Genomic DNA, 115343 nt, shown 5'->3' on the forward strand with positions numbered 1-115343 from the left:
CTGCACAAAACGGCTGGGCGTGCCCCCGATCCGGCGGCTGTAAAAAAGTAGGTCCCCCGTATAATTTCCACCCGCCTCCGATTGAGTGAGGCGATAGTCGAAGATGTTGGCGTTCTCCACGAAGAAGGGCCGCTGTTCCCGGAAGAAAATTTGAAACCCATCGAGATTGATGGCACCCGGGTCCGCCTCCACTTGGCCAAAGTCTGGGTTCACGGTAAAGTCTACGGCAATATCGTTCGTTATGCCGATCCGGCCATCTACGCCCACGCTGGCGCGGGTATCCGTCTTCCGGTCGAAGGGGTCATTCGCGTCAAAATCACCACCAGTGCGGAGTTGGGTCAGTACGTAAGGTTGAATTTCCAGCGGTTTGCGGGCCTTTACGCCTTCGATACCCGTAAGCGTGCCGAAGCGGCTTACCCAACCATTTTCTGCCTGCTTTACCGGGGCCCAGCTATCGCGTTCTCCTTCGCGAAAATTCAGGCGCGTCACCTGCAGGCCCCATTTCTGGCTGGGGTCCTTCCCGAAGCGGAGCTGGCTGAAGGGAATCCGCGCTTCCACGGTGTAGCCCAACGAATCCTGGCGGGCCTTCATAAACCAGAACGGGTTCCAGTTGCTGTCCCAATTATTCCCGTCGTTGCTGATAAATTCATCCCCCCGCACGCCGCTCACGGAGCTGGAAAAGGAGAATCCGGTTCGCTTATCGTTGAAGCTGTCGAAGTTGATCTCTACGTAGTCGCCGGGAAAATCATCGCGCCGGCCCAGTCGTGCTTCAATCTTCTTCGGCTCGTCGTCAAACGCCCGGTAGGCAACGTACAGGTTCTTCTTGTCGTACAAGATCTTGAACCGCGTTTCCTGAGAAACGGGCGCCGCATCATCGGGCTCCACCTGGTAATTCAGATCGGCCCACGGCACCTGGTTCCAGACGGTGTCGGAAATGTCGCCGTCAATCGTCGGGGCTTCCCCCACCAGGCGTTGGGTACTGTAGGTCGGAGCCTGGGCACTCAGCGCGGGTAGGCCAAGGAAGAAAATGGCCACGGTGGCCAGGGCGGAAAAACGCATGCGGGTAGGGCTGGGAAGTTGGATGCGGCTATCCACCCGATGGATGAGGGCGCTGCCGCAGGTGCAAAGGTAATTGGAAGGGGACCTAACCCCCGAACCCATTGACCGTCCGTTAACGTCTCGCAAATACCTTTAAAGTGGAGGGACTTACCGTACCCGGGAAGCTCCGCTTGACTCAACATCAATGGAAGCACCCCCGGAGACCCGGACCGAACTCGCCCCACTGGCGTTACCCCGTACGTGATCCGAAGCGTTGAGTTTGACGGAAGAGGCTCCCGCCACTTCAATCTTGGCTTGCTCCACTGGGATTCCCGTTAGGTCAATACTTGCCGCACCGGAAGCATTCAGGTCCACCATCCCCGCCCGGGAATCCTTAAAGCTTACGTTCGTGGCGCCGGACACATCCAGCTCAATTGACTTCCCTGCCTGCTGGAAGCCTTCGATCACCAAGCGAGAGGCACCTGACCCTCGCACTTCCTTGAGGTAGGGCATCACGACGGTAGCGCGCACGGTTGCGTTGTTGTAGCTGTAGCGCGATTTCATTTTGATGACCAGGCGCTCTCCTCTGACCTCGGTTTCAACGTGGTCCACCAAGTTGTCGTCGGCGGTAATTTCCACCCGGTAGGCAGATCCGTAAGTAATCGTAGCCTGAACTGCACCAGAGATATCTAGCCCACTAAAGTCATCCAGGGAACGCTCCTGCTTGATCAGTTTACCGGAGCCCACGACGGAGCGTTGGGCGGTAACGGACAATGAGAAAGCAAAAAGGAGTAAAAGGAGTGCGGAGAAACGAGTCATGGCAGTTGAATTTACGGAGTTTAAAGGAGCTAGGAGAAGAATCAGTTTGCATCTACGACGCTGGACGATCCCGAAGTAGCCACGGTCACCTCTGGGTTATTGCGGTAACGCACCGTAGAGGAACCCGAGACTTCTCCGGTGAGTAGTTCCTCCACGTTGACTTCCAGTGTGGAGGACCCCGAAAGATCTACCGTAGCGGAATTAACCAGGGACGAAAAGCAGAAAGCCTCCGACGCGCCGGAAAGGTTGACGTTCAGATCGTCGAAGACCGCACCGGTGATGGTTGCCTTTGCTGCGCCTGAGAGATCGACCGATAGATCACTATTGGTTTGGGAGAAGGCGCCAATATCATAAGTCGTGGCACCGCTTCCATTGATACTATTGAGGGAGGGCATCGTAATTGTAGCCAGCAGCGTCACGTTACGGACATTGTTGGCATCTACGGAAATGTCCAACTCGCCATTGTTGACCTCCGTCTCTACCATATCCATCACGTTGTCGTCGGCCGTGATTTGGACCGTAAACGGGGTGCCGTTAATAACGGTTACCTCGGTGCTACCGGAGACACTAATTCCCGTAAATGCAGGCACGTCACGTGTTTCGGTAATCAGGGTTCCGGACCCCACGACGCTCCTATTGTTGTCGTCATCCTCACAGGAGGCCAACAGGAAAAGAGAGAGGGCTAGTAGTACGTAGGTACTTAATTTAGAAGCAACAGAAAGCATATTAAATAAGTGTTTAGTAGGGTTCCTTCAGGGATCAAAGACGGAACAAGAATTGCGGGGTTGCACCTCCTGGAAAAATTCTCTTTAGCCCTGATACCCTACCACTCCTTCCGCCCAACCCCTCCCGCTAGCGCGAGGTACAAATACGCCGGCCCCACCCAGGCGTCAAAGAAGGCTACCCAAGAGATTAGCCCGATCCAATTACTCGGTCCTTGCTCCGCACCCGCGGCAGCGCCCGAATGATCAGCTTGCCTTAATTGTTGGAAAGGTGACGCGTAGGCAAAAACTTGCACGATAAGGCGCAGGAGGTAAAGCGTAAGCACCGGCCAAGCGTGACCCTGCAGGATTGCAGCAACCCCCAAAAGGTAGAAAAAACCGTGGCTAGCCGCCAATAACGTGAGGGCCGCCGCCACCCCCTTCGGGTAACGAACGCCCGTGGATTGATGGCGCGCCCGCTGCTTCAAATAAGCCGACCAGGTAGGTTGTGGGTGGCTGAACGCCCAGGCCGCCGCCGTAGTAACGCTAGCCGTGGACGAAGCTTCAGCGTTCCCACTCACGAGCAAATCATCGTCGCCGCTCGCAACGTCGGCGTGGCTGGTGAAGCCGCCAGACCGCTCAAAAAAGGAACGGGTGTAAGCGAGGTTGCGGCCGACGCCCATGTAGGGCAACCCCCGACGCGCAAACCCCAAATATTTGAGGCTGACGTATACCGATTCAAACTGCTGCCACCGGCTCAGGAGAGATTTGGAGGCCAAATAAGGAGATACGCCCAGGGTTAATTCTTTCCCATCGCGCAACGGCTGCGTCATGGACCGCAACCAGTCCGGACTAGCCGGCACACAATCCGCATCCGTCAACAACAAGTGGTCGTGCCGGGCGGATTGAATGCCAAAGGAAAGCGCATCTTTCTTGCCGGGGCGCGTAGGACCAGGCGTGACTAAACGGACACGGGGGTCGGACGATAAGAACGGCTGGATGGCTGCGACGGAATCATCCGTGGAATTATCGTCCACCAGCACCAATTCGAATTCAACAGCGTACTGCTGAGCCAAAATCTTATTGACGAGGCGCGCGAGCGTAGCCGCTTCGTTGCGAAAACAGACAATCACGGATACGGGTGCTGGCTGATCCAGCGAATCGACTTTACGTTGGGCTTTGGGCCGGTAAGCGCTCGCCAGCACGAAGAGCCAATAGGCCAATTGAACGACGGCGGCCAGCAAAAAGAGGGCAAGGACCACTAGATCTCAGCGACGATGTCGCTCCATTCCGGGTGGCGTTCCAGGTAGGCCGCGACGAAGGGGCAGTACGGCAGTACCATCAGACCCTTGTCCTTTGCGTGTTGGAGGGCAAAAGCCACGAGGGCGGAGCCGAGACCCTGGCCCTGCAATTCATCAGGCACTTCGGTGTGGACGAGCGCGATCCGCTTACGGCCCAAGCGATAATCTAAAATGGAAGTTTGGGAGCCGCTGACGATCTCGAAACGGAATTCATCTTCGTTGTTGACGACCTGGTCGGTGGGGTTAGGCATGGTAAAAGTTTAGGGGCGTGGCTGAAAACTGTTGTGGGGGGGACTTGACTTAAACGCTGGCTAATATAGGCCGATTGAGCGGGAGGCAAAATTTTACGCCCTGATGGCCGCGCAAACGGGATACGCACGGCTGACTGAAAGCGCCAGTCTCTAGAGCTCCTTGCGCAATCTGGCGACCGGCAAGCCAAGTTGCTCCCGGTATTTAGCGACCGTCCGGCGAGCTATCTCGTATCCGCGTTTGGCCAGTTCCTTTTGCAGGGTTCCGTCCGCGAGTGGTTTGCGTTTGTTTTCCTCGTCGATGATGCTTTTGAGCACATCCTTGATCTCGGTGGTGCTGACTTCCTCGCCCTCCTGGTTGGTCATCCCTTCACTGAAGAACTCGCGCAGGCCGTAGGTCCCGTAATCCGTCTGGACGAATTTGCTATTGGCTACCCGGCTGACGGTACTGATGTCCAACCCGGTCATGGCACCGATATCCTTCAGGATCATGGGCCGCAGATCCTTCACGTCCCCGCTGCGGAAAAAGGCTTCCTGGTAGCGCATGATGGCGTGCATGACCGAATAAAGCGTCTGCTGCCGTTGCTGAATAGCTTCGATGAACCAACTGGCGGAGTCAATATTCTGGCGGATGAACCCCGCCGCCTGCTTCTGCGCCAGGGTAAGTTTGCCGCTGGCCTTTTGTTTCTCGCGGTAGTCGCGCAACATCTCCTGGTAGTGGTCGCTCACCTTCAGGTCCGGAGCATTGCGGGCGGTGAGGCTGAGCTTGAGCTCCCCATCCTGAGTGGTAAGAACGAAATCCGGTACCACGGTGCGCGCTCCCCGCCCTCCGGCTACCCCACTGAGCCCGCTGGCGGGTTTGGGGTTGAGACGAAGGATCTCTTTAAGGGCATCCCGCAGCTCATCCTCGTCGACGCCCAGTTTGTCGATGAGCTTATCGTAGTGCTTCTTAGAAAAAAGGTCGAAGTGCTCCTTGATGATGCGTTGGGCGAGGACGATGTCCGCAAACCGCATATCATCAATATCATCACCATTATCCACCTTGTGGTTGATTTGGATCAGGAGGCACTCTTGCAGGTCCCGGGCGGCAATCCCGATGGGTTCCAGGGTTTGGACGACGGCCAGCACTTCACGGATGCGCTTGACGGGTACGTCCAGGTTGGCCCCAATGAGCAGGTCATCCGAGATGGCGGAGAGCTTGCGTTGGAGGTAGCCGTCCCCGTCCAGGTTACCGATGATCTGTTGGGCGATCAGGCGGTCCAGCGGCGTTTCGAATTCTACGGCGTTGAGTTGGTTCTCGAGGTGTTCGAGAAAGCTCGTTTCGTCCGCCGTATAGCTACCGGGGGCGGCGTAGTCCTCGTCTCTCTGGCTCTTCTGGTTGTAGCTGGTGGGGTCGTCCTCCAAGTATTGCTGGAAGTAATCGTCGTCGTATTCAGAGTTGCGTTCCTCGGCTTGCCCTTCGCCGTCTCGTTCCAGGCGGTCTTCCTGCCGCTCGCGTTCTTCGGGCGGGGCTTCTTCCAGCGTCGGGTTCTTTTCCAGTTCCTCCTTGATCCGGGCTTCCAGTTGGCCGATGGGTAGCTGCACCAACTCCATCAACTGGATCTGGCGGGGGCTGGCCGTCTGGGATTGCTTCTGCTTAAAGTTTTGTCCGATCATAAAGGCGAGGAGCGGTGGGGAAAGGCGAAGGCATCTCCCCTGGGTGGTTTATGTACACTTGGCGCGGGGGGGTGGTTCGTTGGTGGCCTTCGTATTCCTGGGCCGGCGAGTATAACAGGGTGTAGCCTGGCGGTTTGGATTTTCCCTTGGCTTCGGGGTGCCTCCGGCGGTTGCCAGGGAGGAAGCGGAGGAGGTGGAGTGGCCGAGGCTTTTTAGCAGAATTTTTTTCGCAGGAGAGGTAGAGCGAAGGAGAACTAGAGGCCTGCGGCGCTATTTCGCAGGAGTTGGGGAGGTTGGGGAGCAGGAGAGGCCTGCGGCGCTGTGTTACCTGCCCGCCCCGAAGGGTCGGCCTGAGTAGCGATGGCACACCGTTAGGTGGCCCATTCTACGAATGAGAGGTTGGGAGCAAACGACGGAATTGTTTCGCAGGAACTGGTGAGGTTGGGGAGTAGGAAAGGCCTGCGGCGTTATTTCGCAGGAGTTGGAGAGGGTGGGGAGCAAGAGAGGCCTGCGGCGCTGTGTTATCTGCCCGCCCCGAAGGGTCGGCTTGTGTAGCGATGGCACACCGTTAGGTGGCCCATTCTACGAATGAGAAGTTGGGAGCAAACGACGGAATTGTGTCGCAGGAGCTGGTGAGGTTGAGGAACAGGAGAGGCCTGCGGCGCTATTTCGCAGGAGTTGGGGAGGTTGGGGAGCAAGAGAGGCCTGCGGCGCTTTGCTACAAGGGATCCCGGTAGGGATCATCATGATAGCCCAAGTTCAAGACGGCGCAGCCGTTCGACCCCGGGTTTTCGTTAATCAAATCCCTCCAAAAAAAACGCCTTCACCCCAAAGTGGGATGAAGGCGTCTGACAATCCCGACCGGAGGTCGGAAACCGGAAATTTACTCCTCCTCGGCGGCAGCCGGGGTAGGGTTATTCTCCTCATTAAATTGCTTGATCACGTCATTAAACGCATCCGCGTCAACGCTGATCTCGTTCAGGGTCACCTTATCGCGTAGGGCGGCCATGATCTTCTTTTCGATGGCGTTGCTGGAGAGTTGGTTCCGTTGCTCTTCGTCCTGGAGGGCGCGCTGGACGTAGCTTTCGATGAAGTCGTCCGTCAGGAAATCGGGGCGCTGGCCACCGAGCATCTGCATGAGGGCCTGGACGGCTTCTTCCTTGATGTCTTCGTACTCGAGCTTGATCTCTTCGTCGGCGGCAAACTTGTTGCGGATGAGCATCCAGCGAACGCCCCGCTCGAAGAGGTCGTAAGGGGTGTCTTCACCCTTATTGACTTCGCGCATGAATTCTTCGGGCAGCTCCATCGTAGTGTTCTCCACGAGGGCTTTCTGGATGGCGAAGTTGGCCATTCCGTCCGCCTGCTGCTGGAAGCCGGCGGACTGCTTAGCAACGATGTCGTCACGCAGTTCACCTTCGGTGGCGACGGCGCCGGAGGGGTCGTACTCCTTGAAGAAGTCGGTCGTCATCTCTGATGGGGTGACGCGGGTGATGCCGTCGATCTTCACGTCGAAGGACTTACCGGTGATGTCGGTGTCCACGTCTTCCAGGTCGAGGAAGTACTTCTTCACGTAGGTATCGGTGCTGTCGTTCTCCAGCGTGGAGAGGTCAGCAACGGTGACGGTGTCGCCAATCTCCTTACCGAGGAAGAGTTCCTTGGATTCGTCCGTCAGCGCGTCGAGGTACAACTTGGTGGAGTTGGTGATCTTCTCTTCCACGGGGCCGGCTTCGGTGAAGGTGACGCTCAGTACGTCATCCTCGCCCACGGCGCCTTCGGTGAGTTCCTCGCTCTTACCGGCACGCTTGAGCATACTGGATACGGCCTTGTCGATATCTTCGGTGGGGACGTCCAGTACGTAGTAATCAATCGCCTCATTGGGGATCTCGTAGCTGAATTCCGGTTCGATGGCCACTTCGTACTTCAGGGAGAGGTCCTGCACGTTGGAGGCGGTGATCATCGGGGTACCCTCTTCCTCGATGGGGCGGGGGCTGAAGATCAGGTCGATCTTGTTCTCTTCGATGTAGCCGAAGAGGGATTCGCGTACTTCGTTATCGAGGATCTGGCCCAGGATGTCGTTACCCATCATCTTACGGAGGGTGGACATGGGGACCTTCCCCTTCCGGAAACCCTTCATGCTGACCTTACCCCGCTGCTTCTTCAGCTCGGCGTTGATCTTCTCGTTGAGTTCTTGCTTTGACATGTCGACGGTGATCTTACCGAGGACGTCGCTGGTTTTTTCGAAACTTACGTTAGGCATGTACTGCGTTGTTTTTTCCGGTTCTGCCCGTACCTGGGTTACCGGGGAAAAGAACGGCCCACCCGAGGGCGAGCCGTAATAACTTGTAAAAAGTGTGCGGGTGAAAGGACTCGAACCTTCACGCATTGCTGCACTAGATCCTAAATCTAGCGTGTATACCAATTTCACCACACCCGCGGAGAATTTGCGCTAAAGCGGGGCAAAAGTAAGGCGTTTATTTGAATGGTGCAAGGCACTAGTTGCGAGTATCAAGTTGCAAGTGTCGAGTCTTGCAACTTGATACTTGCAACTCGCAACTCAAACTCCTTGCAGCCGCTCCCACAATTTCCCCAACCAAACGGAGGGTTCCATCTCCTCCCGCGGGCCGGCGAATTCCTGGACGACTTGTACCGGCCGGCGCGTCGTATCCAACCGCCAGCTGAAGATGTAGGAGGTGGGGTCATTTGGATCATCGGCGATGAGGCCGTAGCGGAGATCGTTGACCTGCACCGTCCCGGCACTTTCGGTCGGGATCACCCCGTAGTATTCTTTCGTGAACCAACGGAGGATACGCACGTCCCGGTCCTCCACGTAGGGGGCGATGAGTTTGTGGTTGCCGTCGATCCGGATGAAGGGGGCGAAGTTCCGTTCCTGGTCGAAGAGGCTGTACTGGCTGAAGTAGTAGATGCCGTCCGCCCCCTTCGCGGTACCGGACCACAGGATGTTGTTCAAAATGGATGGGGAAACCACTCGTTGCTCCGCTACGATCCCCCGGTCGGCCAGGGTATCGTCCATCACACTTTCCACGTTGAAGTAATTCACCACGGTCAGCAGCAGGTACGCGGAACTGAGGATGAGCCCCGCGGTGTTGAGTTTCCTTCTTGCCCCCGTCCCCTGCACCCGCGTCCGCGCCCAAATGAGGAGGATGAGGAAGGGAATGGTGTACAACGGGTCCGCTACGGAAATGGTGTTCCAGGCGATGCGGCTACTGGCGAAAGGTTGCAGAAATTGAGTGCCATAAGCCGTGAAACAATCCAGCAAGGGATGGGTAACGATGGCCGCAAACGCTAGCCAGGACCAACCCCGCCAACCGGCGTTCTGCAGCACGTCCGGAAAGCCCCGCAACCAGCGCAGGCCACCCACGCCTAGGAAAATGGCGGCGAAAACCAGGGTGATGACCAACGTGATTTGCGGGACCTTATATACTTCAATTGGCATCAGCAAGGACCCAACCGTGAGCAACACGTAGAACGCCACCAGCAGGATCGGGAAGGCCGCCCGCCCCGGCACCGGCCCCTCCTTGCCCCCGTAAAAGCGGTGAATCGCCAGCCCAACCAACGGCGCAGCCAGCAACGCAAACGGCAAACTGTGGGTAAACGCGCGGTGGTACGCCAGCGCACTCATCGGGTCGCTGACGGCGTTGGCAAAGACGTCCAGATCCGGCAACGTACCACAAATGCCACCCCACAACATGGCCCGGTTGCCGACCTTGCGGCCCAGGACGGCTTCGCCGACGGCGGCACCAAGTACGATTTGAGAGAGGCTGTCCATATTTCTAGTTGGGTAGTCGGGTAGTAGCGTAGTCGGGTAGTGCGTCGGACTACCCGACTACCCGACTACGTACTACCCTACTATTTGCTTGTCGTACAAACTCCTGAAAGCCCCGCTAGTTGCCAGCAGTTCCGCCAAACTGCCTTCAGCGGTGACTTTACCGTTCTCCAAGTAGTAAATGTGATCGAAGAAACGGAGCAGATGCAGGCGGTGAAGGGTACTCACGATTGTCTTCTCGGGGTAGGCGGCGAAGAGGCGTTCGTAGACGTCGACTTCGGTTTTGGGGTCGAGGCTCGAAGTGGGTTCATCGAGTAACAGCAAAGTGGAGGATTGCGCGGCCAGCAAACCCCGGGCGATGCTGAGGCGCTGCCGCTGGCCACCACTCAGGTTGGCACCGCCCTCGGCGAGGAAAGTATCGAGACCGGATTCTGCCGCTTCGATCACTTCGGCGAGGACGGATACTTCGATGGCGTGCGCAATCGCCGCTTCCGCGCGGGGCAGGCCCATCGTGAGGTTGTTGCGGAAGGTATCTTCGAAGATCTCCGGGGTTTGGGGGATGAGCGTCGTCTGCTCGTACAGTTCCGCTGCGTTCTTTACGGGTGCCCGGCTATCGAAACTGATCTCGATCCGCTCGGGTGGGTAGAGGCCGCGGAGGGTGTAGAGCGCCGTCGTTTTACCGCTGCCACTGGGGCCGATGAGGGCGATCCGTTTACCACGAGGCAAGTTGAGGTGGAGGCCGTGGATGCCGCCACCGTCCTGCCCGTACCGGAAGGTGAGGTTTTGCACGGTGAGGCTTTGCCAATCCCGGTTGAGGTGACCACTGAGTTGGGGCCGGCTCTCGCGCGCCGCGTCGGCGTAAATGGGTTCGATGGCGGAGAGGTCCGACCGGAATTTGATGATCTGGTTATACTGCCCCGTCAGGTTGAACAGCATGCCGGTGAATTGATTGACGTAGCCGACGAGCGTCACGAGGCCACCAATCAGGAAGGCTTCCCCCGGGGTGTAGTTCAGGTACACGTAGCCAAAAACCAACAGGCAGTACATCACCCCGCTCTCCACCGCAACGGCGAACCACTTAAACTCGTTGATTTTCGTATTCCGCAGGAAGGGCGGCCAAATGTTAGCGATCCGCTTTTTAATCACCGCTGCCGTTTGTGCTCCGAGGCGGAGCGTCTTTACGGTAATGATGTTTCCCAGGTTATCGGTCAGGCTGGCCAGCAGGTCGTTCTCCCGGTCGTTGGTTTCTTGGTTGGCTTTGATGATGGGCCCGTCAAAGTAGAGCACGGTGAGGAGGATGATGACGCCAAACACCCCGGCGATCGCCCCGAACAGCGGGCTGAAGTAGATGATGGCGCCAATCGCGATCGCCATCCGCGCCATCGTCTGGAAGTAGGCGAATCCATTGTCAAAGAACCCCTTCAGCGCCTCGTAAGCCTTGCGGGCACGGTTGATCGTATCCCCACTGTGATGTTCCCGGTGCCAGCCGAGGGGCAGGTGGACGATCTTGTCGTAACTCTCCAGTAACAGGCGCTCACCAATTTCGAAAGCCATTTTGCGCTCCATCAACCGCGCCGGCCACTGAAAAGCCCAGGTGACCAGGATAATGCCCAGATAGGCCAGCACGTAATAAAGGCTGCCGGTGATCAGGTCGCCCTCCCCTACCTGCAGGAAATTGACGAAGTAGCCCCAGAAGATCGGTTGCAGCGAGACCACCAGGTTCACGCCGGTAAATAGCGCGTAGATGAGCAGGTAACGCCCGCGCATCCCGGCCGCGTAGGTCCAGGCCATCTTCAGCAAGTAGCCGTAGGGGTTCTTGGCGAAGATGTTGTTCAATTTGCTGCGCAACTGGGTCATCGTTTGCGAAGGTAGAGTTTGGGCTATTCGCGAACGCTAATCCGCCGCGCTATTACCTTTAACGCATGTCCGTCACAACCCGCCGCCGCTGGCTCGCATTTTTTGCCGTTTTAATCGTCGTCCTGTTCGCCGCCTTTTTGTGGGTGCGGCCCCTGCTCAATATCGGTGCGGGTTACGCGGCCAAGCACGCCTGCTCCTGCCACTTTTTGCAGGGACGGGAGCTGGGGGAGATCAGTGAGCAGGACCTTAATTTTTCCGTCCTCGGATACGCTTCGCTGTCCGCCAGTGAAGATCGGGTTAAAGCTACCTTTTTCGGCCTCGTGCCCCGGGTGGCCGTATTTCGCCCCGGCATCGGCTGTACGCTCATCAACGACGATCTGCTCCCCGTCAAGGACGTGACCAAGGGCGCTGCCGCAGGTGCCTGGGTAGAGGGGCAAGTAGAAGATGCGGTACAACTCCGCGGTGAATACCAGAATGCGGTTGACCTGGGAATGGCCCCGGTGGAAGGGGGCGGTGCCCGCGGGATTGTAATTATGCACAAGGGAGAAATCGTAGCGGAGGACTACGCCCCGGGCTACGGACCCCGCTCCCCCCTCCTCGGCTGGTCGATGACCAAATCACTAACGGGCCTCGCCCTCGGCGCTTATTACCACCAACTCGATTCTCTGGATAAGCCCTCGATTGCGGATTTCGTCAACCAAAAAAACCTCTATCCAGCGTGGTCTGGCGACGCCCGGGCGCAGATCACTTTGGCGGATCTCCTCCACATGAACTCCGGCCTGGGCTGGAACGAGGGCTACGGCAGCCTGTCGGACGCCACCATCATGCTCCACGAGCAACCGGACATGGCCGCCTACGCCACCGGGATGCCCGCCCTCGAGCCCACCGGCGAAAACTGGGTCTACTCCAGCGGCACCACCAATATTCTGGCGGATTACCTCGACCGCAAGGTCCGGCCCCAAGGCATGAGCGCCCACCAGTTCATGCAGGTGCTCTTCTCCCCCATCGCCCGTACCCTCTTCGTGGAGCCGGACCAGGCCGGCAAACCCGTTGGTAGCTCCTACGGCTGGGCGACGGCGAGGGATTGGGCCAGGCTCGGCCAATTCATGCTCCAGGATGGTGTGTGGAATGGCGATACCCTCGTCGCTCCGGGTTGGATCGATTTCATGCGCGAACCCGCGGTGGGCAGCGACGGCATCTACGGTGGCCAACTCTGGCTCCCCGGCCCGGACATGCCTTCCCTACCCAAGGATGCCTACATGATGCGGGGATTCCAGGACCAACGGGTCTTCGTCATCCCCTCCCTCGAGTTGGTCATCGCTCGTCTAGGGCATAACGTGGATAAGCGGACGGATTTTGATGGGCTGGTGGGGGCAGTTATGGAAGTGGTAGAACAATGAGATAAATTTTTATTGCCGCGAACAAAAATCAGGCCTCTAGCAGTTATTAAGGTGATTGAATTATTTAGCGCTATTTAATACAAAAGGGCAATTGAACACCTAATTGTAAACGTTCAAATCAATTCACTTAAATTGAAAACACTAATTAAATACCTATGCGTCCTAGTTTCTTTGCTAGGACTTACAAGCTGTTCCGAGACAGAAACCGTAATTAGCGCGCCGCAGGAAAGCGTGCAGTTGCGAAGTCAATCTACCGGCAATGTTTTTATTAATGAAAATATTGCAATAATTGACCACCGAGTTCGCATAACATCTCCGAGTACTTTTGTGCATGAATTCGTTCTTGCAAATGTAGACCAAAACAAAGTCTTCCCTAGTCAGATTGAGTTGAACGGAGAGTTCTTTGTAAAGCAAAATAATAGCACTAGCGGTTACGGCATTTATGCATCCACTACCCAACGGTCAATTCCATCAAACGTAACTGTACCTCCAGTTACGCTATTTTCACTGTGGAATAGAGCGGGAGTAAGCAGTGAGTTCTCTAATTTTGGCGAGCTACAGTCGATTGCGGCTGCTTACAATCCACCCGATCATGTCGAGGATACGACTTGGGATGGAACACCAGACATTCAAGCATTTGGTCCTACAGGTACTACTACATGTAGAGTCAGTTTCTTCGAGGAAGATTGCGGATGTTTGGCCTCTGAGTGGGGCTGGACAGACACTTGTATCTGTCTCCACCTAGATGAATGCACTACTGATTTTGGGTGGGAGTGGTTCTAGAACTTCATAATCACAACGCTAATGCCATCGTATCAAATTACTTGATACGATGGCATTATTTAATTGTAATAGGGTGAGGCCAACTATAAAAATATTGTCAATAGTTTACGTATTCGCTATAGCTGCCGCTGTAATTAGCAGTTATATAGGGGCCAATTACACACTTCCCAAAACATACGGATTCCTTTATAGTATATCCGTGTATTTTATTTTAACCTCAACTACTTTATCATTTAAAAATAAAGGATCAGCATTATTTACTGCCAATTCCATTTTTTGGATTACTACTTCCATCCTTATCGGCATATACTACGTTGCCAACCACAATCACTTCTGGAATGCATCCAGCATATGGAGCTACGTTATTTTTATCAGAATTTTTATGGGTGCATTTTTTGAAGAACTTCTATTCCGGAAGTATGTTGTTGACTATTTGTATGATGCCAAATATTCGGTGTTACTCACGGCGATTTTTTCCACGCTACTATTTTCTGTTTTCCATTCGGTTAACTTGTTTAAAGCTCCACTCGCCGCTGTGATAAATCAGATGGTATACGCCTTTATTATGGGCGCCCTTTATTTCCTTTCAAGAAGGGTGACTAGTTCGTGGGCAGCTGCAATTCTTCCGCATCTATTATCCAACTTAGCATTAGGATCATATGCCTATTTTGACTTGGACCAATATTTATTGCAATAATTGATATCTCTTACGGGCACCTATAAAGGTGACGCTGCATGTACTTTAGTTTGTGCTACAGCACCCGACTCCCCTCCCCAGTAATTACCACATTATCCTCCAACCGGATGCCACCGAAGTCGCGGTAGGCCTCCAGTTTGCCGAAGTTGATGAATTCGGCGCAGGTCCCCTCCGCTTTCCACCGGTCGATGAGGGCGGGGATGAAGTAAATGCCCGGCTCAACGGTGATGGCGAACCCTTCCCGCAGCTCCCGGCCGAGGCGCAGGTTGCGGGTACCGAATTGAGTGGAGCGCTGGGTTTCGGCGTCGTAACCCACCAGGTCTTCGCCAAGGTCTTCCATATCGTGGACGTCCAACCCAATCATGTGGCCCAGGCCGTGCGGCATAAACAGGGCGTGGGCGCCGGCGGCTACGGATTCGTCCGGGTCCCCTTTGGTGAGGCCCAATGCCTTTAACCCATCAAAGATGAGGCGGCCGGCCTGGTCGTGCAGCGTCCGGTTTTGGATGCCGGGTCGGGCGTTAGCGATGGCCTCCGTTTTAGCTTGGTCGACGATTCGGTAGATCTCTTCCTGCTTTTTGGTCAAAGGCTGTCCGACGGAAAAGGTCCGGGTGATGTCGCCCGCGTAGCCACTCGTTGCTTCGGCGCCGGCGTCGATGAGCAGGAGGTCACCCTTTTGCAGGACGTTCCCGTGGTAGTGGTTGTGCAGGATCTGCCCGTTGCGGGTGACGATGGCGGGGTAGGCCAAGCGGCCGCCACCGGCGATGGCCATACCTTCGATGAGGCCCGCCGTTTCGTGCTCCAATTGGCCGGGGGCGGCGTGGGCTTTGGCAGCAGCGTGCATCGCCAAACTTGTCTTTACGGCAATCGACATTTGCTCAAGCTCCTCCGCTGACTTTACGGACCGCAATGCGATCACCGCCCTAATCAGTCCTTCGTCCGCACCTGCGTCAGCGCCCAGATGTTCTTTCAGAAAAGTAACCCGCTCCGCGCGGTAGGGTGGCAGGAATTTGACATCCCGCGCATAGGCTTTCAGGGTAGCAGAGAGCTCGGCTAGCGTGCCACCGCGTTCGGCTCCAATCTGCTGGGCCAGCTCGGCGACGCTCGGTTGCTCCCCCATCCAGATGACGTGGTCGAGGCTGATGTCGTCCCCCCAAAGCCGGCTGGCGCCGGTCGCCGCGTCGATCGTGAGGGCCAGATCCGGCAAGTTGTGGCCGGCGAAGTAGCGGAAGTTGGAATCCTGGCGGAAGGGATAGGCATTGTCGGTGTACCGCATCGGCGCCTCCCGGTTCCCGGGCAAAAAGATGAGTCCGGTTTGGACGGATTCGGCAAGTTGTTGGCGGCGGGTGGCGTAGGTGGCTGGGGGGAACATGGTGGGTTGATTTTCTGCAGGAAGATAAAGAGGGAAAGGAGGGGGAAGAGGTTTTTTGCGCTGCGCGCATATTTTCGCTCGGGTTTCGCAAAGAAGTTTAAGATGTATTAGACGCTAGAGAAGAGCGTGGATACAGTCTCCTTTATCCCCTTTATCTTCTTTTACTTCTTGTCGAAAACTACCAAAAAGCCAGTTTCGCAAAGAAGTTTAAGATGTTTTAGACGCTAGAGAAGTGATTGGATACCGTCTCCTTTTTCTCCTTAAGCTCCTTTTTCCCCCTGTCGAAAACCATCACACAAGCTCCTTATTCTCCTTTATCTTCTTTTACGTCTTGTCGAAAACTTGTCAGCGCTAGCAACACCTCCAACTCATCCTCCCGCAACGTCCGCCACTCCCCCACCGGTAACTTGGCGAGGCGGACGTTCATGATGCGCGTGCGTTTGAGCGTGCGGACTTCGTATCCCAGGTACTCACACATACGGCGGATCTGCCGGTTGAGGCCTTGATTGAGGATAATGCGGAATTTCTTCTGCCCAATCTTTTCCACTTCACAACGGCGGGTAACGGTGCCGAGGATGGGAATGCCGCCGGCCATGGCGCGGACGAACTCCCGGTCGATGGGCTTATCTACCGTCACGATGTACTCCTTATCGTGGGCGTTCTCTACCCGGAGGATTTTGTTGACAATATCGCCGTCGTTCGTTAGCAGGATGAGGCCCGTGGAGGGTTTATCCAGCCGCCCGATCGGGAAGATGCGCTCGGGGTAATTGACGAAATCGATGATGTTGGTCTTGTCCCGCTGGTCCGTCGTGCAGGTGATGCCGGCTGGCTTGTGCAGGGCGAGGTAGACCGTTTCGGGCTTGGCGCCGATAGCTTTTCCGTCCAGCAGAACGGTATCCCCTTCTTCCACCCGGTTACCCCGTTTGGCCGTGACGCCGTTGAGTTGGACGCGGCCGGCGTCGAGCAACTTATCCGCCTCGCGGCGCGAGCAGACTCCGGTGGAGGAGATAAACTTGTTGATGGAAACGCTCAAAAGTCTGTAGGCTGCGATTAAGACCGAGCGCTTGGAGAACCCTAACCCCTTCGCAGGCTGCGCTGGCGAAGGAATTAGGGCCGCTCCAAGACTCTAAATAATTCTTTGATTTTTATGCCCTTTCAGTTAGTGACGGATTTTCATCAGGTTCTCCAGGCGGCCTCGAACCCAAGCGAAGCGCAGTTCGAGGTTCCTGGAGCGGCCGGTCCGCAGCGTAAGTAGTCTATAGTCCCGGGGCATCCCACTATAGACTACAGACTATAGACTTATTCACTACAAACGATCAATCTATATTGTCAGAACTCGAACCGTCATCGCTCTCACTGTCATTTGCCTCCTCCTTCTCCTCTTCCTTCCGTTTCTGGATCTTATTGAGGAGTTTCGCGGCGCGGAGCATGAAGTCGCCATGGTGTTCGTGGTATTCGTTGAAAACCATCATGAGGCGGGCCGCGTCGAAGGCAGCGGTGCCGGGCATGATCTGGCGGGCGGCGATGGGGTGCAGCCAGTACTCCAGGTTGTAGGAGCGGAGGTAGGACCGGTCCGTATGGAAATCGATCACCGTCGAGAGCTTGTTCAGGCTGAAGAGGTAATCCGTTTCCCGGTTGAGGTCCTTCTGGATGTCGATGATGTTGACGTAGTCGAAGCTAACGCCACTGCGCTCACACAGGAAAATGTCGCGGCGGCCGTCAAAGACGATCATGTCGTCAAAGCGGTACTTGCGCAAGTTCTTGTGAAGGAAGTTCTTCACGGCCGCTTTCGTGGACCGCAGGTTGCGGAAGGCAAATTGGAGGTCGCGGTCCGAGAGGCGGAACTCTTCGTCGTAACGGAAACGGCGGTTGCTGCGCATGTTCAGGACCTCCCGTACGCGGCGGACGGTGTGGCCAAGCTCATCCGTCTCGGCGTATACGTCGACGATGTCCACGTCGGCCTGGTTGATCCAGGATTCGAGGAAGATCTTGTTGGAGCCGCGCTCGAAGACAAGCAGGGCGATTTCGGAGATGGCGTAAAAGTTCGGGTATCCTCCGTAGATGTTACCGTATTTCAGCTCTAGGAAGGCAATATTTTCGTTCACGTTGGGCGGTTAATTTCAGTAAAGTACCTCTGGGCCGTAGCCCCACCGAGGTTTGGTTTGGATTAGTTCTGTTGCTTCGTATGCTCAGGTAAAAGTGCAAATGGGCGCACGGTGTTCTGGGATCGTAGTGCCGCAAGTTAGCAATTTGCTACACAAACAGACAACGCGCGATTGAGCGGATTGTTATCCTACCTGCTCACACGCGCTATCCTGTCTCATTTTCAAGTTTCACCGGGGCGTACTCACTGGCAAATTCACCTTCCGTACTGCCTAATCCGGCTTAGTGTTTACGCCGCCGGCCACAATTCGGGGATAAACAAACCGTCGACGTAAATTAATTCCCCATCCGCGTAAATCTGGCCGCCTTTTTTCATGTCGGCGATCATATCCCAGTGCACGCTGGACTGGTTCTTCCCGCCACACTGCGCGTAACTCTGGCCGATGGCCATGTGGACCGTCCCGCCAATCTTCTCGTCGAATAGGATGTTTTTGCTGAAGCGGTCAATGGTGTAATTCGTCCCGATCGCCGCTTCCCCAAAGCGCCGGGTGCCCTCGATCTTAAAGGTCTCATCCAGCACGTCCTGGCCCTCTTCGGCTGTCCAGCTTTCGATGTAGCCATCCTTCACGGTGAGGGTCACGCCACGGACGACCTTCCCGCTATTGATGGCCGGGTAATCGAAGTGGATCTTCCCGTTCACGCTGTCCTCTTCCGGGCTGGTATAGACTTCGCCGGAGGGCATATTCGTTTGTCCGTCGCTGTTGATCCACGTGCGGCCGTTGGTGGTGAAGGTGATGTCCGACCGGTCATTGACGTAGCGGAAGGTGGTACAGCTATTGAGTTTATCGACGACAGTCTGCTGGCGTTCCCGCACGGCTAACCAGGCGCCTTTCGGGTCCGTACTCGTGGCTTTGGTGGCCTGCATCACGAAGTCGGTGTATTCCTCCAAGCTCATACCGGCCTCCTCGGCGAGGGCCGGGCAGGGGTAGACGCAGGAGTTGCGTTTCAGCCCCCCGGGTTCGCCGCGCCGGGCCGTCCGGGCGAAGTACATTTCGTAGTAGGGCTTCACCGCTTCCCGCCGGGCGTTGCGCAATTCCTCGGCCGGTGGTTCCTGCCGCAGGTTGAAGGGCGCCCGGATGTTGATGTAGGCCTCAAAATTCTCCATCGCTTCCCGGAAGAGCACGCCCACGTAACCCGCCTGTTCGGGGCTGGCGTAATCCCTGATGGCAGCGCCACCACCCTCCACGGCAAGGTCGTATTCCAGGTGACCACCGGCTTTCAGGACGGCTTCCTGCAGGGCGCCAATCAGCGGTGCGGCGAGGGTCGTCGTGCTCACGTAGAGGCGTTCGCCGGCCTGTAACTCTACACAGTAGTTTACGAGGAGGTCGGCGTAAGCGGTAAGTTGTTCTTTGGTCATGGTCGTTGTTAGTTGGGTACCCGGGCGTGCGAAACTTACAGTTGAGCGCCCCAACTGAGCGGGCGCTGCCGCAGGTGCAAAGCTCAGGAACGAGAAAAGAGGGATGCCGGTTGTCCAGTTGGATACTGCAAAATAAAAGTGCCCGCCCCACCCTGCGCTGCGCTACGGGTCGGGCGGGCACTCCCGCAGTCCGGAAAGTTCCGGATTAAGCTAAACTAAGGTGATCAAATACCCTGCTGGAAGGTACCGATGATGATCGTCAGCTGCTTACCCGTGAAGTCGAGATCCTCATCGTACATATCCGCGGGGATGTAGATGGTCGTCGCTTCCGTAGCTGCGTCAATGGCATCCTGAACGGAACTGTAGTACTGACCCGTTTCTTCGAGGTAAACGCGTACTTCACCGCCGTTACCACTGACGTTGAAGGTGGCTTCCGCGCCATCGTCCGTGCCTACGGTGACAGTGCCGGTTTTGCCGTTTGCCGTAGCCGGGTCAAAGGTGACGTCGAAGGTAACCGTACCGTTTTCGCCAATCATGCTGGCACTGACATTGCTCACAGTAAAGTCGCTGCTGGAGGACGTTACCATGAGGTTGTTACCCGCCACGTTACCACTGTTCGTGATCGTGTAGGTCTTTACCGGCCGTGGGTCGGCGCTCATCCGGTTGACGGTGCCGAAGTCGGTACCTACCGTAGCGGCGTCCGTGCTCAGGGCGGCGCCCAGGACGGTTACTTCCCGCTCCACGGGGGTGGCGGCGTTATTAGCGTCGTCCGTTGCGGTGAAGGTGAGGGTGTAGGTTCCGGGAGTGGTCACGTCCACGCTACCTGCGGTGGTGGCGGTCAGTCCGGAAGTACAGTTATCAGCGACGGTCGCGCCGGCATCCGTGTAAGGTTGGTTCAGCGGCACGTCCATCATCGCCATCCCGTTGAGGGTGATGACTGGCAGGACGTCGTCCGTTACCACTACGGTTGTGGCGCAGCTAGCCAGGGCAGCCGTTCCTGCTGGTCCGCGGACGTACAGCGTAACGTTCACCCCGTTCGCACCTGCGTCAGCGCAAGAAAAGTCGCGAGAGGTCTGGGTGCCAGCAGCGTCGAAGCTGTAGACGAGGTCATCGCCTAAGCATTCCGTGAGGAGGGGGCCATTTTGGTCTTCGAGGGAAGTCGCTTCGACGGTAATGGTCGTCCCGTCGCCGTCAGAAAGATTGACGCTGACGTCGCCACAAACTACTTCGGCCGTTTCGCAGGTTTCGGCGATATCGACGATGCTGGCACAGCCCGCTGCATTGTTGAAGACGGTTACGCTGCCACCGTTGTCGTTGATAGTAGCCTGCAGGTCGCAGTCAATGGAGCAACAGGCGCTGAAGTTGGTGTTGCCGGAGATGGTGAGGTCGCCGCTGGACAGGGTGAACTCTTCCAGGTCCAGCCCACCAGTCAGGTTGCTGTTGTCAGTAAGTACGAGGCCGCCGGTCGTCACGCCGTCGGAGGGTACGTCTACGGTCGCCAGGGCTGTGTTGCCAGAGAGGGTAAACGGACCACCGACGGTCGCCAGTTTAGGAATCTTTAGCGTGGTGAGCGCAGCGTTATTGTTGAGGGTGATGCCATTGGTGACGCTCGTCAGTTCCGGGAATTCTACCGTGGCCAAGTTGTTGCCCAACGCATTGGGAGAAGTGATCGAGATAGAATTGGCGGAGTTGGCCCGAATGATTGCGCGGGACGCCATTTCGTTCCCCTCCAGCGTGATATTGCCGTTAAAATCCAGCACTCCGGAGTTACCGAGTTGGATATCGTTGCGCGCGAAGTTTTTGATACTAATGTCGCCACCTACGAGTGAGAGGCTGTTGAAGAATACGTTGAAGGGGTTATTTGGCGTCGCATTTTCCAGGATCAGGTCTCCGCCGATGTTGCGCACCAGAAAGAGCTTCAGGGCGTCGGATGCCCCCGTAAAACCAGTGCCAGGACTCGTGATCGATAGGTCTCCAGCAATGTTGACGCCCAAGGTCTGGACGTTATTGTTATTGGAGTTAACGTTCAGATCCCGGAAAAGGGGGTGGTTACCGGAAAGTCTGAAGGAACCAAAATTTAGGATATCGGGAAATTGAATAACTGCTAATTCCGGATTGTCAGCCAGGACGTAGTTACCTACGGTTTGGGTGTTCTGCATGAAGATGCTCCCCAGATTATTGTTGCCACTAATGGTGATATCGCCACAAGTCTGGCAGGTAAACTTCAGACCGGTAGCGGAGGTATGGGTATTATTTGCAAAAGTAGTTGCTCCCGTTTGGGTGCGGAAGTTGATCTCCTGGCCGGCTTCGAAAGGATTATCGGTCAGCGTAAGCGTACCGGTAAGATTTGAGCTGGGGTCATTTCTGGCGAGACGGATGGAGCGCGCAATGTTGTTGAAGAGCATGTTGCCCCCTACGGAAAATAGTTTCTGCATTTCAATCTGGGCCGCCACTTTGCTCTGGTTCGTAAAGGCGACGTTCCCGGTAATGAATTCGATGCCATCGAAGTTAAAGAATGGCCGCGAACCACTGGGGCGGTCGTTGTTAGTTACGGTCAGGTTACCAGTGATCGTGGAATTCGTTTTCCCCTTAAAATTGATCACGTTAAGCTCCGGTTGGCTATCCTGAATGGTAACGTTCTTCGTAGAAGTGATCTGAAAACAGGTGATCTCCCGCAACTTGGCATTACGCTCAACCAGGAAGTCTCCGGAGATCGTATTCAGATTATTCAGAGACAGTTGCGTCAGTTCGGGGTTGTTACTCACCGTAAGGGCGCCGGAAACGTTGAGGTCCCCCAACTGAAGATTATTGGAAAGGAAGGTATTGGTTACCGTGAAGGGGCCGGTGATTTGGTCCAGGTTGAAGAACTTTACGTCCTTTAGGCCACCCGTCCGGCTAGCGTCAATGTTATCCGTCAGGATAAGACGGTCGATGGTGCCATCCAGGTTATTTAGGGAGACCTGCCACTGGCCGTTACCAACGGAGTTCGTGACTTCCACACCGCCTCCGATGGAGGTGACGCTTTCCATCTTTACCTGCGAAAGGCTGCCGGAGGCATCGCGCACGATGAGGTCACCGCCGATGGTCGTCAGATTATCCCAGGAGACGAAGCCCTGATTATCGTTGGTCCAGCCGAGGATGGAGATCGTTCCCGTCACCTCGATCAAGTCCTTAATGTTATTGAGGTCGGAGATGGCACCGCCCGCCATCGGCACGCCACCGTTGAGGGTCAGGTTACCGTCTACCGTGGTGTAGCGGTCGTTGTTGCCATCCACGAAGGCCTGGATGTCGGCGTTGGAGGAAAGAGTAACGTCGCCCGTGAAAGTTTGGGCGGAGAGTTGGCCGGTGCACAAGCACGCTAGCAGACAGACCACGAGGGTGGCCAAAGAGGAAAAACGATGCATGACGACAGTGTCTTGGTTGTTGTTGAAATAGGTAAGCGGCACAAAATAGACGAAAGGAAAGAGCCTGGGAAGGCCAAATACTGTTTTTTCACCATACGTACGGATGCAATCGATTGAAAGCAGGAATTAGTCAACTCAGCCCCTGAATATGGACAAATTGGTGGGGCGAACCGTCCTAATAAACTCCCAACGGGTGAAGCTCACAACAATTCTTGTAGCCACACGGTATACATTTAGGTCCTTACCTTCGGGTTGCTTCCCGGTCCCATTCCTTGGCACCCGCGGCAGCGACACGAAGTTAGTCCCGCACTCAGTCGGGGCGCCCAAAATACCTTGTCAATTACCGGCCAGCACGGCCACAACCAAACCAACCAAACTATGCGCAAGCAACTACTTACCCTCCTGTTGGCCTTCATGGCCCTTGGCCTTACCGCTCAGATCACCACCCCCGCCGCCAGCCCGAAGGCGAAGACGGAAACCGTCATCGGCCTCACCGACGTGCACGTGGAATACAGCCGCCCCGGCGTGAAGGGCCGCAAGATCTTTGCCGCGGACGGCCTCGTGCCCTACGGCGAAGTATGGCGCACCGGCGCTAACGCCGCCACGAAACTGACCGTCAGCGACGACGTCATGATCGGCGGGCAGGAAGTAAAGGCCGGCAGCTACGCCGTGCTCACCAAGCCGATGGCCGCCCAGTGGGAAGTCATGTTTTTCCCCTACGAAAGCGGCAGCTGGAACAGCTACGTGGATAAGATCCCCGCCGCCAAAGTCATGGCCACGAGCATGAAAATGGGCGACGCGAAAGTCGAGAACTTCACCATCATGTTCGACGAGTACACCATGGACGGCGCCAACATGTATATGATGTGGGACCAGACGATGGCCATGCTGCCCATCAAAACCAACGCTATGGAAGCCGTACAGGCCAACATCAAGCGCGTCATGGCCGGCCCGAGCATGAACGACTACTACAACGCCGCCACCTTCACCGCCGAAACCGGCGACAACAAGGCCGCCCTCGAAATGATCACCAAAGCCAACATGATGGCCGGCGACAACGCCCGCTTCTGGATGCTGCGCCGCCAGGGCCTCATCCAGGAAAGCCTCGGCATGAAGTCAGAAGCCAAGAAGAGTTTCGAAATGTCCCTCGCCAAGGCCAAGGAGGCGGGGAATATGGACTACGTGCGGATGAACGAGAAATCGCTCAAGATGCTCTAGAGACGTTAGACTTTAGAAGTTAGATTTTGGACGCTTCATTCGGTTGCTTCGCTTCCTCACTTGGAAAGAGACGTTAGACTTTAGAAGTTAGATTTTAGACGCTTCATTCGGTCGCTTCGCTTCCCTCACTTGGAAAGAGACGTTAGACTTTAGAAGTTAGATTTTGGACGCTTTATTCGGTCGCTTCGCTTCCCTCACTTGGAAAGAGACGTTAGACTTTAGAAGTTAGATTTTAGACGCTTCATTCGGTCGCTTCGCTTCCTCACTTGGGGAGAACGAAAGGGCCGGGTGAAGCGTCTTCTAATTTCCGTAAACTCGCAACTCGATACTTGCCACTCGCCACTCGCCACTCGCAACTCGCAACTTGCAACTCGATACTCGCCACTCCAATACTCAAAAAATGTCCGCCAGCGCCACTATGCCTTACTTCATCAAGCCGTCCGTAAATCTTTCCGCTGCGGAGAAGGAGGCTGCCTACGCGCTCGCTCACCAGCAAATCGTAGCGACGATCGGGGACGAAACGGATGAGACCATCAAGATGGTCACCATCAACTGCCTGCTGAAGACCCATTTGCCCTATTACTACTGGGTCGGTTTCTACCTGAACCGCGGCGACGAAACGCTCACGGTCGGGCCGTATCAGGGTACGCTCGGTTGCCTCTACATCAAGTTTGGCCGCGGGGTTTGTGGCACGGTGGCGCTGTCGCAGGTGCCAAAAATTGTGGGGGATTGCCACGCCCTGGCGCAAGGGACCGAGCACATCGCCTGTGACCCCAACAGCCGTTCGGAGATCGTGCTCCCGGTGATGCGAAAGGATGGATCCCTCCTCGGTGTTTTTGACGTAGACAGCAGTGAGGTGGCGTCTTTTGATGGGGTGGATTTGAGGTGGTTGGAAAGGATACTAACAGTCTTCAGTCTATAGTCTGTAGTCTATAGTGGCTCTGGGCAGTTGACTATAGACTACAGACTATAGACTATCAACGCCCGGCCGCTCCAGGAACCCTCCACTGCGCTTCGCTTGGGTGTAGGGCCGCCTGGAGAGCCTAATTACTATAGACTACAGACTATAGACTCACTACCTTTACTCGCAACGAATAGGAACCCGAAAGCTTAAATCCCCCCACTCCCCCCTTGGCTACCTACCAAATCAAACTCCCCCAATTCGAAGGGCCCTTCGACCTGCTGCTGTTCTTCATTGAGCGGGACGAGCTGGATATCTACGACATCCCCATCAGCCAGGTGACGAACGACTTTCTGGCTTACCTCCACGAGGCGCAGACGATGGATATTGACCTGGCCAGCGAATTCGTTCTCGTGGCCGCTACGCTCTGCCGGATCAAGGCCAAGATGCTCATCCCCCGTAAGCCCGTGGATGAGGAGGGCAACGAAATTGACCCACGCGAAGAGCTCGTCGCCCGGCTACTGGAGTACAAACGGTACAAATCCGTCCTGGACGAGCTTCGCCGCCTGGAGACCGAACGCGGCATGCGTAACTACCGGGGCAACATCACTTCCGAGCTCGCCCAAATTGCCACCCGCGCCCTGGTGGACGTGGAACTCGAATCCGTCACCCTCTTCAAACTCCTGAAGGCCTACGAGCGGATGCTCACGAAGATGGAAGAGGCGGCTAACCGGCCCGTCGTCCACGAGATTGCCCAATTCAGCCACACCATTGAGGAGCAGCAGGAGCGGATCCTGACCATGGTCGGCGGCATCACCTTCGGCAAAAGCCGGCCCAGTTTTACGGATGTCTTTGCGGCCTGCAAGACGAGAATCCACGCCATCGTTACCTTTCTCGGCCTACTCGAATTACTGAATGCGCGAGAGATCACGTTGATTCCCGGGGAGGGGGTGAATAATTTTTGGTTGGGGCTGCCGGGTGGGGAGGAGGAGTGAGTAGTCAGGTAGTACGGTAGTCGGGTAGTAGCATAGTGCGTGACTACCCGACTTCGCTACTACCTGACTACCCGACTACCCGACTAAAACACTAACAGCTATCTCCACCCGGCTCTTCAGAAAAAGCTCCCGATCCAATTCCCCAACGGGCTCAACGTTCACCGCCACGTACCGCACCCGCCCTTCCTGCACCGCGTAGCCGACGAACCAACCGTTGTTGTGGCCGCCGTCAACGGACCAGCCGGTTTTGCCGTAGAGATCGTAGCCATCCCCGTCCGATCTTTTCATGATGGCCTTTAACTCGGAGAGGGTTTCTGGTTGAAGGGGCAGCTTTTCCTCGTGGATTCGGCGTAAGAACTCAATTTGCTCCAGTGGCGTGATCCTGGCAGAGCCCAGTAGCCAGAACAGGTCGATGCTGTCAGCGCTGACCCGGAAATCACCGTAGTCCAGCTTAGCCAGGTAGTGGTTCATGGAGTCGGGGCCGATCCGCCGGGCGAGGCCCTGGTAGCAGGGGACGCAGGAGCGGGCGTAGGCCTGGGCCAAGGTCATATCCTTATTCCAGGATTCGACGTTGCGAGTAGTCCCATCCCACTCAAAAATGGTGTTCCGGTCCTCCAGCAGCCCCATCTCCAGGCCAATGGCGGTGTTCACAATTTTGAAGGTGGAGGCCGGCAAAGCTCCCGCTGTCTTCCAAGCGAAGTCATTGGAAAAAAGACTATCGGTAACGGCGTCGTAGAGCAGGACGCTTCCGATCAAGTCACGGTCGCTGAAGAGGGTGTCCCAATCCGCCATCTCCCGGCGCTCCGTGTAAGTTGGTGGATATTCCCGGTCCAAGGGTTCCCCAACGGAAATACCATAGGCACAAAGGAGGATGGCAAGTACGCAACCGGTAGCTATGAATCTGATCATCTGGATGGCCGAGGGATAATTATCGTTTCTTGGTCCAACAAGAAACGACATTTAACAATCACCATTATGCCCCTCTTCGCTCAGATCGTCATCGCCCTGCTTGCCCTCATCCACGTATACATCTTCTGGATGGAGTCGTTTTCCTGGGAGCGGTCTGGCCCAAAAGCCTTTTCAACCCTCCCGCGTGACCTGTTTCCTAAGACAAAGGCAATGGCCCAGAACCAAGGTGTCTACAATGGTTTCCTGGCGGCTGGCCTGGTCTGGTCCCTACTGATCAGTGATCCAACGTGGGCCGTCAATGTCGCACTCTTCTTCCTGGCCTGCATTGCCGTAGCGGGCGTAGTCGGTGCCCTTACGGTGGACCGGAAGATTGCCTTAATTCAGACGGTACCGGCTCTGGTGGGAGTGGGGAGTTTGTTAGTCGGGTAGTAGCGTAGTCGGGTAGTACTTGGTGGGTAGACCTTAGGCTCTCCAGGCGGCCTCAAGCCCAAGCGAAGCGCTGCTTGAGGTTCCTGGAGCGGCCGGAAGTTTTAGTCTACAGTCTGTAGTCTGCAGTCCAAACTACCCGACTACCCTACTACCCGACTACGATACTAAACCCCTAAGCCAAAACCCCATAAATCCCCGCCAGCACCAACAGTACCGCAACGGCCGCCATGTTAAAGCCCGTCCGGGTCTTAAAGAGGTCAGCTTCCAGGTCGATGGCTTTGTGGTCGCGCTTTTGCTTATCCGTGAAGATGAGGGCCAGGACGACGGCGGACAGCACCGCAAACAGGTACACCGCCCAGGTCGGTACGCCGGGGACGGGTTGCACCAGCAAACGAATGGCCGTAGCTACGCCGATGGCAATCACGGAGATGGCTAGTCCAATCCGGAGCGTCATGTCACTCACCAATTTGGCGGGGCCAGAGCTCGTCTCGGCGGCGAAAACAGAAGCGTCGCTGAGTTCTTCGTTGAGGGCAGCGTCCTTGGCGGACTTCTCCGTTACCGCCGAGACCAGGATCATCAGCGCAGAGGAGATGAGGAACAGCAGGGCCATCCGGTCCAGGAAGGGCAGATCCGGCATCAGGAACTTAAAGAAGAGGGCCACCGGAACGGAGACCAGTACCACCACCAGGGCCGCCTTCGCCGTGCCGCGGGGGTAGAACATCCCGAAGATGAAGACCGTCAGTACGCCCGGGCTGATGAAGCCGGTGTACTCCTGAATGATTTGGAAGACCTGTCCGGCATCCGCCAACAACGGCGCGATCACGGCACCCACGAGAAGCGCAGCACCGGCGGCGAGTTGGCCAATCCGTACCTGCGTCTGCTCCCCGGCACCGGGATTAATGAACTTGTTATAGATGTCAATCGTGAAGATGGTCGAAGCCGAATTCACCATGGAGCTGATGGACGAACCGATCGCCGCCACCAGGGCCGCAAAGGTCAGTCCACGCAGGCCCGGGCCGACGTGGTTGGCCAGTACCCAGGGGAAGGCCTGGTCCGCCTTGGCGATGTCCACGGTTTCACCCCTTACCGTCAGCAGGTAGAAGGCAGCGATACCGGGAAGTACGGCGAAGAAGGGGATGAACAGCTTCATCAGGGCTGCGAAAGCAACCCCCTTCTGGGCTTCGGGCAGGCTCTTGGCGGCCAGCGCGCGCTGGATGATGTACTGGTTGTTACCCCAGTAGTAAGTATTTACGATCCACATCCCGCCAAACAGCATGGCAAATCCGGGCAGGAGGTTGAAACTAGATTTCGTCTCTCCCGAAGCCGTATCGACGAAGGTATCGTCCGGCTCAAACAGCATCTCGAAGTGGCCGGGAACGGACTCCACCAGACGGCCGATACCCGTAAAGAGACTGCCATCACCCACGTAGGTAAGGATGCCGTAGGCCGCCGCCGTACCACCGATCAGCAGGACAATCACCTGGATGACGTCCGTCCAGACCACCGCCTTCAAACCACCGAAGATGGAGAAACAGGCGGAGTACAGTACGAGGAAAATGATGCCGGCAATGATGCCGACCGTCTCGAGTTCGCCCGCCGTATAGGTCGATGCGTCCCCGCCCATCAGTTCCACCAGCCAGGTGGTGTTGACGAGTTGCTCAATGGCCAACGCGCCCAGGTAGAGGACAGTAGAGATGTTGACGAATACGAAGAGGATAATCCAGAACACGGACATGATCGTCCGCACCGTCCCGTCGTAGCGTTCTTCGAGGAACTGCGGCATCGTGTAGATCTCCTTTTTCAGGAAGACGGGCAGCAGAAACTTGGCGACGATGATGAGCGTGATGGCGGCCATCAGCTCGTAGGTCGCGATGGCGAGGCCCAGTTCAAACCCCGACCCGTTCATGCCGATCACCTGCTCCGCCGAAATATTGGAAGCGATGAGGGAGCCACCGACCGCCCACCAGGGGAGGCTACGGCTGGCCAAAAAGTAATCGCTGGCCGTCGCGGATTTCTCCCGGTTGGAGATCCAAATGCCGAAGATGATAACGGCGACGATGTAGACGGCAAAAATCGTCAGGTCTAAGCCTTGTAATTGCATGATAGGTAAGTGAAAGTGCTGGCGCGTGGCGCCTGAGGGGGTTGAAACGGGGGCCAATATAGGCTTTAGTCTGTAGTCTTTGGTCTGTAGCCTATAGTCCGGCGGCTACAGACTGCAGACTAAAGACCATAGACTAAATACTCCAGACTATTGACTAATAAATCCTCCTCACCTCCGTCTCAATCACCCCTTCAATCGCCTCGTACACCTTATTCGGCTTCTGCGGCCGCCAGTTGATACCGTTCAAATGTTGGCCGTAGTGGAGGTAATCATCCAGGCCGGTATCGTTCATCTCGTCCATCACCTGGGGGTGGAGGTTTAAAAAGACGATCCAACCCTGGCCGTCGCTCACCTCTTCGTACCATTCTTCGTAGTAGTCCGTGTCCGAGCCGTGGTAGTTGAGGACTCCCTCCATGACGATGATGAATTTTGTCAGCCCACTGGCCAGGAGTTGGTCGATCACCTCCCGTTTCAGGTGCATCGAATCGTTGTGGACGGCGTCGTTCCACTCCCCAATCATCTCAATGATGGCGTAGTGCTCGTCGTAATCCACGTACAGGATCTTCATGTACAGCGTTTCCGCCCCGAATTCATCCCACTGCGGGTGGATCAGGTAGTTATACACCCGGTTGCTGAACCCAAACTCCGAGTACCGGCGGCCAAAAAAGGGGCTATCGTTGTCGTCCTCGGCCCGGTAGCGTTCGCGCCAGTTGAAGTGGGGTTCGATGTCGTGCAAAGGGGGGGTGGGTTGGTTTTACAGTTAAAGGGTGAGTGCTGGCTTTTTGTTTTAACTGGAGTCGGTGCCACGGTATTTTGGTGCTTTGGTGCTTTGGGCTACTGCACGGCTCCGTAGCCCAAAGCACTAAAGCACCAAAGCACTACCTCTCTCCGCAATCATATAAACCGCCGCGTTCGTATTCCCCGAGACGATCGTCGGCATGATCGAGGCATCAATTACGCGCAGGCCTTCCACGCCGCGTACGCGGAGTTCGTCGTCCACTACGGCCATTGCGTCGTGGCCCATTTTACAGGTGCCTACGGGGTGGTAGATGGTTTCCACTTGTTTCTGCACGTGTTCCCAGGCGGCGCTGTCCCCGATACTGTTCGTGGCGAGTTGGGCGCTCGCGCTGGTGCGAAGTTGGGGATGGAGCGCGCGATCGCGGTAAACGTCAAAGGCCGGGGCCGCCAGGACGTCAGCGGCGCGGCGGACGGCTTCCACCATCACCTTCCGGTCGTCCTCCTCGGCGAAAAAGTTGGGTTGGATGACGGGCGGATCGAGTGGATCCTTGGAGGAAAGGGATACCGTCCCCCTACTCTTCGGCCGTAACAGGGAGGGGAGAATACTAAACCCATCCTGGTCCTGGGGGAAGGTCTTGTAGTCGTGGAAATCCGTCGTGTAACCCGGCCCCATGTGGAAGGAGGAGAACTGAAACTGGAAATCCACCCGGTCCGGGCTGAGGGAAGTCGAGCCGTAGGCCACCGCCTCCAACGGGCCAATGTTGAGGAAACCCGTCTTCGCCAGGTAGTACTGAGCCACGGACTTCGCCTGGCTGAAGAGGGACATACTCGTATTCTGCCCCACGTTCTGTTTGGCGGTGCAACCGACCGGCACGAAGAGGTGGTCCTGCAGGTTCTTCCCGACGCCCGGGAGGTCCACTTTACAGGCGATGCCGTGGCCCTCCAACTCCTCCCGCGCTCCCACTCCGGATACCATCAACAGCTGGGGGCTACCGAAGGCGCCGGCGGCGAGCAACACTTCCTTGCGGCACCGGTATTCCACCTTCCCCCGCACCTGCGTGAGCGCCCTAATTCCGATGGCTCTGTCTTTCTCAATGATGATCTCGGTCGTGTGGGTGCCGGTGACGACGGTGAGGTTGGGCCGCCGCATGGCCGGTTTGAGGAAGGCCGTGTACCCGCTCTCCCGCTTGCCGTCGCGGATGGTGAACTGGAAGAGGCCCGCCCCGGCCTGCTCGGCCCCGTTGGTGTCGTCGTTGCGCCGGAAACCGGACTGCACGCAGGCCTCGATGAAAGCCGTGGAAAAGGGCGTACGGAAGCGGTTGGGGTAGGACACGCGGAGCTCGCCGCCGCGCCCGTGGTAGGCGTCGTCCAGGTTTTCGTTGTCCTCCGATTTCTTGAAGTAGGGCAGCACGTCGTCGTAGCTCCACCCCTTGTTGCCCAGGGCCGCCCAGTCGTCGTAATCCGCCCGGTTGCCGCGGACGTACGCCATCGCGTTCGTCGAACTGCTGCCACCCAGGACCTTCCCCCGCGGCAGGTAAAGCCGGCGGTTGAGGAGCTGTTCCTGCGGCTCCGACCAGAACCCCCAGTCGTATTTCGACTTGTGCAGCTTCATGTAGGCCCCCGGCGTATCGATGAGCCACGACTTGGCGGGCCCTCCGGCCTCGACGAGCAAAACGGTCGTCGCCGGGTCTTCGGAGAGCCGCGCGGCGAGGAGGGAACCGGCCGAGCCGGCGCCGACGATGATGTAGTCGTAGTGGGGTTGCATGTGGGGTGGGCAAATTTAGCGAAATTTCGCTGGCTCGGTTCCTGGCCTCCGGCCGGGTCAGTACCCAGCACAACCACCCCCCACCCTCCCCCGTTACTCAACCATGCTCACAAAAACCCGCGGCCTCATCTTCCGCGCCACCAAGTACGGCGAATCCAGCCTCATTCTGGAAGTGTACACGGAGGTGTACGGCATCCGCAAGTACATCGTCAGTGGGGTGCGCAAGGCGCGGTCGAGCACGCCGGCCAGCATCGTGCAGCCCATGAATTTGGTCGACCTCATCGCCTACGAGCGGCCCGGCAAAGACCTGCAGCGCATCAAGGAAGCGCGGCCCAGCCACATCTACACCCAGATTCCGTTCGACGTATTCCGCGGCACGATCGGCCTCTTCATGCTGGAGATGACGCGCAACTCCATCCGCGAATCCGAAGAGAATCCGGAGCTCTTCAGCTACCTCCACAACGCTTTCGTTTTCCTCGACGAGACGAAGGGGCCCATCACCCACATCCACCTCCACTACCTGCTGGGGTTGACGGGTTACCTCGGCTTCCTCCCCTCCGGCGAGTGGTCGCCCGAAACCCCGCTATTCGACCTCAAAGCCGGTGCCTTCATCGGCGGCTTCCCCGGCCACACGGAGTACCTCGACGAGGCGCGCGCTAAACTCATGTTCGATCTTCTCCACGTCCTCCCCGGCGATCTCGATCAGGTCACCTCCACCCGCGAAGACCGCCAGAGTTTGCTCACCGACGTCGTTCGCTACTACCGCCACCACATCGAGGGCATGCGCGAAGTCAATAGCCTGGCCGTTCTCCGAACCGTCATGCAATAGCACTGCGTGATTCTCGGTATTTGATTCTCGATTCTCGATACTCGATTCTCGATATCTGATTGGCTGCCGCCGTTACACTCGCTTCGCTCGGCTACCGCCATTAACAGCCGACACTAAATCGTACTTTGCACCATCTCCACGGGAACACGCAGTGCGACAAAGCCGTGCGGTAGCTAAATCAAAAATCGAGTATCGAGAATCGAGAATCGCATATCTCCTCCCCCGTGTCCAACAAAACCATCCAACTCCTCTCCTACGGTCTCTTCGCCTTAGCAGCGGCCATCGCCGCCTGGATGTACACCCGCGCCCAATCCCAACTCCTCTGGGGATACGCGCCGCTGTTACTCTACGTGAGCCTCTACGCGGGTGGTTTTCTCCTGGCTACTTACCGGAAGGATGGCACCGTTATCAAAAGGAACCTGCTGAGTGGTTGCGCGGGGCTTCTCCTGGGACTCGGCTTTCCCGGCCTGGTTCCCTTTCCCTTTCTACTGCTCGTTGCGCTGGTTCCCTTGATCTTACTGCAACTAGAATTGCAGGAGGCCAAAGCGCCCGTCAAAACGGTCTTCTTTCACGGCTTCAGCGCTTTCGTGCTCTATAATTTGCTGGCTACCTACTGGGTAACGAATACGGGCTTTTTCGCTGGCCTGTTTGCCGTTTTGGTCAACAGTTTACTGATGTGTATTCCGTGGCTGTTCTACTACTGGACGGCGCGACGCTCCCCCAGCATCGGCTACCTCGGCTTCGCGGCGGCCTGGCTTTCCTTCGAGTTGCTTCATTACAACTGGTCACTCAACTGGCCCTGGCTGACGTTGGGCAATGGCTTCATGCAGTTTCCGGAACTCGTGCAGTGGTACGAATGGACGGGCATTTTCGGAGGTACGGCCTGGATCCTGGCGGCTAATTACCTCGGGGCAAAAGTCGTCGACGGCCTTTTCGGCAAGATCCTGAGCTCTTCGCCGGGCGCGCACAAGCGGCCACTGCTACTGATGGCGTTCACGGTGATCCTGCCGATTTCCGCGTCCCTCGTGCGCTACTTTGCTTATCAATCTCCCGGTTACGAGCAGGTATCCGTCGCTGCCATTCAGCCCAATTTCGAGCCTCACTTCGAGAAGTTCTCCGGCAACCAGGCCGCCCAGCTCGATACCTTTTTGCGCCTCAGCAAGGCCGCGTTGGATGAGGGGTCGGTGGATTACCTCATCTACCCGGAAACCAGCTTCAGCCGCATCGATGAGGACCGGGTGGACGACGCCATCGCCACCAAAGCACTCCGCGACAACCTGACCGGGAAGGGTGCCCGCTACCTCATCACCGGCATCGACGCCTACCACATCTTTGCGGACGGCGAACCCTACACCGAAGCCGTGCGCTTCTTCGACCGCGGCCGCAACGGCACCATCGCCCTCGAGGCCATCAACGGCGCCGCCCAACTGGCATTGGATTCCACCCAAACGCCGACCCAAACTTACCGGAAGGGCGTCTTCGTCCCCGGCGCGGAGAGCTTTCCGTTCAAGGACGTCCTCTTCTTCATGGAGCCCTTCGTCAACAGCCTCGGCGGCACCGTGGCCGGGCGGGGGACGCAGGCTACGCGGGATCCATTTACCTCCGAAACTGCCGCCATTGCGCCGGTCATTTGCTACGAATCCGTCTTCGGGGAATACTTCACCGGCTACGTCAAGGAGGGGGCTCAGGCGGCATTCGTCGTCACCAACGATGGGTGGTGGGACAACACGGCCGGCCACCGCCAACACCTCTGGCTCAGTAGTTTGCGGGCCATCGAAACCCGGCGCGCCGTCGTCCGCTCGGCCAATATGGGAGCCTGCGCCTTCATCGATCAACGCGGCCACGTGCAATCCCGCACCAGTTACGGCGAAGAAGGTCACCTGCGCGGCGAGATCACTCTCAACGACGAGCTCACCCTTTACGTCCGCTACGGCGACATCATTGCGCGCATCGGCGTCCTCGTGTTCCTCATGGTCCTGCTCGCCAACGTGGCGCGGACGATCCGGCCGGCGGCATTCGAAAAAGACGAAGCTTAGTGGATTGTTGGTTCGTTGGTGCTTTGGTACTTTGGTGGGCGGCTCCGGCGTTACTGCCGTACTGCCCACCAAAGTACCAAAGCACCAAAGCACTACGATGAAGTTGTAATGTAGCTTAGGCAATGAAGCTAAGTATCGTGTCCACAAATTTCTCTATCAAATTCGTACTCTTCTGGGCGCTGTCGCTGGTGCTAAGCAATGGGCAAGTAAACGGACAGGTCACCCTCGAACTGAGTACCGACGGAAACACCTGGGAAATATCTCCTAAAACCTTCGCCGATAGTACGGACGTCCGAGCAGAGCTCTCCGAATGGAAGGACAAACAACTCGCCGGGGCCTACTGGGAAGCTTCCGTCGATACCCTCTACCGGACTGGCCCCCTGGCTTTCCGCGCCGTCACCCACACCGGCCCGCGTTACGTCTGGCGTGAATTGCGGATCCCCGGCAATGACGTGATTCGGAAATGGGTGAAAAGGGCGGGGTACCGTCCCCAGCGCTACACCCGCAGCAGCGCCCTGGACCCGGATGAATGGACGGAACTGCGCGACAGCATCGTGAGCCGCGCGGCGAACGACGGCTACCCCTTCGCAACCGTTGGCCTCGACAGCATCGAATGGCTCGCCCCCGGCGAACTAGCCGCCAGACTGAGCGTCCGGACCGGCCCCCTCATTCGCGTGGGTGACGTGCGCTATCCGGAAACGGCGCGGGTAAGGCCGCTCTTCCTGCAACGGTACCTGGGCCTCAGCCCGGGGGAACCCTACCGCCAAAAACAAGTCCGCCGCCTGAATGACCGGCTCGCCCAACTGCCCTACCTGAGCGTATCCGGCCCACCGCGGATCAGCTTTGAGGACAGCCTGGCCTTCTTCGATCTGCAGCTAAAAAAGCGGTCCGCCAGCCGGTTTGATTTTGTGATTGGCGTCCTGCCCGGCAGTGGTACGGACGGCGGCATCCTCTTCACCGGCGACCTGAACGGGGAGCTGTATAATGGCTTCGGGCAGGGCGAACGGATCCTGGCCCGCTTCGAGCAACTCCGCCCCCAAACCCAGGAATTAGCGTTGCTGGTGGATTACCCCTACGTGCTCGGCCTCCCCTTCGGCTTCGAGGGGGAATTGGACTTGTACCGGCGGGATTCGACCTTCCTCAACCTTAACTGGCGCGCCGCGGCGACCTACCTCCGCGAAGGAAACGACCGCCTCAGCCTCTTCTGGGAAAACCGGCGGACGATCATTCCCGGCCAGTCCGATCGGTCCGAAACGATCAACCCCATGCCCAACGATACGGCCGGGGTGCGCCGCTCCTTCTTCGGCATCAGCGCCAGCCGGGTGCGGACGGACCGCCGCTTCAGCCCCCGCCGGGGTTACGCCGCCAACCTAAGTTTAGCCGCCGGCTTCCGCAAACTACTGGACGTACCCGAAGTGGACTCCCTACCCAACAACCGCGGCCAGATCAAACTGGAGGGCGGGGCGGATTACTACCTCCCAGCCTTTGGCGGAGTGGTCGTCTACGGTGGCCTCCGCGGCGCGGCCCTGTTTGGTCGGGACCAGGTCCTCATCAACGAACAGTTCCGCCTCGGCGGCGCCAACCTGCTGCGGGGGTTCGACGAGCAATCCATTTTTGCCCGCGACTACTTGGTGGCCACCCTCGAACTCCGTCTACTCCTCGGCGGTAACGCTTACCTCTACACCTTCGCCGACGCCGCCCGCGTCAACGGCCGTAACCAGACCCAACCCAAACTGGAAATCGATTACCCCCTGGGCTTCGGCGCCGGCGTCAATTTCGAAACCCGCGCCGGCATCTTCGGCCTCAGCCTGGCCCTCGGCCGCAGCAACGGCGTCCCCTTCGATGCCGGCAACCCAAAGGTCCACCTAGGCTACCTCAGCGTATTCTGACCCCACACAAGACTACCCGTCCCGAAGGGCCGGCCTACGTAGCGGTGGCACACCGTCAGGTGGCCCACTCTACAATGCGACGGTGGCCCAACCCACAATGCGACAACTACCCTTCCGATTAAACAAAGAATACCCACCCTACCCCCTCCCAAAAAAAAGCCCCAAAACCGGCCCCGGCAACAACAACAAAAACAAGTACTCCGGCTCCACCCAGTCCACCGCGTACCCCAGTAGTTGCAGGCTACCGATCGTCACCGCGAAGCCGATACAGTTCACAATCGTCAGGGCCGTCCCCTTGATCTCCGGATCGGCCGCGCCGGCCACCAGCGTCGAAAACAGGGGGGAATCTGCCACAACCACCATCCCCCAGAATATCAGGAAGGGCAGAAAAACAGAGGCCGGCGCCAAGAAGAACAGCGGGGATAACAAACAACAAAGCCCGGAGGCACCAAGCGCAGTCCGTGCCGTCCGTCGCACCCCGTAAGTGGCACTGAGTTGGCCACCAAATACGCAGGCCAGGGCACCAGCGGCAATTATCCCGAAAGCCCAGAGGGAAAGAGCATTCGCCGTGCCATCGCTGCCAAAGTAGGCCAGCAGCCAAACCGGAACGAAGGCCCAGAAGGCATACAATTCCCACATATGCCCGAAGTAGCCGAAGGCCGCGGCCCGGAAGGATTTGCGTTGAAAAACGCGGAGAAAGGACGTCAGTTGTACCCCTTGTCCTCCGCGGCGGTGAGGACCGTCCGGGACCAGCCACCACATGGATAAGCCTCCCAGTGCGGCGAGGGCGGAAGTGAAGTAGAGGATCAACTCCCAGGGTAGCGCTCCACCAAGCCCTTTAATGAGGTGGGGAAAGGCCGTGCCCAACACCAGAGCGCCCACCAGATATCCGAGGGACCGCCCCAGGCCCTCACGGTAATAATCAGCGGCAATCTTCATCCCAATTGGATAAATGCCCGCCAGGAAAAATCCCGTCAAAAACCTTCCGGCAAGGAGCGTGGGGTAGGTACTCATTTCCCACGTCGCACTTAGGTTGGACCCGGCTGCGGCGAGGGCCGAGAAGAAAAAGACCTTCGAAGGGGAAAAACGATCCGCAATGGAGAAGACCGCAAAAACGAGTGTTCCGACAATGAATCCAATCTGGACCGCAGAGGTGATGTTCCCCACGGCGCCTACGGGCAGGCCGAAAGTAGCGGCCAGATCTCCCATCACCGCATTACCCGCAAACCAAACGGAAGTACAGCAGAACTGAGCCAGTACGATGGTAGGAAGAAGGTGCTTCATTGCGTGGAGGGCGCGGCTTTAACCACGTCACGATGGGGAAGTTACCACCAAACCCTTAGCCCCAGCACCAACCCAAACATCCCCAGCGCCAACGCCCCAAACCGCTGCACCTTGATTACCATCTCCGGCTGCAAAAATTCTCGCAGCTTTTTAGCAGAGAGCACTTTAAGCGTATCCGTCAGAATGATCGTACCCAGGATGCCGCCGTAAATAGCCCAGGCGGACGGCTCGGGGAGGTCCCGGTCGTGAATCTGGGTAATGGAAAACACCGTCCAGAAACCAATGGTAAATGGGTTGAAGGCATTGATGGCTACCCCCTGCAAAAAGGCACCCAGCACGCTGCGCCGGGTCCGGATCCGTTCGCTGTCCGCCTCGATGATGACCGGGGGGCGGAACCACATGATCGTGGCCATCCCGACCAGCAGGATCATCCCAACCGTGCCCACCACCTCGGCGAAATAGGGGTAAGCCGTAAACTTCGTCACGGCCCCCATCCCGTAATGGGTCAGGAGCACGTAGATCAGGTCGCTCACCCAAATGCCCGCCGCCCCCACGAGCGCCATGAACGTCCCCCGTCGCAAACTCAGTTGCAACAACAGCACCAGGATCGGCCCCACCAGCAAGCTGAGGATCAGGCCGGCACGGATACCTTCCAAGATGTAGGATACGGTTGGGATTACGCAGGGGATTTTACAAAGGAGCAGGAAGGTAGGGAGAAAGAATAGGTGTTTACACGGACAGCTAAATCACTACAATTCCCGACTGACGTTCCCGGTTTGGAACACCACGATAGGCCGGACCACGAAGTAGCTGAGTAGCAAATCATTCCTCACTAATCAAATATCAACTATTACATACCCCCCGGTTCATCCGCCAAAATCTGATCCGCGTGCACTTTCGTCTTCACCTTGGTGTACACCCGGTCCACAATACCGTCTTCGTTGATCACCACCGTGGTTCTGAGCACACCATCGTATTCCCGGCCCATGAACTTCTTCGGCCCCCAGGTGCCGTAGGCGTCCATCATCTTGTGTTCCTCGTCCGCGACCAGCGGCATGGGCAGGTCGTACTTGTTGATGAACTTCAGGTGCTTGGCGGGTTTGTCCGGGCTCACGCCGAGGAGCTCGTACCCTTTCTCTTTCAGCACGTCGTAGTTATCCCGTAGCGAGCAGGCGGCGGCAGTGCAGCCGGGCGTATCGTCCTTGGGGTAGAAGAAGATGATGAGTTTCTTCCCGGCGTAATCGGCCAGGCTTACGGTGGATCCGTCCTGCAGGGTTCCGGTGAAACCGGGGGCTTTATCGCCAGCTTTGAGTGTCGTCATGGCAAGGGAACGGCTTCCCCTGGGATAGGTTTATTAATTCGCTGAACCCTGCTTTTGCCCGGGCGTTAGGAAGGCAAACCCCAAATCCAATGCGCCAAACCCTCGTCATGCTAGGCGTCCTCACCGTCGCCGTGGCCGTTTACTGGCCCATCCTCCGCATCGCCAGGGCGGATCTGGCCGCCCGCACCCGCGCCGGGCTCAGCAACGGTGGGGTTTACGCTGTACTGCTACTTCCACTCGTCGGGCCGGTGCTTTACTTCATCTTTCGGAAGCACTTTTCGGTTGGGGAGTAGATTGTAGAGTTGGCCTTACCAATCCCACCATAGCGGTGATAACGTTCCAGTCGATCTTACCGCATCAACACCACATCACCGGTGTAAGAGACGACCTCACCGGTAAAGAGCCGGACCTGGGCCCGGTAGATAAACACGGCGGGGTTCATCAGTTTTCCGTCCAGGCGCCCGTCCCAGCTGGCCAAGTCGGAGGCGGGGTCATTGGATTCGCTGCGGAATACGCGGCCACCCCAGCGTTGGTAGACTTCCAGGGATTCTACGGCCACCACCGCCGGGCCGGGGTAGATCCGGAAACGGTCATTATTACCATCCGAATTGGGGCTGAAGGCGGAGGGGATGTACACCAGATCCTTGCGGTCAACGATCAGTTGGAGTTCGGCGTCGATTACGCAGCCGGAGGGGTCCACGGCAGTCACCGTAGCTGCGCCGGTGGCCGGAGGGCGGACGCTCAGAAACGGACAATTTGTACAAGTATCTCCGAAGGTCGTCCGCAGGAGGTAGGGCAGGCTGTCCGGGACAAAGCCTAGCGGGCCAACCTCCACGCTATCTCCCAGACGAACGAAACGGTCTGGGCCCAAATCAAAAGCGTAGCCCTGTCCTTCGCCAATCATGACCGTATACGTCGTATCGCAACCATTCGGGATACCCGCCCGTAGCGTATACGAACCGGCCGCCAGGGAATCAAACCGGGGGACCATACGCACGGCGCCACCGGCGAGTTGGTATTCGAGGCCGAGGGAGTCGCCCAGGATCACGAGGCTTCCATCGTCGGCACCGGGGCACGTGGCCGCCGCGGCCGTCAGCGTAAGGGTGGGGACGCGGCTGGGCACTACGATGATGCTGTCCTCGGTCGTGCAGCCGGCGGAGTTGGTTACCGTGACTCCGTACACGCCCGCCGGCAGGTTGGTCACTTCGTTCGTTGTTGCTCCGTTGGCCCAGCGGATGTCCACCAGCCCGGCGCCCGGCCCGATCGTCACCCGCCCGGCACCTGCGGCAGCGCCCCCGCAATCCTGAGCCGTGGTTTCGGTACTTACAGCGGGAGTCGGTGCCACGAACAAGGCCAGCGTATCCGGCGCCGTACAATCAGCCGCGGTGGAGGCGATAAAAGTTCCCGCGCCACCCCGGTTTGCGCCGTCGAAAAAGAGGCTATCGCCGGGGCACAGCGTCATTTCCTGCCGCGCGCCCGGTAGCGCATCGGTGACCTCAACGAGGATGCTGTCCGTACTGATGCACCCGCGGCTCAACTCGGCGGCGACGAACAGCATCGTGTCCCGCTCGGGGGTAAAACGGACCGTTGGGCAGTCGTCGCAGTCCAAGTAAGTGCTGCTCGTCCACTGGTAATTATTGAAGCCATTGAGGCTAAATACGAGTTCCTGGCCGAAGCAGATAATGGTGTCCGGCCCCAGGTCAATCTTCGTGGTCGGCTCCGTTATCACGCGCATCGTATCGCGCCCGATCCGCCCGCAACTATCCGTGGCTTCCACCCAGTATTCGCCGGCTGCGAAAGCCGTAAAGGTCCGTTCGGTCGTCCCGTCCACCCAGCGGTAACTGGCGTATCCCGGAGGCGCGGCGAGGGGTACGACGCCATTGTCGCACACCGTTTGGTCCGGTCCAAGATCAACGGGATCCGGGCGCTGCCGCAGGTGCAGGGTGATGGTGTCCGTAGCCACGAAACCGCAGGAATCCGTCGCCGTGAGCCAGTACGTCCCCGGCGCAAAGACGGTAACGCTATCGGACGTCTCCCCAGTGGACCACTGGTAAACCGCAAAAGAATCGGCTACACCCAGGCGGACGGGGACGTTATCGCAAAGCGTAGAATCTTGGGGTAACATCAGAGTCTGGGATGGCAAACAACAACAGGTGAAAGCCAGGTCCGGATCGTCACAATCCGTGAGCCCATCGTCGTCATCGTCGAGGTCATTATCACAGATTTCGATATCGTCGTCCGTAGGGCCTCCGGGGTCACCGTCGTCGGGGCAGGTATCCCGGCAGGCGACGGTACTGAGGAGATCACCGATGGGTTCCCAGAAGAATTCTTCCCGTTCTACCGCTAGTGGCTGGCTTTGGAATTGGCTTACGCTCATCCGTACGGCAACGTCTAAAATATCGGGGTCGTACTCCCGGTTGGTGAGGCAGTCATTGGCAACGGTACCATCTTCCCGCAGGAGATTCATAATTGGTATCGTGTTGCCGGAACCAGAAAGTTGATTCCCGACCAGTAAGGGTTGATCCCCAATGGCATCTAACGATCTGCCTAAAGGTGTAGTGGTGCGGTACAGGTTTTCGTAAACATTGCCCCACAGGAGCTGGCCGTCTGTATCAAACCGTAATAAGGTTGCATCCCTGAAGGCTAAATTCAGCGTCCGTGCGCCTAGGTAGAGGAACCCTGTGGCCGTAGACTTTAAAGACTGTGCCCGGTATCCAAACAAGATGGGGAGGCGTTTTACCCAGAGTAACTGGCCGTCCAGGTTCGTACCGTACAGGTGAGTCTGCCCGGTGTTTACCATGGATGTTTCCGCCATCGTGATGACGCGGTTGCCCGTAATGGCTACGTCAATATTAGCATCAAGGATGTCCTGCACGAACCTGCGGGTAAACACCAGACTACCATCGGGATTGAAACAGGCCAAGGTGGGATTGATGCTATTTGCCCGGCGTTCCATGGTAGCCACGTACACTCGGTTCGAGGCCGCATCGTAGCGTGCCCTTCTGAAGTCGAGGTACTCCCGCCCAGTTAACGTTTGCGAAGTAGTAAGTGGCCCTCCGGTAGCCGGATCTATTCGTAAGACAACCCCCTGGCTGAGGCCCGCCAGCCCTACGTTGGTCTGGTTGATATTGCCGAACAGCAGGTAGTTCTGGCCCGGCCCCGGCTGCACCAGGGTGTTGATGCCCAGCCGCCCAGAAGCAGTTGAATAATTAAAGGCCCAGTTCACGTCTCCGGTAGTGCCATCCACGCTGAAAAGGTGGGTTACAAAGGAACCCGGCACTCCCGCGGTTACCAGGCAAGCCAGGTTACCCGCATCATCGAGGATCATCTCCCTGACCGGGGCCCAGTTACGTTCCGGATAAAGCTCGGTGTGCCACACCTGGTTGAGATCAAGATCGAAAAAGGCGACATAGGGGCCATTACTCGTATTCCCCCCGACGTAGTAACCCGTCGGCGCGTGGAGGACCGTGCTAAACAACGTACTCCGGCCAAAGTCGCCCCGCTCGAACTGAGCGGCGAAGGGCGCCGTACAACCGGGTTCCTGAAAAGGACAGTCAGGACCAACGCAGGGCGGCCGGCTGACGAAAACCAGTCGGCACCGGGTCTCCGCGCAGAATCCAAAATCCGCCGCCAGACAAATCTCGTACACCCCCGCGGTGGGGAAGGTAAAGGTGAGATCCCTGCCCGTAGGTGAAGCCACCACACCGTCAACCGTCCACGTTTCGGAGGCCACTGCGCTGCTGGTATTCGTAAAGGTCGCCGGCTGCCCCACCTCGATGGAGGCCGGGATGCCGAATGAGGTCTGGCTAGTACACTCAACTCGTACGAATTGGGTAAGGGAGTCCGGACCACACAGCGGGTCATTGCTGGATACGACGAGCTGGAGGCGGAAGAAACCCTCCACCGGGAATTGGCGACTAAAGCTAGTCCCCGACCCTTCGTCCGTTTCGTTGACGCTCCACGTAAAATTATCTCCGTTGGTTCCGGTGGAACTGAAGTTGATAGTCGTCCCTACCTCTACCGTCACGTCCCCGCCGATGAAGTTGGCCGTGATCGGTGCCGGGCAGGGGACCTGGCAGGCGAGGCTGGTCAACAGACTTTTGCGGCGGCCAGTAAGGAAGAACTCCATCCGGTCGCCCTGCCCGGGAGTGAACTCGTGGCGGCAATCCTGGCGGCCGTAATCCATGTAGTTGTAGAAGTGGTCGTCCTGGTCCGTCGCGAAGCCGGAGTTTGTGTCCGTCGTACAGCTGTTGGCCGATCCGTTGCAGGGGACGCCGGCGCGGGAAGCATCGGGCGGGGTATCGCAGACGCGGTCGCCGTCCTGTAGGCAGTCATCGTTTTTACAGCCACCGTCGAAGGTATGGGCGAGGCCGAGGTAGTGGCCCAGTTCGTGGATGAGGGTAGTGACGCCGGCCTCGCCGCCGGTCAGTCCGCGGGCTTCGACCACAATTCCGTCGAATTCCCGACCGTGGGCCGAAGGGTAATAAGCGTAACCCGCCACGCCACAGCCAAAACCGAGGCCACAGATTTCGTCCACCACCCAAACGTTGATGTATTTGGTCGGGTCGAAGCGTCTCAGGTTCTTGAGGGCGAGCTCATCGTCCGTAGCCGTGAGACTGGTGAGGGGTGATTGGGTCCGGGTGATACCGCTCGTTGGCTGGTTATCGGGCGTCCGCCGCGCCAGACAGAATTGGATGTCGGTGTCGGCCCCCGTCCCCCGGTCGAAGTAGCCCTGATTGGCGAAGGCTTGGTTCGCAAAGTCGAGGCTGCGCAGGATGTCCGCGTCCGGAATGTTCTCCGCCCCGCCGTTGTGGACGACGTGGAAAACGATGGGCAGGGTGTAAGCCGGCATCAGGCTTTTGGTGGCGGTCGGCGAACGCTGGCTTTTTTGCCAGGCTTGCTCCAGGATCGCTTCCTCGGTCTTTAGGTCCGGGTAGCGGTCCAGTAGTTGTTGGTTGGCCTGGCTGGTGATGCACCCCGTCAGCAAGTCGGGTTCGGTGTTTTGCCCTGCTAATTGGTTCCAATGCAGGCTACATAAAGCCACCAGGAGCAGTGGCAGTAGCCGGCCGCTCGCTTTAGTTCCGAACCAATACGTGAAGGTGTTCATCTCTACTTCTTACCGTCTTTTCAGGAAGAGACGGTTGCTAAAGGTACAGTTGTACGTACCTAGTAGAGATTAGCCGATAAAATTTAACGTTGCGCGTCTCCCCGCCTACTTTTTACGGAAGAAGATGGAGATCGGTACGCCCGTAAAGTCGAAGGCTTGGCGGAGTTGGTTCTCCAGGTAATTCTTGTAGCTGTCCTTCATGTGCTGCGGGTGGTTGCAGTAGAAGGCGAAGGCCGGGTAGGCGATCGGTAGCTGGACGACGTACTTGATGGAGATCTCCCGGCCACGGTAGCTCGGCGGGCTGTAGCGCTCCATGGCGTTTTGCATCACCTCGTTCAACTTGGAGGTTGGGATGCGGCGGTTACGGTTCTCGAATACCTGCATGGCGGCCTCGACCGTCTTCATGATCCGCTGCTTCTCGGTGACGCTCATGAAAATGATCGGCACGTCGGTGAAAGGGGCGAAACGTTCGCGGACCTTGGCCTCAAAATCCCGCGTCGTATTGGTTTCCTTATCCTTGATGAGGTCCCACTTATTCACGGCGATGACGACCCCCTTATTACGCTTCTGGGCGATGCGGAAAATGGCCAGATCCTGGCTTTCCACCCCGTCCTCGGCGGAAATCATCAGGACGACGATGTCCGCCCGCTCAATGGCCCGGACGGCGCGCATGACGGAGTAGAACTCCAGGTTTTCGTAGACCTTGGCCTTCTTGCGGATCCCGGCCGTATCGATCAGGTTGAATTCGTGGCCGAACTTGTTGTAGTGGCTGTTGATGGTGTCCCGCGTCGTCCCGGCAATATCAGTTACGATGTTGCGCTCCTCGCCGAGCAGGGCGTTGATGAAGGAGGACTTACCGGCGTTCGGTTGGCCGACGATGGTCACTTGCGGTAAGGTCGTTTCCTCCTCTTCGTAGTTCTCGATGTGCTTCACTACCTCGTCGAGCAAATCACCCGTACCGGAGCCGGTGACGGAGGAGAGGTAGTGGGTATCGGGGAAGCCCATGGACCAGAATTCGGCGGCTTCCAGCGTCCGTGCGTGGTTGTCTACCTTGTTGACGGCCAGGAAAACCGGCTTGTCGGTGCGGCGGAGCATTTTGGCCACCTCCTCGTCAAGGTCGGTGATGCCGGTAGAAACGTCCACCATAAAGATGATCACCTTCGCTTCGTCGATGGCGATCTCCACCTGGTCGCGGATGGCGGCTTCGAAGACGTCGTCCGAATTACGGACGAAGCCCCCGGTATCGACCACGGCGAATTCCTTTCCGTTCCAGTGGGAGTGGCCGTACTGGCGGTCCCGCGTTACGCCGGATTGGTCATCAACGATGCTCTGCTTTTCGCCGATGAGGCGGTTGTAGAGGGTTGATTTCCCCACGTTGGGTCGGCCTACGATTGCTATAATGTCCATATGGGCGCGAAGATACGACCGGGGGGCGTAGGGGTGGTGGCATCGGCTGAGTGTACGGTGTTTCCGTACGTAAAGGGGTTGGTCCTAAATTCTCACCTCGGTCCTAATTGCTTGCCCACTTGCTTGGCACCCGCGGCAGCGCCCTGTTAAGCCCCTTCCCCAAGAACCTCCCCAAAATTCCTCCGTTCCACCGCCATGGAAGATCAGGTAGAAGAAAAAGTGGATTCGATTCAGGACCTCGTCAGGGAGCTGTGGAGCGACCTGTTGCTGGCCATCCCCGGCCTCATCCTGGCGTTGATCATCATCATCGTGGGGCTCTTCGTGGCGCGGTGGCTGGCCAAGTTGGCCGGGCAAAAGATCCTTTCCCGGATGGATGACCCGCTGATGGGGCGTTTCCTCACGAATACGCTGCGCATTCTGCTCATCATCGGCGTCGTATTGCTGGCCCTGAACGCCATGGGGCTGGGCGGAATCGCCGCCGGTATTTTCGGTGCGGCCGGCGTGGGAGCAGTCGTGTTGGGTTTTGCGTTTCAGGACATCGGGGAGAACTTCATCGCCGGCATCGTGCTGGCCTTCAACCGGCCTTTCGAGGTGCTCGATACGATCGAGATCGACGGCTACTTCGGCAAGGTGCGGGGCCTGAATCTCCGTTATACCCACCTGAAAACTTTCGACGGTAAGGACATCTACATCCCCAACGCCGACGTACTTAAAAAACCCCTGCAGAACTATACGGCGGATGGCTTCATCCGCAGTGACTTCAGCGTCGGAATCGACTACGGCGACGACATTGATGGGGCTAAGGCCGTCATTCAGGAAGTGCTGGATGACCACCCGAACGTCGTCCACGACGAGGAGCACGAGAACTTCGTGATTGAGGACGAGCTCGGGGTAAGCACCGTCAATCTTAAGGTCTATTTCTGGCTCCACACCAAGGATTTCCGGGCCAATTCCCTGCAGAGTCGGGGACTCGTTATCCGCGACGTGAAAAACGCCATCGACCGGACGGGCTACAACATGCCGGCGGACATCACGGAGGTCAAACTTTACGGCGGCGCGCGTGACATCCCCATCCGTGTCGAATTTGACAATACGCCGAATTCCGAGGCCGAGAACCTCGAGTAAAGCTTTACGGCGGGGCCTTACCTTTGCGGCATGAACAAGCGCCTCGCCAATGCCCTGAAATTCATCGCCTTCGTCGGTGTCGGGGTGGGCATCCTTTACCTGATGTACCGGAGCCAGCAGGCGGCTTACCTTTTGCAGTGCCAGCTCGACGGGGTGCCCGAGGATCAGTGCAGCTTGCTCGATAAATTGGCGGCGGATTTCCGCAGCGCCAGCCCGTTCTACCTCTTCCTCACGCTCCTGGCCTTCTGCGTTTCCAACCTCAGCCGGGCGCTGCGGTGGAACATGATGTTGCGCACTTTTGGCAATACGCCGAAGCTGAGCAACGCTTTTCTCACCATCAATCTCGGCTACTTCGCGAACCTTGGCTTCCCGCGTTTGGGCGAGATTCTGCGGCCAGCCACCATGGCCCGCTACGAAAACATTGCGCTAGAACGCGTCGTCGGCACGGTCGTCGTAGAGCGCATGGTCGACGTCATCTTCATTCTGATCGCTACGGCGCTGGCGCTGGTGCTGGGCAAGGACGTGATAATGGACTGGGTACTTTCGTCCGTGGACGTTTCCAAGTTTGCGTCGCTGCCGTACATCCTGGGGATCGGCGGCGCTTTGGGATGCATCCTCCTCTACCTACTCTGGCACCAGCGGCAGCGCATTATGGCCACTAAAATTGGGGGGAAGATCATGGATATCCTGAAGGGTTTTGGCGAAGGCATTCAGACGGCCCTGCGGGTCAAAAGCCCGGCCTTGTTCCTCTTTCACAGCGTCAACATCTGGGTGATGTACTTCCTGATGACCTGGTTCACCATCCTGGCCTTTAAACCGACGGAAGCCCTATCCCCCGTCGCCGCGCTCGTCACTTTTGTGAGTGGCGGCTGGGGCATCGTCATCCCGAGCCCCGGCGGCATGGGCACCTACCACTTTCTGACGGGAGAGGCGCTGCAACTCTACGGCGTGAGCGCGCTGAATGCGTTTAGTTGGTCCAATATCAGCTTCTTTACGATCCAGATTGGCTGTAACGTACTGATTGGTTTAGTGGCGCTGTTGCTGTTGCCGGTGATCAATAAGGGGTATGCGCCAGAGCGGGTTGGGTAGGGTAGTTACCCGTCTAAAATCTAATGTCTTTTTCAATCCGGACGCTCGCGGGACCTCCTGCGTCGGACGCCACGAGGACCTATTGAAATGTGTAAGGTTCTAACTCTTTACCTACCCCCAAGGACCTCGTAGCGTGGTCAATTCGCGCGCAGCAAGAATTGAACTCCTGCGAGCGTCCGGCCCCCCCGTCTATGTCCTAAACCAAATACGTTGACACCAATGCATCGAAATGTCAACAAAAAATCGGAAGATCCGTCCCACCAAGCGCTACGGCGAGTGCTTCAAACGAGCCCGCGTCAAAGATTTTGAGGAGGGCACCTTTAGTGTCAAGCAAATGGTCCAGCTTTACGGCGTATCTTATCAAACGATCTACAACTGGATCGCTAAATACAGTAGCATGGCCAAGAAGAATGCCGTTATCGTCGAAGTCCCCAATAGTCAAACTGCTAAGCTTGCAGAACTGCAACGTCAGCTCGCCGAACAGCAAGCCCTCCTCGGTCGGATGGCCATTCAACTTGACCACAAAACGAGAATGCTGGCCATTTACGAAGAGGAGATGCCGGAGTTCAAAAAAAAAGCTGCTTCCACACTGCGCTCAGCCGACTCTTCGAGCAAAAAGAAGAGCCAATGACGAAGCAAACGATCTATTTAGCCTTGGGCGTTAGTCGACAAGCTCACGCTGCTTTTTGGAAGCGCCGAGCTAAGTACGAGGATGCCATGAACGGAGCTGAGTCTCAGTTAAAACTGTTGCGCAGAGAACACCCCGGCCTGGGCCTACAGAAAGCCTGGAGTATGCTACGGCCGCGGCATATCTCGCGCAACGCATTCTGCCGTGAGATGACCCGGCGTGGCTATGCCCTAGTCCGTAAACGCAACTACGTGCGGGTAACCCGATCGGGGTCCTATCGCTATCCTAATTTAATTAAAGAACTGATTATCAATGGGGTTAACCAAGTATGGCAGAGCGATACGACGTACTATCGCATCAACAATAGCTTTTACTACATCACCTTCATCATTGACGTTTATAGCCGTCAGATCGTAGGTGTCCATACGAGCAAACACCTACTGGCAACGGCAAACATCGCTGCCTTGGAAAGCGCTTTTCGCCAGTGTGGTCAGTCAGATCTACAGGGTCTCATCTTCCACAGCGATGGTGGTTCGCAGTATCGTAGTCGTCAGTTCGTCGAACGACTGCGTAGCAGAGGCATCTCAAGTAGTATGTGCGACGTAGCGCTGGACAATGCTTACGCTGAACGCCTCAACGGTGTGATCAAACAAGAGTACCTCGACCACTGGCAACCCAAAGACTTTGACCAGCTAAAGCGCCTGGTAAACAGAGCCGTGAAGCACTATAATACCAAACGGATCCACGGAAGGTTGCCGTTGCGAAGCAGTCCCAAAGCCTTTGTGGCCGGCTGGCGATCGGATCAGCCAGGCTACCGCTATGCGCTCTTGATCAAGGACGGCCAGGGGGTGAATGAAGACCTGTGCCCAACCGTCGTGAAGTATTTACCCACGCCCGGCAAGTATGCCCGTGAGGGGCGTGGGCAAATACTCCCCGCCGGTGTCAAGTACCTAACTGAGGAAAAATTTAAAAACCGTCGTGCGTAATGGCGCGACTTCATTATTAATCTGTCAACGCTATTTGGTTAGGCACACTAAAATCTAAAATCAAACTTCAAACGTCTTTTCAATCCGGACGCTCGCGGGACCTCCTGCGTCGGACGCCACGAGGACCTAATGAAGTGTGTAAGGTTCTAACTCTTTACCTACCCCCAAGGACCTCGTAGCGTGGTCAATTCGCGCGCAGCAAGAATTGAACTCCTGCGAGCGTCCGGCCCCCCCGTCTAAAATCTAAAATCAAACTTCAAACGTCTTTTCAATCCGGACGCTCGCGGGACCTCCTGCGTCGGACGCCACGAGGACCTAATGAAGTGTGTAAGGTTCTAACTCTTTACCTACCCCCAAGGACCTCGTAGCGTGGTCAATTCGCGCGCAGCAAAAATTGAACTCCTGCGAGCGTCCGGCCAGAGAACCAAGCGCTAGCAAAATTTAATTCCCCACCTCCCTTCCTAGTAATCAGCCCCTTACGACGGCTGACTTTCAGATCGGCCAAAAAACCGCTCCGGAAGCCAACTAAAGGGAGCGCTCAGACATTGAAAAGGGGTTAACCCCAACTGAATGAACGGTAATTTTAGAGCACTCTGGGCCGACCTTTCCGCTACTGAACGCGACGTTGCCGTCGTACTCAGTATGGTGTACGAGGAGCGGTCCGTCCTGGACCTTTCCCGCCTCCTCAACAAGATTGGGCTGCACCCGCCCAAGGGAGAGAATAGGTTCACCCACGCGGTAACCGAGGAGATCGTTCATAAGCTCCACGAGTTGGGGCTTTTCGTCAAGCACGATGAACGCAGTTGGCGTATCTCACCCGACATTAGCGAACGCATTATGCGCCGCGCCAGCCGCCGGCCGGATTTTGCCCACCTGCTCAATGAGATCCGCCGCGAGCTTCCCTACAAGACTTACTGGCAACCCTCCAGCGCCCGCGCCCTCATGCGGGAGATCCGCATCAACTTTTACCTCCAGAACGAAAGCCAGTTTGAGCGCCTGCAGAAGGATACCGAAACCTTCTACCCCGACAAGGCGGCCACCGGCTTCTTTACCGACCCGCTGTACGATGAATTCAGCGCCCGTTGGGTAGAAACCCTGCCCGCCGCCTGGCGCATCGAGAGCGTGAACCGGGCCTTCCGCCGCGCCATCAATCAGGTAGAACCGCTCGACCCGCTGATCGAATTCCTCGAGCAGTACGACGGTATTCGGGGCGCTGACGCAGGTGCCTTGCGGGATTTGCTAGCAGAAGCATTCGTCCTCCAGGGCAAATGGTCCCGACTACAACTGTGGGCCGACCTGGAAACGGACGACTGGCGCAAAGCCGCCAACAACCTGATCTACCGCGTACTGCGCGACGACGATGAGGGCGCCGAAAAACTAATCAAAGCGGTGAAGGTGGGATTCCAGCGGGACCACGCTAATAAGTACCCTACCCACCTCGCAGGTTACCTCTACCAACTTTCCATGCTCCGCGCCGGTGGCGTGAAGTCCGGCAGCGCCTTCGGTAGGAACCTGGACGCCATGGAACCGACCCAGAACCTCCGCCTTGGGGGTACTTTTCTGGTCTTCCGTGCCCTGCAAGCTTACCTACGCAACGACGAAGAGGCCCAGCGCATCGCCCTTGACGGATTGGACCGTACCGAGCAAAACGCCTTCACCCTCACCTTCCGCGCTCTGTACGACCTGTGGACGAGCCCTTCTTCGGAACCCGCCCCGGAAGCCTACCTGACCATCCTCGATGAATTGCGGGACAAAGCCGCCACCAACGGCTACCGCTGGATGGAAATGGAACTGACGCGCGTCCTCGGCCTACGCCACGCGGACCCGCAAGCGCGCCAGGCTTACACGGAACGCGCCAATAGCCTGAGCGATGAGCTCCGCATTTTCTCCCTTTCCGACGCCATGCCCCGCATCGAGCCGTGGGAGCGGGCGCTGGAAGTCCTTGCCTCCATGTCCTCCCTCGAAAAAGGGTCGGATAAGAAAGCCAAGAAAACTTCCCGCTTCGTCTGGTTCGTCGACTTCGATACCCGGGAATTGGAACCCCGCGAACAGACGCTAGGAAAGAATGGCACCTGGTCCAAAGGCAGGAAAGTTTCCCTCAAGCGCGTCAAGACCGGCGAAGTAGAGGGGATGACACCGCAGGACGTATCCGTCGCCCAAACGATTGAGGACGACGCGACGAAATTCCACCCGGCCGGCAGCTACACGATTCGTTACGAAGACGCCTTACTGGCGATGGTGGGCCATCCCCACCTGTACCTGCTAAAGAATCCGGCGGTAGGGGTAGACCTCGTCCGCCGTAACCCCCAACTCCTCATTGAGGAAGGGGACAACCGCCTCTTCGTCCGCTTCGCCCAGGATTTTGTAGGAACGGGCGTACAGGTAGTCAAAGAGACGCCGACTCGCTACCAAGTGATCGAGGTAAACGACAGCCACGATGCCATCCACCGCCAGATCGGTAACGGATTGGAGATTCCCAAACGGGCCCGCCACCGCGTGCAGGAGGTCAGCCGTAACCTGAGCAAACTCGTCGAAGTACAGAGTACCCTCAACGGCCTGATCGACGACGTCGACCAAACGAAGGCGGACCAGCGGACTTACGTCCACCTGCTACCCATCGGGGAGACCTTTAAGGTGGAGTTCTTCGTCAAGCCCCTCGCGGCGGAAGACCAGTACTTTAAGCCGGGCAAGGGTCGCAACAAGGTCATCGGTGAAGTCGCCGGTCAACGCATCCTGGCGGAACGCAACATGAAAAAAGAGATCGAGCTGGCCGAAGAGGTCATTCTCGACTGTCCTACCCTACAGAAACTCGTCCACCGCGACTACGAGTGGCAGGTAGACGAAGTGGAAGATTGCCTGTCCATCCTGCTTGAACTACAACCCTTACGGGCGCTGGACAAGATCGTCCTGGAACACCCCCGCGGCGAGCGTATCCGTCTCGTCGGCAGCGTGGATTTCAGCGATCTCAGCCTCGGCGTCAAAGAAAAAGCAGGCTGGTTCGACGTTGAAGGTGAGCTCCGCGTGGACGATAACCAGGTCATCAACTTCCGCGAACTGATGGAAAAGGTGGCCGAAAACGAGCAGAGCCAGTTCATCCAGCTAAGTGAAGGCCAGTACGTGGCCCTCACCGAATCCCTACGCCGTAAGCTCTCCGAAATGGAGGGCCTCATGAGCCAGGATAAGGATGGTCTCCACCTCCACCCGCTCGCCGCCGGCATCCTCGACGACGTGGCCGACCAATTGGGCGACTTCGAAGCTGACGTTGCCTGGCGGGAATCCATCCAGCGAATTCAATCCGTAGGGACGACCATTGCCCGCGTGCCTTCCACCTTCCGGGCAGAATTGCGCCCCTACCAGTTAGATGGTTTCCGGTGGCTGATGCGCCTCGCCGAATGGGGCGTCGGTGCCTGCTTGGCGGATGATATGGGTCTGGGTAAGACCATCCAGGGCCTAGCCTGTCTGTTGGCCCGTGCCGAACAAGGCCCCGCCCTCGTCATTGCCCCCGCTTCCGTTACCCGTAACTGGATGCGGGAAGCCGCCAAATTTGCCCCAACACTAAACCCAATCCTCCTGGGTGGAACGGACCGGGCAACAATGATTGAGTCCGTCGGCCCCTACGACGTGCTAGTGGTGAGCTACGGCCTCCTACCCTTCGAAGGGGAAAACCTGGCCGCGAAACGCTTCGGGACGATCATCCTCGATGAAGCCCAGGCCATCAAGAACCGGGGGACGAAACGGAGCCAGGTAGCGATGTCGCTACAGGGAGACTTCCGCGTAGCCACTACGGGTACGCCGATCGAAAACCACCTGGGTGAACTGTGGAACCTGTTCCAGTTCCTCAATCCCGGGTTACTGGGTACGTTCCAGCGCTTCAACGAGAAGTACACCATCCCGGTAACGAAGAACAACGACAACGAAAGGCGGCAACAATTGCGCCGCTTGATCCAGCCATTCATCCTGCGTCGGCGCAAAGAAGAAGTACTGGAAGAATTGCCACCGAAGACGGAAGTCACCCTCACCGTGGAGCTATCTCCGTCGGAGCGGGCTTTCTACGAGGCACTCCGCCAGAATGCTTTGGAGCAGATCGACAATAGCGACGGCCAGAACCGCCGCTTCCAGATTCTCGCTGAACTGATGAAGCTTCGCCAAGCAGCCTGCCACCCTAAAATGGTGGACCCAAGCGTGGACATCGACAGCTCCAAACTGGAACTCGTCGCCGAAACCGTCAAGGAACTCCGGGAGAATGGCCACAAGGCGCTGATCTTCTCCCAGTTCGTTCGCCACCTCAAGCTGGTGGAGAAGATGATGCAGGAGATGGGTGTCCCCTATCAATACCTGGATGGATCTACCCCGGGCAAGAAACGCGACGAGGCCGTTCAGGCTTTCCAGCGTGGCGATGGTGACGTCTTCCTGATATCCCTGAAAGCTGGTGGTACGGGCCTTACCCTGACCGCCGCCGACTACGTTCTCCACCTCGACCCCTGGTGGAACCCCGCCGTGGAAGACCAAGCAAGTGACCGGGCTCACCGGATTGGGCAGCAACGCCCCGTCACCGTTTACCGCTTCGTTAGCGAGAACACGATCGAAGAAAAGATCGTGGAACTTCACCACCAGAAGCGGGACTTGGCGGATAGCTTGTTGAGTGGTACGGAGCAGAGTGCTAGCCTGAGCGCGGAGGACTTGTTGAACTTGATCAAGTTTGGGTAGACGCGACTCGGTTTGTTTTCGACAAGGAGTTAAAGGAGATAAAGAGGGATAAGGGGAGCGCTGTCGCGCCTGCTTCTTAAAACTCTCTACCGCCTTGTACATCTTTGCGAAACCAGATATGCAATAAGTAGCTCGAAACTAGCCACACTTGTTTCGCAAAGAAGCGTAAGACGGCTAAGACGAAAGAGAAGACTGGCACCGTGTCTTGCTTCTTAAACCTCTCTACCGCCTTGTACATCTTTGCGAAACTGGAGACGCCGTAAGTAGCTAAGAACTGCCAAACTTGTTTCGCTAAGAAGCGTAAGACGGCTAAGACGAAAGAGAAGACTGACGTTACGTGTGCCTAGCTTCTTATCCGCCTTTCCCTCCTTATCCTTCTTGTCGAAAATCTGATTACAAGCCCTAAAATTCAAAGCGTCCCCCTATTCCCCGCCTCCGTAGCTTTGCCGCAAATATCCCCGCCCCATGTCCGCCGAATTAGTTTACCAACATTTTCCTGAGCTTTCCGATAAGCAACGTGAGCAATTTGCCCAGCTGGATGCGCTCTACCGCGATTGGAACTCCAAGATCAACGTCATCAGCCGGAAGGATATTGACAATTTGTACCCCAACCATATTCTCCATTCGCTGGCCATTGCTAAAGTGGTACGGTTCAAACCCGGAGCGAAGGTCCTGGACCTGGGGACGGGCGGTGGCTTCCCCGGTATCCCCCTAGCCATCCTGTTTCCGGAAACTGAATTTCACCTCATCGACGGCATCGCCAAAAAGATTCGCGTCTGTAATGAGGTGATCAAAGGGCTGGGGCTAACGAACGTCCGGGCTGAACAGAAGAGGGCGGAGGAACTGAAGAAGCCGGTGTACGATTTCGTCGTCACCCGCGCCGTAGCGAAAATGGCCCGCATTGCGGAGTGGAGCATGCGCTTGATCACGCGCAAGCAACAACACGCTATTCCCAACGGCATCCTGGCGTTAAAAGGGGTGGGGCTAGAGCAGGAGATGAAAGAGTTGCCGAAGAAATCCTACCTCGAAGAATACCCCATCAAGGACATGTTCCCCGGCGTAGACTTTTACGAGGTAAAGGCCGTGATCTACCTGCAGTATTGATCAAGCTGCCATCAGTATTTGAGCAGCGTGAAAACGAAGAGGGTGCGTAAACTCCCGTAAGCAAATGACTTTGCTGGCGGAAGGTTACGCACCCTCGATATTTGTTGAGTAGGAGTTATAGCCTACATGTAGCCCAGTGCGAGCACGAGGAACGTCAGCATGAATGGCATCGCGACCCAGAACCACTGGTTGAAGAAGACGAGCATGACCGCGAAGATCACGAAGGAGATCAAAAAGTAGAGCCAGTATTTGCGGCGGTCAGCGGCGGTAGAATTTGCCATGGGGATTATAATTTTGGGAGTACAAAGATAGGGACAAGAAATCAGTATTGAAGGGGCAAAACAACGGTTGGAACTTTAGTACCCCACCTCGTTGGCTGCCGCTTTGTCGAGCCACCAGATCAGTTTACCCGAGGTGGGGTTCACGTGAGCTACGGGGAAATCCTGGGCGCCGTGCTCCCGGTTCAGGATCTGCGCTACCCGTTGGGTCTTGCCGTTTCCGGTGATTAGGAATGATACCTCGTCGGAGGCATTCAGTACCGGGCCGGTCATCGTTACGCGCTTTTGTCCGCTTTCCGGGTGGGTCGCTACCGCGCAAATTTCTTTGCTGTCCATCAACTCCTTCATGTTGCTGGGGAAAATGGAAGCCGTGTGACCATCACCGCCCATCCCGAGCATGTTGATGTCCAGGATCGGCAATCCATCGCTGTTCATGGGGAGCAGACGGACCATCGTTTCCGCGTATTTTTTTGCCGCTGCCGCGGGTGCCAAGTCAGTAGGGACGGCGTGGATCTGGCTCTGCACGACGGGCACCTTATCAAAGAGAAGTCGCTTGACTTCACCGTAATTGCTCTCCGGGTCATCGTGGGGAACGCAGCGCTCATCCCCCCAAAAAAAGTGGAGGCGCGACCAGTCGATCCGGTGGACGTACTCCTCCGCCAATAGATTGAACAGCAATTTAGGGGTACTGCCACCCGAGAGCGCCCAGAAGATCGGCCCCTCCGGTTTATCCGCCAGTTTCTGTACGATGTGGTCGGCGAAAGCGCGGGCGACGGCGCGGCCGTCTACGGAAATTCTTAAGTCGGGGTTGTAACTCATTGGGGGCTTGTCTTCTTGGTTAATACAATTCATTTGAAGGGCTAAGGTTTGGCCTTAGCTGGCTGCGGCCATCACGGCCCGCCACACGCGCAGGACGTTACCCGAACACATCTTCTCGATGTCCTCGTCCGAATATCCACGTTTGAGCAGCGTGTAGATGAGGTTGGGGTAGGCGCTTACGTCCTTCAGGCCTGTAGGTAAGGAATCACCGACGCCGTCAAAGTCCGAGCCGAAACCAACGTGGTCGACGCCGGCGAACTGAACCACGCGGTCGATGTGGTCCGCGACCGTTTCCACGTCAGCGTACAGGGTGGGGAATTCTTTGGTGAAGGCTTCTTCCAGTTCTTCCGTTCCTTCGTCGCCGTATTCGATCCCAGCCTCAACGAGACGTTCCCGAAAAATATCGCGGAGGCTATCCTGGCGGCTGCGCAGGTTGCCATCCAGGAAAGTGGAGCCGAAGTTGATTTGGATAACGCCACCTTCTTCCCCCAAACGGGTGATCATCTCATCACTCATATTGCGTTCGAAGCCCGGGGTGAAGTGGCGGGCACTGGAGTGGCTGGCGATCATCGGCACGTCCGTCATCTCTACCACCTGCCAGAAGGTGCTGTCACTTACGTGGCTGATGTCCACCATGATCCCCACTCGGTTCATTTCGGCGACGACCTCCCGGCCAAAGTCGCTCAAACCACCGTGAGTAGCCGTGGTGTCGTAACTACTGTCGCAGATCAGGTTATCCTTGGCGTGCGTGAGGGTGATGTAGGAGATGCCCTTATTGCGGTACTCCTCCACCCGGCTCAGTTGGTCTTCGATGGGGGAGCCATTCTCCATACCCATGGGCAGGCTCATGATGCCGTTCTTGAAGTTCTGTACCATTTCCTCCGGCGTAGTGGTGATCCGGAAGTTATCCGGGTGGGCTGCCGCAATGCCTTTTACCATGGTGATAAGGCTATCCGCCAGTTTGGGGCTCTCCCCCGGCTCCTCCTGCAAACCACTGGGGATGTAGATCGACATAAAGGGAGCGTCCAACCCTCCTTTGACGGCCCGCTTGTAATCAAAATCCCCCGCGTCCGTCTCAATGGGGATGCCGAGGAACTCCTTATCCAATTTGAAATTCTTCACCTTCAACCGGTAGGGCAAGTCCACGTGCCCGTCCGTGATCAAGAATTGTTGAACCAGCTCTTCGGCGTGCGCCCGCATTTCCGCGTCGGACATTTCAGGGGCGCCCGTACCCCCTTCGCTGCTGCAGGCGGATAGGATGAGCAATAAAAAGAGGAGAGGAAATTGGCGTAACGTCATGGGGTGAAATTACGCGTTTTTATGGGTCCGATTAAAGACCCCGGTAGGGGTCCCCAAGATAGCCCGGGGTCAGAGAGGCGCAGCCGAACGACCCCGGGAAAGGAAAATCCCCAAAACCATCCCCGTCCCGAAGGGCCGGCCTACGTAGCGGTGGCACACCGTTAGGTGGCCCACCCTATAAATGGAAGGAAGGTTCACAAAACGATAACGCGAACGACCCCGGGAAAAAAGATTTTACAAACCATCCCCGTCCCGAAGGGCCGGCCTACGTAGCGGTGGCACATTGTCAGGTGGCCCACTCTACAAACGGCGTGGCCCATTCCACACAAACGAATCGTGGCCCACCCGAAAACGCCATCGCACACCCCACATATTCCATGGCCCACCCTATAAAAACCATAACCAAACAATCCCGCAAATAAAAAGCTCCTAAACAACCCCAGCAAAAGCCTCCCAAACCTCCCCCTCCGGAACCGGCGCCGTGTGCAACACCCGTTCCCCGGTGACGGGATGGTCATACCCCACGCGGTAGCTATGCAAATCAATCGTGCCCCCCTCGTTGCTACGCTTGAAGCCGTACTTTTTATCCCCCCGGATCGGGCAGCCGATGGCGGCGAGTTGGGCGCGGATCTGGTGTTTGCGGCCCGTCTTCAGGTTAATGCGCAAAAGGTGGTAGCGGTCGCTGGAGCCCAGGTACTTGTAATGGAGGCGGGCCTCGCGGGAGTTTTCGCTGGGCTCGTCACTCACCGCAGATCGGTTACCCGGAGCGTTGGAGAGGTGGTGCACGAGCTCACCGCTATCCTCCGTGGGGCGCTCCCCGACAATGGCGAGGTAGGTCTTATCCATGGTGCCCTTTTGCAACTGCTTGGTGAGGGACGTCTGGGCGGAGGGCTTCTGGCCTAGCACCACTACCCCGGAGACCGGACGATCGAGCCGGTGAATAAGGTAAAGATTGTGGCGCACGTAAGCAGCGCCCATCCCCAGCAGGCTTGGGTCTCCCGTCTTATCGGGCTGTACGGCAAGGCCGGCCGGTTTGTTGAAGACGATCACCTGGTTGTCCTTGTGGATCATCCAGTCGCTGATACGGCCGGGGAAGCGGTTCATAGTTGATGGTTTTGGGGCCGCACGCAGCGCCCGGATGGTAGTGGGAAGCAATGATCCGTACCGGTGGACACCATTCTTTACAGGCTAGTGCTCATCCTTGATCTCCTCATAATCGATGTAATCATCCTCGTCGCCGGGTTGGGGCTGGCGGGGATCGTGAAAGTCCGTATTCACATCCACCTCAGGGGGGCGGGGGGCGCCCTTTACCTGAGCCTGGACGTTCTGGTACCACGTATAACCGCGGTACGCCAGGTAGATGAACAATGCCGTGAAGAGAAAATCCATGACGCGAAGATAACCGGCTTTGATTGGATAAAGATCAGCTACGGACCTTTCTACCGCATCAATACCACCGAGCCAGAAGCTGACTGAACCTCTCCCGTTCGGAGGCGGAAGGTTACCGACCAAATAAAGGCACCGCTCGTAACGGCCTGGCCATTAAAGGTGCCATCCCACCCCCGGCCGGCCCGGTTGGGGAGGTAGCCGCCATCCTCCCAGAGCAGGGCACCCCAGCGGTTGAAGATGCGGAAGGATTCAATCTCCGCCACCTGCTGGGGGTTGGCGAATACGCTGACGAAGTCATTCATCCCGTCATTGTTGGGAGAGAAGATATTGGGGACGAAGACCGGTACTCGACCATCGATGGCTACCTGGGTCACGAGGCTATCCCGGCAGCCATAAATGTCCTCAACGGCCAAGCTGATGGATTGGGTTTCCGGCGCCATCACGTTGGTCTCCGGGCAATCCGGGCAATCAAATAGCTCGGGTGGCGACCAACTATAGGAAAAGATCTGCTCATCGGGGACGAAGTAATCCACCGCAATACGGGCAGTCCCCGCCAGTTCCTGGGGGACGAGTGTCGGCAGGCGAGCCATGCGCGGGGCAGCCTGCGGCCAAAAGAAGGAAGGGTCCGTCACCACGCAACCCGCTGCGTCCCGGACGTACAACTGATAGAACTCACCCGGCCGCAGGCGGTCAAAGCCTGTTTCGTCGAAGTAATTCGTACCGTTCACGCTGTACGAGTAGGGAGGTAATCCCCCTTGGGCCGAGGGTCGCAACGGCGCCCGCCGGATATTTTCACAGTTGATCTCCGGCAGCAGCACGGGGTCGGGGTTCATCAATTCCACGTCGCGCTCGTCGGTACACCCCAACGAATCCGTTACGCCGACGCGGTAGGTGCCGGCAGGTAAATCGTCGTAGGAGAGTTGCGTGGTATCCTGCCCGTTGAAGGTATAGGTGTAGGGAGCCGTCGTCGGTACGTGGGTCAGTTCTACCGTGCCATCCGTCAGGCCGGCGCAGCTCGGGTTGGTCGTCCGTGGGCTCAGGAAGGGCGCCAGGAAGCTTACTTTGAAGGCCGTATCGAGCCGGCTCGTACAGGCTTGGTCCTGAATGCGCGTCAGCCGGTAGTCGCCGCCGCGGGGGAAGGACCAGGTTTGGAGGGAATCCTCCGCAAAGACCTGCGTTTCCAATCCGCCACCACTTACGGAATAGGTCACCGTGAATGGCCCCTGCCCGGTCAGGAAGAAATCGCCGAGTACGGTGCCGTCGGCGCAGCCCCGGAAGTCCTGGGCCTCCGCAGCCAACCGCGGTGGCTCGCTGCGGAAGGTATTTACGGTCTTACGCTGAGTTTGCCCGCAGTTGTCGGATACCGTCACGGCGATCTCGGCCGGCAGCGGACTGGCGAGCTCCGGGTTAGCTTCCGCCGAGCCGAAGCTCCAATTGTAGCGGAAGGGCGGCACGCCACCCTCCACGAGGGCGTCCAACCGGGCGGTTTCGCCGGGGCAGTAAAAGGCTTCTTCCAAACCCAGGTCCAGTGGTTCCGGCTCCTTGATGAGGAATTGGATGGAGTCCGTAAAACAGGCGCAGGGTACGTCGAGGTAGAACCAGATGTTCTCCGTCCCTTCGTTGACGTTATCGGCGAAGGCCGTGACGGGTACGAGGGCAAAGTCCTCCCCCGCGGGGATGACGACGGTGCCGTTTCCGGAAGCAAAATCCCGACCGCGGGTAGCCGTCGAGTTGCGGCCGATCCGGTAATTCACGGTCTGGGGTGAATTAGGGTTACTATCCGGTCCCCGCTGTACGCGGAAGTTTACGGGAGAGCAACCTTCGTAAACGACCGGTGGCTCATCGCCCGCCACGTCGTCCTCCAAACTCACACTGCCACCGAGGTTGAAGCTGCCCGCTTCGAGGAAGACGGCGGAATCGAATTGGTTATCCGTAATATCAGCAACGACGAGGCGGATGTGGTAGGTCTGGCATACCCGCAGGCGGACGGTCGCTTCGAGCACGGTCGTCTGCCCGTCGTATTCAATCAATTCGAAGCGGGGGCCACGGCCCGTACCGCCCCGGCACCGGTTGCTTTCCCGGATGTCGGGGAACTCATTATCAAGGTAGTATTGGGAGTTCGACCGGAAGTTGACGTTGTTGATGGATACGGCCTGGTCCGTCCCCGGCACCAGCGCCAGGTTGATCGCCCGGTTCGAGAACGGCCCCCGGATGCCCGGCCCACTGATGAAGAAGCCAAAAATGTCGTTGAAATTCTGGCCCACGAATTCGCAGTATTCCTCGGAAGCGAATACGTAGCGGAAGGTGACTTCCGGCGTCAGGGGCACGAAATCGAATTCGATGCCGGCCCGGTCGTAGACGTCGCCCGTAGAGGCAACGTTCAGGTCCTGATCCGAGGTAAAGGTCTCGTCGAAACGGAAGCCGGTACTCGTATAATTATTGGGGCCGACGGCCAGTTTGGCCTTCCCGGTGGAGAGGATGATCCCTTCGTCGAAGCCCACGCTGGAGAGGCCGCCCTTAAAGAAACCGAGGGCGCCTTCGCTCTCGCCGATCTGCTTGATGTTGGTGATCGTTTCGCAGGAGCCGGAGGTGAACACGTCGCGCACGAGGGTTTCGGCGTCGAAGGAATCGTCCACTTCCAGCGTTTGGGCGGGGAGGGAAGCGGTACCGATCAACAACGAAATTAGTGTCAGTAGCAGGCGCATCAGGCTCGGAGGGGATCATGTCCGGTGCGAAAAAGGTCGTCCGTTCTTCCAACGCCGGCCGGGGCCGTTTGTGGGGAGTTGGGGCGCATTAGTAACGGTAATTTCGTCATTTTATGCGAATACTTTGTTTGGCGGCCCGGTCCTGCCCTGCTTGCCCTCCTCCCTGGCACCCGCGGCAGCGCCCCTTGATCGCGCGTCACGGGGCGAAGCACGGACTTATCTTTGGGCTTATGTTCCACTACCGTGTTCTGCTGATGTGTTTGCTGATACTCTGCGCAGGTGGGGTGGCACGGGCGGCTGGCAATGACGTGGACGGCGGAATGATCGCCGGCAACGGAGGGGAGATTGTTGCCTTTTGCCCGGGCCTGGAGCTCGACCAAACGGTCATATTTACCTCCACCAGCCCGCGGCAGGACAGCAACTATTTCTACGCCATCACGACGGCGACGGACGAGCCGGTGGTGATCGAAATTTTGGATAGCAACCGTTTCGATTTCGGGCCGGTGAATCTCGAAGAGCTGCGGGTATATGCCATCAGCTACACGGGCAATCTCGCCGTTGTCCCCGGTTTCCCGATCACGCTCAGGCCGCTTTCGGACGGCTGTTTCGCCCTGTCGAATAACTTCGTGACCATCGTGATGGATACGCCGGAGGAGGGGCAACTCGCTACCCGGGCGGGTGACGATACGATCACCGTAAACGTGGAATCGGCCACCGAAAGCACCGTGTTTTTCGACCTCAGCAACAACCCCCGCCTGCCCCAACAACTGGTGGTGACGGACACGAACAACCTGATTTTATCCGTCTTTGACAACGTAGACAGCCTGAATTTTCTGGGCGCTGACGCAGGTGCCTGCCGGGTGTGGGGCATAGCCTACGCGGCGGACCCGGGGGCCGAACCCGGCACCGAATTGACCGCAGAATTGAGGTCGGACGGCTGCGCGGTGAGGTCCGTCAACTTCGTCCGGATCAACCGGATCAAGGACCCCGTTTCGACGGGAAGCGAGCCCGGCAATGCCAATTTTGCCCGTCTGAAAGTGTATCCCAACCCGGTAACTGACGGCCAGGCCACCCTACGGCTAACAGGGCTAAGAGCCGGTGAACCAGGCTTCTTGCAATTATTGAGTGTGGACGGAAGACCGATCCTTACCCTCCCCCACCCAGTCGCCGCTGAGGCAACTTTGCGCCTGGACCTGACGGATCTTCCGCCGGGAATTTACTTCGCGGTTTACGCCACTTCGGCCGGCCGTGCGTTTACCAGATTCATCGTCCACTGATCTCCCCTCCCGATGCAAACCCTGTTGCTTACGATCGTCTGCCTGCTTTTCGTTGCCATGCTGGCGGTGAATATTTACTTCCGGGCGAAGGTGCTACGGGCATACCGATTGCTGGTGCAGGGGCGGGTGGACTTTACCCCGGCCCAGATCTTCAGCACGGCGCGGGTGGAGGATGAGATCGTACCCAACTACCCCGGCCAGGAACAGCCGATCCGCGACTTCAGTCGCTACCTGCAGCTGAGTATTAAGATGACGACCGTGCTGATGGCCCTCATCACCGCGTTCGGCGGTATTCTGATGTGGTACCGGTTTGAGTAGCTCCCCTGGTTTGCCGCCGGACTTTGGGCGATTGGCGCGTAAACTGAACCTCCCCCTTTTCCCTACCTTTAGGTAATAAATAAACGAACTACGACTATGAACCACCAGCTTTACGATTTCGGTATGATTGGCCTCGGCGTAATGGGCCGCAATTTTCTCCTCAACGTCGCCGACGACGGCTTCGCCGCCCTGGGCACCGACATTAATGAAGACAGCGTCAAGGCACTCAACGAAGAGGGCGAAGGCATGAACGTGAAGGGCGTCCACACCCAGAAAGAATTCGTGGAGTTGCTGAGTAAACCGCGCAAGATCATGCTGCTCGTACCGGCCGGTAAGATCGTGGACAAGGTCATCGAAGGCCTCCTACCCCTGCTGGATGATGACGACATCATCATCGACGGTGGTAACAGCCACTACGACGATACGAACCGCCGCTACGAATACCTGAAGACCAAGAATATCCGCTTCCTCGGTACCGGCGTTTCCGGTGGCGCTGAGGGTGCCCGCCGTGGCCCCAGCATCATGCCCGGTGGCGATAAATCTGCGTGGGAAGACGTGAAGTCCGTCCTCGAAACCGTAGCCGCCAAGGTGAACGGAGAACCCTGCGTAACCTACATCGGGGAGTCCAGCTCCGGCCACTACGTGAAGATGGTCCACAACGGCATCGAGTACGGCCTGATGCAACTCATCGCGGAGGCTTACGATATCCTCAAGCGCGTCGGCGGCATGGGTAACGACGAAATGAGCGCTCTCTTTGACCAGTGGAACAAGGGCCGCCTCAACAGCTTCCTCATGGAGATCAGCGCCGATATCCTCAAGCAGCGCGACGAGAAGATGGACACGCACTTGCTCGATCTCATCCTCGACAAGGCCAAGCAAAAGGGTACCGGTAAGTGGACAAGCCAGACGGCGATGGACCTCGGCGTTCCCGTCCCAACTATCGATTCCGCCGTTACGATGCGGGGCATTTCTGCCTTCCGGGAGTACCGGCAGGATGTGTCGAAGATGTTTGAGCACGTCCATACCCCCGAAGAAACCCTGACCGGTGAGGCACTGGCTGAATCAGTGGAAAAGGCACTTTACTCCGCTTTCATCATCACCTACGCGCAGGGGATGCACCTGCTGGCCGAAGCCAGCGAGGAACTGAATTACAACCTCGACCTGGAAGGCATCGCTCGCATCTGGCGGGGTGGCTGTATCATCCGCGCTACCCTCCTCGAAAAGATCCGTAAGGCCTACAGCAAGCGCGACGGGCTGAAGAACATGATGGCGACCTCAGAATTCCGCGACGAATTATTCGATTGCCGCGACTGTACGGTGGACGTTTTGACCGCCGCCATGAAAGCGGGCGTGCCGACGCTGTGTCTCTCCTCCGCCTTTAACTACTACGAGTCCTTCCGTTCGGCGCGGCTGCCCCTCAACATGGTGCAGGCCCAGCGGGATTACTTCGGCTCCCACACCTACGAGCGGATTGACCAGACGGGTATCTTCCATACGGATTGGGGGAAGTAAGATCGGCTCCTGATCACTTCTTGCTACCTTGCAGTTTTAATCAAGTAGTCTAAGCTTTCAGCCCCATGGATATTCTCTACACCGCCATCCAACACGCGCACTCTGGCTTGCGCTGGGTGGTGCTCATTTTACTCGTTGCGGCCATCATCAAAGCGGCTAGCAAGCGGCGTGGTGGTTCGGTTTACCCCGGTAAGGATTCGTTGGCGCTGTTTGCCTTCATCTCTACCCACATCCAGTTGTTGCTGGGTTTGGTCCTGTACCTGTGGTTATCACCAAAATTTAAGTTTGATGGTGACACCATGTCAAATGCAGTTAGCCGTTTCTACGCCGTGGAGCACCTTGTAGGGATGTTGTTTGGCATTGCCTTGATTACGGCCGGATACATCCGCGCTAAGAAGCAGGCGGAGTTGAATAAGGGTTGGAAGACGATCGGTACGTTCTACCTGTTCGGCCTGCTCGTCATCGTAGCTTCCATCCCCTGGCCCTTCCGCGAGCTTGGTGCCGGTTGGTTTTAGGAACCAACAGACCATAAAACTTAAAAAGTGCCTACGCGAGCAATTGCGTAGGCACTTTTTGTTTGGCGTACACCGATTGATTTTGCCTCACCGTAGCATTATACTAGGGCGCTGCCGCAGGTGCGATGCCATGGGGGATGGCGGCAAAAGGTACCGTTGATGGATAGACCGATGCTAACTACTAAGGGATTTACCGTGGGTCGTGCGGCCGGTCGATGATCTGTTCCGTTTCGGATTTCCCCACCACATTGACCTGCCCCGTGTACTGTAGGATGGCCAGTACGACAATGGCCAGGATCAGCAGATAGATCAGGCTACGGGAGCTGGAGGGTTTGGGAGTTTCGTCGGGCATCGTTGCAATTTACCATTCTAACGGACGGCCACTATTGATGTTGGATATCACTTGGGCTAGCAAGGTACCGTGGATGGCAAGATGGGCCCAAACGTTTTGATCGTAATCACATTGATTACAAAGCAATGCAATCAGCAATAAAGTAAGCAAATAGTTGCACAAAGCAGTTTGCGTCACTATCTTCGTTACATCACCGGGAAGCACACCAACCTAAACACCTAAGACCTTACATATTCGTTTTTGCAACCTCTTTTTCAGGAGCCGACCCTCATTGTGATTGGGGGTCGGCTTTTTCTTTTGCTGGGGGGATTACTGATGGGAATAACGATGGACGGGTAATGGCGACCCCGTCTAACTTCCAAAATCTAGCTTCTAAAATCCGACTCCTAAGAAATCCTCCCCCACCCCTTCACCGCGCGCATGTACCGATCCAGATGAGCGGCCAGGCGCTGGTGTTCCGGCCGTTCTAGTTTGGGGTCGGCCTCTAGTATTTCCTTGGCTTTATCGCGGGCTACGTTGAGGATCACCCCGTCCTGGGCCAGATCGGCCAGGCGCATTTGGAGGACGCCTGATTGTTGGGTACCATCCAGCATGCCCGGGCCGCGGAGGCGGAGGTCGGCCTCGGCGATCTTGAAGCCATCCGTCGTACCGACCATCGTTTCGATGCGGGTGCGGCTTTCCTTGCTCAGTTTGACGCTGGAGAGAAGGATGCAGAAGGATTCCTTCGCCCCCCGGCCCACCCGGCCGCGCAACTGGTGGAGCTGGCTGAGGCCAAACCGCTCGGTGTGGACGATCACCATGATGGTGGCGTTCGGTACGTTGACGCCAACCTCGATCACCGTGGTGGCCATCATGATCTGCGTCTCCCCGTTCTTGAAGCGCTGCATCTCGAAGTCCTTGTTCTCGGGCTTCATCTTACCGTGGACGATGCTAATCTGGTAATCCGGCGGCGCAAAGCGCTGGATCATTTCGTCGTACGCTTCCTCGAGGGCCAGGAGGTCGAGCTTTTCGTTCTCTTCGATGAGGGGATAGACGACGTAGGCCTGCCTGCCCTTGGCGATCTCTTCGCGGATGCGGCCAAAGACGCGCTCTCGCCGGTGCTCGGTGAAGTGGACGGTCTTGATCGGCGTCCGGCCCGGGGGCAGTTCGTCGATGACGGAGACGTCCAGGTCACCGTAGGCCGTCATGGCGAGGGTGCGGGGGATGGGTGTGGCCGTCATCACCAGCACGTGAGGTGGGTAGGGCTTGTTCTTCACCCAGAGTTTGGCCCGTTGCTTGACGCCGAAGCGGTGCTGCTCGTCGATGATGGCGATCCCCAGGTTTTTGAAGACGACCGTCGGCTCGATGAGGGCGTGGGTGCCGAGCAGGATGTCGATCTCCCCCGCGGCGAGTTGTTCCAGGAGTTCGCGGCGGGCTTTCCCCTTGACGCTGCCGGAGAGGAAGGCTACCCGCAGGTCCATCCCCTCCAGGTATTCGGTGATGCCTTCGTAGTGCTGATAGGCCAGGATCTCGGTGGGCGCCATCATGCAGGCCTGGAAGCCGTTGTCGAGGGCCATCAGCATCGTCATGAGGCCGACCATGGTTTTGCCGGAGCCGACGTCGCCCTGGAGGAGGCGGTTCATCTGGACGCCGCGGCCGAGGTCGGCCCTAATTTCTTTGAGTACCCTTTTCTGGGCACCCGTTAGTTCGAAGGGGATCTTTTCGTCGTAGAACTTCCGGAAAATGGGGCCGATACTGCCGAAGGTGTAGCCGGCGATCTTGTGTTCCCGGACAAGTTTCAACTGCAGCAGTCGCAACTGAAGCAGGAAGAGTTCTTCAAATTTCATCCGGCGGACGGCCCCGTCCAGGGCGGCTTGGTCCGGAGGTAAATGGAGATTTCTCAGGGCCTGGGCCCGGTCCATCAGTCGTAAACCCTGCACCAGCGGCAGCGGCAAAATTTCCTGCAAATCGGCGGGCTGCAAGCGGTCGAAGACGTTGCGAATGAGCTTGCGCCGCCCCCTGGTGTCAAGCCCCCGCTTGTTGAGTTTTTCCGTGCTGGCGTAGACGGGCTCGAAGGTGGCCTGGTCCAGATTGCCGGCGCGGGCGGCGAGTTCCATCTCGGGGTGGGTGATGCTGAGGCGGTGGTTGAATTCCTCGACCTTGCCGTAGACGATGTATTCCTCGCCGGTCTTGTACATGCGCGAGAGCACGTGGAGGCCGCGGAACCAGACGAGCTCGAGGGCCGCCCCGGAGGCATCGCGGATGCGCCCCGTCATACGTTTACCCCGCCCTTCGCCGACGGTATTGAGCGTGACCAAAGTCCCCTTCACCTGGACGGCTTCGCCGTTGGGGATGATGTCGATGATGCGGTGGAACTTCGTGCGGTCCACGTACCGAAACGGGTAGGCGTGGAGGAGGTCACCGATGGTGAACAACTGGAGTTCCTCCCCGAGAAGCTTAACCTTTGCGGGGCCGACACCCGGCAGGAGGGAGAGGGATTGATCGAGGAAACCGGCCTTGGAGGTGGCGGGGGTGGGCACGGGGGGAGGGTTTCAAACAGGAGGGTGAAAATACTACAAATTGTTGAGGGGAGGGTTGGCATTGCTGCGCAATGTTTAGTTCGCAGGAGTAGGGGAGGTTGGGGAGGCCTGCGGCGCAAACTAAACCCGGAGCGTAACCGAAGTCTCGGGGGCGTAAACGAAAACCCGGAGCGCGTCTTCGACGAACACCGGGCTACAAGGTGTACCCCTCCGGGGTAAAGTAGAGTGGGCCACCTAACAGTGTGCCACCGCTACGCAGGCCGGCCCTTCGGGGCGGGCAGTCTTGTAGCGCCGCAGGCCTCTCCTACTCCCCAACCTCTCCGGCTCCTGCGAAAAAATTTGCGTGGGCCCAGACTCTCATCCGGACCAGAGGTCCGAAACCAAAGCGCCGCAGGCCTCTGGTTCTCCCTTTCTCTATTGCTCCTGCGAACAAATGCTCGTCCAGCAATACTTCAGGAGAGTTTCACTTTGTAATCACCCGACAAGCCGCGCGCGCCCGCACCGCCCGTTCTTTCGCCTGTGCCACCGTGTCGCCGAGGGCCGTGATGTGGCCCATTTTACGGAAGGGGCGGGTCTCCTCCTTTCCGTAGAGGTGGGGGTAGACTTCGGGGATGGCGAGGAGTTTTTCCCAGCCATCGTAGACCGCGGGACCGGTGTGGCCTTCGGCGCCGAGGAGGTTGATCATGGCGGCGGGGCGGAGGAGATCCGTGGGGCCGAGGGGGAGGTCGAGGATGGCGCGTAGGTGTTGCTCGTACTGGCTCGTCATGCAGGCCTCAATGGTGTGGTGGCCGGAGTTGTGGGGCCGCGGCGCGACTTCGTTGACGAGGATCTGCCCGTCCTTCGTGAGGAATAATTCGACGGCGAGGAGGCCGACGATCTCCATTTCGGCAACGACCTTGCGCGCCAGGGCGGCGGCGCGGGCGTTGGTGTCTCCGTCGATGGCGGCGGGGCAGATCAGGAATTCGACGAGGTTGGCCGTGGGGTGGAACTCCATCTCTACCGTCGGGAAAACGGAGATCTCTCCGGAGGGGGAGCGGGCGACGATGACGGCCAGTTCCTTATCAATGTCGGCCATGGCCTCCACGAGGCAGGGGGCGTCGATCAACTTGCCGTCCAGGTCCTCCTGGTTGCGGAAGACGGCAACGCCTTGCCCATCGTACCCACCCGTGCGAGATTTCTGGACGAAGGGGAAGGACCAGTCGCCGTTCTCCACGGCCCGGCGCACACCCGCGGCATCATCGTAGAGGGTGAAGGGGGTGGTGGCGATGTCGCGGTCCGCGTAGAATTGTTTCTGCAGTCCCTTGTCCTTGATCAGGTCCACCTTATCGGATTGAGGGTAAACCTTGACGCCCTCCGCTTCGAGCGCCCGCAGCGCATCCGTATTGATGTGTTCGATCTCGATGGTGACAACGTCGAGGCCACGGCCAAATGCCAGGGCGTCTTCCTTGTTGCGGAAGTCACCTTCCGTGAAGACGGTAGCGTAGGGCGCGGCGGGGAAGCCGTCGTTCTTGTCGAGCACGTGGATGGGAAGGTGCCAATCCGCGCCGGCCTGGCACAGCATTTTACCGAGTTGGCCACCGCCGAGGATGCCTAGTTTTGGGGAGGACATTTTTTGAGATTCGAGTTGCGAGATTCGAGTTGCGAGATTCGAGTTGCGAGTTGCGAGGGTGCAAGATAGAAACGAAAACCCGGGGTCTCTCGAGGCATCGCCTCTCTGACCCCGGGCTATCATGGTGATCCCTACCGGAATCACGAGTTAATAAGCGCCGCAGGCCTCCCCAACCTCCCCGACTCCTGCGAAATAAATCGCCGCAGGCGCATGCCAGGAATCTCTCTTTCTCCCCATCTCTACCTCTCCTGCGAAACCGCCCCAGCATCCAACACCACCACATACCCAGCCCCCCCAGCCAAAAACGCGATCGTCTCCAACACCGCCGCGCCTTGCGCCCTCGCCTCGTCCATTAAGCGGCTCTGGAGGGCGTCGGCGCGGAGTTTGTCCTTGGCGGCCTTGTTGAGGGCGGAGTAGTCCTCGGCCGTGAAGGCGTTGAACCAGCTTTCGTTGAGGTCGCGGTACACGATGTCGTGGTCGATGGCCAGGATCTCCGGTTCGGGGAGGTTGCTGAGGGTGATGGTCTTTGCGGCATCGTCGATGGCCACGTCCATTTTTTGGAGGTCGTAGCCCACGAGGATCTTGCCCGTCACTTCCACCGACGCTTGTTTGTCGAAACTGAACTTTGCCGGTAGCGGGAGGTAGAGCGTTACGTTACGCGTCTGCGTGCGGCTGAACAATTCATTGACGTCGCCCTCCACCGTCACTAACTTACTGACTTTGCGGACTTGTTCCAACAGTACCGTCCCCTCGTCCTTTATCTCGGCATCCTGCGGCAGCGCAAAAGCGTAGAAGGCGGCGGCGCCCAGGAGAAAGGAGAGGAGGATGATTAGGGCGGTTTTCATTTTATAGTTGGGTGCTTTGGTATTTTGGTGCTTTGGTGCTTTGGTGCTTTGGGCTACCGCGCGTTGGAGCAGCGGCAGCCCAAAATACTAAAGCACCAACGCACTACTTAACTTTCGCGGTAACGGGGTACATCAAACCCTCATACTTGTGCAGCACCGCCTTCACGCTGCCCACCACCACGGGTGATTCGATGAGGACGGGGATCTTGTTCTGGTCGTCCGTTACGAAGATTTTCATTTCGTCGCCTTCTTTGAAGACGTCGCCGGCAATGAGTTGGGGGCTGAATTCGCGGGTGTTGAATTGGCCGACGCCCTTCACGTCCGTGCCCTTGCGCGCGCCGAGGTACTTGACCTGGAGGGGGTAGATCTTGCGGTCCATCATGATCTTGATGGGGATTTCCTGGTTGACTTGCATGTCCTCGTACTTCAGGTTGCGCGCCCAGTACATGGTGGAAATGAGGTCGTGCATGCAGCCGTCAAAATCAATGGTTTCGCTCTTCAAATCGTCGCGCGTCCGGCCGCGGGCGCTGACGGCTTTGTGGTCGATCTGGTCAAAAGTCGTGCGGTCGTAGCGCAGGTAGCCGCCCTCCTGCACGTCCTTGATGTGGATGGCCGGCAGCAGCGTTTCCTTGTCGATGTAGCTCTCGTAGCGGTCGCGCACCTTGTAAAACCACTCGTAGCTTTCGTAGGTCGTGCCCGTCACCGTGATGTGGTAAAATTCGGGCAGTTCGTTCACCTGGAAGACGACCTCGCCCGCGCTCAGCCACACAAAATTCCAGTTGTAGTAGAGCTTGTAGGTGATCTTTTCGCCGGCCAAAAAAGTATCGTTATCCGTATCGCAAGCGTCCTGCACGTTCATCGGCGGATGCCAGTTGGGCGCTCGCGCGGGTGCGGGGGAAGTGGGAGAGTAAAACGCCGGATTGAGCCCAAAACCATAGCCCGTCGCGGACGCCAAAGACCCACCTCCAAACAGGAAAAGGGCCAAAAAAACAGCGATGGATAGCATTTTAGACATGGGAAAATCATTTAAAAGTCGGAAACGAAGACCTAATAGCCGCCTGGCCCTGATGACTACAGACTATAGACTATAGACTAAATACTGTCATTCCTTTCGACGATCAACCAGTACCCAGGTAACGCCGGCAACAAAACATTAACGACGAACAGCGTCGCAAAGGCCAGCACCGTAGCCGCCGCAACATCCGGGGCATCCCCCCAGAGTAAGAGGCCGAGTTCCGTCCGCGTCACCAAATTGGCGCCCGGGGGCATTGGGATACCCGCCTGCACGAGGTAGATACCACTGATGCCGGCGAGTGTTTTCAGTAGGGGCAGGGCCAAACCGAAGAACCGCAGCAGTAAATAGAGTTGCGTACAGTAAACGACGAAACGCAGGCAGGCGTAGCCACAGGCACGGTACATTAACCCGCTTTTAACCTTGGTCAGGCCGTAATCCAGTTGGGTAGTGTCGTAACCCCAGCGACCGTTCAAATAACGCAGGAGACCGGAAAAGGCTGGTTTACCCAGGAAGAAACCGAGGGCCAGCAGCGCCGGGCCGAGCGGCCAGAGCCACTGCACGGGGAAGCTGATCTTACCCTGGAGGAGGTCGCCGGCCGTCCACATCAGGCCCGGCCAGGCGATCAGCAGGAAGGCCACCCACTGGCAGGCACTGCCGAGGACGGAGCTGGCGACGACGGCCGGCCATTCCTCCTTGGTAGCTACCGTCATCCGCCCGCCGATCTCCCCGATCCGGTTGGGCGTCGCCGCGCTGAGGCTGACGCCGGCGATGACCGTCCGCCACGTCCGGCGGAAGGGGTAATTCAGGAAAGCGTTGATGAGCGGGTGCCACTTGCGGGCCTCCAGCCACCAGTTGACGGGCATCAGGGCCAGGACGAACAACAGGAAAACGAGGCGCTCCGGCCGCATCAGGTTTTCGGCGAAAACGGACCAATCCAGCGTTGCCGTCAAGCGCCATAAGTGGTAGACGAAGGCGGCGAAAATAGCGACTCCCAATAGGCGCAGGGCCCACCACTTCCAGGAGGAACTAAAACTTTTATTTGGCCCTTTCGTCAAATTATTTGTTGGTTAGGGGAGATTGCGGCTACCTTGGTGGTGAATTCTTCGTGTAAAACTCGCTCAATTTTATCAGACGGAGCTTAAAGCTTCTTTTTTAACGCGTAAGGGCTTGGATGGGAGTATGACTCTTAGGTAAAGCATTTCGGCTTTCATTGGGTGCATTAGTTTTGGTGCTTTGGTGCTTTGGTGCTTTGGTGCTTTGGTGCTTTAGCTCCGCTGCTACTTCGTGGTGGTGCTTTGGACGCCAACCTTCATTAGCCCTTTGGGTTTTTGTGCCTTTCGTGTTTTTGTGTTCAGCCTACTGCAGGCACTACTTTGGTGTTTATCACGACCTTACTGATGTGATCTATCCTCAAAACAATGGCAAAAAAGAAAAAACCGGACGTCGCTCCCTACCGCATCCTCGGCATTGACCCGGGGACGGTCGAGTTGGGTTTTGCCGTGATTGAGATCCACCCACGGTCCAAGCGGATTTTGGAGTTGGGGACGCTCAAGCTCGCTCAGTTTAAGGACCACGCTAAACGGCTGGCCCTCATCCACCGGCGGCTCACGCAGGTGATCGGGACGCACACGCCCGTGGCGATGGCCATCGAGAGCCCCTTCTTCGGGAAGAACCCGCAATCCATGCTCAAGCTGGGCCGCGCCCAGGGCGTCTGCATGGCCGCCGCGATGAACCTCAACGTGCAGGTGACGGAATATGCGCCGCGGAAGATCAAGCAGTCCATCGCCGGCAACGGTAACGCCAGTAAGGAGCAGGTTGCTAAAATGCTAGAGAACGAGTTCGACCTCGATACCAGCCGCATTAAAAACGACGCCACGGATGCGCTCGGGGCGGCGCTTTGCCATTACTACGCTACGCGCGGGCCGTTGGGTGGCGGGACGAGTTTTAAAGGTTGGGAAGGGTTTTTGGCGGCTAATAAGGATAGGGTGAAGGGGTAGGGGGATGGTACTTTGGTGCTTTGGTGCTTTGGTACGCTGCTATTACGCGGTAGAGCTTTGGGCGAATGTTTTCAGTTATATGCATCCAAGAACGTAATATCGAAATTGTTACCTGTAGACTTGCCTGCTGCTGAAGTGGCTAAGGTCCTCAATCAAATCGCACCATCTTCTTAAACGAGATCTCGGCAATGAAGTATTTGGTTATGGTGCAGCCATTGGTGAAACCGGAGATTACGTAGACCACATTTTTTCGATTATTCAAATTTCAGAATGCTCCGGGAATGATCAATAGATTTAGCCATATATGTTCGCCATTAGTGATAGTTCTTTTAGGGCTATCGCTAATGCTGATTAGTGCATGCTCAGACGACGACGATGGGCGCTTGCCATTTGCTGAAATTGACGGATCGATGCTTAAATGGCACCCATACCCTGACGTCGCAAACACCGATTCTATATCGTTCACTTCCTCCGCTTCGATCAGTGTAGCCTACAGTTTCTCTGATTATATTAGGGGCATTAACTGCCTGGATGATGGAGTCACGCGAGATTGTGAGATTAGGTACCAGACGCTTTGGTTTCGTAGCCCCAATTCAGATAGAGAGTATTACCTCAACGTAGTCTTGCTGCCCGAGAGAAGCCTCACCTTCAACTATAGCTCTACGGGTGGTATATCGACGGAGATTGCTCGCACCATCTTCCCTGACAACGCGCCGGAAATTCCCTTATCCGATATATTTGACGTTATGTACCTCGAAACCGTTACGTATAACGGTATGACAACTGAAGGTTTCCGAATCACCACTCGAACCACTTCCCCACCTTTCCTGCTCGACTCTCCGCCAAAGGAGGTACTGTACCTTGCGAATTTTGGCGTAGTTGAATGGTCTGACTACAGCGGGAATACATTTTTTCTTCAGTAAGGACTGACAGGAATTCGTTAGTCAAAACAATCCCCTGCATCGCCTCGATTTATAGCATGCTCAAAAATTTGAGAACCGCTTCAGGCACCTGGCTTCCATCGGAAAATTAGCATTCCATTGTTATTAAACCGTACGACTGACTACAGTGAATAGATTGACGTTAGGCTGGAGCGTATCTATTGGCAGTCCCATTCAGGCTGATCCCGATTTGGTTATAGCCGTCAGCTCCCTCCGCAATTGGCGATAGTGGCACTACCTCCATCATTTAACAAAAGGGAGCCATACCACCCCCCAAACTCTCCCACCCTATCTTGCCCATCTTTCCGCACCCGCGCCAGCGCCCAAATGGTCAAACAGCTTCTTCTTTTCCTGTTCGTTCTCGTCAGTGGCGGCGCCTACGCCGACTGCCCCGCCCCACCCCCCTACTACGGCTACAAATTCCTTAACCCGGAACTGCTCGATTACGACAGCGAGCTCTACCCCTTCTACGAAGCCTTCCGCGCCGACTACGCCGACCCCGCCCTACTCGCCGAGAACCTGCGCGAGCACGACAACCTGACCGAGTGGTACGAGCGGTACTGCGAACAGGTGGAGATCGACGACATCCGTGGGCTGCTCTACGGGAACACCGCGCCGGTGCTGAAGCGGATCATGGACCTCAGCGTCAACCCCAAGGCGAAGCCGGCGGACCTGCCGAATAAGTACCGCAACAACGCCTTCGCCCGTCACCTCGTCAGCTACCGGTGCACGGAGGTGGCGCAGTACCTGTACTACGCCAAGCGGGTGGAGCCCTACGTCGTGCGGCGGAAGAAGACCTTTGCCACCCAGGCCTCGGCCAAGGCGGAAATGACCTCGCTGATCGATGAGGGGCTGGACCACTTTAAGGGGGCCGAGAGCCACTACGTCCGGCTGCGCTACGCCTACCAGCTCATCCGCCTGGCCCACTACCTGAAGGAGTACCAGTACGTGTTGGAGCTCTACGATTACCTGATGCCCAAGATCGCCGCGGACCCGAGCGTGCTCTACCACTGGATCGAGGGCCACCGCGCCGGCGTGCTGCAGACGTTGGGGGATTACCCGACCTCCGCCTACCTTTTTAGCCGCGTTTTCGAGCAGTGCGTCAGTTGCCGGGAGAGCGCCCACCGGAGCTTCCGGATCCGCTCCGACGAAGAGTGGCGCGCCGCACAACTCCTCTGCGCCAACGACGGGGAACGGGCGATGCTGCACGTCCTTCGCGCCCAGGATGGCCGAGCCCACCTCGTCCATGAAATGGAAGCCATCTACCGGCTGGAACCCGCCTCCCGCACCCTCGAACCTCTGCTGATGCGGGAACTGCTGGAACTGGAACGCGACCTGCTCGGCCTCGACTTCAACCCCCGCAAGGCCAGCAACAAACGCTACGCCCGGCGCCCCCGCCCGGAAGCCGGTAAGCGCTTAGTGGAGTTGCAGGGCTTCGTCAACACCCTCGTCGACGAAGGGAAGACGGCCCGGCCGGATCTCTGGCTCTTCGCCCGCGCCACCCTCGAAATACTGGGGGGAGATTATTACTACGCCAACGAATCCTTCGCCCAGCTCCGGCAGCGAAGCGAGAACGACAGCATCCTGGCCCAGGTGGCCATCCTCCAGGAAGTGAGCGACCTGCTCGCCCTCGACTACGTGGACGACGAAGTAGAACGCCGTTACTATACGCTGCTCAAGGACCGGTCCCTACGCGAACGCTACCCCTACCTCAAACCCCTCGTCAACGACAAACTCGAGGTCGTCTACGCCCGGCGCGGCCAACCGGGGAAGGCCGCCCTGCTGCGGTACGGTTTCGACGCCATCGAGAAGCACCCCCAGCTCGACCTCATCCAAGAACTGATGGAGATGACGGACAGCCTTTCCGGCAATTCCTTCGACCGCGGCCTCCTCGCCGAACGGGTGGGCGACAACGCCGTGGCCGACCTCCACCACCTCACCGGCCTATATTACCTGCAGCGGGGGCAGTGGGAGATCGCGCTGAGCCAGTTCAAGAAGATCCCCGCGGCGCAGCGGGATGCTTACGGCCGGTACGCACCCTTCGTCCGCCAGTTTCACGACCGGGTGAATTACGTCCCGGACGCCAGCTACGCGACCTACAACAAGGTTGAACTGCTGGAAAAACTCCTCAGCCTGGAGGACGAGGCCCGCAAAACGGAGAACGACACCCTCGCGGCCCGCAATTTCTTCAACATCGGCTTAGCCCATTACAACCTGAGCTACTACAGTTACGCCTGGAGTTTTGGGGATGCCTTCCGCTCCTCCACCAGCGCGGCCCGGGCGGCAAAATCCCCGCCACCGGGGGACGTCTTTTCCCACCCCAACGCCCCCCTCGGCAACCTGGAGAATTTCAACATGGACCGCGCCCGCTATTACTTCGAACGCGCCCTCACCCGCGCGCCGACCCGCGAAGCCGCGGCCCTGGCCACTTATTACGCCGCTAAGGTGGAACGCAACCAGCATTACGCCCGGGGGCGGCCCGGCGGGCAGCGGCCTTTTGGCTATTTTCGGCAGCTGAAGAATGACTATGCGGATACGGAGTTCTACGCTTACGCGATTCGGGAGTGCCGGACGTTGGCTTGGTTTGCTAGTCGGGAGTAGTTGGTAGTTTCTAGTAGGCAGTTGCTAGTTGCTAGTTGGGGGAGTAATGGCTTTGGGGCTTTGCTCTATTTAAGCACTAAATGGCCTGATAGCTGCCCACGCATATTTCGCAAAGAAGAATTAGATGGTTAAGACGAAAGAGAAGAATGATACCGACTTCTCTCCCCTCTCTATCGCCTTAAACTTCTCTGCGAAACTAATAACGCAGCGGAGCTAAAATTCACACCCTGAGCTGATAGCTGCCCACGCATATTTCGCAAAGAAGAATTAGATGGTTAAGACGAAAGAGAAGAATGATACTGACTTCTTCCCCCTCTCTATCGCCTTAAACTTCTCTGCGAAATTAATAACGCAACGGGGCTAAAATTCACACCTTGAGTTGTTTGCTGTCCACGCATATTTCACAAAGAAGAATTAGATGGTTAAGACGAAAGAGAAGAATGATGGTTTCTCTCCCCTCTCTATCGCCTTAAACTTCTTTGCGAAACCAATAACGCAGCGGGGCTATAATTCACGTCTTGAGCTGTTTACTGCCCACGCATATTTCGCAAAGAAGAATTAGATGGTTAAGACGAAAGAGAAGAATGACACTGACTTCTTCCCCCTCTCTATCGCCTTAAACTTCTCTGCGAAATTAATAACGCAACGGGGCTAAAATTCACACCTTGAGTTGTTTGCTGTCCACGCATATTTCGCAAAGAAGAATTAGATGATTAAGACGAAAGAGAAGAATGATACTAGCTTCTTAATCCTCTCTATCGCCTTAAACTTCTTTGCGAAACCAATAACACAGCCGAGCCAGCTGTAAAAAGCTTGAGCTACCCCACCATTAATCCCCCAAAATTCCCCCTTCGTCGATTCCAAAAACTTACCCCACCAATTTTTTTGATCTTCGCTCCGCAACAAGCCACACCCATGGAACTCAAGATCACCAACTTAGAAAAGACCTACGCCAACGGCGTCCACGCCATCAACAACTGTAACCTGACGATCCCGCGGGGGATGTTCGGGCTACTCGGGCCCAACGGCGCGGGCAAATCCAGCCTCATGCGGACGATCGCTACCCTGCAGGAAGCCGACTCCGGTAGCATCACCCTGGGCGACATCGACGTGCTGAAGGACAAGGACGCCATCCGCCGCGTCCTCGGTTATTTGCCGCAGGAGTTCGGGGTCTACCCGAAGGTCTCCGCGGAAAATATGCTCGATCACGTCGCTACCCTTAAGGGCATCACCAACCGGAAGGAGCGGAAGGAAACCGTCGCCTTTCTGCTGGAGCGCGTCAACTTGCTCGATAAACGGAAGAACAACCTCGGCACCTTTTCCGGGGGCATGAAGCAACGCTTCGGCATCGCCCAGGCCCTCCTCGGCAACCCCCAACTCATCATCGTCGACGAGCCGACGGCCGGCCTGGACCCGACGGAACGCAACCGCTTCCACAACCTCCTTAGCGAAATCGGGGAGAACACCATCGTTATCCTCAGTACCCACATCGTGGAGGACGTCACCAACCTCTGCAACGAGATGGCCATCATCCGCGCCGGGCAGGTGATCGCTACCGGGCAGCCGGGCGCCCTCGTCAACGAAATGCAGGGCCGCATCTGGAGCAAGCTCATCGACAAGGCGGATCTGTACCGCTACGAAGCCGAATTGCAGGTCATTTCTACCCGCCTCAAGGGAGGCCGGACGCAGATCCACGTCTACGCCGATACGCAGCCCGACGCCACTTTTGATGCCGTGCAGGCCGACCTGGAGGACGTCTACTTCACCCGCATCGCCGGTGGCGCCGTCCCCGCCTAAGCACCCCCTTCTCCTTTTTCCCTTCCTGGATCTTTAGACTAGTCAGCAATGCTCAACATTCTGAAATTCGAACTGCGCTACCGCATCGGCCGGCCCGCTACCTGGGCCTACTTTGGCCTCCTCGCCTTCGGTGGCTTTTTGCTCGCGGCCAACAACGCGCTCGTGAGTAGCGAAAAAGCCTTCGCCAATTCCGCCTACAACATCACCATCCTCATGATGGTGTTCAGCATCTTTTCGGCGCTCATCGCCTCGGCTGTCATGGGCGTGCCCGTTTATCGGGACATCGAACACGGCGTCAAGAACTACTACTTCTCCTACCCGGTCGGCGAAAAAGAATACCTGCTGGGTCGTTTCCTGGGGTCCTTCCTTACGCTGATGCTCATCAGTCTCGGGCTGGTCGTTGGGCTCGTGGTGGGGTATTCGTTGGGGCCGGTCCTGGGTTGGGAGGAGGCCGAACGCTTCGGGCCGCACCGCTGGGGTGCCTACCTGAATGGCCTCGTTTTCTACCTCTGGCCGAACCTCCTGTTTGTCGGCACGATCTTCTTCTGCCTGGTGGCCCTCACCCGCAAGATCTTCGTCAGCTACGTCGGTAGCATTCTCTTTTTCGTCGGTTACCTCGTATCCCAGACGCTTACGCAAGACCTGGATAATGGCCTCGTTGCCGCCCTCGTTGATCCCTTCGGTTTGGCGGCCTGGTCCGAAGCCACCAAGTACTGGACGCCCGGCGAGCAAAACGAACTCATTGCGCCCATCACCGGCAACCTCCTGCTGAACCGCCTTTTCTACCTGGCGCTCTCGGCGCTCATCCTCGTCTTCACCCTCCTCCGCTTCGATTTCCAACGCTTCCTCGGGGGCGCCAAGGCCAAGAAGATCGTGGACGTGGGCGCTGTTCCCGATACAATGCGGGACAAGTTGGGCGCTCGCGCAGGTGCGGAGAAATTGGACGGGAGAACTCCAGCAATGGGCCCTCCACCGGCGGTACGACAAAGCTTCAACAACGGGGTCTACTTCCGGCAGATGCTGAGTCAGTCCTGGATCGAGTTCAAGTCCATTCTGCGTGACCCTTACTTCCTGGCCATCATCACGGCGGCCATCCTCTTCCTTTACCTGGACGCCCACCTGGGCAACTCCACCTACGGGACGCCCTCCCTACCGGTGACCTACTACATGATCGAGGCCAAAAACAGCACTTACATCCTGCTCGTGATGATCATGCTGGTGTTCTACACCGGTGAGGTCGTCCACCGCGACCGGACGGTCAAGTTCAACCAGATCGCCGATGCCTTACCCATCCCGAACTGGACGCTCTTCGGCGGTAAGCTGCTGACGATGACCGGCGTCGCCTTCCTCCTCGCTACGATGGTCTGGGTGATCGGGGTCATCCACCAGACCGTGGAGGGCTACTTCAACTACGACTTCGGACAGTACTTCACGGACCTCTACCTGCTCACCTTCCCTCAGTACCTGGTGCTGATGTCGCTGGCCTTCGTCGTGCACGTCCTGGTCAATAAGAAGTTTCTAGGCCACGTGATCGCCATCGGAATCTACGCCGCCGTGCTCTTCATTCCTGGATTACTCGACATTGATTACAACATGATCCTGTTCGGTAGCCGCCCGGGGTACATCATTTCGGACATGAACGGGTTTGGTCACTTCATTAGTGGAGTAACCACCTTTAATCTCTACTGGTTAGCCTTCGGTGGCATGCTGCTCGTCGGTGCCCTGTTGCTCTACGCCCGGGGCACGGAGGATGCCTGGAAAAGCCGCTTCCAACTGGCCCGCCAACGGGTAGGCTGGCGACCACTGGCCGTTCTCGGCGCTTCCGTCGCGCTCTTTGCTTTGACCGGCTTCACCATCTTCAACAACGTCAGCGTCAAGAACCAGTACGTTGGTTTTGAGACCTCCCAGAACGAGCAGGAACGGTACGAGCGGACCTACCGCCGGTACCGAACCCTTAACCAACCCAAGATCACGACGGTAGACTACCAGGTCGACATCTTCCCCGAAGACCGGGCCGCGGATGGCCGGGCGACCTACACCGTCCACAACTTCGGGGAGACACCCATCGATACGATTGTGTTCGACCTTTCGTACGATAAGACAGTATTCAACATCAACGAATTCACCCTCGGTGGAGAGGCACCCGAGCTGGTCAAATTCGACGAGGCCGTTAACTTCATGATCTACAGTCTAGACCGACCCCTGGCCGTCGGTGACTCGGCGGAAATGGTCCTGGACGTCCGGCTGGACTTCGAGGGTTTCGCCAACGAAGGCTACCAGAGTGCCATCGTGGAGAACGGCACCTTCCTCAACTCCGGCCTCTTCCCCTCCTTCGGTTACTCCGGGGGCAGCGAGATCGGTAGCAACCAGGAACGCCGGAAGCGCGGCCTCGAGATCCGGGATTACGGCCTGCCGGCTCCGGACGACGCCAAGGGCAAGTCCACCCTCCTCTTCGACGCCAACGCTTACCTGGTGGACTTCACCGCCACCATCAGCACCGCGCCCGACCAGATTGCCATCGCGCCGGGAAAACTCGTCCGCGAGTACGAGCGGGACGGCCGCCGCGTCTTCGAGTACCAAAACGAAGGGAAGATTCAGAACTTCTTCAACATCTCTTCGGCCCGTTACGAGGTGCTGGAGGAAATGCACGCCACCCCCACGGGGCAGTCCATCAAACTGCAGATCTTCCACCACCCGGAGCACGACCGCAACCTGGACCGGTACATGGACGCGATGAAGCGGTCACTGGATTACTACACGGAGAACTTCTCTCCCTACCAATTTGACCAACTACGGTTGCTGGAGTTCCCCCGTTACGCCAGCTTCGCCCAGTCCTTCCCGAATACGGTCCCTTACGCCGAGTCCTTCGGCTGGGTGGCCGACTTCTCCAACCCCGACGATACGGACTACGCCTTTACGGTGACGGCCCACGAGGTCGCGCACCAGTGGTGGGGCCACCAGATCACGCCTTCCGCCACGCGGGGTGCCAACCAGCTTTCGGAAACGATGGCCGAGTACAGCTCCCTGATGGTGATGAAGGAACGCTACGGCGAAGCTGCGATGCCTCAGTTCCTCAAGTACGAGCTGGACCGCTACCTCAGCTCCCGCGCTGGAGAAAGCAAATTTGAAAAGACGCTGCTGGACAATGACGACCAGTCCTACGTCTGGTACCGGAAGGGCGCCATGATCATGTACACGTTGGCGGATTACGTCGGGGAGGACAAGCTCAACGCCAGCTTCGCCCGTTTCCTCGACGAGTTCGGCCAGCGGGACGAGCCCCCCTTCCCCACTTCGCTGGATTGGTACGCCGCCATCCAACGCGCCGTGCCGGATAGCCTCCAGTACTACCTCCGGGAAAGCTTCGAGGGCATCACCCTGTACGAAAACCGGGCGCTCGAGGCTACCTCCGAACCGAAGCCAGGCGAGGAAGGAAAGTACCTCGTCACCCTTAAGGTCGACACCCGCAAGATCACCTACGACGGGGAAGGCGAAGAGATCGACCGCCCCACGGAGCGCAGCCTGATCGAGATCGGCGTCTTCGGCGAGGACACGACGAACGAAGACGGATTAGAGGTCAAAAACGCCCTCTACCTAGAAAAGCGCTGGCTGACGCCAGGTGAACACACCATCACCATTGAGGTGGACGAGGAGCCGGTGGAGGCGGGCATTGATCCGTATAATAAGTTGATTGACCGCGTTAGTGACGATAACGTTGTTAGTCTTTAGTCGGGTAGTAGGGTAGTCGGGTAGTACGTACTACCCGACTACCCTACTACGATACTACGATACTACAAATATGTCCGAACTCCTCACCCAACTCGCCGCCGCTCAGCCACTGGACTGGTTGGCCATCCTGACGTCCATTGCCTACGTGGTACTGGCGGCGCGGGGGAACAACTGGTGTTGGTTGTTTGCGGCCGTTAGTACTTCGGTTTGGGGGTACCAGTCGCTGGTGGTCTACGACTTGGTATCCGATGCGTTGTTGCAGGGGTTTTACCTCGTCATGGCCGGCGTTGGGGTGTGGCAGTGGCAATTTGGTTCCCGGTCCGGTACGGCGCTCCCCGTTAGCCGGATGACTTTGGGGCAGCACCTATTTTACCTGTCCTTGGCCGGCACCTGCGGCAGCGCCCTCGGCTACTTTTTCAGTAATACCCTCCAGGCGGCGGCGACCTACCCGGATGCGCTGACGACGGCCTTCAGCGTGGGGGCGACCTTCCTTTTGGTGCGGAGGAAGCTGGAAAACTGGCTGTACTGGATCGTGATCGACGCCGTGTACGTGTGGATCTACCTCGGGCAGGGGGCGCAGCTTTTCGCCTTGATGATGGTGATCAACATTGGCGTGGCGGCTTACGGCTGGGTGAACTGGCGGCGGGAGTTGTTGGCAGCGAACACCGTACCTACGCAACGGTTGGAGTAAGCGCCGCTAGCCAGCGGGCTCAACTCCTACCATGCCGACTACTACTGATTCTCCTCTTTTACGCGCCACCCTACAGGTTGCGCTGGTCATTGGGGTGATTGCCCTGTTGTACTTTGGCAAACCACTGTTGCTACCCCTGTTGGTAGCTGGCATTTTGGCGCTGATCATCGATCCGATTGACGATAAACTACGGTCGTTCGGGTGGAAGCCAGGCTTCGCCATTTTCGGGGCCTTTTTTGTGTTGCTGCTCTTCTTCCTGATCCTCTTTTTCGCCATCGGGCAACAGGTAAATGCCTTCGTTGAAAACTGGCCGGAGATCGAGCAATCGCTATCGGCGCAGCTGAATAAATTCCGGTCCAACTCGGGTTTGGGCAGCCTCATCCCCGAACTACCTTCGGGCGATCCGGACGAATCCATGATGGCCGACATGCCGGTTTCCGGAGGCAGCATCCTGAGTATCCTGGGTACTACCATCGGTGCGATGGGCGACTTCGTACTCACGCTCGTCTACGTCATCCTGCTCCTGACCCAGAAGCAACGCCTGCGCCACTTCATTCTACGCTTGTCACCGGATGAAGATCGGGGCCTCGCCCACCAGACCCTGAACGAAAGCCGGACGGTCGTGCAGCGCTACCTCCGGGGGCAGTTGATTTTGATCGCTACGCTCTCCGTTCTCTACGCCATTGGTTTTTTGATCGTGGGGATGGACTACGCCATTCTCATTGCCATCCTGGTCGCCTTCATGAGTCTGATCCCCTACTTGGGTAACATCATTGGTGGTTTGATCGCCGTGGCCCTCGCCTTTTCCGACGGCGGTGGTTCCTACGCCGTCTTTGGTGTCCTCATTACGATGAGCGTCGCCCAGGTGGTAGAGAGTTACTTTTTGACGCCGCTCATCGTTGGCGACGAGGTGAGCCTGAACCCGTTGGCTACCATCATCTGCGTGGTGGGCCTCGCCATCCTTTGGGGACCAGTTGGAGCGGTGATCGCCATTCCGCTGACGGGGATCATCCGGACGATCTTCAGCCACGTAAAGGGCCTGCAGGACTTTGCCTTCCTGATGGGGCAGGATAAGATTGAGAGTTAGGCTTAAGAAAAGCCGACCTGAACAAATCTGCCGGGTTCACGTTAGCCCTGCGCTCGCTCCTTTCGATGCGGCCTGAACCGAATTCCTCACTGTAACCTGCGTGCGCTGGTTGAGCTTAATTGCCTCACCGCTCCGTTTCCAGCAACACCCCCAACCCGCCTTGGCCGTCTACTCCATTAGCGACCTGGAAAAGCTCACCGGCATCAAGGCCGCTACGCTACGTGCGTGGGAGCAGCGCTACCAGATCGTTACCCCCCGGCGGACGGAAACCAACATCCGGTACTACCTCGACGAGGATTTGCGCGAGCTACTCAACGTCGCCCTACTGAATAAGAACGGCCTCAAGATCTCCAAGATCGCCAAGATGAGTGCCCACGACCGCGCCGAGAAGGTGGCCTCCCTCAGCTCCATCACCGTCAGCGAGGATACCCAACTCGACGCGATGACGCTGGCGACCGTGGAAATGGATGAGTTCAAGTTCAGCCACATCCTTGATACCAACATCAAGCAGCGGGGGATTGAGGAGACAATGCTGCAGTTCATTTACCCCTTCCTCAGTAAGTTAGGAGTGCTCTACTTTACGGGTTCCGTCACGCCCATTCAGGAAGCCTTCATCGGGGGGATCATCCGCCAGAAGATCATTTCCGCCATCAACGACATTGCGCCCGCGCGCAAACCGAAGGGGCCGACTTTTGCCCTCTACCTACCCGACGGGGAACGGCAGGAACTCAGCCTGATGTTCATCAGCTACCTCCTGCGGAAGCGGCAGTTTCAGACCTTTTACTTGGGAGCGGACGTCAGCGTCAGTGACCTGGCCGACCTCTCCCGCGTGCAGCAACCGGATTACCTGTTCACCATCGTTGGCAACGCCTACATCCACGAGCCCGTGGAGAGCCACGTGGCCGGGGTGCTGGAGGCCTGCCCCAATTCCACCTTGCTCCTGACGGGTTACCAGGCGGCGATGCACGACTTTTCGGAGACGGAGCGCGTCCGTGTCATCTCCGGCCTCGACGCCATGCTGAAGTTCGTAGATGAGCTCGCCGCCGTGGGCCGACGCGCTTAAGGTTCGGCCAACTGCTACGGTAACGATTTGCTAACGGTATGGCCCGGCGCTTCGCCCTATCTTTGCCCTCCGAAGTGCTCAATACTTGAAAAAACTAATTCCCTTTCTTTCCACTGCCCTCCTGCTTCTCGTCGCCGTCCTGATGGTGCAGGGCTACCGGAACGCTACGCCCGGCGAGGTACTGTACCGCCAGTATTTCCAAGCCGAAATGCCCGCGAATGCCGGCAATACCCGCGCCGTTGCCGTCGCCACTTTGGACCCCGACGCCAGCCTACTGGAGCAGGGCCGCCGTCATTACCTCTCCGAAGATTATGACCTCGCGCTGGTTTCCCTGCGCGCTTATTTGGAGAGCAATCCTTTCCCGGACGACTACCTGCCCGAACTCATGGCTGGCACCTCCGCCATGGCCACCGGCAACTACGCCGAAGGGAAGCGCTACCTCCAGCAGTTGCCCGACACGCACGACGAAGCGGACGCCGCCGCCTTGTGGTACCTCAGCCTGATCGACCTCCACGAAGAACAACTCGGTGCGGCCCGCGCGAAGTTGGAATTGCTCAGCCAGCAACCGCTTGGCAGCGAATACCCCGTCAACGAAGTGTTAGGGGAGCTAAACGCGAAGTAGCCACCAAACGGAGCAGCTAAATGGGTTATCAGACGAACCCCCGGCCGGGCGCGGCGTTTCACCGCCGTAACCAACCATCAACCCGACCGCCATGGCCGCTTCCCTACTCGATACTATTTTCTCTACCGCAAAGGACTTCACCAACGATTTTGATACCCAACGAATCCAGGAAGTCACCGGCCAGAAGATCGATTCCGTCGATGAATTCATGGCCAAGACGGAGACGTTCGGCACCAAAGATTACGGCAAAGGCTTCCTGGCCGGTTTTATCGGTGGCCTCGTGGCCGTGGGCATCAAAATGATCGTCGATAACCAAGTGGCGCCGGGCACTAAGCAGGCCGAGGACAAGATCGCCGACGCCGCAGTCGATGGCATTGAAGATATGGCGGGCGACATCTTTACCGACGAGCAAGAAGAGGTCGTCGCTACCCTCATCGAATTTGGCATGGGTGGGCTCATCGGTGGCGCCTACGGCCTGCTCATTGAGGCCATCCCCGACGCTCAAAAGATCAGCCGCGACCAGTTGATGACGACCACCAAGCAACTGGCCATGCCCGCCCTGGGCCTCATTCCCGCTGCGGGTGCAGACCTTGCCCAGGATAAAGCGCAGAACCTGGCCGGCCACGCCGCCTTTGTCGGTACCGTGGAGGTCGTCCGCCGGGCCGTCCGTTTAGGTCTAGAAGAGTAGCTTTGCAGTCGGGTAGTAGCGTAGTCGGGTAGTCGGGTAGTACCGCACCACCCGACTACGCTACTACCCGACTACCCGACTACCCATGCTCTACCTCGTCCCCACGCCCATCGGCAACCGTGAAGATATTTCCCAGCGTTCGCTGCGCATTCTCGCGGAAGCGGATCTCATTCTGGCGGAGGATACCCGTACGAGCCGGCCATTGATGAAGCACTACGGGATCGAGACGAATTTGCGGTCCTACCACGCCCACAACGAACACGCCATCGTGGACCAACTCGTCGCGGAACTCGGCGAAGGGGCGGTCTTTGCGCTCATCACTGACGCGGGTACGCCCGGTATCAGCGACCCCGGTTTTTTGTTGGTCCGGGCTTGCCGGGAGGCCGGGGTTGAGGTAAGTTGTTTACCCGGCCCGGCGGCCTTCGTCCCGGCCTTGGCGGCTAGCGGCATTCCCTGCGATAAGTTTCACTTCGAGGGTTTCCTGCCCCACAAAAAGGGGCGGCAGACGCGGCTCATTTACCTTTCCGGGCTGGACAACACCTTTGCGTTGTACGAAAGCCCGCACCGGATCGTCAAACTACTTGGCCAGCTCATCGAGTTTTGTGGGGAGGGCCGCAAGGCCTGCGTGGCCCGCGAGATCACCAAGCTCCACGAGGAGATCACGACCGACACCCTCGCGGCGTTGAAGGCGCACTACGAGGCCAAGCCTTCCATCAAGGGGGAGATCGTCGTCGTGGTTGCCGGCAAATGATGGCGGTGGTACTTTTGCCCGCCAACCCATCCACGCTATGCTCGCCACCAAAGTTATCGCCACGGGAGTTACCCACCTGACGGACGCCCGCTACTTCGCCGCCTGGGAAGTCCAACTACTGGCCTTCCCCCTCGGCCCCGGCGGGGTGGACTGGACGACGCTCAACGCCATGCGTGAATGGATCACCGGTCCGGAGATCGCCGTAGAATTATCCTCCGGCGCTGACGCAGGTGCAGTGTTGGAGGGGATGGTGGAACACGGGCTGACGTCCGTCGTTATCCCCAACTCCGCACCCGCGGCAGCGCAAAAAACCTTTCTTGACGGTGATCGAAAAGTGTACGCTCACCTCCCGGTTGCGGGCTACCATTCCACCGAAGACGTACGCGAAGCACTGGAGGAACTGACGGAAGCGACGGGCATCATCCTGGATTTTGAGGACGGAGGAATTACCTGGCAGGACCTCGCCGAAGGATCGCCGTTCACCCTGGATGACCTGCGGGAACTACTGAAAGCCTATCCCATCTACCTGCAAATCGCCCTGGCGGATACGGACCCAAAGGGTATTGTAACTGACTTCTCTTCACGGGGATTCGCCGTGCGCGGCAGCAGCGAAGAAAAGGTAGGCTACAAGAGTTTTGATGACATCGACCCGCTGTTCGAAGGCCTCGAAATTTTTGAATAGCCATGGCCAAGCGCCCCCGAAAAGTTGGTGAACGGTGGACAACGCTGGAGTTGGACGGGCTCACCGTACCGGTACAAGTTGTCCTGGAACGGGGCCGTCGAAATATTCGGGCCTCCCTGGCATCCAAAGCCCTGATCATCCGCGTACCGGACCACCTCCGCGGCCAGGAGCGGCGCGCCGGTATTGAGGACATGCTGAACTGGGCCCGCGCTACCTACCAAAAGAAACCGGAAGCCTTCGCGCGTTTCCGGACGGCCGCCGTAGCTGACGCCTACACCTTTACCATCCAGGACGAGACCTACCGGATCAACGTGGAAAGCCACCCGCTGAAACACCATACTATTTCCAAACAGGCTGACGGCACGCTGCTGGCTCTGCTCTACGCGGACGATGATCGGGTGGAATCCGGCAAGATCATCCCCAAACTCCTGGCCCGCTACTTTGCCAACGAGCACCTCCCGGAGGTGACCAAACGGGTGCACGAACTGAACGAGCGCCACTTTCAACGCCCGGTTAATTCGGTAAAGATGAGCGATACGACCTCGCGCTGGGGGAGTTGTTCCAGCAAGGGCAACATCAACCTCTCCTCGCGGCTACTGCTGGCCCCACCGGAAGTGCTGGATGCCGTCATCATTCACGAGCTGGCCCACTTGGTGGAGGCGAACCATTCTTCCCGGTTCTGGGCGCAGGTGGCCCGGGCCCTGCCGGACTACAAAACCTACGACCGCTGGCTGAAGGAACACGGCCGGAGTCTGAGTTTCCAACCCACCCCGGTGGCGGACTGAACGCTATTTAAGCGGTAGCAGGACTTCCGGTTTACGGATGTCCGTTCGCCGGCCAGCCCTTACTTTCGCCAGTAACCAACGTTTACCATTTTGCGCCTACTTCTTTTGATTACCGTCAGCCTCTGCCTTTCGGCCTGCGTTTCGTCCGGAAAATTTAAACGGACGAGCCAAGCCTACGTCCAGCGGATTGACACTCTGAATAGCCAAATCGATCTCCAGGACAATAAGATCGACCGGCTAAACCTCATGCTCGAGCGCAGCCGGGGCGCTAACGATGCGCTGATCCTTACTCAGGACAAATTACAGGATCGCCTCGCCCAGCAGGAGGACGAACTCGACGACGTGCAGGGCAACCTGACCAATACCAGCTCCCGCTTGGCCGGAGAGCTGAAGGCCGCCCGGGCGGAAGCCGCCGCCATCCAGGCATCGAGGGATTCGTTGCTGGCCCAGCAACAAGCGCTCGTTGAGGAATTTGAGGCTGGCCTTACCAAGGCTTCCGTCGTGATGGATAAGGCGCTGATGGATGCCGTCCCGACGGAAAAGTACCGCATCAACATCACCGGTGGCGAGGTGCGGCTGAGTGTGCAGGAAGATCTTTTGTTCCAGCCCAAATCCGTCAACAAACTGGCGGACGAAGCTGAGATCATCCTCCGGAGCGTGATGGACGCGCTGCAGGCGGACCCACTCCTCAAACTGGAAGTGATCGGCCATACGGACAACAAACCTAACCCGCGCCGGAACACGAGCAACCTGGAATACGCGTCGTTACGGGCCAACTACCTCGCCCAGGAACTCGCCGAAACCTATTACCTCAGCCCCAACCGTGTCGTCGCCGCCAGCCAGGGGGAGTTCGGACCGCTGACGTCCAACGCGACCGATGAGGGCCGGGCCACCAACCGGCGGGTGGATTTTGTGCTCCGCAACAGTGTTTCTAACCTGCTGCGGCAACTTGGCAAGTTGGAATAATTTGCTTACTATTTAACCTTTCGTCATCAAATTCAGCACATTACGTCGTATCTTGCGCAGATAAAAACAGCAGTATGTTAGAGCAGATCGACGTTACCAAAGTGCTTTTCCTGGACATTGAAACGGTAAGCGGGTCGCCCTCCTACGCGGAGATGGACGAGACGATGCAGGGCCTGTGGGGCTACAAGGCGCCCTCCGCCACGCGCCGCTACGGGGAAGAATTTACGGAGGAGGAATTAGCTGATGCTTACACGGAAAAGGCCGGCATTTTTGCGGAGTTTGGTAAGATCGTCTGCATCAGCGTCGGTTTCGTTTTCCGAGACAAGAGCGATAAGCGGTTGCGAATCCGCCTAAAATCTTTCGCCGACCGGGACGAGAAGAAGCTGCTCCAGGACTTCAACACCATGCTGGACCAGTACTACGGCGACGTGCAGCGGCAGTTCATCTGTGGCCATAACATCAAAGAGTTCGACGTCCCCTACATGTGCCGGCGGATGGTCATCAACCAACTGAAACTGCCCCGGATGCTGAGCATCGTGGGAAAGAAACCCTGGGAACTTCAGCACCTGCTCGATACGATGACGCTGTGGAAGTTTGGCGACTTTAAAAATTACACTTCCCTGAAGCTACTCGCCGGCGTCTTCGGCTTCCCCACCCCGAAGGACGACATCGACGGCAGCGACGTAGGCCGCGTCTTCTGGGAAGAGGATGACCTGGAGCGCATCGCCACCTACTGCGAAAAGGACGTCCTAGCTACCGCGCAGCTTTTCCTCCGCTATCAGCTGAAACCGTTGTTGGAGACGGATCAGGTGCAGTATGCGGATTCGTAGCTGTCTACCTGTCACTTTTATCACGCTGTCATACCTATCACGACTATCACGTCTCCCCTCTCCTTCGGACCACGTAGTAGCCGCGAAGCGAAAGGGGCCGGGGGAGAGGGCCTGAGCGACCCCGGAATTATGCATCATACACACCCAGGGTCTTCAGCCTTACGGCTTCGGGACCCTGGGTTATGGGGGGACCCCTTCAGGGTCTGGCTAACCTGGGAAGAGGTGCTTAGTACGTGGATTCGTGAAAGATGTGTCCGGTAGCCGTCTAAAGGCGGGGTGGGTGGCCCTTCATTATTCGTGGTAACTCGGGAGTTGGGCTTGGTTTGTTAGCTTTGGCGGCCGGTTGGGAACGATTTATTTTTCGTTCTGACCTTTTAACTGGATTCGAGGGGCTTGATCCCGCTCCTCTTCGCACGCTCTAACTTTCACAAGTCACTTTTCATGAAGCAATTCTTTACCTGCTTGCTCCTCCTCGCCGTGGGGACGGGCCTCTCGGCGCAGTCCGAAAAAGCTGCCCAAAACTATCTCCAGCAAAACTACGAGCAACTCGGCCTTAAGGCGGGTGACGTAGCGGATCTGCGGGTCTCCGACGCCTACGCCTCCCCCGGTGGCGTGGAGCACGTTTACCTGGCGCAGTACCACAACGGTATCCCAGTGAATAACGCTCAGGCGATTCTGCACTACCGTGGCCAGAAGCTGGTGAGCAAGAACATCGGCCTGGAACGCGACGTGGTGGCCAATGCTCCCGCGGCAACGCCAGCCGTCAACGCACACAAAGCTGTATTTAACGCTGCCTCCGAAGTGGCTCCCGCCTTTGGCCAGCCCATCGCGATGGCCAAGAGTGGTGCCGACGAGCGCTTCGTCTGGCCCGCCGTATCTCCGGAGCCCATCACGGCTCAGCTGAACTACCTCCATACGGAGGAAGGCCTGAAGCTGGCCTGGCGAGTCCTCATCGACCAGCACGAGGCGGACGCTCACTACTACTACATCATGGTGGATGCCAATACTGGCGATCTGATCAGTAAGGACGACCTCGTCCTCCACTGTGACTTCGGTGGTGGCCACCAGCACGACCTGGCCGCTGACTGCCGCGCGGCGACTCCTAAAGTGACGAACGCCGCCACTACGCTGGGTAAGCAGTCCGTCATGGACGGAGCGACGTACAACGTCATTCCCTTCGGCGAGGAATCTCCCCTCCACGGAGCGCGCGTCCTGGAAGTCAACCCAGCAGACGCTAACGCTTCCCCCTTCGGCTGGCACGACACCAATGAGACGGAAGGTGCCGAATTCACCATCACCCGTGGCAATAACGTTTACGCTTATCCCGACCGTGAAGTAGGTACCGATAACAACAATAGCCCCGACGCCGAAACCGCCGAAGGTGGTGCCGAGCTCCTCTTCGACTTCCCCTTCACCCCCGGAGGCAACGTGGATGGTAACCTTTCCGCCGCCATGGTGCAGTCTTTCTACACCACGAATAAGATGCACGACTGGTTGTACGCCCACGGCTTCACCGAAAGCGCGGGTAACTTCCAGAACAACAACTACAAGAACGGTGGCCAGCCCGGTGACGAAGTCTTCGCCGAGGTAATGGACGGATCCGGCACCAACAACGCCAACTTCTTTACCCCCGCGGACGGTGGTAACCCCCGGATGCAGATGATGCTCTTCACTAATAATCCTGGTTTGCTCCAGGGTGTGGAGCCGGCTTCACTCATGTCAACTTTCGCTACCGGCGAAGCTGACTTTGGCCCCGACGTTGCGCTGAATGGCCCTTACGAAGGGGACGTAGTTCGTGCCTTCGATGCTTCCGCCGCGCCAAACCTCATGTGTGAGGCCGCCGTAAATGGTTCTGATCTGGCGGGGAACATCGCGCTCATCACCCGTGGCGACTGTTTCTTCGTGGACAAGGTCCTGAACGCTCAGGACGCTGGCGCCATCGCCGTCATCATCTGTAACAACGTAGATGGGTTGATTGGTATGACCGGTAACCCGGCACGGCAGATCACTATCCCAGCCGTTAGTACCACGACTCAAGTATGTGATCTCTTCCGCGCGGAGTTGGACGCTGGTAACAACGTTCGGGTCAAATTGGAGAACCAATCTCCTCCGCCCACGGCCAGTGACTTCGACGCCGGCATCGTGGCCCACGAATTTGGCCACGGTGTATCTAACCGCCTCGTGGGCGGCCCCAGCAACGCCAGCTGCCTCCGCAACGATGAGCAGATGGGTGAAGGTTGGTCCGATTTCTTCACGCTGGCCTCTACGCCACTGACCATCACCGACACTCCGGACGGTACCGAAGCACGAGGAATTGGTAACTACGCCACTGGTAGCACGATCTCCGGACGTGGTATTCGTTCACAGGCGTACAGTACCGACCTCAGTATCAACGATAAGACTTACAACGACGTCATCTTCACTGGCTTTGAAGGTGCCCCCCACCCCCTCGGTGAAGTTTGGGCCGCTACCCTTTGGGATCTTTACTGGCACTACGTGGAGCAGGATGGCTTCGACCCCGACCTCATCAACGGAACGGGTGGTAACAATAAGGCCGTCCGCCTCGTCGTGGAAGGCATGAAGTACACCGCCTGTGGCCCCGGCCTCATTGATGCTCGCGACGGTATCCTGGAAGCCAACCGCGTTGTTTTTGGAGGTGCAGAACAGTGTGAGCTTTACGAAATCTTTGCTAAGCGTGGCCTCGGCTTCTCCGCTACTCAGGGTACGGACGACAACCGGACGGACAACGACGAAGGTTTTGATCTGTCTCCCTACTGTGACGCCAACGTCCAACTCAAGAAAACCGTCGACGCCAACGTGATCGAGCCCGGGGAAGCAGTTGGCTACACGCTGCGAGCGTTCAGCTACCGCCCCGAGGTTACGGAGAACGTAGTCATTACCGACGTGATTCCCGCGGGTATGGTCCTCGACCAAGCTACCGTTGAGGGTGTACCTAGTTTCACGCTGGAAGGAGACGTGATTACGTTCAACATCGGCACCATGGCCTTTGAAGATGAAGTCGTCATTCGCTACGATCTCACCGCCGATCCCACCCTTGGTTCCGAAACCTACTTCTTTGATGGTGCTGAGGATGGTGATGACAATTGGTCATTCGTAAACGAAGCGGGTGCTATACTCTGGACGGATACCGAAAGCCGCGCTTTCGAAGGTGACCTCGCTTGGTTCGTAGCCAACGATGAAGTAGAGTCCGACCAGCAACTGGTAACCTTTGACCCAATTTTGGTAGAGGGTGCTAATCCCGCGCTACGCTTCTTGACGCAGTACGCCACCGAGCCCGGTTGGGATGCAGGTATCGTTGAAATCAGCTTGGACGAGAACACCTGGACGCGCGTTCCCAGCAGCCAACTCCTCCGGGGTAAGTTCCGTGGTGAAGTGGCGCCCAATGCTACCGAAGCGCTACGCGGCGACGGTTCCTTCTGGGGCGACAGCCGTGGTTACCAGGAAATCATCATCGACCTGAGCCAATACCGCGACCAGGAGATCTTCTTCCGTTTCCGCTTCCTCTCCGACGCCAACACCGGCGCTACCGGATGGTGGGTGGACAACATCGAAATGCTCGACCTCTTCTTCTACGAGTCTCCCGCCGTACTGACCTCCGACCTCAACGACAACTTTACCGCCGAAGTTGGTGACCTAGGTGTCCTCGTTGAAAATGGTATGCTGGTTGACGTCGTCGACGCCGAGCTCGGCCAGACCAGCGTAGATGTGTTCCCGAACCCCGCCAGCGAAACGGCTAACGTCCGCATCACCGCAGAGCGTTCCGGCGCCGCCACCGTACGGCTCATGACTGCTGACGGCCGTACCCTCGCCGTCCGCCAGTTGGACCTCACGCCCGGAAAGAACCAGACTTCTTTCGCCACGGACCAACTGCCCGCCGGCATCTACCTCATCCAGGTAACCGGTGCGGACCACGTGACGACCAGTAAGCTGACCGTTCAGTAGGCCGAACGCTCGCACCTGAGTTATCGGACTTAAAAAGCCCGCTTCACCAATTGGCGAAGCGGGCTTTCTTATTGTCTAAATTGGCTTGGCGATCAGGAGGCCAACTTGGTTTTTACCATGGCGGCGATCGCTTTGCCTTCGGCGCGGCCGGCGGCGGCTTTGTTGGCCATGCCCATCACTTTGCCCATGTCCTTCATACCGCTGGCGCCGGTCTTGGCAATCACGTCGTCGACCAGTTTGCCGAGTTCCTCTTCCGAAAGTGCTTCGGGCAGGTAGCGGCTGATCACTTCGATCTCTTCGCGCTCGGTGGCGGCCAGGTCTTCCCGGTTTTGCTTAGTGTAGATGTCCAGGCTGTCCCGGCGGCTCTTCACGAGTTTTTGCAACAGCGCGATCTCGCCGTCCTTATCCAGTTCCTTGCCGCTGCCGTCCGTCTTCTGCAGCAAGATGGCGGATTTGATGGCGCGGATGCCACGCAGACTCACCTTATCCTTAGCCTTCATGGCCGTTTTCATGTCGGTAGTGATTTGCTGTTCGAGGGTCATAGTTTGTAGTTTGATTACGTAAAAGAGAACGGCTTGGGGGTGGGGAAAAGTTGCGGTATTATAGTCTACAGTCTATAGTCTTTAGTCTGTAGTCCTGGCGTGACTGAAGACTATAGACTACAGACTATAGACTAATAATGCGCTGCCGCAGGTGCCAAGTAATAGGGACGGAGCCCAGGCGGAGTGACAAAGACAGAGCTTCAACTATGCCGTGACCGCAACACCTCCCGGACGTCATCCAGCGTATAGCCCTTCGCGGCCAATAGGACAATGTAGTGGTACATCAGATCGGCGGCTTCACCGAGGAAGAGGTCGCGATCATCGTCTTTCGCTTCGATGACGAGTTCTACGGCTTCTTCCCCCACCTTCTGGGCGACTTTATTGATGCCGCGGGCCAGGAGCTGGCTGGTGTAGCTTTTCTCCGATGGGTTATCCCGCCGGTTCTGGATGGTTCTTTCGAGGTGGCTGAGAAACTCGCCTTGATTCGCTTCCCCCCAGCAGGTATCGTCGCCGGTATGGCAGGTGGGGCCGGAAGGGTTTGCCTGGATGAGGAGGCTATCCCGATCGCAATCGGCGGCCATGCTGACGAGGTGGAGGTAGTTTTCGCTGGTTTCTCCCTTCGTCCAGAGGCGGCCCTTACTTCTGCTGAAAAAGGTGACCTTTTTCGTGGCCAGGGTTTGCTCCACGGCCTCCCGGTTGACATAGCCCTGCATCAGGACGACCCGCGTAGTGGCATCCTGCACGATGGCGGGGAGCAATCCGTCGGGGGATTTAGCAAAATCAAGTTGGCTGAGGTCGAACGCTTTCATGGGGCGAAGGTAGTTTTTAGTCTACAGTCTTTAGTCTGTAGTCTGTAGCGGCGGCCTGACTATAGACTACAGACTGTAGACTAGCCATCATTTTCTACGTCAACACCTTGTTTAGAATTATGCTTTGATCTATATTCGGTGAGCATCTACTCCACCGCTATGGATAATAATTTCGACCTCTCTGGCTCCGAGGAACAGTATTTGGACCAACTCATCAGCTCCACTTGGGGAGAAATTGAGCGCTATTCGAAGCCCGTTCCCACCCAGACCATTGGTTCACTAATCAATTGGCAACCACGGCCCACTGCTGGTGAACCTACCCCAGCGGTAGCGGAGGCAGCGATCGCCGTCATCGTCACCAAGCTGCGGTCTGCGGGTATTCATTTGGACGGCGCAAAGTGGCGCGGCAGCCAGGCCTATTACCACTGGCTGACGACCGAGTTTCTGACTTTGCCCATCGAAGCGCCAGCTGGCCCGCGGCATCCCCTGCGTTTCTCATACGTACAGTTGGACCAGTATGGCGTGGACAACATATTCCGTACCGTCGAAGCCTTCACGTCCGAATTGTTTGCCCTAAGGCAACCGCCCAGCCGAAATTGGCTGCACACCTCTGAGTCAACTCCCATCAGTAGCTACCTGTCTTCCGCCTACCTCCAAATCTGGCAGGACTGCTTCTTTCGGGCCAGCGCAACGCAACTACGCCCTACCGCCGTACACGACTACCGGGAAGCCGGCCGGGTACAGCTCGACTTCTTCATTAGTTACCAGGTAAAATTGGAAAACGGGACCCAAAAGGAATTTTCCGGCTCCGGAGAAGCGCAATTAATGCTAGTTGGTGACACCTGGCGCCTGACGGCCATTGACTTCCCTGGCTTCGGCGGATGATGCTTCCGTCTTTATTCACGGAGCCAACTTCCGTCGGGCTGAGTGCAGAGGGAATCGGCGCTCTTCAGGTAGCCCAAGTACAGATCCGTCAGCTTATCACGGGCATCCAGCAGGCGCAGTTCGTTGCGGAGGTACCGCTCCCGAATGTCAAGCAGGAATAAGGGGGTGGCGGCAGCGGCAGCAGTTACCCGGCCGCCAAGATCATTAAGGTAGGTCGCTTCTTCCCGATAGGCCCGTTTGCGTTCGCCGTAGGCCGCTAGCAGGCTACTGAAACGGGTATTGAAAACCTGTTCATCACGATCGGCTTCTTGCTGGTCGCGATCCACCTCCTGCAGGAGATCCGCCCGTTCCAGTTCGAGTTCGCGGATCTTTAACTTATCGTTCCCCCGGTTCGGGAGTTGGAAGCCGAGGCCAATGGAAAATCGTTCTTCAAAGGGGTTGACGCGCGGCCCCTGGTATTTGAATTGCGCAAAATCCAGATACTGCCGCTGGCCGGCGCGTTCGAGGGCCAATTCTTGCTCGATGAGGGAGAGATCATAAGCCGTTTCTGCGTTGAGTTCGGCACCATTCGTCGCTAATTCATCGCCGTTACCCGCAATTGATAGTGCTTCAGGCTCTACGAAGCCCGCAAAGGAAAGGCTATCCCCGGCTAAACCGGCAGTGGCCAACAGTAAGTCGCGCTGACGTTGAGCTTCCCCGGCCCGGAGTTGTAGATCGGTGCGGTCCGTACGCAGGCGGAGGAGTTCGCGGTAGTCCACGTCCAGGCTACCGGCCATTTTACCGAGGACGGTCTCCCGATCCCGTAGGATTAAATCCAGTTCGCGCAGCATCCGTACTTCTTCGGTGAGGACGAATAGCTTTAGCCAGTCCTCGTAGCGGTCTTCGATGGCTTCGCAGGTGAGTTCCTGCCGTTCAAAGTCGGGGCGGTTTTCCAGCGTATTCGATAGCGATTGTTGAGCCTTACGCTTCCCCGGTGTGGAGGGCAGTAGCCGGAGGGTATACTCCTGGCTGGCGGCATCCAGATCCCGGGTTTCGGTACGGAATTCGTAGCGTTCGATCCAGGGCATGCGGGGGGCGGCGCCAAGATCCTGACCAGCACTAAGAGAAGCTTCGTTTGTGGGTAAGGGCCGGGAGAAAAAGGTCTCCGCCGTAATGATTTGCCCCCGTACGCAAGTCAGTACGCCCAGTAGTAGGATACCCGTTAACAGCCCCCTCATCGGCTTACGTTTTCAGCGCCAACCGAGCGCAGGCCCACTTTCTCCTTCTGGAGAAATCCGTTCTCGGGGGTGATCTCCACGATAACCTCGCGGCCGTAAGTCTCAAAGTCACGCAGTTTCCGCAGGCGGGCGGGGATGCTGACGATCCGGGAACCCAGACCGATCACCGTGCCAGTGTACACGAGGCTTGGGTCGCGGAGGGAGTAGACTTCGAATACACTTCCGATATCGACTTTGGAGGTCTGGTCCTCGTGCAAATAGCCGCGGATCACGCTGGAGTGGGGTTCGTAGAAGGAGAGTAGGGTCTCGTAGGAGGGGACGTGTTCCTCCTCCTTTACGTCAATGTTGCCAATCAGCCCGTCGTCGGGGGCGGTGACTTCGAAGGGTTGCACCTGCTGGTCCGCATCAAACTGCTCCTCGGCGGCGAGTCGGTCGATTTGAGCCCGGTACGGGTTACCGCCGAGGGCGATCTCACGTTCGAGCGCTTCCACCTTCTCTTTACTATTCACCTGCGCCAGCGCCAGATCGTCGCGTAGCGCGGCAATTTTATCCCGGAGAGGTTGGTAAGTGGCCGGGGCAACGGATACCGTGGAGAGGCCCTCGCTGAGGCTGAGTTGGTAATCCAGCTTGCGCTGGGCTTCCTCGATGTCGCGTTGGATGGCGGCAACCCGCTGTTCCCCCTCCCGGCGGAGTTCGGCGAGTTGGTCCTGCTTGCGGCTACGCCAGATGCCCTCCTCCGCCTGGAGTTCGCGGATGCGGAACGACTGATCGGCCAGGGTTTCCTTAGCCTTCCGGCGGCTGACGCGGAGCAAGGCTTCCCCCGCTTTGACGGCCTGCCCGGGTTGGACGAGGATCTCCTCGATGACCACGGGGTAATTGTAATTGACGGCCGTCTCGTTACTCTCGGCGAAACCGAAGAAATTGATGTCCGTCTCCACCGGCGGGCGGAAGAGAAAGAAGAGCGCCAGACCAACCAGCACCACGGCGGGGTAGAATAAATTAAGGCGCATGATCAGAGTTTTGTGGCCCGTTGGCGGAAGCTGAGCCGCAGGCTTTCCAAGCCCGGGATGGCTTCGAGCGACTCGCCGAGCGCGCTGATGGAACCCCGGTGCTTCAGTTTGATGAGGTAGGAAAACTCCTGCAGGTTCTCCCGCGAGTACTCCTCGACCTGGGGGATACCCTTATCGTCGTAAGTCTTGACGCGCTTGGGGTTGAGGAAGCGGATCTTTTCGAGTTCGATGTCCCGGCATTCCTTGTACAGCGCCTTTTCAATAATGGCCTTGAGCTCGTCATCTTTAGGGACCTGTAAACGGACTTCCCCGATGAGCTCGTTCGTATTGCTCAATGGGCTGAACCGGAGGATAACGGCCCCGAGGCAAAAGACGATCGTCCCCGTCAGCGCCACCGAAAAACCGAGGACGCCCGAAGCGATGCCCGCCCCCAAAGAAGCGAACATGAAGGTGATGTTGCGCGGGTCATCCAGCACCGTCCGGAAGCGAATGATCGATAGCGCTCCAATGATGCCAAGCCCGCGGGCGAGACTATCCCCGATGGCCTGCATGACCATGGCCGCCACCGTCCCGATGAGGATTAAGGCCTGGACGAAGTGGGCCCGCCGGTAGATACTCTGAGTCGTAAACTCGTAAGTGATCGCAATCAATGAACTGAGGAAAAAGGCGAACAGCGTCGTGAGCAGCACGATGTAAAAGCCCGGGGTTTCCGGATCGTAATTCAGCCATTCAATATCGAACATCGGTGGTGGTTGCGTAAGCGGGGAGGGCGAAGATACGGCGTTGGGTTTCTTCGGGCTTAAGGAGGGCTTTTTTGGGGCTTGGGGTTGGCCGGGGGTGGTGCTTTAGCTTCGCTGCTACTTCGTGGTGGTGCTTTGGTGCTTTGGTGCTTTGGGCTGCCGCACGTTTCATGCGCGGCAGCCCAAAGCACCAAAGTACCAAAGCACTCAAAAAATTTGCTTACAAAACCGGAGAAAGGAGCAAAGAAAACAGGCCTAAAAACTCTCCATCCCGCAACTCCTAAGCCGTCCGCGCCGCGTAGCCGTAATGACGCACGCCCTCCGTCTCATCCCGCTCGTCGTGGACGTCGGCGAGGAAGAAGGCGCCTTCTTGTAGCTCCGCGAGGTCTTGGTCCTGGCAGCAGCGGTGTAGGTTTTCGTAATCGGCGTAGCTGATCTCCTGGCGGTAGTCGAGGCGGAGGCCGACGTCCAGCCCACCGGCCATTTCCCGCCAGTTGGGTTGGAGGGTGGCACCGAAGACCTTGGATTTCGAACCGCTACCGTAGGCAAATACGCAGATGGATTCGCCAGCCGGGTCCGTATCGCCTTCCGCCAGGTGTTCCAGGGTGCTCATGAGGCTGAGGAAGACGCTGCCGGCGTAAAGGTTACCGACGCGGGAGCTGGCCCATTCGCCGGGGGCAATGTATTCGGCGAGGAACTCCTTGTAATCAGAAGTTTTGGTGACGAGGCGGAGGAAGTCCGCGCACTTCGTGATGTATTCTTCCCGGTCTTCGTAGCTGTCGGCGCAGGGGACTTCGAGTTCGTTCTTCTCGATGAAGGCCTCCCAGCCACCGTTGGCCTTGAGCTCTTCCATGTAGATCTCGGAGAACATCCGGCGGGCCTGGTAAGCGTAGGGGAGGTGAAAAACAAGGTGGGAGAAATCCTGCAGCAGGTTACCCGGCTGGCGGCCGGAGCGGCGGCGGTAATCCGTCAGGGCCTCCCGAATACGGGCTTGGTAGGCCTGGTTGGAGTAGGGCCCGTCAAACACAGGCGTCACCTTGTGCAGGGTAAGGTCTTTTTCGTTGCAGTCGAGGACGCCGTTGACTCCGAGTCCCTTACCCAGCTGCTCTACGAGCGCGTCGAGGTTGACGTCGTCTCCGGATACGTCCGGCAACAGGCTCACCACTTCTTCGATGATCTCCCGTTTGGAGACCTTCCGCTGGGGTTTGAAGAAATCGTGGGCCGGGCGCGTCGCCACCCCAAAGTCGGGGTCGATCGCCAGTAAACGTGGTTCCTGACCTACGAGCATCGCTACGGATCCGGCGCCCTGGGTGTACTCACCGGGGGAGTTCATTTCGTATTTTGCTTCGTCGCTGGCCACGACGATGCCGATGCGGCCTTCCTTGGCGGCGGCCCATTCGAGGCAATTCTGGAGGGCATCCACCGCGCCGATACAGGCGAAGGTGAGGTCCACCACGTCGCAGTTGAGGAAGCAATTGGGGCCGTAGGCGTCCGCAAAGTGGTCCTGCAGCATGTCGAGCACGTAGGTAGCCGTTGGCTTGGCGCCGTCCAGAGCGGATTCGGTACCGAGGTAGATGCGGCCGATCTGCCGGGGCTCGAGATCATTCTTGTGGATGAGGTCGAGCACGGCGTTGGCGGCCATGGTGGCGGCGTCTTCCCGGACGTCAGCCAGGGACATTTCCAGCAGGCCCAGCCCTTTGCTCAGTTTATCGTAGTTCAGCTCCCGCGCTTCCGCGAGGGTTTCGATGGGTAGGTAAAGCTGGGGGATGTACAGGGACATATCGTCGATACCGACGGTAGGAGCAGCCATGGAAAACGTGGTTGAGGTGTGATGAGCACACCAGGCGAGTGTTGATACGTAGCTGTTAACCACTCACCCCTACAGTAGTTCAGCCCCGGTTGCTTCGGAGCACCCGTTTCTACAATGGCCAATACTTGAATGGAAGGGACATCGGACTTTACGCTCTGCCCACCGATCGTCAATTTCCCTACTCCACCACCGGCACCTGTGCGGAACGGTCACGCTGCAGGTAACCGAGCACCAGCGCGGGCACGATCTCCCCGTACAGGCTATGCCCGCATCCCTTCGTGGTGGCGAGTTTAGAGCCCACCCAGTTGGAGTGCATCTTCCGCGCCCCGTCGATGGGCGCCACGTCGTCTTCCTCATCGTGAATGATGAGCCCGGGTACCCGGACACTTTTGACGAACTCCTTAAAGTTGATGTCCGCGAATCGGGCCTTTAGGTTGCTAAAGAAGCGTTGTTCGATGCCGTACTTCACCCGGTCGTTAGCGCCGATAACGTCGCAAAACTTATCGATAAAGTTCTCGAGCTCACCCGGCACGGCCATACAGACCATCTCTTTCGGCCGGTGGTGGAATTCCGGTTGGGAGGAGTAGTAAATGGCCGCCATGCCGCCACCGGAGTGGCCGATCCAGATATCCTGGGCGCCACCGCGGTGCTCGAAGTACTCGTGCAGGACCTGACAGTATTCGAAGACGGTGAATTTTTTACCACCACTCTTTCCGTGGGCGGGGGCGTCCACGGCGTAGATATTGTAGCCGTTGTCCCTGAGCAGGGGAAACAGTTCGTGCCACCTGGCGGTGGAGCTTTCCCAACCATGGAGCAACAGGATACTGGGTCCGTCTCCCTCCCAGTGGTAGGTTTGGATGTCCGTACCGCGCAGGTGCATGACCTGGCAGGTGGCGTCCTTGATGAACTCATCCGCGCCGGGGTCATCGGCCAGGCGGCGGGGGGTGGTGAGCAGGTAATAGCCGATCCGTCCGGCTCCGCGCCGGGTCATTCTGGCCGTGCCGTTCAGTAGCCGGCGCAGCCCTCCAATCATGATGCGCTCCTTGGTTGAAGACATTATCCTGATGTGCGTTCTTGGGGTCGCTGGGCTCTTCCGCCGCGAACACCCTGTTTTGATGATGAATTCCTATAAAGCACCCGGCCCGGCGATATTGTACGCCGTAGCTTGGAGAATGCTTACAAACTTACGGAGATTCGAGCAACTTACCGCGCGGCGCCTCTGTTGGCCCAGCTCAATCTACGGCGCATGAATGCTTCCCTGGCTTCCATTAAGGACCTTTACGTCAAGGCATTCACGGGTCTGCCGCGTAAAGTTTGGTTGCTCTCCTTCATCATGTTGATCAACCGGAGTGGCGCCATGGTGGTCGCCTTCCTTTCCGTTTACCTCATCAACAGCCGGGGCTTCTCCCCCATCGACGCGGGCTACGTCATGGCCACCTTCGGGGCCGGCGGCGTGGTGGGCAACTACATCGGTGGCATCCTGAACGATCGCTACGGCTCCTGGCACATCATGGTGGCGTCTCTCTTTCTATCCGGGGTGCTACACATCGTGCTGGCTTACGTGACGGATTTTTGGGGCCTCTGCGGCTTGGTCTTCCTCATCTCCATCGTGGCGGATGCCTTTCGCCCCGCCAACCGGGCGGCGATCGCCATTTATGCCCCACCGGAACGACTGACCCAGTCCTATGGTCTCCAGCGCATGGCCGTCAACTTGGGCTTCAGCATCGGCCCGGCGTTGGGTGGCTTTCTGATCTACGAGTTCGGCTACTCCCTGATGTTCTGGGGAGACGGCATCACTTACCTCCTCGCCGGCATCCTGTTTTTGGTACTGTTGCCCAAAGATGAAACCGCCGTCCCCCTTGTCAGCGAGGAAGATCGCGCCGCCGACCGGGCCGCCTACGCCCGGGGGGAAGCCGGAGGCAGCAAACCGGCCTTCCGGGAGCCCTGGTTGGTGATGTACGTCGTGGCAAACGCTTTCATCATGTTGTGTTTCTTCAACCTCTTCAGCACCTTTTCGCCCTACCTCGCCTCGGCGGGTTACGACGAGCGCTTGATCGGCCTGTTGTTCACCATCAGCGGCGTCGTCATCGTCGCCGTGGAGATGCCCGCGCTCTACGTCATCGAATCCAGGTACCGGCTCATCAAGGTCATGCTCATCGGGGCGGGCATCATCATTTTGTCCTTCGCTTTGCTACCACTGGCCGTGGGGCTGGGTTTTCTGGCCCTCTCCCTTTGCGTCATCCTGCTCTCCCTCGGGGAGATCACCTACATGCCACTCACGAATGCCTACCTCTCCAAATACGCCCCACCAGCGCGGCGGGGGGAATACCTCGGCGTACTGAGCGCGAGTTATTCTGCGGCCTTTATTTTGGCCCAGCTGGTTGGTTTTGGGGTGGCGGAGCTGTACGGTTACGGTGCGGCGATCCTCGTTTCTTGCGCTGTCGCGGGTGCCGGGGTTTGGATACTGAGCCGGGTGGATGGGGTGAGGACTGGTGGGGGACTTTAGACGTTAGATTTTAGATTTTGGACGGGGGAGATTGGACGTTAGATTTTAGACTTTAGATTTTAGACCGGACTAACGAAGACCCGGGGTCGTTCGGCCTTTGGCCTCCTTGACCCCGGGCTAACGACCCTTTCCCTTCGGGAAGATGTAACCTGGTATTAAGTCAGGACGTCCACTACCGTTTTTAGGCTGAGGAAGAGGGGTTCGCGGGCTTCTTTGGTGATGCCGTCGGTCTCGTCGTCGGAGACGAGATCTTCGGCGAAGGCGAGGAGTTCTTCTTCGGGGGTGTTGCTGAAGAATGGGTCCAATTTGGCGCGCAGGTTGCCCTTGATGGCGTTCGTCACCTGGTAATTGGCTTCTTCCGCTTGCTGGATTTGGTCCGGCGTAGCGACGGGCGGCTCGGTCCGCTCGTCCGTGATAGATTGGTAGATGACGATGGTGCCGAACAGCAACAACTCCAACTCCTGCTCCGTAAAGGCTTCGTTCTCCTCGTTGGCGATGTAGGCCATGACGTGCGGCTGCGATTCGGCGAGGTCCTTGATCTCCTGCTCGTAATCATCCATACCGGATTCCAGGCGGGTAAGGATGCGTTCGATGGTGGATTCCTGAATCATGGGCTATTCTTTTCTGAAGGAGTTGGTGTACGGGTTATACGTTACGGGCTCCCTTACTTGGCGTCGACAAAACCAAAGCGGGCACCTTCCTCATCGACGATGAGAAAGCAAATGGCATCCGGACTGTTTTTGTACACCTTGCGGAAGGGGTCGATCTTCTCTTTCGTGACGATGCCCTTCGTCGCCAGTTCCTCCAGCGTAGTGACGTTGATGTTCCACACTACGGACCGGTTGGTCGGCACCTGCATCACCTCGATACCGGGGGCGTGCTGGTTCTCCTCGCCGGCGTAGGCAAAGAACAGGGGGTAATTACTGACGCCTTCGTCGCGTACGGTTTCGGCGGCTCCCCGCAACTTCGCCTTGTGGGGAAGGATGTCCGTCTGGAGCTGGACCCAATCATTTTTTACTTGCATAGGGGGTGGGCCGTAACGTGGCCATTTAATTACACCGCTTTCCAGGTACTCGCGGAGTAAGGGTAAGCAGGTAATTCGTCTCGGGTAAAGTTAGGGAGCGAGCCGGTCGATCTTCCATTTTCCACCTTCCGCCGGGGTATAAACCAACCGGTCGTGGAGGCGGCTGCTGCGGCCCTGCCAGAATTCAATCAGGGTAGGTTTGATGAGGAAACCACCCCAGTGTTCCGGGCGGGGCAACTCTTCCGTCCCCGCAAACCGGGCTTCCACTTCTTCCTGCCGTTGTTCGAGAAAGGCACGGTCCGGGACGACCTGGCTCTGGGGGCTCACCCAGGCACCGATCTGACTTTTGCGGGGGCGGGACTGGAAGTAGTCCGTCGACATCTGCGCCGGTGCTTTTTCTACCGTCCCTTCGATCCTGACCTGCCGTTGGAGTTCCAACCAATTGAAGACCACTGCGGTATTGGGGTTGGCCAATAATTCCTGGCCCTTGCGGCTTTCGTAATTGGTGTAGAACACGAAACCCTCCTCGGTCACCTGTTTGAGGAGGACGACGCGGGCGGCGGGGCGGCCATCCGCCGTCACGGTAGCGACAATCATGGCGTTGGGTTCCGGGCAATCGGAGGCCTTCGCCGCCTGGAACCACTGGTCGAATTGTACGAAGGGATCGGCCGCAGCCTGCCCTTCCAGTAATTGGTCCGCTTGATAATCGACCCGCAGGTCTCCAGCATCAATGGCCATAGGGGTGGATTTTTTGGTCGGTATACGTAATACGAGAATGGGTGGTTCGGTTCTTGTCCGGCTCCCTCCATTCCCGTGGAACTATCCCCTTCGGAATTACGCCGCTCGCAGCACTTCGAGCATCCCACCCTCTAGTTTAGCCTTAGCGTACTTGAGGTCGATCGTAAGGTGCTTGATGTCCTTTTCGTCGGGGGTCTCGAACATGGCGTCCGTCATCACAGCCTCACAGATGGAGCGCAAGCCGCGGGCACCGAGCTCGTACTCAAGGGCCGTCTGGGCGAGGTACTCGATCACGTCGTCGGAAAAAGTGAGGTTGATCCCTTCCAACCGGAAGAGGTGTTGGTACTGCTTGACCAGGCTGTTGCGGGGCTCCGTCAGGATGCGTTTCATCGCTTCCAGATCGAGGGGCCGCAGGTAGGTAACGATGGGGAGGCGGCCGATCAGTTCGGGAATCATCCCGTAACGGCGCACGTCCTTATGGGTCACGTATTCCAACATATCTTCTTCCTCGATCCGCTTGGTGTCCTTGCTACCGAAGCCGATCACCTTGGAGTTCATCCGTCGGGCAATCACCTTTTCGATGCCGTCGAAGGCACCACCACAGATGAAGAGGATGTTCTCCGTATTCATCTTTACCAGGTTCTGCTCGGGGTGCTTGCGGCCACCCTGAGGTGGGACGAGCACTTCCGTACCCTCCAACATTTTGAGCATGGCCTGTTGCACGCCTTCGCCACTTACATCTCGGGTGATGCTGGGGTTGTCGGCCTTACGGGCCACCTTGTCCATCTCGTCGATGTAGACGATTCCGCGTTCGGCGGAGGATACGTCGTAGTCACACACCTGCAGGAGGCGGCTGAGGATAGATTCAACGTCTTCCCCCACGTAGCCGGCCTGGGTAAATACGGTGGCATCCACGATGGCGAAGGGAACGTCGAGCATCTTGGCGATGGTCTTCGCCAGGAGAGTTTTCCCCGTACCGGTGCGGCCAACGAGGAGGAGGTTACTCTTTTCAATCTGCACTTCTTCCGCCATGGTGGGCGGGAAAGACAGGCGTTTGTAGTGGTTGTACACCGCCACGGAGATGATCTTCTTGGCCTGGTCCTGCCCAATCACGTACTTATCGAGGTGCTCCTTGATCCGGCGGGGCGTGGTGCCTTCCGGTAAGCGGAATTCTTTTCGCTTACTGGGTTTCTCTTCCCTGCGGTTCTCCTCTTCGGGGTAGACGCCACCGTAGAGTTCATCGGCGATGATATCCCGGGCCTGGTCCACACAGGTTTCACAGATATTGGACGATAGGCCGGTGACGAGCACGAGCGTCTCCTCCTTGTTACGGCCGCAGAATGAACAGTTGATCTCTTGTTTCTTACCTCGCATCATAAATATAAAAAGCGTTCAAAAAAGGTGGCGGGTGGGGATTTGCGCCCCAAAATTAACCCACGGAATCGGGGTAGCCGGCAATGTATCCGACTACCCCGATCAATTGGTCCCGAAAATAACCTCCACGGTAGCTAAGCCGACTTTGCGGGGAAGTTCCCTTCCCAGTCGGCCGATGGCATCCGTTAGGCCTTATCGCGGTCGCGGGTCAGTACTTCGTCCACCAAACCGTAGGCAACGGCTTCGGGGGCGGTCATCCAGTTATCGCGGTCGGCATCCTTGGCGATCTGATCGAACTCCTTACCAGTGTGCTTGACGTAGATGTTGTAGAGCTCATCCCGCAACTGGCTGATGAGGCGGTAGTTGATCTCCATATCGGAGAACTGGCCCTGCATGCCACCACTTGGCTGGTGGATCATCACCCGCGCGTGAGGAAGGATGGAGCGCTTGCCCTCGGCGCCGGCCGTCAGCAAGAGGCTACCCATGGAGGCGGCGAGGCCGGTACAGATGGTGGCCACATCCGGCGTGATGTACTGCATCGTATCGTACATCCCCATACCGGCGATGACGCTACCGCCCGGGCTATTAATAAAGAGTTGCACGTCGCGCTTGGGGTCCACGGACTCCAGGAAGAGGAGCTGGGCCTGAACGACGTTGGCGACGTAGTCCGTCACCTGCACGCCCATGAAGATGATGCGATCCATCATCAGGCGGCTGAAGACGTCGATGGCGGCGATGTTCATTTGCCGCTCTTCGATTACGTTGGGGGAAAAACCACTCACGTTGGGGGAAGCCATGCCACCTACCGCTTGCGCGTATTTTTCGAGGTGCATCGTGCTCATACCCATGTGGCGGGTGGCGTATTTCATGAATTCATCCTGTGGGATCATGTTCTTGGGGTTTAAGTTTCGGCGGGCCGGTTGGCTTCGCTCGTCTGTTAACGCACCAGGGCTAGGGTGGTTGAAAGAATTGGTGTCGCAGTTGCGTTAGGGCCTGGCGGAGAGCACCGTCAGTTCACTACAAGAACTGCCCGCCAGCCGACGGTCCGTTATTTTTGGCCTTCTACCCGGTATGCCTCCACCACGTTTTCCGGGTCTTCAGCGTCTCTATTGAGGCTGACGGCCCCATTGCCGTCCGCCCGTAGACTACCCATTAACTGCTACCTTCGCCCCATGCTGAAAAGGTTCCTTCCCTGCTTATTTCTGGCCCTGGCCCTCCTCCCCTGCACCCGCGGCAGCGCCCAGACGGATAGCATCGGGCAGTGGCGGACCTTGCAGTCATTCCGGTTCGGCGCCTACGTGACGGAGAGTGAGGACGACATTATTTACTCTTCCGGGCGGGCGATTTTTTACCTGGATAAGGAGGACCTCAGCATCCGGACGCTTACGCGGGACAACGGCCTGGCCGAAACGCGCGTACGGATCGTGCGCTACCACCGGCCCACCGAAACGCTCGTGATCGTATACGAAAGCGGGGTCATCGACCTGCTGCGGAACAACCGGTTCAGCACGCTGCGGCAGATCGACAACTTTAATTTCAACGGGGATAAGACGATCTACGACATCTTTTTCGGGGAGGATGACGTCGCTTACATCTCCGCCGGGTTCGGGCTGACGGCCCTGGATCTGAACGAAGAGACCTTCCTCTTCACCACCTTTACCGGCATCCGCGTGAACGCCGCCGCCCAACATGAAGGGCGTCTGTACGCGGCCACCGACGAGGGAATGTACCGGGTACAACAGGCTGGTACGAACCTGAATGATTTTGGCAATTGGGAACTACTCGGGCCAACCAATGACTTCCCCGGTGACTACCTGACGAGCGCCGTGAACGTCTTTAAAGGCCAACTCTACTTCGGCATCGACGAGGATATCTACCGGCTCGAAAATGACCGGGCTAACCGCATCTTCGACACTGACCCGGACCCGAATTACCGCCTGCAGTACCTCTCCGCCGGGCCGAATTACCTGCTGGGTGGCTACGCTTGCCAGGACGATAATTGCAGCCGCCGCCAGGTCGCCATCCTCAACGAAAATGGCCTGCGCGACATCATTTTTGGCTGCCTTTTCCGGACGAACAACGCCATCGAAGATGAGCAGGGCCGCGTCTGGTTCGGCGAGCAGGGGACGGATTTTATCCGTTACGTCGACGATGTGTTCAGCGAAGACTGTAACCGCCTCGAATACCCCGGCCCGTTGACGGACCGCAATTTCCGCTTGCTCCACGACGGAAACGCGCTGTGGGTAGCCCCCGCCGTGCTGAACGAAAACTTCGGCCCCTCCTTCTTTTTCGGCGGCGCCTACCGCCTGCTGGACAATTCCTGGAACGCCTTCAACCGGAATAACGTAGAGGCCTTCCTCGGCCGCGACGGGCAACCCAACGGCAACGATGACGTGGCGACGATCGTGGACGTCCACTACGACCCGGTCGGTAACGCCCACTGGTTTTCCTCCTTTTACGAAGGGGTAATTCGCTTCGACGAGGCCTCTGAGACCGGGGAACTGTACGATGAATTCAACTCCACGCTGAGTAATGCGATCGGGGAAAGCGCGGGCCGCGTCCGGGTAGCCGGAGTCGTCACTGACCCACAGGGATTCAACTATTTCGCCAACAGTGGGGCGGACGACGGGAACATCATTTCCGTCCGCAGCCCCGACGGCGAGTGGGCCGATCTCGGGGGTGATTGCGACCTGAATGTAGCCCTCTCCATCGAAATCGACGACAGTGGATTCCTCTGGGTCATCCACGCTACCAGCGACGGGGGTGGTATCACCGTGCTCGACGTGAATGGCACGCCGATGGACCCCTCCGACGATCGCTGCCGGACCATCCTCTCCAGCAACAGCCGCCTTCCAACGAACAGCGTCAGGAGCGTCACCGTGGACCAACGCGGCGTCGTCTGGGTGGGCACCGCGGAGGGCATCATCCTGTTTGAGTGCGGTTCGGAGGTCTTCAACACCGCTAATTGTACGGGCCGCCTGCCGGTGGCAACGGCGGAGGACGATTTTAACGGCTTCCTGCTGCAAACGGAGGAGATCCGCTCCATCACCGTCGACGGTGGTAATCAAAAATGGGTCGGTACGCTCAGCGGTGGCGTCTACCTGCTTTCGCCGGACGGGGACGAGCAGATCCTCAACTTCACTTCCGGCAACAGCCCCCTGCTGGATAATTTGGTCCGGGACATTGCCATTGACCCGGAGACCGGCACGGTTTATTTCGGTACGGATCTCGGCATCATCAGCTGGCGGGGAGAGGCCACGGCGCCCTCCGCACCGGATTTTCGGGACCCGTTCACCATTTTCCCCAACCCCGTCGAGCCCGGTTACGACGGCCCCATCGCCATCAACGGCCTCGTACGGGACGCCCGCGTGAAGATCACCGACCTTTCCGGCAAGCTCGTCGACGAAGGCACCGCGACGGGTGGCCAGTACGTCTGGAACGGTCGGGATTACAACGGCCGCAGCGTAACTTCGGGCGTCTATCTCGTCTTCGCCTCCAGCAATGCCCGCTTTGGAATTGCCGACCCTAAATCTGCCGTTGGCAAGATCGTGATCGTCCGTTGATTAAGCCTCCGAAGCATTTCCGTCATGCGTTCTAGGGCGCCCCGACTAAGTGCGGGACTACCTTCGTATCGCTGCCGCGGGTGCGAAGCAATGGGTTGAAAGGGACCGGCCCAATACTAAAAACCACTTTCCTTGCCACTGCTGACCCGCCAGGATTTTATCGATGTCTACCAAAAATTGCGGCAACGCGGTAGTGGTTTCCTGCTGTCCAAACTAAATCCGAACGGGCTGGAGCGGACGAAGAGTGCCTTCGACGAGAGTTCTTACGACAGCTCGAATTGGTGGATCATTCCCGCAGTTCGCCGCCGGTGGAACATCCTCATTACTGGGGACCCGGAGGAGAATTATGAATCCTTTGCCATGCGAACGGTTTACGCCGGTCGGGAGGGCTTGCGGATGCTGTCCATCGGTTCCGGGGTGTGTAGCCACGAGATGATCTTCGCCGGTTACCCCGAGTTTGCATCGGTCACCTGCGTGGATATCGTCCCTACCCTGCTGGAAAAAGCCAAAGGCCTTGCCGCGGAGAAGGGGATTGAGAACATGGAGTTCGTGGTGGGGGATATCCGTTCCCTGGATCTACTTCTGGCGCATTACGACGTCGTGCTTTTCCACGCCTCCCTCCACCACATTTCGGACGTGGAGGAATTGCTCACCCAAAAGGTCAAAAGCTGGCTGCGGCCCGGCGGCACCGTGATGATCAACGAATACGTGGGCCCGGACCGGTTACAGTACCCTCGGGAGCAGATTTCCTACATCAATAAGGCCATCCAGTTACTGCCGGAGTCGCACCGAACCTTGTTTCGGACGGGCCACCTCAAGCAAGCCTACTACGGCGTCGGCTCCCTCCGCATGCGGATTGCGGACCCTTCGGAGTGCGTGGAGTCCTCCCACATCATGCCGACCCTCCGCCGTGCTTTCCGTCCGGTAGTGGAGCGGGCCTACGGCGGTAATTTGTTGATGGCCACGCTCAAGGACATCTCCCACCACTTCGTGGCCGATACGGAGGTAAACCGGGCCTTGCTCGAAGAACTTTTTGCTTTGGAGGATGCCTACCTGGAGGGGCGAGAGAGTGACTTTGTGTTTGGGATTTACGGGGTGTGATTTACGGAGACGTGGCCTCTGGCCGCGTCTGGCCTCCGGCGGTTGCCAGGGAGTAAGAGGAGGTGGGTGAGAAACTGAGGTTTTTGCGTACGTTTCCAGAAGCACCGGTCCATCAAGGTAGGTTTCGCAGGAGTTGGTGAGGTTGGGGAGGCCTGCGGCGCTTGCTTGCGTGGGATTTGTTCGCAGGAGAAGTAGAGTGTAAGAGAACCAGAGTCTCCTGCGGCGCTTCGGCACATCCCGTCCCGAAGGGCCGGCTTGGGTAGCGGTGGCACACCGTTAGGTGGCCCACTCTACTCTACCCTGCGGCGCTGTGTGACACCCCGTCCCGAAGGGCCGGCTTGCGTAGCGGTGGCACACCGTCAGGTGGCCCACTCTACTCTACCATGCGGCGCTGTCTGACACCCCGTCCCGAAGGGCCGGCCTGCGTAGCGGTGGCACACCGTAAGGTGGCCCACTCTACTTTACGTCTGGTGGCCCACTCTACTACCATTCCTTCCAAGCTGCGTACCTTTCCCATATCCAGCGCCTCCGCACTATGCCCCTTCGATTTACCTACCATTCCGAGCACCACGCCGACAAACAGGATCGGTGGATTCACTTCCTGCTCTTTGCGGGAGCCTTCCTGCTACTAATTGCTGGGCTGTATGAGTTGTTTCTGTTTATCACGGATTGGAACAGCGCGGAGGAGGAGCACTCTTATTACTACCTGATCTTCGCCGTTGGTTATCTGTTATTGGGCGGCCTACTTGCCTACGCCGGCATCCGCCACGTCAACGCCAACCACGATCCGGCGGACCGTTACGTGCGCGTCAGCGAAACTGAGCTGATTTGGAGTTTGACCCAGCACCCGGATGTCTTTAAAGTAGCCCTGGCCGATATCGCTTCCGTAGAACAACCCAACGTGCGCGATCTCGTCATCACGAAGAAGGATGGTGGGAAAGAGGTGCTGCCGATTTACCTGATCTCTAATGAGGAGAAGCAGCGGGAGTTGGTAAAGGTTTTAGTCGGGTAGTAGCGTAGTCGGGTAGTCGGGTAGTACTACCTGACTACGCTACTACCCGACTACCCGACTACCCGACTAACACCCTACTTATTCGCCAATTGGCCACAGGCCGCATCAATGTCCTTACCCCGGCTTCGGCGGACGGTGACCATGATGCCGCGGTCGCGGAGGTAGGTCGCGAAATCGTCAATGCGGTGCTCCGTGGATTTACGGAAGGGAGCGTTATCGATGGGGTTGTACTCGATGATGTTGACCATGCTCGGGACCTGCTTACAGATCTGGTAGAGCTTCTCGGCATCCTCGATGTTATCGTTGAAATCCTGGAAGGTGATGTACTCGAAACCAATCCGTTTCTTGGTTTTGGCGTAGAAGTACTTCAGGCTATCGACGAGTACCTCCAGGTTGTTGCTCTCATTGATGGGCATGATCTCGTTACGCTTCGCATCGTCCGCCGCGTGGAGGGAGATGGCGAGGTTGACTTTGGTATCCTCATCGGCTAATTTGACGATCATTTTTGCGATGCCCGCCGTCGAAACGGTGAGGCGGCGCGGGGCCATGTGAAGCCCGGTGTGGGAGGTGATGCGGTCGATGCTGCCCACCACTTCCTTGAAGGCCAGCAGTGGCTCGCCCATGCCCATGTAGACAATGTTCGTCAGAGGTTTGCCGTAGGTCTCCAAGCACTGCTCATTAACGAGGTAGACTTGGTCGTAGATTTCCGCAGCGGTGAGGTTACGGAGGCGTTTCATGCGGCCGGTAGCGCAGAAGGTGCACGTCAGGCTACACCCCACCTGACTGGAGACGCAGACGGTAAAGCGGTCGTCCGCCACTACGGGGATGAGGACGGACTCAATGAGGTGGCCATCGTGCAGGCGGAAGCGGCTCTTGATCGTCCCGTCCGAACTCCGCTGGACCATGTCTTCGGACATGACCGGGAAGGCGAATTCCGCCTTCAGCGTTTCCCGTAGTTCGAGGGAAAGGTTGGTCATTTCATCAAAATTACGGGCACCCTTTTTCCACAGCCATTCGTAGACCTGTTTGGCCCGGAATTTCTTTTCTCCGCGCAGGATCATGGCCGAGGTCAATTCCTCCAGGGAAAGGGACCGGATATCTTTGCGCTTGGTGGCGGTGGTTGGCATTTCGGTGAAATGGTTTTGGGAGGGCAAAGGTCGGGATTTTTTTGTTTGGGGTGGTTCCCGACCTCCCGGTCGGGATATTTTGGTTTAACGAAAACCCGGGGTCGTTCGGCTACGCCTCCTTGACCCTAGGCTAAGTTGCTTGTCCCTCCGGGACGATTTGTGGTGGGTTAAAATAACCGTGGCGGTTACGAAAACCCGGAGCGCGTCTTCGACGAACACCGGGCTACTAGGTGTACCCCTCCGGGGTAAAACGCTCCGGACCACCCCAAAGTAGAGTGGGCCACCTGACGGTGTGCCACCGCTACGTAGGCCGGCCCTTCGGGACGGGCTCTCAGTAAAAAAGCGGCGGCCCCATCAACCTGACAGGCACCGCCGCACTAATACACTCACTCAGTAATCTCGAGTCTTAAATAATTTCTACTACTTGTTCCTGCTCGCGCTCCTTGCGGAAGACGACCACGTCGTCGAAGACGTCGAGGACCATGCGGCTGCCGGGGAGGATGTCGCCAGCCAGCATCTGCTTCGAGAGTTGGCGGAGGACCCGCTTCTTGATGACGCGCTTCAGGGGGCGGGCACCAAACTCGGGGCTGTACCCTTCGGCGGCCAGCCAATCCATGGCTTCGTGGGACATGGAAATGTGGATATCCTGCTCCGCCAACTGCTCGCGCATCTGCTGGAGTTGTAGCTCCACAATCTCGCGGATGTTGCCCCGGGAAAGGGGACGGAACATGACCACGTCGTCGATCCGGTTGAGGAACTCGGGGCGAACGGTTTGCTTGAGGACGTTGAAGAGTTGCTCCTTCGTTTCCTCCACGATCTCCTCTTCGTTGTTACCGTTGATGTGGGAGAACTTCTCCCGAATTACTTCGGACCCAATGTTGGAGGTCATGATGATGATCGTGTTCTTGAAGTTAGCCGTCCGGCCCTTATTGTCCGTCAGGCGGCCATCGTCCAGGACCTGCAGGAGGGTGTTGAAGACGTCCGGGTGGGCCTTTTCAATCTCGTCCAGCAGGACGACGCTGTAGGGTTTGCGGCGGACGGCTTCCGTCAACTGGCCACCCTCGTCGTAGCCAACGTAGCCGGGGGGTGGCCCGACGA

General features: G+C 57.6%; 90 protein-coding genes and 1 tRNA gene (2 of these 91 cut by a window edge). 41 read left to right on the forward strand and 50 right to left on the reverse strand.

Annotated elements, in window-relative coordinates:
- The 10 genes from A3850_RS03415 to A3850_RS03455 all read right to left on the reverse strand — a co-directional run.
- Positions 1–1059: the beginning of a DUF5916 domain-containing protein gene (locus A3850_RS03415; protein ID WP_068219371.1), read on the reverse strand. The gene continues 1584 nt to the left of window position 1, outside the view; only the first 1059 of its 2643 coding nucleotides appear in the window; the start codon lies at positions 1057–1059; its stop codon lies beyond the left edge, outside the window.
- A gap of 147 nt (positions 1060–1206) precedes the next feature.
- Positions 1207–1857 (reverse strand): GIN domain-containing protein, encoded by a 651-nt coding sequence (locus A3850_RS03420; protein ID WP_068214218.1) that lies wholly within the window; start codon positions 1855–1857, stop codon positions 1207–1209.
- A gap of 41 nt (positions 1858–1898) precedes the next feature.
- A complete protein-coding gene (locus tag A3850_RS03425; protein ID WP_082921593.1) occupies positions 1899–2582 on the reverse strand; it encodes a GIN domain-containing protein in 684 nt (227 codons plus the stop codon).
- Positions 2583–2680: 98 nt separating this feature from the next.
- Positions 2681–3820: a glycosyltransferase gene (locus tag A3850_RS03430; RefSeq protein ID WP_068214222.1), complete on the reverse strand. Its 1140-nt coding sequence runs from the start codon at positions 3818–3820 to the stop codon at positions 2681–2683.
- Positions 3820–4110, reverse strand: a complete 291-nt coding sequence (locus tag A3850_RS03435) for a GNAT family N-acetyltransferase (RefSeq protein ID WP_068214223.1) — start codon at positions 4108–4110, stop codon at positions 3820–3822. Before A3850_RS03435 ends, A3850_RS03430 begins: the two co-directional genes overlap by 1 nt.
- 150 nt (positions 4111–4260) lie before the next feature.
- Complete coding sequence (rpoN, locus tag A3850_RS03440) at positions 4261–5763, reverse strand: RNA polymerase factor sigma-54 (protein ID WP_068214225.1); 1503 nt, start codon at positions 5761–5763, stop codon at positions 4261–4263.
- Between the two features lie 883 nt (positions 5764–6646).
- Positions 6647–8020 (reverse strand): trigger factor, encoded by a 1374-nt coding sequence (locus A3850_RS19185; RefSeq protein ID WP_197493976.1) that lies wholly within the window; start codon positions 8018–8020, stop codon positions 6647–6649.
- 95 nt (positions 8021–8115) lie between these two features.
- A tRNA-Leu gene (locus A3850_RS03445) sits at positions 8116–8197 on the reverse strand.
- A 120-nt stretch (positions 8198–8317) separates the two neighbouring features.
- The gene (locus A3850_RS03450; RefSeq protein WP_068214227.1) at positions 8318–9550 is read right to left on the reverse strand and encodes a metal-dependent hydrolase; all 1233 of its coding nucleotides are present in this window, start codon (positions 9548–9550) and stop codon (positions 8318–8320) included.
- Between the two features lie 72 nt (positions 9551–9622).
- On the reverse strand, positions 9623–11404 hold the full coding sequence (locus A3850_RS03455) for an ABC transporter ATP-binding protein (RefSeq protein ID WP_068214229.1): 1782 nt from the start codon (positions 11402–11404) through the stop codon (positions 9623–9625).
- A gap of 65 nt (positions 11405–11469) precedes the next feature.
- Here A3850_RS03455 and A3850_RS03460 point away from each other — a divergent pair, with 65 nt between their 5' ends.
- Both A3850_RS03460 and A3850_RS20545 read left to right on the forward strand, forming a co-directional pair.
- Entirely contained in the window at positions 11470–12804 is a 1335-nt protein-coding gene (locus A3850_RS03460; protein WP_068214230.1) for a serine hydrolase, read from the forward strand.
- Positions 12805–13636: 832 nt separating this feature from the next.
- Positions 13637–14284: a CPBP family intramembrane glutamic endopeptidase gene (locus A3850_RS20545; RefSeq protein ID WP_068214232.1), complete on the forward strand. Its 648-nt coding sequence runs from the start codon at positions 13637–13639 to the stop codon at positions 14282–14284.
- Between the two features lie 55 nt (positions 14285–14339).
- Here the strand turns inward: A3850_RS20545 and A3850_RS03470 are convergent, their stop codons facing one another.
- From A3850_RS03470 to A3850_RS03490, 5 genes are all read right to left on the reverse strand, one after another.
- On the reverse strand, positions 14340–15653 hold the full coding sequence (locus A3850_RS03470) for an aminopeptidase P family protein (protein ID WP_068214234.1): 1314 nt from the start codon (positions 15651–15653) through the stop codon (positions 14340–14342).
- 304 nt (positions 15654–15957) lie between these two features.
- Complete coding sequence (gene rluF / locus A3850_RS03475) at positions 15958–16686, reverse strand: 23S rRNA pseudouridine(2604) synthase RluF (protein WP_068214236.1); 729 nt, start codon at positions 16684–16686, stop codon at positions 15958–15960.
- A 283-nt stretch (positions 16687–16969) separates the two neighbouring features.
- Positions 16970–17758, reverse strand: coding sequence for a hypothetical protein (locus A3850_RS03480; RefSeq protein WP_068214238.1), 789 nt, complete (start codon positions 17756–17758; stop codon positions 16970–16972).
- A gap of 287 nt (positions 17759–18045) precedes the next feature.
- Positions 18046–19173 (reverse strand): aminopeptidase, encoded by a 1128-nt coding sequence (locus A3850_RS03485; protein ID WP_068214240.1) that lies wholly within the window; start codon positions 19171–19173, stop codon positions 18046–18048.
- Positions 19174–19397: 224 nt separating this feature from the next.
- Positions 19398–22577, reverse strand: a complete 3180-nt coding sequence (locus tag A3850_RS03490; RefSeq protein ID WP_068214243.1) for an immunoglobulin-like domain-containing protein — start codon at positions 22575–22577, stop codon at positions 19398–19400.
- Positions 22578–22955: 378 nt separating this feature from the next.
- Between A3850_RS03490 and A3850_RS03495 the strand changes: the two genes are divergently transcribed.
- The 3 genes from A3850_RS03495 (at position 22956) to A3850_RS03505 (ending at position 25691) form a co-directional block, all read left to right on the forward strand.
- Positions 22956–23795: a DUF2911 domain-containing protein gene (locus A3850_RS03495; RefSeq protein ID WP_068219373.1), complete on the forward strand. Its 840-nt coding sequence runs from the start codon at positions 22956–22958 to the stop codon at positions 23793–23795.
- Between the two features lie 400 nt (positions 23796–24195).
- Positions 24196–24717 (forward strand): GAF domain-containing protein, encoded by a 522-nt coding sequence (locus tag A3850_RS03500; protein ID WP_082921595.1) that lies wholly within the window; start codon positions 24196–24198, stop codon positions 24715–24717.
- A gap of 209 nt (positions 24718–24926) precedes the next feature.
- Positions 24927–25691 carry a ScpA family protein gene (locus A3850_RS03505; protein ID WP_068214245.1) on the forward strand — a complete coding sequence of 255 codons (765 nt, stop codon included), beginning with the start codon at positions 24927–24929 and terminating at the stop codon, positions 25689–25691.
- A 75-nt stretch (positions 25692–25766) separates the two neighbouring features.
- Here A3850_RS03505 and A3850_RS03510 read toward each other — a convergent pair whose 3' ends face one another.
- A complete protein-coding gene (locus tag A3850_RS03510; RefSeq protein ID WP_068214247.1) occupies positions 25767–26600 on the reverse strand; it encodes a penicillin-binding transpeptidase domain-containing protein in 834 nt (277 codons plus the stop codon).
- Positions 26601–26666: 66 nt separating this feature from the next.
- Here A3850_RS03510 and A3850_RS03515 point away from each other — a divergent pair, with 66 nt between their 5' ends.
- Positions 26667–27029, forward strand: a complete 363-nt coding sequence (locus tag A3850_RS03515) for a DUF1304 domain-containing protein (protein WP_068214249.1) — start codon at positions 26667–26669, stop codon at positions 27027–27029.
- A gap of 172 nt (positions 27030–27201) precedes the next feature.
- On the opposite strand, the gene A3850_RS03520 is transcribed toward A3850_RS03515, so the two are convergent.
- The 3 genes from A3850_RS03520 to A3850_RS03530 all read right to left on the reverse strand — a co-directional run bounded on the left by A3850_RS03520 (position 27202) and on the right by A3850_RS03530 (position 31633).
- Positions 27202–29130, reverse strand: coding sequence for a sodium/solute symporter (locus A3850_RS03520; protein ID WP_068214251.1), 1929 nt, complete (start codon positions 29128–29130; stop codon positions 27202–27204).
- Positions 29131–29284: 154 nt separating this feature from the next.
- Entirely contained in the window at positions 29285–29866 is a 582-nt protein-coding gene (locus A3850_RS03525) for a hypothetical protein (RefSeq protein ID WP_068214253.1), read from the reverse strand.
- Positions 29867–29992: 126 nt separating this feature from the next.
- A complete protein-coding gene (locus A3850_RS03530; RefSeq protein ID WP_068214255.1) occupies positions 29993–31633 on the reverse strand; it encodes a GMC family oxidoreductase in 1641 nt (546 codons plus the stop codon).
- A gap of 103 nt (positions 31634–31736) precedes the next feature.
- Here A3850_RS03530 and recO point away from each other — a divergent pair, with 103 nt between their 5' ends.
- The 3 genes from recO to A3850_RS03545 all read left to right on the forward strand — a co-directional run bounded on the left by recO (position 31737) and on the right by A3850_RS03545 (position 36387).
- Positions 31737–32462, forward strand: a complete 726-nt coding sequence (gene recO / locus A3850_RS03535) for a DNA repair protein RecO (RefSeq protein ID WP_068214257.1) — start codon at positions 31737–31739, stop codon at positions 32460–32462.
- 224 nt (positions 32463–32686) lie between these two features.
- The gene (gene lnt / locus A3850_RS03540; RefSeq protein ID WP_068214259.1) at positions 32687–34498 is read left to right on the forward strand and encodes an apolipoprotein N-acyltransferase; all 1812 of its coding nucleotides are present in this window, start codon (positions 32687–32689) and stop codon (positions 34496–34498) included.
- A gap of 137 nt (positions 34499–34635) precedes the next feature.
- Positions 34636–36387, forward strand: coding sequence for a BamA/TamA family outer membrane protein (locus tag A3850_RS03545; protein ID WP_197493978.1), 1752 nt, complete (start codon positions 34636–34638; stop codon positions 36385–36387).
- Positions 36388–36525: 138 nt separating this feature from the next.
- On the opposite strand, the gene A3850_RS03550 is transcribed toward A3850_RS03545, so the two are convergent.
- The 3 genes from A3850_RS03550 to bcp all read right to left on the reverse strand — a co-directional run bounded on the left by A3850_RS03550 (position 36526) and on the right by bcp (position 38992).
- Positions 36526–37671 (reverse strand): MFS transporter, encoded by a 1146-nt coding sequence (locus tag A3850_RS03550; protein WP_068214264.1) that lies wholly within the window; start codon positions 37669–37671, stop codon positions 36526–36528.
- Between the two features lie 41 nt (positions 37672–37712).
- The gene (locus A3850_RS03555; RefSeq protein WP_068214266.1) at positions 37713–38327 is read right to left on the reverse strand and encodes a LysE family translocator; all 615 of its coding nucleotides are present in this window, start codon (positions 38325–38327) and stop codon (positions 37713–37715) included.
- Positions 38328–38521: 194 nt separating this feature from the next.
- Positions 38522–38992, reverse strand: a complete 471-nt coding sequence (gene bcp, locus A3850_RS03560) for a thioredoxin-dependent thiol peroxidase (protein WP_068214268.1) — start codon at positions 38990–38992, stop codon at positions 38522–38524.
- 89 nt (positions 38993–39081) lie between these two features.
- Between bcp and A3850_RS03565 the strand changes: the two genes are divergently transcribed.
- Positions 39082–39285: a hypothetical protein gene (locus tag A3850_RS03565; protein ID WP_068214270.1), complete on the forward strand. Its 204-nt coding sequence runs from the start codon at positions 39082–39084 to the stop codon at positions 39283–39285.
- 56 nt (positions 39286–39341) lie between these two features.
- Here A3850_RS03565 and A3850_RS03570 read toward each other — a convergent pair whose 3' ends face one another.
- Together A3850_RS03570 and der are read right to left on the reverse strand one after the other, a co-directional pair.
- The gene (locus A3850_RS03570; RefSeq protein WP_068214272.1) at positions 39342–44099 is read right to left on the reverse strand and encodes a M43 family zinc metalloprotease; all 4758 of its coding nucleotides are present in this window, start codon (positions 44097–44099) and stop codon (positions 39342–39344) included.
- A 105-nt stretch (positions 44100–44204) separates the two neighbouring features.
- Positions 44205–45506 carry a ribosome biogenesis GTPase Der gene (gene der / locus A3850_RS03575; RefSeq protein ID WP_068214273.1) on the reverse strand — a complete coding sequence of 434 codons (1302 nt, stop codon included), beginning with the start codon at positions 45504–45506 and terminating at the stop codon, positions 44205–44207.
- 195 nt (positions 45507–45701) lie between these two features.
- Here der and A3850_RS03580 point away from each other — a divergent pair, with 195 nt between their 5' ends.
- The 6 genes from A3850_RS03580 to rsmG all read left to right on the forward strand — a co-directional run bounded on the left by A3850_RS03580 (position 45702) and on the right by rsmG (position 55145).
- Complete coding sequence (locus A3850_RS03580) at positions 45702–46631, forward strand: mechanosensitive ion channel family protein (RefSeq protein ID WP_068214275.1); 930 nt, start codon at positions 45702–45704, stop codon at positions 46629–46631.
- A gap of 30 nt (positions 46632–46661) precedes the next feature.
- Positions 46662–47720, forward strand: coding sequence for a lysylphosphatidylglycerol synthase transmembrane domain-containing protein (locus tag A3850_RS03585; protein ID WP_068214278.1), 1059 nt, complete (start codon positions 46662–46664; stop codon positions 47718–47720).
- A 229-nt stretch (positions 47721–47949) separates the two neighbouring features.
- Positions 47950–48351 carry a transposase gene (locus A3850_RS03590; protein WP_068214175.1) on the forward strand — a complete coding sequence of 134 codons (402 nt, stop codon included), beginning with the start codon at positions 47950–47952 and terminating at the stop codon, positions 48349–48351.
- A complete protein-coding gene (locus tag A3850_RS03595; RefSeq protein WP_068214173.1) occupies positions 48348–49334 on the forward strand; it encodes an IS3 family transposase in 987 nt (328 codons plus the stop codon). The genes A3850_RS03590 and A3850_RS03595 overlap by 4 nt, the downstream gene beginning before the upstream one ends.
- Before the next feature lie 570 nt (positions 49335–49904).
- On the forward strand, positions 49905–54041 hold the full coding sequence (locus tag A3850_RS03600) for a DEAD/DEAH box helicase (protein WP_068214281.1): 4137 nt from the start codon (positions 49905–49907) through the stop codon (positions 54039–54041).
- Between the two features lie 465 nt (positions 54042–54506).
- Positions 54507–55145, forward strand: a complete 639-nt coding sequence (gene rsmG, locus A3850_RS03605; protein ID WP_068214283.1) for a 16S rRNA (guanine(527)-N(7))-methyltransferase RsmG — start codon at positions 54507–54509, stop codon at positions 55143–55145.
- Between the two features lie 122 nt (positions 55146–55267).
- On the opposite strand, the gene A3850_RS20285 is transcribed toward rsmG, so the two are convergent.
- The 6 genes from A3850_RS20285 to A3850_RS03630 form a co-directional block, all read right to left on the reverse strand.
- A complete protein-coding gene (locus A3850_RS20285) occupies positions 55268–55426 on the reverse strand; it encodes a hypothetical protein (protein ID WP_197493979.1) in 159 nt (52 codons plus the stop codon).
- Positions 55427–55501: 75 nt separating this feature from the next.
- The gene (pgl, locus tag A3850_RS03610) at positions 55502–56242 is read right to left on the reverse strand and encodes a 6-phosphogluconolactonase (RefSeq protein WP_068219377.1); all 741 of its coding nucleotides are present in this window, start codon (positions 56240–56242) and stop codon (positions 55502–55504) included.
- Between the two features lie 54 nt (positions 56243–56296).
- Positions 56297–57541, reverse strand: coding sequence for a dipeptidase (locus A3850_RS03615; protein WP_068214286.1), 1245 nt, complete (start codon positions 57539–57541; stop codon positions 56297–56299).
- 429 nt (positions 57542–57970) lie between these two features.
- On the reverse strand, positions 57971–58645 hold the full coding sequence (locus A3850_RS03620) for an RluA family pseudouridine synthase (RefSeq protein ID WP_197493980.1): 675 nt from the start codon (positions 58643–58645) through the stop codon (positions 57971–57973).
- 84 nt (positions 58646–58729) lie between these two features.
- Positions 58730–58930: a hypothetical protein gene (locus A3850_RS03625; RefSeq protein ID WP_068214288.1), complete on the reverse strand. Its 201-nt coding sequence runs from the start codon at positions 58928–58930 to the stop codon at positions 58730–58732.
- Between the two features lie 50 nt (positions 58931–58980).
- Entirely contained in the window at positions 58981–61635 is a 2655-nt protein-coding gene (locus A3850_RS03630) for a choice-of-anchor L domain-containing protein (RefSeq protein WP_082921598.1), read from the reverse strand.
- A 230-nt stretch (positions 61636–61865) separates the two neighbouring features.
- On the opposite strand from A3850_RS03630, the gene A3850_RS03635 reads away from it, so the two are divergent.
- The 4 genes from A3850_RS03635 (at position 61866) to A3850_RS03650 (ending at position 65257) form a co-directional block, all read left to right on the forward strand.
- The gene (locus A3850_RS03635) at positions 61866–62912 is read left to right on the forward strand and encodes a T9SS type A sorting domain-containing protein (protein ID WP_068214292.1); all 1047 of its coding nucleotides are present in this window, start codon (positions 61866–61868) and stop codon (positions 62910–62912) included.
- A gap of 12 nt (positions 62913–62924) precedes the next feature.
- Positions 62925–63230, forward strand: a complete 306-nt coding sequence (locus A3850_RS03640) for a hypothetical protein (protein WP_068214294.1) — start codon at positions 62925–62927, stop codon at positions 63228–63230.
- A 96-nt stretch (positions 63231–63326) separates the two neighbouring features.
- Positions 63327–64742: an NADP-dependent phosphogluconate dehydrogenase gene (gndA, locus tag A3850_RS03645; RefSeq protein ID WP_068214296.1), complete on the forward strand. Its 1416-nt coding sequence runs from the start codon at positions 63327–63329 to the stop codon at positions 64740–64742.
- A 65-nt stretch (positions 64743–64807) separates the two neighbouring features.
- Positions 64808–65257, forward strand: a complete 450-nt coding sequence (locus A3850_RS03650) for a cytochrome B (RefSeq protein ID WP_068214298.1) — start codon at positions 64808–64810, stop codon at positions 65255–65257.
- 190 nt (positions 65258–65447) lie between these two features.
- Here A3850_RS03650 and A3850_RS20080 read toward each other — a convergent pair whose 3' ends face one another.
- The 6 genes from A3850_RS20080 to A3850_RS03675 form a co-directional block, all read right to left on the reverse strand.
- Positions 65448–65609, reverse strand: a complete 162-nt coding sequence (locus A3850_RS20080) for a hypothetical protein (RefSeq protein ID WP_157500860.1) — start codon at positions 65607–65609, stop codon at positions 65448–65450.
- A 386-nt stretch (positions 65610–65995) separates the two neighbouring features.
- Entirely contained in the window at positions 65996–68128 is a 2133-nt protein-coding gene (recG, locus tag A3850_RS03655; protein WP_068214300.1) for an ATP-dependent DNA helicase RecG, read from the reverse strand.
- 463 nt (positions 68129–68591) lie between these two features.
- Entirely contained in the window at positions 68592–69737 is a 1146-nt protein-coding gene (locus tag A3850_RS03660; protein ID WP_068214302.1) for a 5-(carboxyamino)imidazole ribonucleotide synthase, read from the reverse strand.
- Between the two features lie 239 nt (positions 69738–69976).
- Positions 69977–70582, reverse strand: coding sequence for a DUF4230 domain-containing protein (locus A3850_RS03665; RefSeq protein WP_068214304.1), 606 nt, complete (start codon positions 70580–70582; stop codon positions 69977–69979).
- A gap of 103 nt (positions 70583–70685) precedes the next feature.
- On the reverse strand, positions 70686–71597 hold the full coding sequence (locus A3850_RS03670; RefSeq protein ID WP_076639919.1) for a DUF3108 domain-containing protein: 912 nt from the start codon (positions 71595–71597) through the stop codon (positions 70686–70688).
- Between the two features lie 77 nt (positions 71598–71674).
- Positions 71675–72652, reverse strand: coding sequence for a lysylphosphatidylglycerol synthase domain-containing protein (locus A3850_RS03675; protein ID WP_157500862.1), 978 nt, complete (start codon positions 72650–72652; stop codon positions 71675–71677).
- Positions 72653–73015: 363 nt separating this feature from the next.
- Here A3850_RS03675 and ruvC point away from each other — a divergent pair, with 363 nt between their 5' ends.
- The 16 genes from ruvC to A3850_RS03760 all read left to right on the forward strand — a co-directional run bounded on the left by ruvC (position 73016) and on the right by A3850_RS03760 (position 94787).
- Positions 73016–73594: a crossover junction endodeoxyribonuclease RuvC gene (gene ruvC / locus A3850_RS03680; protein ID WP_068214310.1), complete on the forward strand. Its 579-nt coding sequence runs from the start codon at positions 73016–73018 to the stop codon at positions 73592–73594.
- Between the two features lie 623 nt (positions 73595–74217).
- The gene (locus A3850_RS20085; protein WP_157500864.1) at positions 74218–74517 is read left to right on the forward strand and encodes a hypothetical protein; all 300 of its coding nucleotides are present in this window, start codon (positions 74218–74220) and stop codon (positions 74515–74517) included.
- A gap of 345 nt (positions 74518–74862) precedes the next feature.
- Positions 74863–77136 carry a hypothetical protein gene (locus A3850_RS03690; RefSeq protein WP_068214314.1) on the forward strand — a complete coding sequence of 758 codons (2274 nt, stop codon included), beginning with the start codon at positions 74863–74865 and terminating at the stop codon, positions 77134–77136.
- Positions 77137–78051: 915 nt separating this feature from the next.
- Complete coding sequence (locus A3850_RS03700; protein WP_068214318.1) at positions 78052–78933, forward strand: ABC transporter ATP-binding protein; 882 nt, start codon at positions 78052–78054, stop codon at positions 78931–78933.
- Positions 78934–78981: 48 nt separating this feature from the next.
- Positions 78982–82659 carry a M1 family aminopeptidase gene (locus tag A3850_RS03705; RefSeq protein ID WP_068214320.1) on the forward strand — a complete coding sequence of 1226 codons (3678 nt, stop codon included), beginning with the start codon at positions 78982–78984 and terminating at the stop codon, positions 82657–82659.
- Between the two features lie 70 nt (positions 82660–82729).
- On the forward strand, positions 82730–83350 hold the full coding sequence (gene pnuC / locus A3850_RS03710; protein ID WP_068214322.1) for a nicotinamide riboside transporter PnuC: 621 nt from the start codon (positions 82730–82732) through the stop codon (positions 83348–83350).
- 31 nt (positions 83351–83381) lie between these two features.
- A complete protein-coding gene (locus A3850_RS03715; protein ID WP_076639920.1) occupies positions 83382–84437 on the forward strand; it encodes an AI-2E family transporter in 1056 nt (351 codons plus the stop codon).
- Between the two features lie 109 nt (positions 84438–84546).
- Entirely contained in the window at positions 84547–85500 is a 954-nt protein-coding gene (locus A3850_RS03720; protein WP_231915275.1) for a MerR family transcriptional regulator, read from the forward strand.
- Between the two features lie 85 nt (positions 85501–85585).
- The gene (locus A3850_RS03725) at positions 85586–86122 is read left to right on the forward strand and encodes a hypothetical protein (RefSeq protein WP_068214327.1); all 537 of its coding nucleotides are present in this window, start codon (positions 85586–85588) and stop codon (positions 86120–86122) included.
- Between the two features lie 91 nt (positions 86123–86213).
- Positions 86214–86810: a hypothetical protein gene (locus A3850_RS03730; RefSeq protein ID WP_068214329.1), complete on the forward strand. Its 597-nt coding sequence runs from the start codon at positions 86214–86216 to the stop codon at positions 86808–86810.
- An 85-nt stretch (positions 86811–86895) separates the two neighbouring features.
- The gene (gene rsmI / locus A3850_RS03735; RefSeq protein WP_068214331.1) at positions 86896–87561 is read left to right on the forward strand and encodes a 16S rRNA (cytidine(1402)-2'-O)-methyltransferase; all 666 of its coding nucleotides are present in this window, start codon (positions 86896–86898) and stop codon (positions 87559–87561) included.
- Positions 87562–87598: 37 nt separating this feature from the next.
- Entirely contained in the window at positions 87599–88243 is a 645-nt protein-coding gene (locus tag A3850_RS03740) for a hypothetical protein (RefSeq protein WP_157500866.1), read from the forward strand.
- A gap of 2 nt (positions 88244–88245) precedes the next feature.
- Entirely contained in the window at positions 88246–89028 is a 783-nt protein-coding gene (locus A3850_RS03745; RefSeq protein WP_068214336.1) for a M48 family metallopeptidase, read from the forward strand.
- A gap of 90 nt (positions 89029–89118) precedes the next feature.
- Positions 89119–89994: an OmpA family protein gene (locus A3850_RS03750; protein WP_068214338.1), complete on the forward strand. Its 876-nt coding sequence runs from the start codon at positions 89119–89121 to the stop codon at positions 89992–89994.
- Between the two features lie 74 nt (positions 89995–90068).
- On the forward strand, positions 90069–90824 hold the full coding sequence (locus A3850_RS03755) for a ribonuclease H-like domain-containing protein (RefSeq protein ID WP_068214340.1): 756 nt from the start codon (positions 90069–90071) through the stop codon (positions 90822–90824).
- A gap of 441 nt (positions 90825–91265) precedes the next feature.
- Positions 91266–94787 (forward strand): M36 family metallopeptidase, encoded by a 3522-nt coding sequence (locus tag A3850_RS03760; RefSeq protein ID WP_068214342.1) that lies wholly within the window; start codon positions 91266–91268, stop codon positions 94785–94787.
- Positions 94788–94879: 92 nt separating this feature from the next.
- Here the strand turns inward: A3850_RS03760 and A3850_RS03765 are convergent, their stop codons facing one another.
- Together A3850_RS03765 and hisIE are read right to left on the reverse strand one after the other, a co-directional pair.
- Positions 94880–95329 (reverse strand): GatB/YqeY domain-containing protein, encoded by a 450-nt coding sequence (locus A3850_RS03765; protein WP_068214344.1) that lies wholly within the window; start codon positions 95327–95329, stop codon positions 94880–94882.
- A gap of 200 nt (positions 95330–95529) precedes the next feature.
- Positions 95530–96138 (reverse strand): bifunctional phosphoribosyl-AMP cyclohydrolase/phosphoribosyl-ATP diphosphatase HisIE, encoded by a 609-nt coding sequence (gene hisIE, locus A3850_RS03770; RefSeq protein ID WP_068214346.1) that lies wholly within the window; start codon positions 96136–96138, stop codon positions 95530–95532.
- A 159-nt stretch (positions 96139–96297) separates the two neighbouring features.
- On the opposite strand from hisIE, the gene A3850_RS03775 reads away from it, so the two are divergent.
- The gene (locus A3850_RS03775; RefSeq protein WP_068214348.1) at positions 96298–97023 is read left to right on the forward strand and encodes a hypothetical protein; all 726 of its coding nucleotides are present in this window, start codon (positions 96298–96300) and stop codon (positions 97021–97023) included.
- 11 nt (positions 97024–97034) lie between these two features.
- Here the strand turns inward: A3850_RS03775 and A3850_RS03780 are convergent, their stop codons facing one another.
- The 5 genes from A3850_RS03780 to A3850_RS03805 form a co-directional block, all read right to left on the reverse strand.
- Positions 97035–98240 carry a hypothetical protein gene (locus A3850_RS03780; protein ID WP_068214349.1) on the reverse strand — a complete coding sequence of 402 codons (1206 nt, stop codon included), beginning with the start codon at positions 98238–98240 and terminating at the stop codon, positions 97035–97037.
- On the reverse strand, positions 98237–99250 hold the full coding sequence (locus A3850_RS03785; RefSeq protein ID WP_068214351.1) for an HlyD family secretion protein: 1014 nt from the start codon (positions 99248–99250) through the stop codon (positions 98237–98239). The genes A3850_RS03780 and A3850_RS03785 overlap by 4 nt, the downstream gene beginning before the upstream one ends.
- Before the next feature lie 2 nt (positions 99251–99252).
- The gene (locus A3850_RS03790) at positions 99253–99993 is read right to left on the reverse strand and encodes a DUF4956 domain-containing protein (protein ID WP_068214353.1); all 741 of its coding nucleotides are present in this window, start codon (positions 99991–99993) and stop codon (positions 99253–99255) included.
- A 277-nt stretch (positions 99994–100270) separates the two neighbouring features.
- Positions 100271–101800: a hydroxymethylglutaryl-CoA synthase family protein gene (locus A3850_RS03800; protein WP_082921599.1), complete on the reverse strand. Its 1530-nt coding sequence runs from the start codon at positions 101798–101800 to the stop codon at positions 100271–100273.
- Between the two features lie 178 nt (positions 101801–101978).
- Positions 101979–102857 (reverse strand): alpha/beta fold hydrolase, encoded by an 879-nt coding sequence (locus A3850_RS03805; RefSeq protein ID WP_082921600.1) that lies wholly within the window; start codon positions 102855–102857, stop codon positions 101979–101981.
- A 189-nt stretch (positions 102858–103046) separates the two neighbouring features.
- Between A3850_RS03805 and A3850_RS03815 the strand changes: the two genes are divergently transcribed.
- Entirely contained in the window at positions 103047–104306 is a 1260-nt protein-coding gene (locus A3850_RS03815) for an MFS transporter (protein WP_068214360.1), read from the forward strand.
- Positions 104307–104461: 155 nt separating this feature from the next.
- Here A3850_RS03815 and A3850_RS03820 read toward each other — a convergent pair whose 3' ends face one another.
- From A3850_RS03820 to A3850_RS03840, 5 genes are all read right to left on the reverse strand, one after another.
- Positions 104462–104917, reverse strand: a complete 456-nt coding sequence (locus A3850_RS03820; protein ID WP_068214362.1) for a hypothetical protein — start codon at positions 104915–104917, stop codon at positions 104462–104464.
- Positions 104918–104970: 53 nt separating this feature from the next.
- Positions 104971–105330 carry a hypothetical protein gene (locus tag A3850_RS03825; RefSeq protein ID WP_068214364.1) on the reverse strand — a complete coding sequence of 120 codons (360 nt, stop codon included), beginning with the start codon at positions 105328–105330 and terminating at the stop codon, positions 104971–104973.
- A gap of 90 nt (positions 105331–105420) precedes the next feature.
- Positions 105421–106068 carry a pyridoxamine 5'-phosphate oxidase gene (gene pdxH / locus A3850_RS03830; protein ID WP_068214366.1) on the reverse strand — a complete coding sequence of 216 codons (648 nt, stop codon included), beginning with the start codon at positions 106066–106068 and terminating at the stop codon, positions 105421–105423.
- Positions 106069–106164: 96 nt separating this feature from the next.
- Positions 106165–107442, reverse strand: coding sequence for an ATP-dependent Clp protease ATP-binding subunit ClpX (clpX, locus tag A3850_RS03835; RefSeq protein ID WP_068219382.1), 1278 nt, complete (start codon positions 107440–107442; stop codon positions 106165–106167).
- Between the two features lie 185 nt (positions 107443–107627).
- Complete coding sequence (locus A3850_RS03840) at positions 107628–108332, reverse strand: ClpP family protease (protein WP_068214368.1); 705 nt, start codon at positions 108330–108332, stop codon at positions 107628–107630.
- 282 nt (positions 108333–108614) lie between these two features.
- Between A3850_RS03840 and A3850_RS03845 the strand changes: the two genes are divergently transcribed.
- From A3850_RS03845 to A3850_RS03855, 3 genes are all read left to right on the forward strand, one after another.
- On the forward strand, positions 108615–111005 hold the full coding sequence (locus A3850_RS03845; protein ID WP_068214371.1) for a two-component regulator propeller domain-containing protein: 2391 nt from the start codon (positions 108615–108617) through the stop codon (positions 111003–111005).
- A 132-nt stretch (positions 111006–111137) separates the two neighbouring features.
- The gene (locus A3850_RS03850; RefSeq protein ID WP_068214374.1) at positions 111138–112106 is read left to right on the forward strand and encodes a bifunctional 2-polyprenyl-6-hydroxyphenol methylase/3-demethylubiquinol 3-O-methyltransferase UbiG; all 969 of its coding nucleotides are present in this window, start codon (positions 111138–111140) and stop codon (positions 112104–112106) included.
- Positions 112107–112641: 535 nt separating this feature from the next.
- Complete coding sequence (locus A3850_RS03855) at positions 112642–113118, forward strand: hypothetical protein (RefSeq protein WP_068214376.1); 477 nt, start codon at positions 112642–112644, stop codon at positions 113116–113118.
- 74 nt (positions 113119–113192) lie between these two features.
- On the opposite strand, the gene rlmN is transcribed toward A3850_RS03855, so the two are convergent.
- Both rlmN and clpB read right to left on the reverse strand, forming a co-directional pair.
- Positions 113193–114245, reverse strand: a complete 1053-nt coding sequence (rlmN, locus tag A3850_RS03860; RefSeq protein ID WP_068214378.1) for a 23S rRNA (adenine(2503)-C(2))-methyltransferase RlmN — start codon at positions 114243–114245, stop codon at positions 113193–113195.
- A 406-nt stretch (positions 114246–114651) separates the two neighbouring features.
- Positions 114652–115343, reverse strand: the final stretch of a protein-coding gene (clpB, locus tag A3850_RS03865) for an ATP-dependent chaperone ClpB (protein WP_068214380.1). The gene runs 1933 nt beyond the window's last position; the window shows 692 of its 2625 coding nt (coding positions 1934–2625); its start codon lies off the right edge, out of view — the gene reads right to left on this strand; it ends in the stop codon at positions 114652–114654.

It is taken from the genome of Lewinella sp. 4G2 (assembly GCF_001625015.1).
In the GTDB taxonomy this organism is placed as follows: domain Bacteria; phylum Bacteroidota; class Bacteroidia; order Chitinophagales; family Saprospiraceae; genus Neolewinella.

Excerpts from the sequence above, each read along its gene's own strand:
- A3850_RS03845 (WP_068214371.1), top strand. The coding sequence starts at position 108,615 with ATGCTGAAAAGGTTCCTTCCCTGCTTATTTCTGGCCCTGGCCCTCCTC.
- A3850_RS03435 (WP_068214223.1), bottom strand. The coding sequence starts at position 4,110 with ATGCCTAACCCCACCGACCAGGTCGTCAACAACGAAGATGAATTCCGT.
- A3850_RS03780 (WP_068214349.1), bottom strand. The coding sequence starts at position 98,240 with ATGAGGGGGCTGTTAACGGGTATCCTACTACTGGGCGTACTGACTTGC.
- A3850_RS03565 (WP_068214270.1), top strand. The coding sequence starts at position 39,082 with ATGCGCCAAACCCTCGTCATGCTAGGCGTCCTCACCGTCGCCGTGGCC.
- ruvC (WP_068214310.1), top strand. The coding sequence starts at position 73,016 with ATGGCAAAAAAGAAAAAACCGGACGTCGCTCCCTACCGCATCCTCGGC.
- rsmI (WP_068214331.1), top strand. The coding sequence starts at position 86,896 with ATGCTCTACCTCGTCCCCACGCCCATCGGCAACCGTGAAGATATTTCC.
- clpX (WP_068219382.1), bottom strand. The coding sequence starts at position 107,442 with ATGCGAGGTAAGAAACAAGAGATCAACTGTTCATTCTGCGGCCGTAAC.
- A3850_RS20545 (WP_068214232.1), top strand. The coding sequence starts at position 13,637 with ATGGCATTATTTAATTGTAATAGGGTGAGGCCAACTATAAAAATATTG.
- A3850_RS03855 (WP_068214376.1), top strand. The coding sequence starts at position 112,642 with ATGCCCCTTCGATTTACCTACCATTCCGAGCACCACGCCGACAAACAG.
- bcp (WP_068214268.1), bottom strand. The coding sequence starts at position 38,992 with ATGACGACACTCAAAGCTGGCGATAAAGCCCCCGGTTTCACCGGAACC.
- der (WP_068214273.1), bottom strand. The coding sequence starts at position 45,506 with ATGGACATTATAGCAATCGTAGGCCGACCCAACGTGGGGAAATCAACC.
- A3850_RS03630 (WP_082921598.1), bottom strand. The coding sequence starts at position 61,635 with ATGCGCCTGCTACTGACACTAATTTCGTTGTTGATCGGTACCGCTTCC.
- A3850_RS03775 (WP_068214348.1), top strand. The coding sequence starts at position 96,298 with ATGGATAATAATTTCGACCTCTCTGGCTCCGAGGAACAGTATTTGGAC.
- A3850_RS03580 (WP_068214275.1), top strand. The coding sequence starts at position 45,702 with ATGGAAGATCAGGTAGAAGAAAAAGTGGATTCGATTCAGGACCTCGTC.
- A3850_RS03740 (WP_157500866.1), top strand. The coding sequence starts at position 87,599 with ATGCTCGCCACCAAAGTTATCGCCACGGGAGTTACCCACCTGACGGAC.
- A3850_RS03515 (WP_068214249.1), top strand. The coding sequence starts at position 26,667 with ATGCCCCTCTTCGCTCAGATCGTCATCGCCCTGCTTGCCCTCATCCAC.
- A3850_RS20285 (WP_197493979.1), bottom strand. The coding sequence starts at position 55,426 with ATGGCAAATTCTACCGCCGCTGACCGCCGCAAATACTGGCTCTACTTT.
- A3850_RS03500 (WP_082921595.1), top strand. The coding sequence starts at position 24,196 with ATGTCCGCCAGCGCCACTATGCCTTACTTCATCAAGCCGTCCGTAAAT.
- A3850_RS03690 (WP_068214314.1), top strand. The coding sequence starts at position 74,863 with ATGGTCAAACAGCTTCTTCTTTTCCTGTTCGTTCTCGTCAGTGGCGGC.
- A3850_RS03625 (WP_068214288.1), bottom strand. The coding sequence starts at position 58,930 with ATGGATTTTCTCTTCACGGCATTGTTCATCTACCTGGCGTACCGCGGT.
- A3850_RS03825 (WP_068214364.1), bottom strand. The coding sequence starts at position 105,330 with ATGCAAGTAAAAAATGATTGGGTCCAGCTCCAGACGGACATCCTTCCC.
- A3850_RS03450 (WP_068214227.1), bottom strand. The coding sequence starts at position 9,550 with ATGGACAGCCTCTCTCAAATCGTACTTGGTGCCGCCGTCGGCGAAGCC.
- A3850_RS03620 (WP_197493980.1), bottom strand. The coding sequence starts at position 58,645 with ATGAACCGCTTCCCCGGCCGTATCAGCGACTGGATGATCCACAAGGAC.
- A3850_RS03585 (WP_068214278.1), top strand. The coding sequence starts at position 46,662 with ATGAACAAGCGCCTCGCCAATGCCCTGAAATTCATCGCCTTCGTCGGT.
- rsmG (WP_068214283.1), top strand. The coding sequence starts at position 54,507 with ATGTCCGCCGAATTAGTTTACCAACATTTTCCTGAGCTTTCCGATAAG.
- rlmN (WP_068214378.1), bottom strand. The coding sequence starts at position 114,245 with ATGCCAACCACCGCCACCAAGCGCAAAGATATCCGGTCCCTTTCCCTG.
- pgl (WP_068219377.1), bottom strand. The coding sequence starts at position 56,242 with ATGAGTTACAACCCCGACTTAAGAATTTCCGTAGACGGCCGCGCCGTC.
- A3850_RS03595 (WP_068214173.1), top strand. The coding sequence starts at position 48,348 with ATGACGAAGCAAACGATCTATTTAGCCTTGGGCGTTAGTCGACAAGCT.
- A3850_RS03485 (WP_068214240.1), bottom strand. The coding sequence starts at position 19,173 with ATGACCAAAGAACAACTTACCGCTTACGCCGACCTCCTCGTAAACTAC.
- recO (WP_068214257.1), top strand. The coding sequence starts at position 31,737 with ATGCTCACAAAAACCCGCGGCCTCATCTTCCGCGCCACCAAGTACGGC.
- pnuC (WP_068214322.1), top strand. The coding sequence starts at position 82,730 with ATGTCCGAACTCCTCACCCAACTCGCCGCCGCTCAGCCACTGGACTGG.
- rpoN (WP_068214225.1), bottom strand. The coding sequence starts at position 5,763 with ATGATCGGACAAAACTTTAAGCAGAAGCAATCCCAGACGGCCAGCCCC.
- A3850_RS03670 (WP_076639919.1), bottom strand. The coding sequence starts at position 71,597 with ATGTCTAAAATGCTATCCATCGCTGTTTTTTTGGCCCTTTTCCTGTTT.
- A3850_RS03755 (WP_068214340.1), top strand. The coding sequence starts at position 90,069 with ATGTTAGAGCAGATCGACGTTACCAAAGTGCTTTTCCTGGACATTGAA.
- A3850_RS03745 (WP_068214336.1), top strand. The coding sequence starts at position 88,246 with ATGGCCAAGCGCCCCCGAAAAGTTGGTGAACGGTGGACAACGCTGGAG.
- A3850_RS03815 (WP_068214360.1), top strand. The coding sequence starts at position 103,047 with ATGAATGCTTCCCTGGCTTCCATTAAGGACCTTTACGTCAAGGCATTC.
- A3850_RS03805 (WP_082921600.1), bottom strand. The coding sequence starts at position 102,857 with ATGTCTTCAACCAAGGAGCGCATCATGATTGGAGGGCTGCGCCGGCTA.
- A3850_RS03600 (WP_068214281.1), top strand. The coding sequence starts at position 49,905 with ATGAACGGTAATTTTAGAGCACTCTGGGCCGACCTTTCCGCTACTGAA.
- A3850_RS03730 (WP_068214329.1), top strand. The coding sequence starts at position 86,214 with ATGGCCGCTTCCCTACTCGATACTATTTTCTCTACCGCAAAGGACTTC.
- A3850_RS20080 (WP_157500860.1), bottom strand. The coding sequence starts at position 65,609 with ATGCCCGACGAAACTCCCAAACCCTCCAGCTCCCGTAGCCTGATCTAT.
- gndA (WP_068214296.1), top strand. The coding sequence starts at position 63,327 with ATGAACCACCAGCTTTACGATTTCGGTATGATTGGCCTCGGCGTAATG.
- A3850_RS03840 (WP_068214368.1), bottom strand. The coding sequence starts at position 108,332 with ATGATCCCACAGGATGAATTCATGAAATACGCCACCCGCCACATGGGT.
- A3850_RS19185 (WP_197493976.1), bottom strand. The coding sequence starts at position 8,020 with ATGCCTAACGTAAGTTTCGAAAAAACCAGCGACGTCCTCGGTAAGATC.
- A3850_RS03650 (WP_068214298.1), top strand. The coding sequence starts at position 64,808 with ATGGATATTCTCTACACCGCCATCCAACACGCGCACTCTGGCTTGCGC.
- A3850_RS03590 (WP_068214175.1), top strand. The coding sequence starts at position 47,950 with ATGTCAACAAAAAATCGGAAGATCCGTCCCACCAAGCGCTACGGCGAG.
- A3850_RS03790 (WP_068214353.1), bottom strand. The coding sequence starts at position 99,993 with ATGTTCGATATTGAATGGCTGAATTACGATCCGGAAACCCCGGGCTTT.
- A3850_RS03800 (WP_082921599.1), bottom strand. The coding sequence starts at position 101,800 with ATGGCTGCTCCTACCGTCGGTATCGACGATATGTCCCTGTACATCCCC.
- A3850_RS03425 (WP_082921593.1), bottom strand. The coding sequence starts at position 2,582 with ATGCTTTCTGTTGCTTCTAAATTAAGTACCTACGTACTACTAGCCCTC.
- A3850_RS03510 (WP_068214247.1), bottom strand. The coding sequence starts at position 26,600 with ATGATCAGATTCATAGCTACCGGTTGCGTACTTGCCATCCTCCTTTGT.
- A3850_RS03635 (WP_068214292.1), top strand. The coding sequence starts at position 61,866 with ATGTTCCACTACCGTGTTCTGCTGATGTGTTTGCTGATACTCTGCGCA.
- A3850_RS03470 (WP_068214234.1), bottom strand. The coding sequence starts at position 15,653 with ATGTTCCCCCCAGCCACCTACGCCACCCGCCGCCAACAACTTGCCGAA.
- A3850_RS03550 (WP_068214264.1), bottom strand. The coding sequence starts at position 37,671 with ATGAAGCACCTTCTTCCTACCATCGTACTGGCTCAGTTCTGCTGTACT.
- A3850_RS03705 (WP_068214320.1), top strand. The coding sequence starts at position 78,982 with ATGCTCAACATTCTGAAATTCGAACTGCGCTACCGCATCGGCCGGCCC.
- A3850_RS03820 (WP_068214362.1), bottom strand. The coding sequence starts at position 104,917 with ATGATTCAGGAATCCACCATCGAACGCATCCTTACCCGCCTGGAATCC.
- hisIE (WP_068214346.1), bottom strand. The coding sequence starts at position 96,138 with ATGAAAGCGTTCGACCTCAGCCAACTTGATTTTGCTAAATCCCCCGAC.
- pdxH (WP_068214366.1), bottom strand. The coding sequence starts at position 106,068 with ATGGCCATTGATGCTGGAGACCTGCGGGTCGATTATCAAGCGGACCAA.
- A3850_RS03715 (WP_076639920.1), top strand. The coding sequence starts at position 83,382 with ATGCCGACTACTACTGATTCTCCTCTTTTACGCGCCACCCTACAGGTT.
- A3850_RS03530 (WP_068214255.1), bottom strand. The coding sequence starts at position 31,633 with ATGCAACCCCACTACGACTACATCATCGTCGGCGCCGGCTCGGCCGGT.
- A3850_RS03490 (WP_068214243.1), bottom strand. The coding sequence starts at position 22,577 with ATGCATCGTTTTTCCTCTTTGGCCACCCTCGTGGTCTGTCTGCTAGCG.
- A3850_RS03495 (WP_068219373.1), top strand. The coding sequence starts at position 22,956 with ATGCGCAAGCAACTACTTACCCTCCTGTTGGCCTTCATGGCCCTTGGC.
- A3850_RS03700 (WP_068214318.1), top strand. The coding sequence starts at position 78,052 with ATGGAACTCAAGATCACCAACTTAGAAAAGACCTACGCCAACGGCGTC.
- A3850_RS03765 (WP_068214344.1), bottom strand. The coding sequence starts at position 95,329 with ATGACCCTCGAACAGCAAATCACTACCGACATGAAAACGGCCATGAAG.
- A3850_RS03520 (WP_068214251.1), bottom strand. The coding sequence starts at position 29,130 with ATGCAATTACAAGGCTTAGACCTGACGATTTTTGCCGTCTACATCGTC.
- A3850_RS03570 (WP_068214272.1), bottom strand. The coding sequence starts at position 44,099 with ATGAACACCTTCACGTATTGGTTCGGAACTAAAGCGAGCGGCCGGCTA.
- A3850_RS03665 (WP_068214304.1), bottom strand. The coding sequence starts at position 70,582 with ATGAAAACCGCCCTAATCATCCTCCTCTCCTTTCTCCTGGGCGCCGCC.
- A3850_RS03615 (WP_068214286.1), bottom strand. The coding sequence starts at position 57,541 with ATGACGTTACGCCAATTTCCTCTCCTCTTTTTATTGCTCATCCTATCC.
- A3850_RS03460 (WP_068214230.1), top strand. The coding sequence starts at position 11,470 with ATGTCCGTCACAACCCGCCGCCGCTGGCTCGCATTTTTTGCCGTTTTA.
- A3850_RS03660 (WP_068214302.1), bottom strand. The coding sequence starts at position 69,737 with ATGTCCTCCCCAAAACTAGGCATCCTCGGCGGTGGCCAACTCGGTAAA.
- A3850_RS03640 (WP_068214294.1), top strand. The coding sequence starts at position 62,925 with ATGCAAACCCTGTTGCTTACGATCGTCTGCCTGCTTTTCGTTGCCATG.
- A3850_RS03420 (WP_068214218.1), bottom strand. The coding sequence starts at position 1,857 with ATGACTCGTTTCTCCGCACTCCTTTTACTCCTTTTTGCTTTCTCATTG.
- A3850_RS03455 (WP_068214229.1), bottom strand. The coding sequence starts at position 11,404 with ATGACCCAGTTGCGCAGCAAATTGAACAACATCTTCGCCAAGAACCCC.
- A3850_RS03785 (WP_068214351.1), bottom strand. The coding sequence starts at position 99,250 with ATGCGCCTTAATTTATTCTACCCCGCCGTGGTGCTGGTTGGTCTGGCG.
- A3850_RS03760 (WP_068214342.1), top strand. The coding sequence starts at position 91,266 with ATGAAGCAATTCTTTACCTGCTTGCTCCTCCTCGCCGTGGGGACGGGC.